Origin of the sequence: Streptococcus oralis ATCC 35037 (assembly GCF_900637025.1) — a bacterium.
Taxonomy (GTDB): domain Bacteria; phylum Bacillota; class Bacilli; order Lactobacillales; family Streptococcaceae; genus Streptococcus; species Streptococcus oralis.
In genome coordinates, this window is the sequence record NZ_LR134336.1 from 140,001 (window position 1) to 255,343 (window position 115,343).

Genomic DNA, 115,343 nt, shown 5'->3' on the forward strand with positions numbered 1-115,343 from the left:
CTGCGGAGCGTGATGGGCAGACCTATTATTTTTATCCGATTCAGGCTAGGGACTATTTGGCTACACCTGAAATCCAAGCATTTACCCTTAATGGGGATGAGGTGTTAATTCATCCTCAGGAGGAAGATTTCCAAACTCATCGTAGTTACCAGTACCAAGACTTAACGACTCGAGGGACAGTTGAGTTTCGTAGTGTGTGTACTCAGCCGCTTGATAGGACTTTTGCTTCTGCAGCCTTTCATTTGGGCTTGTTGGTTCATTTAGACAAGCTTGAAGCTTACTTGCGAACTGCTCCATTTTTTACCACAGCTGGTCGTGATTATAAGCTTTTAAGACGACAATTTTCTAAGAAAAAACTTACAGATGAAGAAGAAGCTGCGGTTCTCGAGTTTTCTAAAGATTTACTCACCCTAGCTGAGGAAGGTCTGGAGAAGAGAGGCAAGCAAGAAATGGTTTATTTAGAGCCTTTGAAGAAAGAATTGGGATTATAATTTCTCTTATAAAGGGAGAATTTTCTGAAAAATCATGATATAATGGAAGAGACTATAGATAAAGGATAGAGATTCATGACATTAGTTTATCAATCAACGCGTGATGCCAATAATACAGTAACTGCCAGCCAAGCTATTTTGCAAGGTTTGGCGACGGATGGTGGTCTGTTTACACCACTTACTTATCCAAAGGTGGATTTGGACTTTGAAACATTAAAAGATGCTTCTTACCAAGAAGTGGCCAAATTAGTTTTATCAGCCTTTTTAGATGACTTTACGGCTGAGGAGTTGGACTACTGTATCAACAATGCCTACGATAGCAAGTTTGATACTCCAGCTATTGCGCCATTGGTGAAACTGGATGGGCAATACAACTTGGAATTGTTCCATGGTTCAACAATTGCCTTTAAGGATATGGCCTTGTCTATCTTGCCATACTTTATGACGACAGCCGCTAAAAAGCATGGTTTAGAGAACAAGATTGTCATTTTGACAGCGACATCTGGTGATACTGGAAAAGCTGCTATGGCAGGATTTGCCGATGTGCCTGGTACTGAGATTATCGTTTTTTATCCAAAAGACGGTGTCAGCAAGGTACAAGAGTTGCAAATGACTACTCAGACTGGCGACAATACTCATGTTATCGCTATTGATGGAAACTTTGATGATGCGCAAACAAATGTGAAACATATGTTTAACGATGTAGCTCTTCGTGAAAAGTTGGCTGCCAATAAACTGCAATTTTCATCAGCTAACTCTATGAATATTGGTCGCTTGGTTCCACAGGTTATTTATTATGTCTATGCCTACGCTCAGTTGGTTAAGACTGGTGAGATTGTAGCTGGTGAAAAAGTCAACTTCACAGTACCAACTGGAAACTTTGGAAATATCTTGGCTGCCTTTTATGCTAAACAAATTGGTCTGCCAGTTGGTAAATTGATCTGTGCTTCAAATGACAATAATGTTTTAACTGACTTCTTTAAAACACGTGTTTACGATAAGAAACGTGAGTTTAAAGTAACGACTAGCCCATCTATGGATATCTTAGTATCTTCAAACTTGGAGCGTTTGATTTTCCATCTTTTGGGGAATGATGCGGTTAAGACAGCTGAACTCATGAATGCTTTGAGTACACAAGGACAATATGAATTGACAGACTTTGATGCAGCGATTCTGGAACTCTTTGCAGCTGAATATGCGACTGAGGAAGAAACTGCGGCAGAAATTAAACGTGTTTATCAAACAGATGCTTACATCGAGGACCCACACACCGCGGTTGCCTCAGCTGTTTATAGAAAATACCAAGCAGCTACTGGCGATGCGACTAAGACAGTGATTGCATCAACAGCTAGTCCATACAAGTTCCCAGTGGTTGCCGTAGAAGCGGTAACAGGAAAAGCAGGCTTGACTGACTTTGAAGCCTTGGCTCAATTACATGACATTTCAGGAGTGGCAGTGCCACCAGCGGTTGATGGCCTTGAAACAGCTCCAGTTCGTCATAAAACAACAGTGGCAGCTGCTGACATGCAAGCAGCGGTTGAGACTTATCTAGGACTTTAAGACAGAGGGAGTAAACTCGGTTGGGAAACCAACTGAGTTTCTTTTCATCAGGAGGAAGGATTGTTTAAGAAAAATAAAGACATTCTTAATATTGCATTGCCAGCTATGGGTGAAAACTTTTTGCAGATGCTTATGGGCATGGTGGATAGTTACTTGGTCGCTCACTTGGGCTTAATCGCTATTTCAGGTGTTTCAGTCGCTGGCAATATTATCACCATTTACCAGGCGATTTTTATCGCTCTGGGAGCTGCTATCTCCAGTGTTATTTCAAAAAGTTTGGGGCAGAAAGATCAGTCCAAGTTGGCTTATCACGTGACAGAGGCTCTCAAGATAACTCTATTGCTGAGTGCACTTTTAGGCGCTTTATCCATCTTTGCTGGGCAAGAGATGATAGGATTTTTGGGAACTGAGCAGGAGGTGGCTGAGAGTGGTGGACTTTACCTATCTTTGGTGGGTGGATCGATTGTTCTCTTGGGCTTGATGACGAGTCTAGGTGCCTTGATTCGTGCAACACATAATCCGCGTCTACCCCTCTATGTTAGTCTTTTATCCAATGCCTTGAATATTCTTTTTTCAAGTCTAGCTATTTTTGTCCTTGATATGGGGATAGCAGGTGTTGCTTGGGGGACTATCTTGTCTCGCTTAGTCGGTCTTGTGATTTTGTGGTCGCAATTAAAGCTGCCTTTTGAGAAACCGACTTTTGGTTTAGATAAGGAACTATTGACTTTGGCTTTGCCAGCGGCAGGAGAACGTCTCATGATGCGAGCTGGAGATGTAGTAATCATTGCCTTGGTTGTTTCTTTTGGGACGGAGGCAGTAGCGGGGAATGCAGTTGGAGAAGTCTTGACCCAGTTTAACTACATGCCTGCCTTTGGTGTCGCTACGGCAACGGTCATGCAGGTGGCTCGAGCAGTTGGAGAGGATAACTGGGAAAGAGTAGACGAGGTAAGCAAGCAAACCTTTTGGCTTTCTCTGCTTCTCATGTTGCCCTTAACTCTCAGTATCTATGCCTTGGGGACACCATTGACTCATCTCTATACGACGGACCCTATAGCAGTTGAAGCGAGCGTTTTGGTGGCACTGTTCTCTCTACTAGGAACTCCCATGGCGACAGGGACAGTTATATATACGGCAGTGTGGCAGGGATTGGGAAATGCTCGCCTCCCCTTTTATGCGACAAGTATTGGGATGTGGTGTATCCGTATAGGGACAGCCTATCTGATGGGTATTGTTCTTGGTTGGGGCTTGCCTGGTATTTGGGCAGGGACTCTCTTGGATAATGGTTTCCGTTGGTTATTTCTACGTTACCGTTACCAGCGTTATATGAGCTTGAAAGGATAGGAGATGCAAAAAATAGCCTTTATTTGGGATTTGGACGGGACTTTATTGGACTCATACGAAGCGATTTTGTCAGGGATTGAGGAGGCCTTTGCTCAGTTTTCTATTCCTTATGATAAGGAAAAAGTGAGAGAGTTTATCCTCAGGTACTCTGTGCAGGATTTGCTGGAGCAGGTGGCAGAAGAGAGAAACCTGGATGCGGAAGTGCTCAACCAGGTACGTGCCCAGAGTCTGGCTGAGAAGAATACTCAGGTAGTTTTGATGTCAGGTGCGAGTGAAGTGCTAGCTTGGGCAGACCAAGCAGGGATTCAGCAGTTTGTCTATACTCATAAGGGGGACAATGCTTTTACCATTCTCAGAGACTTGGGGTTGGAATCCTATTTCAAAGAGATTTTAACCAGTCAGAGTGGCTTTGAGCGCAAGCCTAGTCCAGAAGCGGCTACCTATTTGTTAGACAAGTATCAGCTGGATCCTGAGAAGACCTATTATATAGGGGACCGGACTTTGGATGTGGAATTTGCCCAGAATAGTGGCCTTCAAAGCATCAACTTTTTAGAGTCTTCTTATGAAGTGAATCACAGGATTCAAGCACTAGCAGCTATTCCTTATATTTTTGAGGATAAGTGACGAGAAGATTGTGTCAGTTTTGTGACAGAAACCTAACAAACTATTTCAAGTAATCGAGTTTGTTACAAGGAATGGACAGTTCTGTTAAATAGGCCCGAGAGGGCTTTTTTTCTGCTTTTTTTGTGTTATGATAGACAGGTACTCATTTGAAAGGAATATGAACGAATGAAGAAAAGAATTATTTTAGCCTCAACAGTAGCCTTGTCATTTGCCCCAGTATTGGCAACTCAAGCAGAAGAAGTCCTTTGGACTGCACGTAGTGTTGAGCAAATCCAAAACGATTTGACTAAAACGGACAACAAAACAAGCTATACAGTACAGTATGGTGATACCTTGAGCACCATTGCAGAAGCCTTGGGTGTAGATGTCACAGTTCTTGCAAATTTGAACAAAATCACCAATATGGACTTGATTTTCCCAGATACTGTCCTCACTACAACTGTCAATGAGGCAGAAGAGGTAACGGAAGTTGAAATCCAAACTCCTCAAGCAGATGCTAGTGAAGAAGTGACGACTGCGACAGCTGATTTGACAACCAATCAAGTGACAGTCGATGAACAAACAGTTCAAGTAGAAGACCTTTCTCAACCAATTGAGGAAGCTCCAACTGCAACAGAGACTGAAAAACCAGCAGAAGTAGCGCCAAGTTCAGAAGTTTCTGAGACAGCGACAGTTGCTGAGGAGACACCATCCACAGAAACACCTGTAGCAGAAGAAACAGCTGAAACGACTCCAGCGGAAGCACCGGTAGCAGAAACAACTAGTCCAGTTGAAGAAGAAGCTCCTCAAGCAGCGACTCCAGCTACTGAAGAAACGGCAGCAACAACTCCAGCAGAAGCACCAGTAGCAGCTGCTCCAGCAACTGAAACACCTGCTGATACAACAGGAACAAGTGCAACAGAAGAAGCAGCATCAACAGCAACTTCTGACACTGCAACTTCGACTTATCAAGCAGAGCAAAGCCAAACTCCTTCAAGAACGTATGCTGCTCCAGCGGCTCCTGACTATGCAGGACTTGCTGTAGCTAAGTCTGAGAATGCTGGTCTTCAACCACAAACAGCGGCCTTTAAAGAAGAAGTAGCCAACTTGTTTGGAATTACATCTTTTAGTGGCTACCGTCCTGGTGACAGTGGGGACCATGGTAAAGGTTTGGCCATCGACTTTATGGTTCCAGTGAGTTCAGCACTCGGAGATCAAATTGCAGAATATGCAGTCAAAAATATGGCTAGCCGTGGTATCAACTATATCATCTGGAAACAACGTTTCTACGCTCCATATGATAGTAAATATGGACCAGCCTACACGTGGAATCCAATGCCAGACCGTGGTAGCGTAACCGAAAACCACTATGATCACGTTCACGTATCAATGAACTAATAGAAAAAGAAGCTGAAAACTCATAAGGTTGAGGCTTCTTTTTGTTGTTCTAAGTCAAAATGTTTTCAAAGTTATGCTATAATCAAACTGAAGTTGACTGAAAATCAAGTATTTTTATTTTAGTAGAAGGTGAGAACACTATGATGAATAGTTTGAAAAAAACATTTGAGAAAACCATTGATGACTTTGAAAAAGAATTTTGTGGTGAAGTCGTTGAACTCTTGATTATCACTTTGCAAAATGTGGGAGGTGCGACTGTTTTAAAGAATGGATGGAAGTTGCCTTCGGTTCATTTTGTAGCAAGTGTGAATGTGGGGACAAAGGAGTTCTCGGAAATAGAGGGACGTTTGGAGTGGTTGGTGAGTCCAGAGGAATATGAAGAAAAGGGCTTGCTCTATAGCTATAGTTTCGAGCCCTATCAGATTCATCACATCAAATGTCAGAAAAGACCACAAAGGCAATTAGAACCTTATATGGCAGCAGTAGCGAATAACTGTTATCGTCTGCTGGAATACATTGAAGATGGGCAGTCGGATAGTAGATTAGAAGCTCTGATTGCAGAATATGTTAAACCAGTCGTCATCAAAGATTCTATAGGCGAATTCACTTTAAATAGAGCTTATTCATGGTTTGAGGGAAGTATGGATCTTGCGGGAAGCAGGGTTAGCGTGATGTTGGATGCAAATGAAGATGCCAGCTTACCACCAAAATCATTTGGCTACTTGAAAACATTTGTCAGGGATATTGACCGAAGAGACTCTGAAATCCGAGACGTTATAGTAAAAGAGATGTGGGAAACAGCAGAGGACTGGCTAGCTTCAGACGGAGATGCCGAAGTATTAACAGAGGACTATTTTTATAATTCCTTGTATCTGGGGGAACTGTCTATCAGCGAAGCGGGGGATTTGACTCTTTATTATGGAGATAAAGAGGATATTTTTGCTGGGCATGCGGTAGAAGTCAGGGCAGATATTGAAGGAAATATAGAAAATGTGACCTTGGTAGGGTAAATGGACAGCATGTGATTATTTCTTTATTGTGAATAAGCAACTTAGTCCTGTTACAGGAGTTTTTCCATTATATTTTAAAAATAACTGAAATCAGCACCTTCTTTAGAAAGTGCTGATTTTTTTGAGATAATAGTAGAAAGTTTATACTTTTCGGCGTTTGAGAGCGAGCAAAGTTCGATAGAAAATGATTTGGCTGCTCTGGATATAGGGAAGGATTGAAAAACTAGCAATTCCAAAAGTAATCCAATTGAGGAAGTACCAAGGGAGTAGTTGTAGGTCGAGGACAAAGCGCTGGAATTTGTAACCCTTCATCAAGAAACGGCTGGTTTTAAGTATTTGCATTGGTTTAGCCTGTCCTAAATCCAGAGTGTCGCAGAGGAGGAATTCTACTTGCGAGTAGGCATAATGTTGCGGAACGTAGAGGATGTTCCCTACAATCATCAAGATGAGGCTCGCGAAAAAGTAGAGCCCAAAGGTCATAAGGAATTGCTCTGTTTCAACGGATGAGAGGTCTAATTTTGGAAATTCAGGATGTAGGGCGACAAATCTCCGAGCTAAGAGATTGCTATAAAAGAGAAAATAAACGCCTACTAAGTTTGGAATGCTCCATAAAAAGAGGTAGAAACGTTTGAGGAGCAGAGTTAGGAAGGTTTGCGAGAAGCGCTCTGCAGCAAAGAGGGCTAGACTTGATTTTACTGAGAGTTCTGTATCAGGATCCTTGAGGAGTCGGAGTGTCGCAAAGGCAGCACCTGCTAGAAAAATCGTGCTCACAAAAGAAACCACTAGCGGGAAGAGATAGGCTTGGAGCACTTGTGCCAGCATGCTGAAAAAGGATTGCTCTAAAACATTTTCTTGGAGACGAGCCAAGGGGTTGAGAAAGCCTGATAAGATGACCAGTATGCTAGGTAAGAGATAGACGAGAAAGAGGCGGGGATTTTCAGCCTGAAACTGCCTCGTCTGCAGACGAATGGTTTTTAAATCAATTTTTGGGTATTTCATTCTCTCATTATACCATAGTTCGTGACAGTTCCTGGTTTTTTTGATAAAATCATACAGTATGCCTTTGGGCACAAAGTATGAACTGGGACTGTCTTTCCCAGCTTCGGAGGTAGAAAATGTCAGATTCACCAATCAAATACCGTTTGATTAAGAAAGAAAAACATACAGGAGCTCGTCTGGGAGAAATCATCACCCCGCACGGTACCTTTCCAACGCCTATGTTTATGCCAGTTGGGACCCAAGCTACTGTAAAAACCCAGTCACCAGAGGAGTTGAAGGAGATGGGATCAGGGATTATCCTCTCTAATACCTATCATCTCTGGCTTCGCCCTGGAGATGAACTCATCGCACGCGCAGGTGGTCTCCACAAGTTCATGAATTGGGACCAACCAATCTTGACGGATAGTGGTGGTTTCCAGGTTTATTCCCTAGCTGATAGCCGAAATATCACCGAAGAAGGAGTAACCTTTAAAAACCATCTCAATGGTTCCAAGATGTTCCTATCGCCAGAGAAAGCCATCTCTATTCAGAATAATCTAGGCTCCGACATCATGATGTCCTTTGACGAATGTCCTCAGTTTTACCAACCCTATGATTACGTTAAGAAATCAATCGAACGTACCAGTCGTTGGGCTGAGCGTGGTTTGAAGGCTCATCGTCGTCCGCATGACCAAGGTTTGTTTGGAATTGTACAGGGAGCAGGCTTTGAAGATCTTCGCCGTCAGTCAGCTCATGACCTTGTCAGCATGGATTTCCCAGGCTACTCTATCGGTGGTTTGGCAGTGGGAGAAACGCACGAAGAAATGAATGCAGTCTTGGACTTCACAACTCAACTGCTACCTGAAAACAAACCTCGCTATTTGATGGGTGTTGGAGCGCCAGATAGCTTGATTGATGGGGTTATTCGTGGTGTGGATATGTTTGACTGTGTCTTACCGACTCGTATCGCTCGTAACGGAACTTGTATGACCAGTCAAGGTCGTTTGGTTGTCAAAAATGCCCAATTCGCTGAGGACTTTACGCCACTGGATCCTGAGTGTGATTGCTATACATGTAAAAACTACACACGCGCTTATCTTCGTCACCTGCTCAAGGCTGATGAAACCTTTGGTATCCGCTTGACTAGTTACCACAATCTCTACTTCTTACTCAACCTGATGAAGCAGGTCCGCCAAGCCATCATGGATGACAATCTCTTGGAATTCCGTGAGTATTTTGTAGAAAAATATGGCTACAACAAGTCAGGGCGCAATTTCTAAAGTGTAAAATTAGAATGCCAAAATCCTAAGTTTTCTCTTAGGATTTTTCCTATTTTTTTGATAGAATAGGGAGTATAATGGAATGGAAATTAGGCGGTGTTTTGCTTCCTAATTTAATGGAGAATAGACTCGTATGCGTATTAAATGGTTTTCCTTGATTAGGATTACAGGTTTACTTTTGGTGCTTTTGTACCACTTCTTTCAAACGATCTTTCCTGGAGGCTTCTTTGGGGTAGATGTCTTTTTCACTTTTTCAGGATTTTTGATCACCTCCCTCCTTTTAGAAGAATTTGGGAAGGCACGCCAGATTGACTTACTGGGCTTTTTTAAGAGACGGTTTTACCGCATCGTGCCACCTGTGGTGCTGATGGTTTTGGTGACCATGCCTTTTACTTTCTTGGTTCGTCAAGACTATGTTGCTGGAATTGGTGGCCAGATAGCTGGAGTTCTCGGTTTTATGACCAACTTCTACGAAATGTTAACAGGGGGTAGTTATGAATCCCAGTTCATTCCGCATCTCTTTGTTCACAACTGGAGCCTAGCTGTTGAGGTTCACTACTATATCCTTTGGGGCTTAGCGGTTTGGTTCTTATCGAAACGTTCAAAATCTAGTAGTCAATTGAGAGGGATAGTCTTTCTCCTTTCTGCAGGAGCTTTTATCATTAGCTTTTTCTCCATGTTTATTGGTAGTCTAATGGCTAGTTCCTATTCATCTGTCTACTTTTCAAGTTTAACCCATGTCTATCCCTTCTTTTTAGGAAGCATTTTGGCGACAGTTGTGGGGGTTCGTCAGACGAGCGATTTAGTCAAGCAGTTTGACCGGATGTGGGACCTTCGTCAAAATCTACTGGTATTTGCTGCGGGGCTTTTGGTATTGTTGCTTCTGACTTTCTTTGTCAAATTTACCTACCTGTTTGCGTACTTATTTGGCTTCTTGCTAGCAAGTTTAGCGGCAGTGACCATGATTTTTGCTGCGCGTGTCTTGCATGAGAAAACGCCTGAGATACAAGAACCTCGGATCATTACATTTTTAGCGGATACCAGCTACGCGGTTTATCTCTTCCACTGGCCTTTTTATATTATCTTTTCTCAGTTGATGAGTAATTTGCCTGCTGTTATTCTGACAATCATCTTTTCTTATTTCTTTGCTATCCTATCCTTCTATATCATTGAGCCGTTGATTGCTGGTAAATCCAATCCTTTAATACGGAAGATTAGTCGATTGCCTCATATTAAACCAATTAGTGGTGCTGGTGCTGGCATTCTTACCCTGATTGCCTTGATTATCATAGCTGTGGCTCCTCAAGTTGGAGCTTTTGAGACAGACTTGATGGTCAATGGTTTCAAACAAGCCCAGACTAATATAGGACAAACAAAGACTCTTGCTGAACAAGCTGAACTGAGTCGTCTAGGAATTTCTGAGGGAACAAGCCTAATAGGAGATTCGGTAGCCTTGCGTGCCAATACAGCCTTACAAGAGGCACTTCCTGAAGCAAATATCAATGCCCAGGTTAGTCGAACGACCAAGCAAGCCAACGATATTATGCTCAATAACAGTCAGAACAAGGCGCTGCTAAAAACAGTTGTTATTGCAACGGGAGTCAACAATCCTGAAGGCTATAAGAATGACTTGGACAGCATCGTGAACAATCTACCGAAAGGACACCATCTGATACTGGTGACACCTTATGAGGGAGATAAGAGTAAGGACACTTACACATCAGTGGAGCAGTATGCGACTTATGCGCGGGAATTAGCTGAAAAGAATCCTTACGTGAGCATCGCTGACTGGAATAAGGTTGCTAAGGAACACCCTGAAATCTGGGCTGGAACCGACCAAGTTCACTTTGGGAATGATAGCAACATGATTGAAGAAGGTGCTAAACTTTACGCAGAAACGATTGCAGCTGCTGTTAAGGCTGCTCAAGAACTGCCTGTGAAATCAAAATAAAATCAAAGAGTTGGAGAAATCCAGCTCTTTTAAAATATCTCTAGAAAATAGGTCTATACCATTTACAAATGAAAAAGAAAGGTTTATAATGTAATTGACATAATAAATTCTAGAAACAATCTATCAAGGAGGTTATCATTATGCCTAATTATATTAAAGCGGATCAGTTTTTCTACCCACACGGAGTTCGTCGTGGCGGTTACTTGGAACTTGTGGATGGCAAGTTTGGCAAACATGTAGAACAGATTCCTGAAGGAGCTGAGGTGATTGACTATACAGGTTATAGCATTGCCCCAGGACTTGTGGATACCCACATTCATGGATTTGGCGGTGTGGATGTCATGGACAATAACATCGAAGGAACCCTTCATACCATGAGTGAAGGTCTACTTAGCACGGGTGTTACCAGCTTCTTGCCAACGACCTTGACTTCCTCTTACGAGCAGTTGCTTGCGGTAACTGAAAATATCGGCGCTCGTTACCAGGAAGCAAGTGGAGCCAAGATTCGTGGGATCTATTTTGAAGGACCTTATTTCACAGAGAAATACAAAGGAGCCCAAAACCCTGCCTATATGAAAGACCCTCGTATGGATGAGTTTCGTGCTTGGCAAAAAGCAGCCAATGGCCTGCTCAATAAAATCGCCCTTGCGCCAGAACGCGAAGGTGTAGAAGACTTTGTTCGTACGATTACGGGTGAAGGAGTGACCGTTGCTCTTGGACACTCCAATGCAACTTTTGATGAAGCTAAAAAAGCAGTCGATGCTGGAGCAAGTGTTTGGGTACATGCCTACAATGGAATGCGTGGGTTGACTCACCGTGAGCTCGGTATGGTGGGAGCCATGTATGAATTGCCACATACCTATGCAGAGTTGATCTGTGACGGTCACCATGTGGATCCAAAGGCCTGTGATATCTTGCTCAAACAAAAGGGAACTGAAAATATCGCCCTTATCACAGACTGTATGACAGCTGGTGGCTTGGAAGATGGAGATTACATGTTGGGAGAATTCCCGGTAGTAGTTGCCAATGGAACTGCTCGCCTCAAATCTACAGGCAATTTGGCAGGTTCTATCCTCAAACTCAAAGATGGTTTGAAGAATGTGGTCGAATGGGGAATTGCGAATCCGCATGAAGCAGTCATGATGGCCAGCCTCAACCCAGCAAAATCTGTTCACATCGATGATGTCTGTGGTCAAATCCGTGAAGGTTATGACGCTGACTTTATCGTACTAGATAAAGATTTGGAATTGGTAGCAACCTACCTAGATGGTGTGAAACGTTATCAAGCCTAAGAAGATAAAAAATAGGGGTCAATAAAGGACTCCTATTTTTATTATCAGATGAAAATAACAGGCTTCTTAAAGAAGTTTCTAATGGGGGAAACAAGCAAAATCCTTTTCTTGTAATAAAAAATTAGATATAATATACGATACAAAGGAAGTAGTAAGAATGTATCGTGTTATAGAAATGTATGGGGATTTTGAACCGTGGTGGTTCATAGAAGGTTGGGAAGAAGATGTCATCATGAGTCAATCTTTTGACAAGTATTATGATGCTCTAAAATATTATAAATCATGCTGGTTTGAGCTGGAAAAGAAGAATCCTCTTTATAAGAGTCGGAGTGATTTGATGACTATTTTTTGGGATCCTGCCGACCAACGCTGGTGTGATGAGTGTGATGAGTATTTGCAGCAGTATCATTCTTTGGCACTTTTACAGGATGAGCAAGTCATCCCCGATGAAAAGCTACGTCCAGGCTACGAAAAACAAACAGGTCAAGAAAAACACCGTTCTTGCCGTATGAAATGGAGATAAAAAGTAACTTTTTAAGTTGCTTTTTTTATTTTTTTGCGAATAGTTAGATAAGGAGGGCGGTATGGTACAAGAAATTGCACAGAAAATTATTGCTACTGCGAAAGAAAAGAAGGCTCAGGATATCTATTTCATTCCCAAGGAAAAGTCCTACGAGCTTCACATGCGGGTTGGAGACGAGCGGTGTCTCGTTGACTCCTATGAGTTTGATGTTTTAGCTGCTGTGATTAGTCATTTTAAGTTTGTGGCGGGTATGAACGTAGGAGAGAAGAGGCGCAGTCAGCTGGGTTCTTGCGACTATCAGCATGGGGAGAAGAAGTCTTCTCTGCGTTTGTCTACCGTAGGAGATTATCGGGGGCATGAGAGTTTGGTCATTCGTTTGTTGCACGATGAGGAGCAGGATCTGAATTTCTGGTTTCAGGATATGAACGAACTGGGTGAGCAGTACAGGCAACGGGGACTCTATCTATTTGCAGGTCCAGTCGGAAGTGGCAAGACGACCTTGATGCACGAATTGGCCAAGTCTCTGTTTAAAGGGCAACAGGTTATGTCCATTGAAGATCCTGTCGAGATCAAGCAGGAAGACATGCTCCAGTTGCAGTTGAATGAAGCGATTGGCTTGACCTATGAAAATCTGATCAAACTGTCTCTCCGGCATCGTCCGGACCTCTTGATTATTGGTGAAATTCGGGATAGCGAGACAGCGCGTGCAGTGGTCAGAGCCAGTTTGACAGGGGCGACAGTTTTTTCAACCATTCATGCCAAGAGTATCCGAGGTGTTTATGAACGCCTTCTGGAGTTGGGTGTGACGGAGGAGGAATTAGCAGTTGTTCTGCAAGGAGTCTGCTACCAGAGATTAATTGGGGGAGGAGGAATCGTTGACTTTGCAAACAAAGACTATCAGGAACACCAGCCAACTAGCTGGAATGAACAGATTGAGCAGCTTCTTAAAGATGGACATATCACAAGTCTTCAGGCTGAAACGGAAAAAATTAGCTACAGCTAAGCAGAAGAAAATCATCACTTTGTTTAACAACCTCTTCTCCAGTGGCTTTCATTTGGTGGAAATTATTTCTTTTTTGGGCAGAAGTGCCTTGCTGGAAAAGGACTATGTGGCCCAGATGCACCAAGGATTGTCTCAGGGGAAATCCTTTTCAGAAATGATGGAAAGTTTGGGCTTTTCAAGTGCCATTGTGACCCAATTATCTCTAGCTGAAGTACATGGAAATCTTCACCTGAGTCTGAGGAAGATAGAAGAATATCTGGATAATTTGGCCAAGGTCAAGAAAAAGTTAATCGAAGTGGCGACTTATCCCCTGATTTTGCTGGGATTTCTCCTGCTAATCATGCTGGGGTTGAGAAACTATCTACTTCCCCAACTGGACAGTAGCAATATTGCCACTCAAATCATCGGCAATCTGCCACAAATATTTCTGGGACTAGTGCTGGTTTGCTCTCTATCTTTACTTTTAGCCCTCACTTTCTACAAAAGAAGTTCCAAGATGCGGGTTTTCTCGATGTTGGCACGGGTTCCCTTTCTAGGAATCTTTGTCCAGACCTATCTGACGGCCTATTACGCGCGTGAATGGGGCAATATGATTTCACAGGGGATGGAGCTGACGCAAATTTTTCAGATCATGCAGGAACAAGGTTCTCAGCTCTTTAAAGAAATCGGTCAAGATTTGGCTCAAGCCCTGCAAAATGGCCGCGAATTTTCTCAAACCATAACGACCTATCCTTTCTTTAAGAAGGAGTTGAGTCTCATCATCGAGTATGGGGAAGTCAAGTCCAAGCTGGGGAGTGAGTTGGAAATCTACGCGGAAAAGACTTGGGAATCCTTTTTTATCCGAGTCAACCGCACCATGAACTTAGTACAGCCACTGGTTTTTATCTTTGTGGCCCTGATTATCGTTTTACTTTATGCGGCAATGCTCATGCCCATGTATCAAAATATGGAGGTAAATTTTTAAAATGAAAAAACTCATGACAAAATTAAAAAAAGCCAAGGTTCAAGCTTTCACTCTGGTAGAGATGTTAGTCGTCCTTTTAATCATCAGTGTTCTTCTCTTGCTCTTTGTGCCCAATTTGACCAAGCAAAAGGATACCGTAGATGACAAAGGAAAAGCTGCTGTTGTCAAGGTCGTAGAAAGCCAGGCAGAGCTCTATAGTCTGGACAAGAATGAAGATGCTAGCCTTAGCAAATTACAAGCAGACGGTCGTATCACAGCTGAGCAAGCCAAAGCTTATAAAGACTACCATGCAAAACAAAAAACAAGTCAAACTGTTGCAGATTAAGGCCTTTACCATGCTGGAAAGTCTCTTAGTTTTGGGACTTGTGAGTATCCTTGGTTTAGGCTTGTCCGGTTCTGTTCAGTCCAGTTTTGCGGCGGTAGAGGAGCAGATTTTCTTTATGGAGTTTGAAGAACTCTATAGGGAAACGCAAAAACGCAGTCTAGCCAGTCAGCAAAAGACCAGTCTGAACTTAGATGGGCAGACGATCAGCAATGGCAGTCAAAAGTTGACCGTTCCTAAAGAAATTCAGGCGCCATCAGGACAAAGCATTATATTTGACCGAGCTGGGGGCAATTCGTCCCTGGCTAAGGTTGAATTTCAGACTAGCAAAGGAGTGATTCGCTATCAATTATATCTAGGAAATGGAAAAATTAAACGCATTAAGGAAACTAAAAATTAAGGCAGTAATCTTACTAGAAGCAGTAGTAGCTTTGGCTGTGTTTGCCAGCATTGCAACCCTCCTTTTAGGACAAATTCAGAAAAATAGACAAGAAGAGGCAGAAATCTTGCAAAAGGAAGAAGTCTTGCGTGTGGCGAAGATGGCTCTGCAGACAGGTCAAAATCAGGTAAACATAAACGGAGTGGAGGTTCAGGTGTTTGCTAGTGAAAAGGGATTGGAGGTCTACCATGGTTCAGAGAAGTTGCTCGACCTTAAAGAGCAGTAAGGTAAGAGCGTTCACTCTATTAGAATCTCTGATTGCCCTTATCGTCATTAGCGGAGGCTTGCTCCTTTTTCAAGCTATGAGTCAGCTCCTCATTTCAGAAGTTCGTTACCAGCAGCAAAGCGAGCAAAAGGAGTGGCTCTTGTTTGTGGATCAACTGGAGGCAGAGTTAGAGCGTTCGCAGTTTGAAAAGGTAGAAGGCAATCGCCTCTATTTAAAACAAGATGGTAAGGATATCTCTATAGGGAAGTCTAAATCGGATGATTTTCGAAAAACGGATACCAGCGGACGGGGCTATCAGCCGATGGTTTATGGACTCAAATCAGCTCAAATTACAGAGGAAAATCAATTGGTTCGCTTTCGTTTCCAATTTCAAAAGGGCTTAGAAAGGGAGTTCATCTATCGTGTGGAAAAAACAAAAAGTTAAGGCAGGCGTTCTTTTATATGCAGTCACCATGGCAGCCATCTTTAGTCTGTTGTTGCAGTTTTATTTAAATCGGCAAGTCGCCCATCACAAAGACTTTGCCCTAAACAAAGAAAAGTTGATCGCTTTTGCCATGGCCAAGCGAAGTAAGGATAAGGCTGAGCAAGAAAGTGGAGAACGAGTCTTTAACTTAGGAAAAGTCAGATATCAAAATACGAAAACAGGTTTTGCAACAAGTGTTCGTATGAATAAGGGCAACTATGAATTTCTCTTTCCTACGATGAAAACCCAAGAAAAGAAAACAGCTAAAAAGGAAGAGGTAGCGACTGATTCAAGCAATCAAGCAGAGAAGAAAAAATCAGAAGAGAAGTCTGAAAAGAAAGACAATTCCTAGTCAATTCAACTACTTTGTGCTAAACTAAAAGCATGAAACATGATTTTAATCACAAAGCAGAAACCTTTGATTCGCCCAAAAATATCTTTCTTGCAAATTTGGTGTGTCAAGTAGTTGAAAAACAGATTGCTCTTCTATCAGACAAGGAAATACTGGATTTTGGTGGTGGAACGGGTCTATTAGCCTTGCCCCTAGCCAAGCAGGCCAAGTCGGTTACCCTTGTAGATATCTCGGAGAAAATGCTGGAGCAAGCCCGTTTGAAAGCAGAGCAACAAGACATCAAGAATATCCAGTTTTTGGAGCAGAATTTACTGGCAAATCCCTTGGAACAACAATTTGACCTAATTGTAGTCAGTCGGGTTCTTCATCATATGCCTGATCTAGATGCGACTCTTGCCATGTTTCACCATCACCTTAGGGAGAATGGACAAGTTCTCATCGCTGATTTTGTCAAGACAGATACCAACCATCATGGTTTTGATTTAGCTGAACTGGAAAACAAGCTAGCCCAGTTTGGTTTTTCGAGCATTGACAGTCAGATCCTTTACAGTGCCGAAGGTCTTTTCCTAGGAAATTACGCAGAGCTCTTTTTAACAGTAGCCCAAAAATCACTCGCCTAGTAAGGGAGTGATTTTTCTATAGGAATGGAAAAAAGGAGGGAAATTTGATAAGATAGAAATATGGATTTTGAAAAAATTGAACAAGCTTATACGTATTTACTAGAGAATGTCCAAGTCATCCAAAGTGATTTGGCGACCAACTTTTATGACGCCTTGGTAGAGCAAAATAGTATCTATCTAGATGGCGAGACCAATCTAGAGCAGGTCAAGGAGAACAATCAAGCCCTTAAACGCCTAGCGCTTCGCAAGGAAGAGTGGCTCAAGACCTACCAGTTTCTCTTGATGAAGGCAGGACAAACGGAACCTTTACAGGCCAATCACCAGTTTACACCGGATGTCATTTCCCTCCTCTTGGTACTTGTTGTAGAAGAGTTGCTTCATAAAGAGGAAATTAGCATCCTCGAAATAGGCTCTGGTATGGGCATTTTGGGGGCTACTTTCTTGACTTCTCTTGCTAAAAAAGTAGATTACTTGGGAGTCGAAGTGGATGATTTGCTAATTGATCTGGCGGCTAGTATGGCAGATGTGATCGGTTTGCAGGCAGGATTTGTCCAAGGAGATGCCGTTCGTCCGCAAATGCTTAAAGAAAGCGACGTGGTCATCAGCGACTTGCCTGTAGGCTATTACCCAGACGATGCCATCGCTTCTCGCTATCAAGTGGCTTCTAGTCAAGAGCATACCTATGCCCACCATTTGCTGATGGAGCAAGGTCTCAAGTACCTTAAGTCAGATGGCTATGCTATTTTTCTAGCTCCGAGTGATTTATTGACCAGTCCTCAAAGTGACTTATTAAAAGGGTGGCTCAAAGACGAAGTGAGTCTGGCTGCTATCATCGCTCTGCCAGAGGATATTTTCTCAACTGCAAGCCAAGCTAAAAGTATTTTTGTCTTACAGAAGAAAGGAGATAAAGAACTAGAACCCTTTGTCTATCCTCTTACTAGCTTGCAAGATCAGTCAGTTTTGTTGAACTTTAAAGAAAATTTTCAAAATTGGAGCAAAGGTACTGAAATATAAAAGAGATTTTGTTATAATAGATGAAAACGCTTAAAAAAGAGGTATCATCTTATGACAAAAACAATTGCAATCAATGCAGGAAGCTCAAGCTTGAAATGGCAACTTTATCAAATGCCTGAGGAAAAAGTTTTGGCTAAAGGCTTGATTGAACGTATTGGATTGAAAGATTCAATTTCAACAGTAAAATTTGACGGTCGTTCGGAGCAACAAATTCTTGATATTGAAGACCACACACAAGCCGTTAAAATTTTATTGGATGACTTGATTCGTTTTGACATTATCAAAGGGTACGATGAGATTACAGGTGTCGGCCACCGCGTCGTTGCAGGTGGTGAATATTTCAAGGAATCAACAGTTGTTGAGGGAGATGTGTTAGAAAAAGTTGAGGAATTGGGACTGTTGGCTCCTCTTCACAATCCAGCTAACGCAGCTGGAATTCGCGCATTTAAGGAATTGCTTCCAGATATTACCAGTGTTGTCGTATTTGATACCTCATTCCACACAAGCATGCCAGAGAAGGCTTATCGCTACCCTCTACCAACTAAATACTACACAGACAACAAGGTTCGTAAATATGGTGCCCACGGGACAAGCCACCAGTTTGTCGCAGGAGAAGCAGCGAAACTTTTGGGCCGCCCTCTAGAAGACTTGAAATTGATTACCTGCCATATTGGTAACGGGGCTTCTATCACAGCTGTTAAGGGAGGGAAGTCTGTGGATACTTCTATGGGATTCACACCACTTGGAGGTGTGATGATGGGAACTCGTACAGGAGATATTGACCCTGCTATCATCCCTTATCTCATGCAATATACAGAGGATTTTAATACCCCAGAAGATATTAGTCGCGTTCTCAATCGTGAATCAGGGCTCATGGGAGTTTCTGGTCAGTCAAGCGATATGCGTGATGTGATTGCTGCTATGGAAGCAGGAGACCATGATGCGACTTTGGCTTATGAAATGTATGTTGATCGTATCCAAAAACATATCGGTCAATACCTTGCAGTCCTAAATGGAGCAGATGCGATTATCTTCACAGCAGGTATCGGTGAAAATGCAGCTTTGGTTCGTGAGGATGTCATTTCAGGTATCTCTTGGTTTGGTTGTGATGTGGATCCAGAAAAGAACGTCTTTGGCGTAACGGGAGACATCTCAACTGACGCAGCGAAAATCCGTGTCTTGGTTATTCCAACAGATGAAGAATTGGTGATTGCACGCGATGTTGAGCGCTTGAAAAAATAAGTAAATACACGTAAAATTTGATTGTAAAAAGAAGTTGGGAAAGAGATTTTCCAGCTTTTTTTATGTAGAAAATGTCTAAAACCTTGCTGTTATTGGCTTTTTCAAAAAATATGGTATAATAGTAGTAATTTAATAGATGGAGTTGAGTTTTGAAGAAAAGCTTTCGTGTAAAAAGAGAGAAAGATTTTAAGGCGATTTTCAAGGACGGAACAAGTTTTGCCAATCGAAAATTTGTTGTCTACCAATTGGAAAACCAGCAAAACCATTTTCGAGTAGGACTGTCCGTCAGCAAAAAGCTGGGGAATGCAGTTACCAGAAATCAAATCAAGAGACGAATCCGGCACATTCTACAAAGTGTAAAAGGGAGTTTAGTAGAGCATGTTGATTTTGTCGTGATTGCCCGAAAAGGGGTGGAAACCTTGGAATATGCAGAGATGGAGAAAAACCTACTCCACGTATTAAAGTTATCAAAGATTTACCAGGAAGGAAATGGGAGTGAAAAAGAAACTACAGTTGACTAGTTTGTTGGGCTTGTCCTTGTTTATCATGACAGCCTGTGCAACAAATGGTACAGCTAGCGATATAACAGCAGATTCGACAGACTTTTGGAGCAAATTCGTTTATTTTTTTGCTGAAATTATCCGCTTTTTGTCCTTTGACATTAGTATCGGAGTGGGGATTATCCTCTTCACGATTTTGATCCGGACGATTCTATTACCGGTCTTTCAGACACAGATGGTTGCCTCTAGAAAAATGCAAGAGGCTCAACCACGCATCAAGGCTTTGCGAGAGCAATACCCAGGTCGTGATATGGAAAGTAGAACCAAGCTAGACCAGGAGATGCGTAAGGTTTATAAAGAGTTAGGGATCAAACATTCATCCTCTCTCTGGCCGATTTTAATACAAATGCCTGTTCTCTTGGCACTTTTTCAAGCCTTGAGTCGAGTAGACTTTTTGAAAACAGGTCACTTTTTATGGATTAATTTGGGAGGAGTAGATACAAGTTTTGTCCTTCCGATTTTGGCGGCAGTCTTTACCTTCTTGAGTAGCTGGTTATCGAATAAAGCTTTGTCCGAAAAAAGTGGAGCTACGACAGGGATGATGTATGGTATGCCTGTATTGATCTTTGTTTTTGCCATCTCCGCCCCAAGTGGTGTAGCCTTGTACTGGGCCGTATCCAATGCTTACCAAGTTCTGCAAACCTATTTCTTGAACAATCCTTTCAAGATTATTGCCGAAAGAGAAGCAGTGGCGCAAGCAGAAAAAGATTTAGAAGGCAAGAAGAGAAGAGCTTTGAAAAAAGCACAGAAAAAGAAAAAATAAGGAGGAATCTGATAATGGTATTATTTACAGGTTCAACGGTTGAAGAAGCAATCCAAAAAGGATTGAAAGAATTAGACATTCCAAGAATGAAGGCCCACATCAAGGTCGTTTCGAAAGAGAAAAAAGGATTTTTAGGCTTGTTTGGTAAGAAGCCAGCTCAAGTTGATATCGAAGCCATTAGTGAAACGACAGTAATCAAAGCCAACCAGCAGGCCATTAAAGGGGTTCCAAAAGAAGTTAATGAAAAAAATGAACCAGTGAAAACCGTCAGCGAAGCGACAGTTGATTTGGGATATGTGGTTGAAGCCATCAAGAAGATTGAAGAAGAAGGTCAAGGTGTCTCTGAAGAGGTCAAGGCTGAAATCCTGAAAAATGAAAAGCACGCCAGCACGATTTTGGAAGAAACAGGCCATATTTCAATTTTAAATGAATTGGAACCAGAGGATACTACCGAGGAAGTGAAATCTGCTCCAGAAAAAGAAACTGAAACGCAGGAAGCAACAAGTCAATCTTTGGAAGATTTAGGCTTGAAAGTAGAACCAAGTTATGACATCGAACAAGTGGCAACTGAAGTAGCTAGCTACGTTCAAACCATTGTAGATGATATGGATGTTGAAGGGACGATTTCAAGCGACTACAATCGCCGCACCATCAATCTTCAAATTGACACCAATGAACCAGGCCGTATTATCGGTTATCATGGTAAAGTTTTGAAGGCCTTGCAACTATTGGCTCAAAATTATCTTTATAACCGCTATTCAAGAACCTTCTACATCACGATCAATGTCAATGATTATGTTGAACACCGTGCAGAAGTCTTGCAAACCTACGCTCAAAAATTGGCGACTCGCGTTTTAGAGGAAGGGCGTAGTCAACAAACTGATCCAATGTCAAATAGCGAACGCAAGATAATCCATCGCATTATTTCACGCATGGATGGCGTGACGAGTTACTCTGAAGGTGACGAGCCAAATCGCTATGTTGTCGTAGATGCAGAATAAGCAAAGCAAAATCAGGTTCATCCTGATTTTTTGCTAGGAAAGGAAAGATTCAGATATGCTGAAAACAGTTAGAGAATACCTATCATTTGCAGGAGTCCAGTACCGTAATCCTGATAAAGCTGGCGATGAAAGAGAAAAGATGTTGACCTTGCGGCAAAAAGGTCAAGAGGCTCGGAAGTCTTTTACAGAATTGGCCAAAACCTTTCAAGCTAGTCATCCAGAATGGCAACTGCAACAGACTAGTCAGTGGATGAACCAAGCGCAACGCTTGCGACCGCATTTCTGGGCCTATCTACAGAGAGACGGACAAGTGACAGAACCTATGATGGCTCTTCGTTTGTATGGAACACCTACTAATTATGGGATTTCTTTTGAGGTCAGCTTCATTGAGCGCAAGAAAGATGAACAGACTTTAGACAAGCAAGCCAAGGTTTTAGAACTTCCAGCGGTAGAAGGAATTTATTATCTAGTCTACTCAAATGGGGAAAGTCATAAGGTGGAGGCTACTGAGGAGAATCGTCGTACTTTACGCGAGAAGGTGAGAAGTCAGGAAGTCCGTAAAGTTTTGGTTAAGGCAGATGTTTCCTTCATTGAAAATCAGTCAGTAGAAGCGATATTGGAGAAGCTAGAAGAGGCTTATGCGCGCTTGCTTCCGTACTATGAAGTGACGAGGGAATAGAAAATCAAATGTGTTAGATGAACGCAAATTGTTTTATTGCTATTCTATGCATTTTTTCATATAATAGTAAAATAGGATGTGTGATTTATTAATCACCTCAAAGAGAAAGGAAATTCTATGTCAAATCTATCTGTTAATGCAATTCGTTTTCTAGGTATTGACGCCATCAACAAAGCAAACTCAGGTCACCCAGGGGTGGTTATGGGGGCTGCTCCTATGGCCTATAGCCTCTTTACAAAGCAACTTCGTATCAATCCAGCTCAACCAAACTGGATCAACCGCGATCGCTTTATTCTTTCAGCAGGACACGGCTCTATGCTCCTCTACGCCCTTCTTCATCTCTCTGGATTTGAAGATGTGAGCATGGAAGAAGTCAAGAACTTCCGCCAATGGGGTTCAAAAACACCAGGTCACCCAGAATTTGGTCATACAGCAGGGGTTGACGCTACAACTGGTCCTCTAGGTCAAGGGATTTCTACTGCTACTGGTTTTGCCCAAGCAGAACGTTTCCTTGCAGCGAAGTATAACCGCGAAGGCTTCAATATCTTTGACCACTATACTTATGTGATCTGTGGAGATGGAGACTTGATGGAAGGTGTCTCAAGTGAGGCGGCTTCATATGCAGGCTTGCAAAAACTTGACAAGTTGGTGGTTCTTTATGATTCAAATGACATTAACTTGGATGGTGAGACAAAGGATTCCTTTACTGAAAGTGTTCGTGATCGCTACAATGCCTACGGCTGGCATACAGCCTTGGTTGAAGATGGAACAGACTTGGAAGCTATCCATGCTGCTATCGAAACAGCTAAAGCTTCAGGCAAGCCATCTTTGATTGAAGTGAAGACTGTTATTGGATACGGTTCTCCAAACAAACAAGGAACTAATGCGGTACACGGTGCTCCTCTTGGAGCAGATGAAACTGCGGCTACTCGCCAAGCTCTTGGTTGGGACTATGAACCATTTGAAATCCCAGCTGAAGTTTACGCTGATTTCAAAGAAAATGTTGCAGATCGTGGCGCATCAGCTTATCAAGCTTGGACTAAATTAGTTGCTGATTATAAAGAAGCTCATCCAGAACTGGCTGCAGAAGTAGAAGCCATCATCGACGGCCGTGATCCAGTTAAAGTGACTCCAGCAGACTTCCCAGCCTTAGAAAATGGATTTTCTCAAGCAACTCGCAACTCAAGTCAAGATGCTTTGAACGTTGTAGCTACTAAATTGCCAACCTTCCTAGGTGGTTCAGCTGACCTTGCTCACTCAAACATGACTTATATTAAGACTGATGGACTTCAAGACGATGCTAATCGCTTGAACCGCAACATTCAGTTTGGTGTTCGTGAATTTGCAATGGGAACGATCTTGAACGGGATGGCCCTTCACGGTGGACTTCGTGTATACGGTGGTACTTTCTTCGTCTTTTCTGACTATGTGAAAGCAGCTGTCCGCTTGTCAGCCTTGCAAGGACTTCCTGTGACTTATGTCTTTACCCACGATTCGATTGCAGTTGGTGAAGATGGTCCAACTCACGAACCAGTTGAACACTTAGCAGGTCTCCGTGCTATGCCAAATCTGAATGTTTTCCGCCCAGCAGATGCGCGTGAAACTCAAGCGGCTTGGTACCTTGCCGTGACAAGCGAAAAAACACCAACTGCCCTTGTCTTGACACGTCAAAACTTGACTGTCGAAGAAGGAACAGACTTTGACAAAGTTGCGAAAGGTGCCTATGTTGTCTATGAAAATGCAGCAGACTTTGATACAATCTTGATTGCAACAGGTTCAGAGGTGAATTTGGCGGTCGCAGCTGCCAAAGAATTGGCTAGCCAAGGTGCAAAAGTCCGTGTAGTCAGCATGCCATCAACAGATGTCTTTGACGCACAAGATGCAGCTTACAAGGAAGAAATCCTTCCAAATGCAGTTCGCCGTCGTGTTGCAGTTGAAATGGGTGCAACTCAAAACTGGTACAAGTATGTTGGTCTTGATGGTGCAGTTCTCGGTATTGATACCTTTGGAGCATCTGCCCCAGCACCAAAAGTATTGGCAGAGTACGGATTTACAGTTGAAAATCTAGTCAAAGTCGTTCAAAACTTGAAATAATCACAAAAATCAGAGTGAAAACTCTGATTTTTTATAACCATAAAAACAAGGCACAATCTTGTAAAAGTAGCTGAAATTTGATATAGTAGTCCTATGTAAAATACAAAGGAGAAAATACTATGGAAAATATTAGTCCAAATTTAACATTTTTGATCATGCTTGTAGGTATGTTTGCCTTGATGTTCTTTATGCAACGTTCTCAAAAGAAACAAGCACAAAAGCGTATGGAAAGCTTGAACAAGCTTCAAAAAGGCTATGAAGTCATTACAATTGGTGGGCTTTACGGAACAGTGGATGAAGTAGATACTAAGAAAGGTACAATCGTACTGGATGTAGATGGGGTTTATTTGACCTTTGAATTGGCTGCGATCAAGACCGTTTTGCCACTCAAAGAAGCTGTGACACCAGAAGGAACAGTTGTTGACGAAGGCGGAGCAATCGAAGAATAAAACGGGACCTGTCACTCCCGTTTTTCTATGAGACAAGAGGAAAAGGGATGAAAAAAATAGTATTTGTTTGCTTAGGAAATATTTGCCGAAGTCCCATGGCAGAGTTTGTGATGAAGTCCATGACGAGCGCTTACCAAGTCGAGAGTCGGGCAACGTCATCTTGGGAACATGGCAATCCGATTCATAAGGGGACGCAGGGGATTTTTCAGCAGTATCAGATCCCGTATGACAAAGACAAAACATCGCTTCAGATTGGCAGAGAGGACTTTGAATCATTTGATTACATTATCGGTATGGATGCTTCAAACGTTTCAGATCTGCGTCACATGTGCCCTCAGGAACTACAGTACAAGATCTACTCTTTTGCGGCAGAAAGTGTTCCAGATCCATGGTACACAGGAGATTTTGAGGAAACCTATGCGCGCATCACAAGTGGATGCCAAAGCTGGTTAGACCGTTTAGAAAATGAGAGTGACAATGGAAAAGTTTAAAAAAATCTTTGAAAAATATCGAGTATATCTAACTCGCCCGCGTATAGAGATTGCAACCGTTCTTCTAATCGCTATCTGCGCCGTATCAGTTTTTCTACTAAACACTCCAAAAAAGGGTGTACTGACACTTGACAATGGTGCGCTTGTTTATGATGGAACCTTGGTAAGAGGGAAGATGAATGGTCAGGGGACTATGACCTTTGAAAACGGGGACCAATACACAGGAGAGTTCAATAATGGGGCTTTTAATGGTAAAGGGACTTTTCAATCAAAAGATGGCTGGAAATACGAAGGTGATTTTGTAAATGGTCAGGCTGAAGGTCAAGGGAAGTTGACTACAGAGCAAGAAGTTGTTTATGAGGGGACCTTTAAACAAGGCGTTTTTCAGCAAAAACAGTAGTCTCCAAGTTAGGAGACTATTTTCAAAGCCTGAAAAGAAAACGCTTTCTTGTCTTGAATTCGATAACTAACTATCAACTAGAAAAACTTTGTGAAATAAAAAAATTTTTTCCATAATTTCACAATCGTCCAGACAAAACTCTATTGTATAGCTATATTGAGAAAAAAATCACAATCTTAGAAAATTTCTTTGTGAAATGCTTATGAAACTGTTTACAAAGCATAAAAAAAGAGTTATAATAAATTTGTGAAATAATTAACAAAGGATAACATCCTTAAAGGCTATGGAGGATAATATGGCTGATAAAAAAACAGTAACCCCAGAGGAAAAACAACTTGCTGCTGAAAAGCATGTCGATGGTCTCGTGAAAAAAGCCTTGGTTGCGCTTGATGAAATGCGCAAGTTGAACCAAGAGCAAGTTGACTATATCGTGGCAAAAGCTTCGGTTGCCGCACTTGACGCGCACGGTATCCTTGCACAACACGCAGTTGAAGAAACTGGTCGTGGAGTATTTGAAGACAAGGCGACAAAAAACCTATTTGCCTGCGAACACGTAGTGAACAATATGCGTGGAGTTAAAACAGTTGGAGTTATTGAAGATGATCCAATTACAGGTTTGACAAAGATTGCGGAGCCTGTCGGGGTAATCTGTGGTGTCACTCCGACAACAAACCCAACTTCAACAGCGATTTTCAAATCACTCATTGCTTTGAAAACACGTAACCCAATCGTTTTTGCCTTCCACCCATCAGCTCAAGAATCATCAGCTCACGCAGCACAAATCGTTCGTGATGCAGCCATCGCAGCTGGCGCACCTGAAAACTGTGTTCAATGGATTACAAAGCCATCTATGGAAGCAACTGGAGCGCTAATGAACCACGAAGGTGTTGCAACTATTCTTGCAACTGGTGGGAACGCTATGGTTAAAGCTGCATACTCATGTGGAAAACCAGCTCTTGGGGTAGGTGCCGGAAACGTTCCTGCCTATGTAGAAAAATCTGCTGACCTTCGTCAAGCTGCTCATGACATCGTTATGTCTAAATCATTTGATAATGGGATGGTCTGTGCATCAGAACAAGCGGTTATCATTGATAAAGAAGTATATGACGAATTTGTAGAAGAATTCAAATCATATCACACTTACTTTGTAAACAAGAAAGAAAAAGCGCTTCTTGAAGAATTCTGTTTCGGCGTGAAAGCAAACAGCAAAAACTGTGCAGGTGCTAAACTAAACGCAAACATCGTTGGTAAACCAGCAGCATGGATTGCTGAACAAGCAGGATTCAGCGTTCCAGAAGGAACAAACATCTTGGCTGCAGAATGTGCAGAAGTAGGACCGAAAGAACCATTGACTCGTGAAAAATTGTCACCAGTTATCGCTGTCCTAAAAGCTGAAGATACAGAAGACGGTCTTAAAAAAGCTCGCCAAATGGTTGAGTTTAACGGACTTGGTCACTCAGCAGCTATTCATACAAAAGACGAAGCTCTTGCTAAACGCTTTGGTACAGAAATCAAAGCAATGCGTATTATCTGGAACTCTCCATCTACTTTCGGTGGTATCGGTGACGTATACAATGCCTTCATTCCATCATTGACACTTGGATGTGGTTCATATGGACACAACTCAGTTGGTGATAATGTGAGTGCGATCAACCTTCTAAACATCAAGAAAGTAGGGAAACGTAGAAATAATATGCAGTGGTTTAAAGTTCCTTCAAAAATTTACTTCGAACGCAATTCTATCCAATACCTTCAAACATGTGAAGATATTGAACGCGTTATGATTGTTACAGACAAATCGATCGAAAAACTTGGTTTTGTTCAACGCATTATTGACCAATTGAACAAACGCAGCAACCGTGTAACTGTCCAAGTCTTCTCAGATGTTGAACCAGACCCAGATATCACAACTGTAGAACGTGGTACTGAAGTGATGAGGGCGTTTGAACCAGACACAATCATCGCTCTTGGTGGTGGTTCTCCAATGGACGCAGCCAAAGTTATGTGGCTCTTCTATGAACAACCACAAATCGACTTCCGTGACTTGGTTCAAAAATTCATGGATATCCGTAAACGTGCCTTCCGCTTCCCATCACTTGGTAAGAAAGCGAAGTACATCGGTATCCCAACAACTTCAGGTACTGGTTCAGAAGTAACACCATTTGCCGTTATCTCTGACAAGAAAAACAACCGTAAGTATCCATTGGCTGACTACTCATTGACACCAACTATTGCGATTGTTGACCCTGCTTTGGTTGAGTCAGTTCCAGACTTCATCGCTGCGGACACAGGTATGGACGTCTTGACTCACGCGACTGAAGCCTACACTTCAAACTTTGCTAACGACTACACAGACGGTATCGCCCTTCAAACAATCAAACTTGTCTTTGAATGGTTGGAAAAATCTGTTAAGACAGCTGATCCAGAAGCTCGCGAAAAAATGCACAATGCATCTACAATGGCTGGTATGGCCTTTGCCAATGCCTTCCTTGGTATGAGCCACTCAATGGCCCACAAGATCGGTGCGGTTCACCATACTGTTCACGGACGTACAAACGCAATCTTGCTTCCATACGTTATCCGTTACAATGGTACTCGCCCATCTAAGACGACTACATGGCCTAAGTACAACTACTGGAAAGCTGATGAAAAATTCCAAGATATTGCTAGAATGCTTGGATTGCCTCACTCAACTCCAGAAGAAGCGGTTGAAGCGTATGCCAAAGCAGTTTACGATCTTGGTGAAGCAGTTGGAATCACAATGAACTTCAAAGGCTTTGGAATCGATGAAAAAGCTTGGAAAGACAGCTTGCATGAAATTGCCTTGCTTGCTTATGAAGACCAATGTTCTCCTGCGAACCCACGCTTGCCAATGGTAGCTGACATGGAAGAAATCATGGCAGATGCTTACTATGGTTATGCAGAACGTCCAGGACGTCGTAAATAATCGTTTATCAGCCTAGAGGCAGGAGTGATCCTGTCTCTTTTTTTGTAAACTCTGAAAGAGTTGAAATCGGAGTTTTACCTTGAAATGAAGAAAATATGCAGATATTATAAAAGATTCTAGAGATATGCTTTGAAAATAAAAGAATAGATGAATGAAAAGGGGGAGAAAAAGTAGAAAAGCAGGAGAGAAAATCAACGCCCATACTTGCAATTAAACTCAAATAGTTATATAATAGGTTTGTTGAAAGGTGATTTGTAGTGATTCAAGTTACTCTTTTCACAATAAAATTTTCATGATTTTCATAAGGAGGAAATCACTAATGGTAGTTAAAGTTGGTATTAACGGTTTCGGCCGTATCGGTCGTCTTGCTTTCCGCCGTATCCAAAACGTAGAAGGTGTTGAAGTTACTCGCATCAACGACCTTACAGATCCAGTTATGCTTGCTCACTTGTTGAAATACGACACAACTCAAGGTCGTTTCGACGGTACTGTAGAAGTTAAAGAAGGTGGATTCGAAGTTAACGGTAAATTCGTTAAAGTTTCTGCTGAACGTGATCCAGAACAAATCGACTGGGCTACTGACGGTGTAGAAATCGTTCTTGAAGCAACTGGTTTCTTTGCTAAGAAAGATGCAGCTGAAAAACACCTTAAAGGTGGAGCTAAGAAAGTTGTTATCACTGCTCCTGGTGGAAACGACGTTAAAACAGTTGTATTCAACACTAACCACGACGTTCTTGACGGTACTGAAACAGTTATCTCAGGTGCTTCATGTACTACAAACTGCTTGGCTCCAATGGCTAAAGCTCTTCAAGACAACTTCGGTGTTGTAGAAGGATTGATGACTACTATCCACGCTTACACTGGTGACCAAATGATCCTTGATGGACCACACCGTGGTGGTGACCTTCGCCGTGCTCGTGCTGGTGCTGCAAACATCGTTCCTAACTCAACTGGTGCTGCTAAAGCTATCGGTCTTGTAATCCCAGAATTGAACGGTAAACTTGACGGATCTGCACAACGTGTTCCAACTCCAACTGGATCAGTTACTGAATTGGTAGCAGTTCTTGAAAAGAACGTTACTGTTGATGAAGTGAACGCAGCTATGAAAGCAGCTTCAAACGAATCATACGGTTACACAGAAGATCCAATCGTATCTTCAGATATCGTAGGTATGTCTTACGGTTCATTGTTTGACGCAACTCAAACTAAAGTTCTTGACGTTGACGGTAAACAATTGGTTAAAGTTGTATCATGGTACGACAACGAAATGTCATACACTGCACAACTTGTACGTACTCTTGAATACTTCGCAAAAATCGCTAAATAATTCTTGAGTCGATAAAAGCAAGGCCTTCTGGTCTTGCTTTTATTATATAGAAAAATGGATGATGCTATCATCCATTTTGTTTTAATTCTGTTTCGAAAGTATCTGAGAGGGCAGTAAAACTCAATTGTTCTAAGGTGAGTGGATGAGTAAAGGAAAGTCGGAAGGCATGGAGCATGAGCCTGCTTACTTTTGAACTAGAGTTATAGAGAGGATCGCCCAGAATAGGGTGCTTATGATGAGAGAGGTGAATACGGATTTGATGTGTTCGACCGGTCTTTAGTTTGCAACGGACAAGGGTAGTCTTGTTTGGAAATTGCTTTAATCGACTGATATGTGTTTCAGCATATTGTCCATTTTTGGCATCGACTATTCTTTTTCTACGATCGTGTCGATCACGACCAATTTTATCTCGAAAGACAAGTTCTTTACTCTCTACTCGCCCTTCTATAAGTGCCCAGTAATCACGAGCGATTTCCTTTTTTTCCAACAAACGATTGAGGATAGGTAAGATAAAAGGATTTTTAGCAAAAAGTACTAAACCGCTTGTTTCCATGTCCAGACGATGAACGACATAGCAGGTTTGGCCAACATAGGCAGAGACATGATTGAGAAGGGCAATTTCACCAGGTTGATTTCCGTGAGTTTTCATTCCCTCTGGCTTGTTGACGATAATGAGATGTTGGTCTTGATAAACCTCTTGAACGAGGTCTGAATTGCCCCAAAGGATTTCTTTTGGGGGATAATCTTCCTCGTCAAAAGTCAACTGGCAAATGTCCCCTGGCTTGACCATCTCGTTCCAGTGAACTTCTTTGTGGTTGATTAAGATGTTCTTCTTTATTCTCAAAAAATGGCGGATTTTTCTAGGGATGAGGAGTTGTTCCTCTAGGAATTGTTTGACCGTCATTTGAGGCAAGGATTCGGGTAATGTAAATGTGAATTGCATACAGATATTGTAACAAAAAAAGCCCTATTTGGATAGGGAGTAGCTAAATTCTTGAGTTCCTATGGTGAAGATGATAAAATAAACGCATGAAATTAGATAAATTATTTGAGAAGTTTCTTTCTCTCTTTAAAAAAGAAACGAATGAATCAGCGGAGTCTGATTCGACTAGCATGCGTCGTTCACGGAGCGACAGAAAAAAATTGTCCCAAGTAGGTCCAATTCGGAAATTTTGGCGTCGTTATCATCTGACAAAAATCGTCATCATTTTAGGGTTAAGTGCTGGTTTACTGGTAGGAACCTACTTGTTTGCGATAGCCAAGTCTACCAATGTCAATGACTTGCAAAATGCCCTGAAAACGCGAACTCTGATTTTTGACCGCGAAGAAAAAGAGGCAGGAGCCCTATCAGGTCAAAAGGGAACCTATGTTGAACTGACAGATATTAGTAAAGACTTGCAGAATGCTGTCGTCGCGACAGAGGACCGTTCCTTTTATAAAAATGATGGGATTAACTACGGTCGTTTCTTTCTAGCCATCCTTACAGCGGGTCGTTCTGGAGGGGGTTCCACCATCACTCAACAGTTGGCGAAAAATGCCTATCTTTCCCAGGACCAGACCGTTGAACGGAAGGCCAAGGAGTTTTTCCTTGCCTTAGAGTTGACAAAGAAATACAGCAAGGAGCAAATCCTTACTATGTACCTCAATAACGCCTACTTTGGAAATGGAGTATGGGGCGTTGAAGATGCAAGTAAGAAATATTTTGGTGTATCGGCTTCACAACTAACGCTTAATCAGGCGGCTACTCTAGCAGGGATGCTCAAGGGACCAGAATTGTACAATCCATTAAATTCTGTTGAAACTTCGACCAACCGTAGGGATACTGTTTTGCAAAATATGGTTGCAGCGGGCTATATTGATAAAAATCAAGAAACCGAAGCGGCTGGAGTAGATATGGCTTCTCAACTGCAAGATAAGTATGAAGGCAAAGTTTCGGATTATCGTTACCCGTCCTATTTTGATGCAGTTGTCAACGAAGCAGTTTCCAAGTACAATCTCACAGAAGAAGAGATTGTCAACAACGGCTATCGAATCTACACAGAGCTTGACCAAAACTACCAAGCAAACATGCAGGTTATTTACGAAAACACTTCGCTATTTCCAACGGCAGAAGATGGAACGCATGCCGAATCAGGTAGTGTTGCTCTAGAGCCTAAAACGGGTGGAGTGCGTGGAGTTGTTGGCCGTGTAGCTGGTGATGACAAACCAGGCTTCCGCAATTTCAACTATGCCACTCAGTCTAAGCGTAGCCCAGGCTCAACTATTAAACCTTTAGTCGTTTATACACCCGCAGTAGAAGCAGGATGGGCCTTGAACAAGCAACTGGATAATCATACGATGCAGTACAACAGTTATCAAGTAGATAACTATGCGGGTATTAAGACATCTCCAGAAGTACCTATGTATCAGGCCTTGGCGGAATCACTCAACCTGCCAGCTGTTGCGACTGTAAATGAATTAGGTATTGACAAAGCTTTTGACGCTGGGGAGAGATTTGGTCTGAATATGGAAAAAGTTGACCGAGTTCTTGGAGTTGCTCTTGGTGGAGGTGTGGAAACGAATCCTCTCCAGATGGCGCAAGCCTATGCAGCCTTTGCTAATGGAGGTTTGATGCCTGAAGCACATTTCATCACTCGTATTGAAAATGCCAGTGGCCAGATCATCAAGAGTCATAAAAACTCCCAAAAACGAGTGATTGATAAGTCGGTAGCCGATAAAATGACCAGCATGATGCTAGGAACATTTACCAATGGTACAGGAATTAGTTCGTCACCGGCAGATTATGTTATGGCTGGTAAAACAGGTACGACTGAAGCTGTTTTCAACCCAGAATATACCAGTGACCAGTGGGTGATCGGCTATACTCCGGATGTGGTAATCAGCCACTGGCTCGGTTTCCCAACAACAGATGAGAACCATTATCTAGCAGGTTCGACCTCCAATGGAGCAGCCCATGTCTTTAGAAGTATGGCTAATACCATTTTACCTTACACTACAGGTAGCACTTTTACAGTTGAGAATGCTTATAAACAAAATGGTATTGAACCAGAAAATACGAAAAAGCAGGTTGTTGAAAATGAGACAAACCAGTCTGAGGACCCAATAGGAGATATTCGTAGTCGTGCACAAAATCTTGTAGATGAAGCAGGTCGTGCGATTTCAGAAGCTAAAATAAAAGAAAAAGCCCAGACAATATGGGACTCAATCCTTAATCTATTTCGTTAAGAGGCTTGTCAAAGCCTAGGTTTCTTGTTATAATAGATAAGATGGAGGCGTTATGGCACTAAAAAAAGCAAGCCTAGCTTGTGCAGTTTGTGGTTCAAGGAATTATTCAATCAAAATTAGTGGGAACCCCAAGCCAACACGACTAGAAGTAAATAAATTTTGTAAACATTGTGGAAAATATACGACACATAGAGAAACGAGATAGGAGAGAACGATGGGCTTTATTAAGGATATTTTTAAACTTCTTAAAGAAACAACTTGGCCAACTCGCAAAGAAAGCTGGAGAGATTTTCGCTCTATTATGGAATACACAGCCTTCTTTGTGGTCATCATTTACATTTTTGACCAGTTGATTGTATCAGGTTTGATTCGATTTATTAACATTTTTTAGAAGAAAAGTGGAGAAGTTCTGCTAACTTTCTTCTATCATATGTATGAAAGGAAATATCATGGATAGTTTTGACAAGGGATGGTTTGTTCTACAAACTTATTCTGGCTATGAAAATAAGGTAAAAGAAAATCTATTGCAACGTGCGCAAACATATAACATGTTGGATAATATTCTACGTGTTGAGATTCCAACACAAACCGTGCAAGTTGAGAAAAATGGAAAGAAAAAGGAAGTTGAAGAGAATCGCTTTCCAGGTTATGTCCTTGTAGAAATGGTCATGACCGATGAAGCATGGTTCGTCGTTCGAAACACACCTAACGTAACAGGATTCGTCGGCTCACACGGTAACAGATCAAAACCAACTCCACTTTTGGAACAAGAAATCCGTGATATTCTGGTTTCAATGGGACAAACTGTTCAAGAGTTCGATATTGATGTTGAAGTTGGCCAGACAGTCCGCATCATTGATGGCGCTTTTGCAGACTACACAGGTAAAATTACTGAAATTGATAACAACAAAGTGAAGATGATTATCTCTATGTTTGGTAATGATACGATTGCAGAAGTGAATCTCAACCAAATTGCAGAATTATAACCCCAGAGAGGCTTTGCCTCTCTTTTTATGTGCCGTTGGGGGAGGAAGAAGTATAGAATAGAGGAAGTAGACCCAGTGGCTCGCGCATTTTGCTAAACTAAATGCAGAAAGGAGAGGTCTATGAATCTAAAAGATTTATATGAAGAAAGTAAGGGAATCATCCATAAGTGTCGCAAAGATTATCATTTGCATCTGTGGGAGAAAGAGGACTGGGATCAGGAAGGCATGTTATGTCTGTATGAGCTGGTGAGTTGCAACCCAGAGTTACTAGAGGGGGAGCGCCATCGACTTTATGTCTGCTTTAAAACAAAGTTTAGAAATCGTATCCTAGATTACATCCGTAAACAGGAAAGCCACAAGCGCCGTTTTGACAAAGAACCCTATGAAGAGGTGAGTGAGATTAGTCATCGTCTAGGAGAAAAAGGACTCAGGCTGGACGATTATTATCTCTTTCACGAACTTCTAAAGAATTACAAATCAAAGCAGAGTATGGAAAAACAAGAGTTAATAGACCGTCTAATGGGAGGAGAAGTCTTTAGAGGACGTAAAGCTCTCCTGAGAGAACTTTCCCTAATCTTTTCAGAATTTCGGTAAAGAGGTAAAAAAGTTCTTGACAAAGGTAAAAAAGTAGGTATAATAGAAAGAGTTGAAAAACTCAGGTCCGTTGGTCAAGGGGTTAAGACACCGCCTTTTCACGGCGGTAACACGGGTTCGAATCCCGTACGGACTATGGTGTATTGCGGTTAAAAAAACTTGAAAAAAGTTTAAAAAATCTGTTGACAGAGACAGGTAGCTGTGATATACTAATATAGTTGTCGCTTGAGAGAGATTGAGTGACAAAGACCTTTGAAAACTGAACAAGACGAACCAATGTGCAGGGCACTATAACTGAAGTTATAGTACTGAACAATGAAAAAACAATAAATCTGTCAGTGACAGAAATGAGTGAGAACTCAAACTTTTAATGAGAGTTTGATCCTGGCTCAGGACGAACGCTGGCGGCGTGCCTAATACATGCAAGTAGAACGCTGAAGCTTGGTGCTTGCACCGAGCGGATGAGTTGCGAACGGGTGAGTAACGCGTAGGTAACCTGCCTGGTAGCGGGGGATAACTATTGGAAACGATAGCTAATACCGCATAAGAGTAGATGTTGCATGACATTTACTTAAAAGGTGCAATTGCATCACTACCAGATGGACCTGCGTTGTATTAGCTAGTTGGTGAGGTAACGGCTCACCAAGGCAACGATACATAGCCGACCTGAGAGGGTGATCGGCCACACTGGGACTGAGACACGGCCCAGACTCCTACGGGAGGCAGCAGTAGGGAATCTTCGGCAATGGACGGAAGTCTGACCGAGCAACGCCGCGTGAGTGAAGAAGGTTTTCGGATCGTAAAGCTCTGTTGTAAGAGAAGAACGAGTGTGAGAGTGGAAAGTTCACACTGTGACGGTATCTTACCAGAAAGGGACGGCTAACTACGTGCCAGCAGCCGCGGTAATACGTAGGTCCCGAGCGTTGTCCGGATTTATTGGGCGTAAAGCGAGCGCAGGCGGTTAGATAAGTCTGAAGTTAAAGGCTGTGGCTTAACCATAGTACGCTTTGGAAACTGTTTAACTTGAGTGCAAGAGGGGAGAGTGGAATTCCATGTGTAGCGGTGAAATGCGTAGATATATGGAGGAACACCGGTGGCGAAAGCGGCTCTCTGGCTTGTAACTGACGCTGAGGCTCGAAAGCGTGGGGAGCAAACAGGATTAGATACCCTGGTAGTCCACGCCGTAAACGATGAGTGCTAGGTGTTAGACCCTTTCCGGGGTTTAGTGCCGCAGCTAACGCATTAAGCACTCCGCCTGGGGAGTACGACCGCAAGGTTGAAACTCAAAGGAATTGACGGGGGCCCGCACAAGCGGTGGAGCATGTGGTTTAATTCGAAGCAACGCGAAGAACCTTACCAGGTCTTGACATCCCTCTGACCGCTCTAGAGATAGAGTTTTCCTTCGGGACAGAGGTGACAGGTGGTGCATGGTTGTCGTCAGCTCGTGTCGTGAGATGTTGGGTTAAGTCCCGCAACGAGCGCAACCCCTATTGTTAGTTGCCATCATTCAGTTGGGCACTCTAGCGAGACTGCCGGTAATAAACCGGAGGAAGGTGGGGATGACGTCAAATCATCATGCCCCTTATGACCTGGGCTACACACGTGCTACAATGGCTGGTACAACGAGTCGCAAGCCGGTGACGGCAAGCTAATCTCTTAAAGCCAGTCTCAGTTCGGATTGTAGGCTGCAACTCGCCTACATGAAGTCGGAATCGCTAGTAATCGCGGATCAGCACGCCGCGGTGAATACGTTCCCGGGCCTTGTACACACCGCCCGTCACACCACGAGAGTTTGTAACACCCGAAGTCGGTGAGGTAACCTTTTAGGAGCCAGCCGCCTAAGGTGGGATAGATGATTGGGGTGAAGTCGTAACAAGGTAGCCGTATCGGAAGGTGCGGCTGGATCACCTCCTTTCTAAGGATAAGGAACTGCACATTGGTCTTGTTTAGTCTTGAGAGGTCTTGTGGGGCCTTAGCTCAGCTGGGAGAGCGCCTGCTTTGCACGCAGGAGGTCAGCGGTTCGATCCCGCTAGGCTCCATTGGTGAGAGATCACCAAGTAATGCACATTGAAAATTGAATATCTATATCAAATAGTAACAAGAAAATAAACCGAAACGCTGTAGTATTAAAAGAGTTTATGACTGAAAGGTCAAAAAATAAGGTTAAGTTAATAAGGGCGCACGGTGGATGCCTTGGCACTAGGAGCCGAAGAAGGACGTGACAAACGACGATATGCCTTGGGTAGCTGTAAGTAAGCGATGATCCAGGGATTTCCGAATGGGGGAACCCAACAGGTACTACCTGTTACCCGCATCTGTTAAGGATGTGAGGAGGAAGACGCAGTGAACTGAAACATCTAAGTAGCTGCAGGAAGAGAAAGCAAAAGCGATTGCCTTAGTAGCGGCGAGCGAAACGGCAGGAGGGCAAACCGAAGAGTTTACTCTTCGGGGTTGTAGGACTGCAATGTGGACTCAAAGATTATAGAAGAATGATTTGGGAAGATCAGCCAAAGAGAGTAATAGCCTCGTATTTAAAATAGTCTTTGTACCTAGCAGTATCCTGAGTACGGCGGGACACGTGAAATCCCGTCGGAATCTGGGAGGACCATCTCCCAACCCTAAATACTCCCTAGTGACCGATAGTGAACCAGTACCGTGAGGGAAAGGTGAAAAGCACCCCGGGAGGGGAGTGAAATAGAACCTGAAACCGTGTGCCTACAACAAGTTCGAGCCCGTTAATGGGTGAGAGCGTGCCTTTTGTAGAATGAACCGGCGAGTTACGATATGATGCGAGGTTAAGTTGAAGAGACGGAGCCGCAGGGAAACCGAGTCTGAATAGGGCGAATTAGTATCATGTCGTAGACCCGAAACCATGTGACCTACCCATGAGCAGGTTGAAGGTGCGGTAAGACGCACTGGAGGACCGAACCAGGGCACGTTGAAAAGTGCTTGGATGACTTGTGGGTAGCGGAGAAATTCCAAACGAACTTGGAGATAGCTGGTTCTCTCCGAAATAGCTTTAGGGCTAGCGTCGACATCAAGATTCTTGGAGGTAGAGCACTGTTTGGGTGAGGGGTCCATCCCGGATTACCAATCTCAGATAAACTCCGAATGCCAATGAATTATGGTCGGCAGTCAGACTGCGAGTGCTAAGATCCGTAGTCGAAAGGGAAACAGCCCAGACCACCAGCTAAGGTCCCAAAATAATTGTTAAGTGGAAAAGGATGTGGGGTTGCACAGACAACTAGGATGTTAGCTTAGAAGCAGCTATTCATTCAAAGAGTGCGTAATAGCTCACTAGTCGAGTGACCCTGCGCCGAAAATGTACCGGGGCTAAAACAATTTACCGAAGCTGTGGATACCTTTATAGGTATGGTAGGAGAGCGTTCTATGTGTGAAGAAGGTATACCGTGAGGAGTGCTGGAACGCATAGAAGTGAGAATGCCGGTATGAGTAGCGAAAGACAGGTGAGAATCCTGTCCACCGTAAGACTAAGGTTTCCAGGGGAAGGCTCGTCCGCCCTGGGTTAGTCGGGACCTAAGGAGAGACCGAAAGGTGTATCCGATGGACAACAGGTTGATATTCCTGTACTAGAGTATGTAGTGATGGAGGGACGCAGTAGGCTAACTAAAGCAGACGAATGGAAGAGTCTGTCTAAGCAGTGAGGTGTGATATGAGTCAAATGCTTATATCTATAACATTGAGCTGTGATGGGGAGCGAAGTTTAGTAGCGAAGTTAGTGACGTCACACTGCCAAGAAAAGCTTCTAGCGTTTAAACATACTCTACCCGTACCGCAAACCGACACAGGTAGTCGAGGCGAGTAGCCTCAGGTGAGCGAGAGAACTCTCGTTAAGGAACTCGGCAAAATGACCCCGTAACTTCGGGAGAAGGGGTGCTGATTTTATGTCAGCCGCAGTGAATAGGCCCAAGCAACTGTTTATCAAAAACACAGCTCTCTGCTAAATCGTAAGATGATGTATAGGGGGTGACGCCTGCCCGGTGCTGGAAGGTTAAGAGGAGTGCTTAGGAGTAATCCGAAGGTATGAATTGAAGCCCCAGTAAACGGCGGCCGTAACTATAACGGTCCTAAGGTAGCGAAATTCCTTGTCGGGTAAGTTCCGACCCGCACGAAAGGCGTAATGATTTGGGCACTGTCTCAACGAGAGACTCGGTGAAATTTTAGTACCTGTGAAGATGCAGGTTACCCGCGACAGGACGGAAAGACCCCATGGAGCTTTACTGCAGTTTGATATTGAGTGTCTGTACCACATGTACAGGATAGGTAGGAGTCTATGAGATCGGGACGCCAGTTTCGAAGGAGACGTTGTTGGGATACTACCCTTGTGTTATGGCCACTCTAACCCGGATAGGTTATCCCTATCGGAGACAGTGTCTGACGGGCAGTTTGACTGGGGCGGTCGCCTCCTAAAAGGTAACGGAGGCGCCCAAAGGTTCCCTCAGAATGGTTGGAAATCATTCGCAGAGTGTAAAGGTATAAGGGAGCTTGACTGCGAGAGCTACAACTCGAGCAGGGACGAAAGTCGGGCTTAGTGATCCGGTGGTTCCGTATGGAAGGGCCATCGCTCAACGGATAAAAGCTACCCTGGGGATAACAGGCTTATCTCCCCCAAGAGTTCACATCGACGGGGAGGTTTGGCACCTCGATGTCGGCTCGTCGCATCCTGGGGCTGTAGTCGGTCCCAAGGGTTGGGCTGTTCGCCCATTAAAGCGGCACGCGAGCTGGGTTCAGAACGTCGTGAGACAGTTCGGTCCCTATCCGTCGCGGGCGTAGGAAATTTGAGAGGATCTGCTCCTAGTACGAGAGGACCAGAGTGGACTTACCGCTGGTGTACCAGTTGTCTTGCCAAAGGCATCGCTGGGTAGCTATGTAGGGAAGGGATAAACGCTGAAAGCATCTAAGTGTGAAACCCACCTCAAGATGAGATTTCCCATGATTTTATATCAGTAAGAGCCCTGAGAGATGATCAGGTAGATAGGTTAGAAGTGGAAGTGTGGCGACACATGTAGCGGACTAATACTAATAGCTCGAGGACTTATCCAAAGTAACTGAGAATATGAAAGTGGACGGTTTTCTTGGTATTTGATAGATATTCAATTTTGAGTAGGTATTACTCAGAGTTAAGTGACGATAGCCTAGGAGATACACCTGTACCCATGCCGAACACAGCAGTTAAGCCCTAGAACGCCGGAAGTAGTTGGGGGTTGCCCCCTGTGAGATATGGAAGTCGCTTAGCTCGAGGGAGTTTAGCTCAGCTGGGAGAGCATCTGCCTTACAAGCAGAGGGTCAGCGGTTCGATCCCGTTAACTCCCATAGGTCCCGTAGTGTAGCGGTTATCACGTCGCCCTGTCACGGCGAAGATCGCGGGTTCGATTCCCGTCGGGACCGTTTAAGATAACGGAAGTTATTTTAGACTCGTTAGCTCAGTTGGTAGAGCAATTGACTTTTAATCAATGGGTCACTGGTTCGAGCCCAGTACGGGTCATATTTGCGGGTTTGGCGGAATTGGCAGACGCACCAGATTTAGGATCTGGCGCTTAACGGCGTGGGGGTTCAAGTCCCTTAACCCGCATAATAGAAATCAGCCGGCTTAGCTCAGTTGGTAGAGCATCTGATTTGTAATCAGAGGGTCGCGTGTTCAAGTCATGTAGCCGGCATTTTTTTATATAGAATAAGAGGTCGATGCGAACGTAGTTCAGTGGTAGAACACCACCTTGCCAAGGTGGGGGTCGCGGGTTCGAATCCCGTCGTTCGCTTAGAGAGGCCGGGGTGGCGGAACTGGCAGACGCACAGGACTTAAAATCCTGCGATTGGTAACGATCGTACCGGTTCGATTCCGGTCCTCGGCATATAATGATGAGCACCCTTAGCTCAACTGGATAGAGTACCTGACTACGAATCAGGCGGTTAGAGGTTCGACTCCTCTAGGGTGCATTTTTTTTATTTAACGCGGGAAGTAGCTCAGCTTGGTAGAGTACTTGGTTTGGGACCAAGGTGTCGCAGGTTCGAATCCTGTCTTCCCGATCGATTACGAGGATACTTTAGGGTATCTTTTTTTATTTACTAAGGAGATTCTGAGAGTCTTCTTTTTTGTTTACTGAACAAATTTGGGTAAACTAGCAGTGCTTAAGGAATGGTACTAGTCATATATTTTCTTTAATTATGGTAAAATAGTAAGAGAATAATGTGAGGAAAATGAATGTCAAGTAAGTTTGAAATTTTAATGAATCAACTGGGAATATCTGATCAATTGAGACGGGACCCTGCTCTTGTTGATGCCAGAATTGAGCGTGTTGTGGTTCATAAAATTAGTAAGATTTGGGAATTTCATTTTGTATTTTCTAATATTTTACCGATTGAAATTTTTTTAGAGTTAAAGAAAGGGCTTAGTGAAGAATTTTCGAAAACAGGCAATCGAGCTGTTTTCGAAATCAAGGCTCTTTCTCAAGAATTCTCTAATGAACTCTTGCAGGCCTACTATAAGGAGGCTTTTTCTGAAGGTCCATGTGCAAGTCAGGGGTTTAAATCTCTTTACCAGAATTTAAACGTCCGTGCGGAAGGAAATCAACTCATTATTGAAGGTTCAGAGGCGATTGATAAGGAGCACTTTAAGAAGAATCATCTTCCTAATTTGGCAAAGCAACTCGAAAAGTTTGGTTTTCCAGCTTTTGTATGCCAAATAGAAAAGAATGATGCTCTTACACAAGAGCAGGAGGAAGCCTTCCATACCGAGAATGAACAGATTGTCCAAGCTGCCAATGAGGAAGCGCTCCGGGCTATGGAGCAATTGGAACAAATGGCTCCTCCTCCAGTAGAAGAGAAGCCAGCCTTTGATTTTCAGGCTAAAAAGGCTATGGCCAAGCCTAAACTAGATAAGGCTGAGGTTACCCAGATGATTGACGTGACGACTGAGGAAAATCGTCTGGTCTTTGAAGGGGTCGTTTTTGATGTGGAGCATAAGGTGACCAGAACTGGTCGCGTTTTGATCAACTTTAAAATGACAGACTACACTTCAAGTTTTTCAATGCAAAAATGGGTTAAGAATGAAGAAGAAGCTCAGAAGTTTGACATCATTAAGAAGAATTCTTGGCTCCGAGTTCGTGGAAATGTGGAGATGAATAATTTCACACGCGATTTGACCATGAACGTGCAGGATGTGCAGGAAGTTGTTCACTATGAGCGGAAGGATTTGATGCCAGAAGGTGAGCGTCGGGTTGAGTTTCATGCTCATACCAACATGTCGACCATGGATGCTCTACCAGAGGTAGAGGAGATCGTTGCGACAGCTGCTAAGTGGGGGCACAAGGCGGTTGCCATCACCGACCATGGAAATGTTCAATCCTTCCCACATGGCTACAAGGCAGCTAAGAAAGCTGGAATCCAGCTGATCTATGGAATGGAAGCCAATATCGTGGAGGACCGTGTCCCTATCGTTTATAACGAAGTGGAGATGGACTTGTCAGAAGCGACCTACGTGGTCTTTGACGTTGAAACGACGGGACTTTCAGCTATCTATAATGACTTGATTCAGGTTGCGGCCTCTAAGATGTATAAGGGGAATGTTATTGCCGAATTTGATGAATTTATCAATCCCGGACATCCATTATCAGCCTTTACTACTGAGTTGACTGGTATTACAGATGATCATGTCAAAAATGCCAAACCACTGGAACAAGTTTTACAAGAATTCCAAGAGTTTTGCAAGGATACAGTCTTAGTAGCCCACAATGCTACCTTTGACGTTGGTTTTATGAATGCCAACTATGAGCGTCATGGTCTGCCTAAGATTAGCCAGCCAGTCATCGATACGCTGGAGTTTGCTAGAAACCTCTATCCTGAGTATAAACGTCATGGTTTGGGGCCTTTGACCAAGCGTTTTGGTGTGGCACTTGAACACCACCACATGGCCAACTACGATGCGGAAGCTACTGGTCGTCTGCTTTTCATCTTTATCAAAGAGGTAGCAGAAAAACATGGTGTGACCGATCTGGCTAGACTCAATATTGATCTAATCAGTCCAGATTCTTATAAAAAAGCTCGGATTAAACATGCGACCATTTATGTCAAGAATCAAGTTGGTTTAAAAAATATTTTTAAGCTGGTTTCTTTGTCTAACACCAAGTATTTTGAAGGGGTGCCACGGATTCCGAGAACGGTTCTAGACGCCCATCGGGAGGGCTTGATTTTGGGGTCGGCTTGCTCGGAGGGTGAAGTTTTTGACGCTGTCGTTTCCCAAGGTGTGGATGCGGCGGTTGAGGTGGCCAAGTATTATGACTTTATCGAGGTCATGCCACCGGCTATCTATGCTCCCTTGATTGCTAAAGAGCAGGTCAAGGATATGGAGGAACTCCAAACTATTATCAAGAGTTTGATAGAGGTTGGGGACCGTCTTGGGAAGCCTGTTTTGGCTACGGGAAATGTCCATTATATCGAACCGGAAGAAGAGATTTACCGTGAAATTATCGTCCGTAGTTTGGGCCAGGGGGCTATGATTAACCGAACCATCGGTCATGGTGAACATGCCCAACCAGCTCCTCTTCCGAAAGCTCATTTTCGAACGACTAATGAGATGTTGGATGAATTTGCCTTCTTGGGCGAGGAATTGGCTCGTAAATTGGTTATTGAAAACACCAATGCCTTGGCAGAAATCTTTGAACCTGTTGAGGTTGTTAAGGGTGACTTGTACACACCTTTCATTGACAAGGCGGAAGAAACGGTCGCCGAGCTGACCTACAAGAAAGCTTTTGAGATTTATGGCAATCCGCTGCCAGATATCGTTGATTTGCGGATTGAAAAAGAATTAACTTCCATTCTGGGGAATGGATTTGCCGTGATTTATCTGGCATCGCAGATGCTGGTGCAACGTTCCAATGAACGGGGCTACTTGGTTGGTTCTCGTGGGTCTGTTGGGTCCAGTTTTGTTGCGACCATGATTGGGATTACGGAGGTTAATCCTCTCTCTCCTCACTATGTCTGTGGTCAGTGTCAGTACAGCGAGTTTATCACGGATGGTTCTTACGGTTCAGGGTTTGATATGCCCAATAAGGATTGTCCAAACTGTGGTCACAAACTCAGCAAAAATGGACAGGATATTCCTTTCGAGACCTTCCTTGGTTTTGATGGGGACAAGGTTCCCGATATTGACTTGAACTTCTCGGGAGAAGACCAGCCTAGTGCTCACTTGGATGTACGTGATATCTTTGGTGAAGAATATGCCTTCCGTGCAGGAACGGTTGGTACGGTAGCTGCTAAGACTGCCTATGGATTTGTCAAGGGCTATGAGAGAGACTATGGGAAATTTTATCGTGATGCAGAGGTGGAACGTCTTGCCCAAGGTGCTGCCGGTGTCAAGCGGACTACAGGACAACACCCAGGAGGAATCGTTGTTATTCCGAACTACATGGATGTCTACGACTTTACGCCTGTTCAGTATCCAGCAGATGACGTGACGGCTGAATGGCAGACGACTCACTTTAACTTCCATGATATCGATGAGAATGTCCTCAAACTCGATGTACTGGGGCATGATGATCCGACTATGATTCGAAAATTGCAGGACTTGTCTGGGATTGACCCTAATGAAATTCCTATGGATGACGAAGGTGTCATGGCCCTCTTTTCTGGGACGGATGTGCTTGGGGTGACGCCGGAGCAAATTGGAACTCCGACAGGGATGCTGGGAATTCCAGAGTTCGGAACCAACTTTGTACGTGGAATGGTAGATGAGACGCATCCGACGACTTTTGCGGAGTTACTTCAGCTGTCTGGTCTATCCCACGGTACCGATGTGTGGCTGGGGAACGCCCAGGATCTGATCAAGCAAGGGATTGCGGACCTATCAACCGTTATCGGTTGTCGGGACGACATCATGGTTTACCTCATGCATGCGGGTCTCGAACCTAAGATGGCCTTTACCATCATGGAACGGGTACGTAAAGGCATGTGGCTAAAGATTTCCGAAGAGGAGCGAGATGGCTACATCGAGGCTATGAAGGCCAATAAGGTGCCAGAGTGGTATATCGAGTCCTGTGGGAAAATCAAATACATGTTCCCTAAAGCTCACGCGGCAGCCTACGTTATGATGGCCTTGCGTGTGGCCTACTTCAAGGTTCACCATCCCATTTATTACTACTGTGCTTATTTCTCAATCCGTGCCAAGGCCTTTGATATCAAGACAATGGGTGCGGGCTTGGATGCCATTAAGCGCAGAATGGAGGAAATCTCTGAAAAACGGAAGAACAATGAAGCCTCTAATGTGGAAATTGATCTCTATACAACTCTTGAGATTGTCAATGAAATGTGGGAACGTGGTTTCAAATTTGGCAAACTCGATCTCTACCGTAGTCAGGCAACAGAGTTCCTCATCGATGGGGATACCCTCATTCCGCCATTTGTAGCAATGGATGGTCTGGGAGAGAACGTTGCCAAGCAGTTGGTGCGAGCGCGCCAAGAGGGTGAGTTCCTTTCTAAGACAGAACTCCGCAAGCGTGGTGGACTTTCATCAACCTTGGTTGAAAAGATGGATGAAATGGGGATTCTTGGTAATATGCCAGAGGATAACCAGTTGAGTTTGTTTGATGATTTGTTTTAAGAATTAGAACGGAGAACATCTTTATGAAACTTAGAATCTTTGCGGAAGACAAACCAGCTGAAAAGGTTTTTGACTATCAGCTAGAGCTGGCAGATGAAACAATTATCCTATCGACAGTGCTTCTGTCGGGTACCATTGCTTTAGCAGGATTGTTTTCTGCTTTAAAAGAAAAATAGAAAAGGAAAAATAAAATGGTTTTACCAAATTTTAAAGAAAATCTAGAAAAATATGCGAAATTATTGGTTGCGAACGGAATCAACGTGCAACCTGGTCACACTTTGGCTCTCTCTATTGATGTGGAGCAACGCGAGTTAGCTCATCTAATCGTGAAGGAAGCTTATGCCTTGGGTGCTCATGAGGTCATCGTTCAGTGGACAGATGATGTGATTAGCCGTGAGAAATTCCTCTATGCTCCGATGGAGCGCCTGGACAATGTGCCAGAATACAAGATTGCTGAAATGAACTATCTCTTGGAGAACAAGGCTAGCCGTCTTGGTGTCCGTTCTTCTGACCCAGGTGCCTTGAACGGTGTGGACGCTGACAAGCTTTCAGCTTCTGCTAAAGCGATGGGACTTGCTATGAAGCCAATGCGCATCGCAACGCAATCCAACAAGGTTAGCTGGACTGTAGCAGCCGCTGCTGGGCTTGAGTGGGCTAAGAAAGTCTTTCCAAATGCTGCGAGCGATGAAGAAGCAGTCGATCTCCTTTGGGACCAAATCTTCAAAACTTGCCGTGTCTATGAAGAAGATCCAGTTAAGGCTTGGGAAGAACATGCAGCCATCCTCAAGAGCAAGGCAGATATGCTTAATAAAGAACAATTTTCAGCCCTTCACTACACAGCGCCAGGAACAGATTTGACACTTGGTTTGCCGAAAAACCACGTTTGGGAATCAGCTGGTGCTATCAATGCACAGGGAGAAGGGTTCTTGCCAAATATGCCGACAGAGGAAGTCTTCACAGCGCCTGACTTCCGTCGTGCAGATGGCTATGTCACTTCTACAAAACCGCTTAGTTATAATGGAAACATCATTGAAGGCATTAAAGTGACCTTTAAGGATGGACAAATCGTAGATATCACTGCTGAGAAGGGTGATCAGGTCATGAAAGACCTTGTCTTTGAAAATGCGGGTGCGCGTGCCTTGGGTGAATGTGCCTTGGTGCCAGATCCAAGCCCAATTTCTCAGTCAGGTATTACCTTCTTCAACACCCTTTTCGATGAAAATGCCTCAAACCACTTGGCTATCGGTGCAGCATATGCAACTAGTGTTGTTGGTGGTGCAGAGATGAGCGAAGAAGAGCTTGAAGCTGCAGGACTTAACCGTTCAGATGTTCACGTGGACTTTATGATTGGTTCGAATCTAATGGATATCGATGGTATCCGTGAGGATGGCACACGCGTACCACTCTTCCGTAATGGAGATTGGGCAAATTAAGGAGAAGCTATGATTGGAAGCATGTTTGTCGGCTTTTTAATCGGACTATTAGCTGGAGCTATCACCAATCGTGGAGAACGTATGGGATGCTTTGGGAAGATGTTCCTCGGTTGGATTGGTGCCTTTCTAGGACAATTACTCTTTGGTTCTTGGGGGCCAAGCCTAAACGGTACAGCCATTATCCCAGCAGTTCTCGGTGCCATGATTGTCTTAGCTATCTTCTGGGACAGAGGAAGTTAGCTTTCCGACTCTGAAAAGGAAAGGAGGTTGGTCACTTGGGCTAGCCTCCTTTTGAGTATGATATAATAGTTTTATGAGATTAGATAAATTTTTAGTTGCCTGCGCTGTGGGGAGTCGAACAGAGGTCAAAAACTTGCTCAAGGCTGGGCGCGTGACGGTAAATGGTAAAAAAGAAAAGTCAGCTAAATTGCAGATTAATGAAGAAAGAGACGAAATTCGCTTTGATGGTCAAGTGCTAGAGTACGAGGAGTTTGTCTACTACATGATGAACAAGCCCCAGGGAGTAATTTCAGCGACAGAGGATTCCAAGCACAGAACGGTTCTAGATTTGTTGGATGATGTGGCTCGAAGCAAGGGAGTTTTCCCAGTAGGGCGCTTGGATATCGATACACATGGTCTCCTACTCTTGACCAATGATGGTCAGCTGGCCCATGCTCTTCTTTCACCTAAGCGTCATGTGGATAAGACCTATCTGGCGCAAGTCAAGGGCATCATGAGCCAAGAAGACGTGGAGACATTTGCTAAGGGGATTCCGCTCAAGGACTTTACCTGCCAGCCTGCTAGACTGGAGATTATTTCCATAGATACAGAAAAGAATCAAAGCAAAATCCGTGTGACCATTGCTGAAGGGAAGTTCCATCAAGTCAAGCGTATGGTGGCCTACTGTGGCAAGGAAGTGGTGGACCTACAACGTTTGACTATGGGAACTTTAGCCTTGGGCGAGAATTTAGAACGAGGAGAATGGCGTCGCCTGACCAAGGAGGAGTTAGAGGTTCTCCTTGCGAGTATTGTTTAATTTGATTTATTTTAGAAAAGGCGAGGAGAATGTCCTTGCCTTTTTATGTTTTCAGTTGCTTCCTTTGTGAAAAGAGTTATAATAGACTGTAGAATAAAAGGAGGAATCTATGAACGCGATTCAAGAATCATTTACGGATCAATTATTTGCTAACTATGAAGCAAATGTCAAATACCAAGCGATTGAAAATGCTGCTAGCCACAACGGAATTTTTGCAGCTCTAGAACGTCGCCAAAGTCATGTAGATAATGCACCTGTTTTCTCATTGGATTTGACCAAGGACAAGGTTACTAACCAGAAAGCGTCTGGTCGTTGTTGGATGTTTGCAGCTCTCAACACCTTCCGTCACAAACTCATCTCTCAATACAAATTGGAAAACTTTGAATTGTCACAAGCCCACACTTTCTTCTGGGACAAGTATGAAAAATCCAACTGGTTCTTGGAGCAAGTCATTGCGACTGCAGACCAAGAATTGACGAGCCGCAAGGTTAGCTTCCTACTCCAAACACCTCAACAAGACGGTGGACAGTGGGATATGGTCGTTGCCCTCTTTGAGAAATATGGTGTCGTGCCTAAGTCTGTTTATCCTGAGTCTGTTTCATCTAGCAGCAGCCGTGAGCTCAATGCTATTCTCAACAAATTGCTTCGCCAAGATGCTCAAATCTTGCGTGACTTGCTCGCTTCTGGTGCGGACCAAGCGACTGTTCAAGCTAAGAAAGAAGACCTCTTGCAAGAAATCTTTAACTTCCTTGCTATGTCACTAGGACTTCCACCGCGTAAATTTGACTTTGCTTATCGCGATAAGGATAACAATTACCAAAGCGAAAAGGGTATCACACCACAAGAATTTTACAAGAAATATGTTGACCTTCCTCTAGAAGATTATGTTTCTGTTATCAACGCCCCAACTGCTGACAAGCCTTACGGTAAATCTTACACAGTTGAGATGTTGGGAAATGTCGTCGGTAGCCGTGCAGTTCGCTACATCAACGTTCCAATGGAACGCTTGAAAGAATTGGCGATTGCCCAAATGCAAACAGGTGAAACTGTTTGGTTTGGTTCAGATGTCGGCCAGCTCAGCAACCGCAAAGCAGGAATCCTTGCGACAGATGTTTATGACTTTGAATCAAGCATGGACATTCAACTCACTCAAGACAAGGCTGGACGTTTGGATTATAGCGAAAGCTTGATGACCCACGCTATGGTCTTGACGGGTGTTGATTTGGATGAAAATGGCAAGTCAACCAAATGGAAGGTTGAAAACTCATGGGGAGACAAGGTCGGTACAGATGGGTACTTTGTTGCCTCAGACGCTTGGATGGATGAATACACTTACCAAATCGTTGTTCGTAAGGAATTGCTGACAGCAGAAGAACAAGTTGCCTATGAAGCAGAACCAATCGTACTTGCACCATGGGATCCAATGGGAGCCTTGGCAGAATAAAGCATAAAGAAAAAAGGTTAGGGGAATCCTAGCCTCTTTTGTTTTTAAGTGCTTCTTAAAGTAGTGATAGATAATGCTTGCCAAGGGACTTCTTCTTATTTTAAGTCTTTAAGTGACAGAGAAAAAGATATGTGTTACTATAGTAGTACAAAAGGATATTGGAGTAGAAATGAAGTATTTAAGTAGCCAAGACATCAAGGATCGTCAACGAAATATCAGCGACATTAAACCTTATAAAACAAGCAAGGAAATCGTCGTTTCAAATATCTTTACATTTTTTAATGCCATGAACTTGGCTCTGGCAGTTCTGGTAGCCACAACCTTGCGATTCGAAAATATGCTCTTTTTAGGTGTGATTGCTATCAATACAGCCATTGGGATTTTCCAAGAAGTGCGTTCAAAAAATGCCTTGGAAAAGCTAAGTTTGCTTGGTAAAAGTAAGTACAGGGTCAACCGAGATGGTCAAACGATCGAGATTGATCCAGAGGACATCGTTCTAGGGGAGTATCTGCATCTCAATCTGGGAGACCAGGTGCCTGTCGATGCAGAAGTGCTTGAAGGAAATATTGAAGTGGATGAGTCCTTGCTGACTGGTGAGAGTGATTCGGTCTTTAAAACGATTGGTGACCAGCTGATGAGCGGAAGCAATGTCATTAGCGGATCCTGCCTTGTTACGGCGACGGCTGTGGGGCAGGATAGCTATATTAACAAACTCGCAAAATCCAGCAAGGAATTCAAAAAATACCCTTCTCAACTGCGCGATTACATGGATAAGATTTTAAAAATTGTTTCCATCTTGCTGGTGCCAGTTGCGATTCTGCTCTATGTCAGAGGTTTTAGTTTAGGACGGTCTTATGTTGAGATTGTTTTAGGAAGTTCAGGTGCCTTGGTCGGCATGATTCCAGAGGGCTTGATTCTCTTGGTTAGCGTCTCTCTAGCGGTAGCTGCCATGAAGCTGGCTAAAAAGAAGGTTCTAGTGCAGGAGCTATACTGTGTAGAGACCTTGGCGCGAGTAGATGTTCTTTGTTTTGATAAGACAGGTACCATCACAACGGGGAATATGAAGGTCCAAGAAATAGATGCGAAGCTGGCAGAGAAACTGTCTTCTTATCTGGCTTATTTCGAGGATGAAAATGCAACTTCCAGAGCTCTGAAGACTTACTTAACCTGTGAGAAAAAGTGGGAAGTTCAAGAAGTTGGTGCCTTTTCAAGCAAAAACAAGTATTCCTTTGTTCAAGTAAAAGATGGTGGGACCTATTTCTTCGGAGCCTATGAATTTCTAGGCTTTACCCAGCCGATGGATACCTACTATGAACATCTGAAGCAGCAAGGTTTTCGAATCTTGACACTTGCCCATAGTAAGGACCACATCATGAGTCCAGCCAATATGGAACTACTAGGGCACGTCGTTTTGTCAGATGAGATTAAGGACAATACCAAGGAAACCTTTGACTATTTCGAATCTCAAGGTGTTGAAGTGAAGATTATCAGTGGTGATAATCATGTGGCTGTATATGGGGTGGCTCGTAAGGCAGGTTTTAAGGAAGAAGCCCGTGCGATTGATATGACCAAGGTGAGTGAACAAGATTTTGAAAGAGTGGTCTTGGAACACGAAATCTTTGGACGTGTGACACCTGAACAGAAGCAAAAGATGGTATCTATCTTGCAAAATGCTGGTAAAACAGTTGCCATGAGCGGTGACGGGGTCAATGATGTTCTGGCTCTTAAGAAAGCAGATATCAGCTTTGCCATGAAGGGGGCTACCAGCGCAGCTAAAAGTGTATCCAATATTGTTTTCCTGACAGATGATTTTGCAGTATTTTATGATATCTTGATGGAAGGTCGCCGGGTCATCAATAACATCCAAAAGGTAGCCTCTCTCTTTCTGACAAAGACCTTCTTCTCCATCGTGTTTGCCATTTTGAGTGTGGTATTTGGTTTGGAATTTGCCTTTATCCCCATTCAGTTTACGATTATTTCAGCTATTACGATTGGGATTCCATCCTTCTTCCTAACTTTTGAGTCCAATAAAGAAAAGGTTAGCACACATTTTATGCGAGATATTTTGACCAATGCTGCGATTGGTGGTGGCATTCTAGTCGCTAGTGTACTCTTGACGAACTTCCTTATCACTGTCCCAGGTCAGGTCAAATTTATTTGCTTCCTACTTGCTTTGTTCAATGGTCTGTGTCTAGTTGCCAAGGTCAGTCTGCCATTTAATCGATACAAACTAGTCTTGCTCGTACTTTTGAGCCTTGCAGCCCTTGTTGGAGTGCTTGCCAATACCTTTATCCTGCAAGGAGCGTATGTGCCTTTAGAAACCATCCAAGTCGTCTATGTAGCCATCCTAGCAGTGGTGATTGGAGGCTTGCATTATCTGACTAGAAGAAAAAATTGATACACAAAAAGAATCAGGTAATAAACCTGATTCTTTTTTTATCTATATTCTCGATAGCTTGGATTACATGATACCGAAGAAACGAGCTGCGATACCTACTGCAAAGAGAGCAAGGATGATTGCGATTGGTGATACTTTTTTCTTAAGCAACCACATGCAAAGGAAAGTAAGGAGAAGTCCCATCAATCCTGGAATCAATGAGTTCAACTGTCCTTGAAGTGTTTGTGGTTGAATCTTATCTAGGCTCAATCCTCCAAGTGCATCAGCAAGAATTCCTTTCAATTCAGCACCAGTAACAGCACCTTCTGGGAAGTTGATGTAAGCACCTTCAGCCAATTGTTTACCTGGAAGGTTGACAGTAAAGTTGATAGATACCCAACGTTGTACAAGAACGGCAAGGATGAACATACCAAGGATAGATGCTCCTTTGGTGATGTCTTTCAAGATACCACCAGACATGTCTTTAGTGATTTCAGATCCAGCTTTGTAACCGAACTCTTGTGTATACCATAGGAAGGCCATACGGATAGCATTCCATCCAAAGAAGAAGAGAAGGGGACCAACAATGTTACCAGATGCAGCAAGTGATGCACCAAGGGCTCCAAGGATAGGACGAACTGTAAACCAGAATACTGGGTCACCGATACCAGCAAGAGGTCCCATCATACCGATCTTAACCCCTTGGATAGCTGCGTCGTCGATTTCAACACCGTTAGCGCGTTCTTCTTCAAGTGCAAGAGTAACCCCCATGATTGGAGCAGCTACGTATGGGTGAGTGTTGAAGAACTCAAGGTGACGCTCAAGAGCAGCCGCTTGGTCTTCTTTTTTAGTGTACAATTTTTTGATAGCTGGGATTAAAGAGTAAGCCCAACCCAAGTTTTGCATACGTTCATAGTTCCAAGAACCTTGAAGGAATTGTGAACGCCACCAAACTTTTTGACGATCTGATTTTGATAATTGAATTTTTTCAGCCATGATTGATCCCCTTTCTAGTAGTCTTCTAGGATATCACCGATTGGGTCGTTAGAAGTCGCAGCTCCGCCGCCACCGTTTCCACCTTGTTTTGTAAGGTTAAGGTAGATGAAGGCAAGGGCAACACCGATGACACCAAGGGCAATCAAAGTCAATTGAGAGATTGCTGCAAGAGCAAAACCGATAGCGAAGAATGGCCATACTTCACGAGTTGCCATCATGTTGATAACCATAGCGTAACCAACGGCAACGACCATAGCACCACCGACAGCCATACCACCGTTCAACCAGTCTGGCATCAATTTGAGAGCATCTTGAACGGCAGAAGCAGGGATAGCGATAAGGAAGGCAGCAGGGATTGCAATACGAAGACCTTGAAGAAGAAGTGCAACAAAGTGAGCACGTTCAACAGCCGCAATATTTCCTTCTTTAGCAGCAGCGTCAGCAGTGTGAACCAAGGCAACTGAGATTGTACGAACAATCATAGTCAAGAAAAGTCCAGCTACGGCAAGAGGAATAGCTGTTGCCGTAGCAACGGCGATACCTTCAGTAGTAAAGTTACCACCTTTGATCAAGATGATTGCTGCAGCAACAGATGCAAGAGCAGCGTCAGGAGCTACGGCAGCTCCGATGTTTGCCCAACCAAGGGCGATCATTTGAAGAGATCCACCAAGCATAACACCTGCTTCGAGGTTACCAGTTGCAAGTCCGATAAGGGTACATGCGACGATTGGTTGATGGAATTGGAATTGGTCGAGGATACCTTCAAGACCTGCAAGGAAGGCAACAACTACAACCAAGATAGCAGAAATGATTGAAATATCTGACATGGTTTTATTCCTTTTCTATTTAGTTTTAATAAAGTATTTAATCCTGTTTTCAAAAATGATAGAAACAGATTAACATTATTGAACATTTGCTTTCTTAATCAAGTCAAACAAATCTTTTTTCGTGTCGTTTGGTACTTTACGTACGTCAAATTCAACACCGAGGTCACGCAATTTTTCAAAGGTTGCAACGTCTTCTTTGTCCATAGACAAAACGTTGTTAATCATTGTTTTACCTGTTGAGTGAGCCATAGAACCAACGTTAAGGGTCTTGATTGGCACGCCACCTTCGATAGCACGAAGTGCATCTTGTGGAGTTTCAAACAAGATAAGGGCATGAGTTTCTCCGAAACGTGGGTCTTTTGCAACGTCGATCAATTTCTGGATTGGGACAACGTTGGCTTTTACTCCATTAGGAGCTGCTTGTTTGATCAATTCTTTACGCAACTCGTCGTTTGCAACGTTGTCTGAAGCAACGATGATACGATCTGCTTTTGAATCTGGAGTCCAAGCAGTGGCAACCTGACCGTGAAGGAGACGAGTGTCTAGACGAGCAAGGTTGATTTTCAGTTTACCGTCACCGATAACTGTTCCTTCTGGAATAGCAGCTTGTGAAACTGGAGCAGCTGCAGCAGTTGCAACTTCCTCAACTGGGTTAAGCTCTTCTGGAAGAGCCTTGATGCCATCTTTGGCTTCTTTAATGATATTCGCAGCGACTTTATCCACACCTGCATTCGCGTCCATAAGGCGCTCTGTGTAGGCTTGGATCAACATCGGCAAGTTCAGTCCTGTGATGATGGCAAACTTACGTTCTGGATTTTCTCCCATTACGCGGCTAGCTTGGTTGAATGGAGATCCACTCCAAAGGTCAGCCAATACTAGAACCTCATCTTCTGCGTCAAATGCAGCCACAGCGTTGTTGAATTTAGCGTAAAGGTCATCTGGACCTTCATTTGGCATAAAGGTTACAACTTGAACCTTTTCTTGTTCACCAAAGATCATAGATCCTGACTGATGAATACCCGCAGCAAATTCGCCGTGGCTCGCAATAATGATTCCGATACTCATTATTGTCATTCCTCCTTATAAAATGTTTGACTGTATGTTTAAGAAAACTTTAAGCCTAACTTTAAGTATAAACCGTTTTCATATAAAAATCAACTACTTTTTCTAAAAAGATGTAAAAGTTTTCATAGAATGACTTTTTAAAAATATTAATATATCAATGTTTTTTGAGAGATAAATGAAAATGGTAATAGAAAATTTAATATAAAAATACAGAAAATAAGCCGCTTTAGTGAAAATAAAATGAAAACAAAAAGGAAAGATTGCGACCATGCAATCTTCCCTTTTATAAGAATAAATTTTGTAAAGCGCGGGCAACTCCATCTTCTTCGTTGGTCAGAGGAAGTTGTTCGTCTGCATATGGAAGAAGAGCAGGATTGGCGTTTTTCATAGCATATCCCTTGCCTGCAAATGCCAACATTTCAGTGTCATTATGCTCATCACCAAAGGCGATTAAGTCTTTTTTATCACGATTCATCACATTGAGCAAGTACTCTAGAGCAAAAGCCTTGTTTACACCCTTGGGAGTACACTCGAGGATGTTGAGGGGCCCGCCCCAGGTATTGATAGCTAGTTGGTGCTGATAAAAACGATTCATCTCGTCCGCTAAAGCGTATTTGTCTTCAGCCCTTGTTTGCAAGAGGATGCAGTTGGGATCTTTGGTTACTCGTTCAGGTTTGAATTGATTTTCTGGCCGGAAGTTCTCTACGCCAAATAGTTTAGGATCTGCAATTTCTTCATTCGGTGTCGTGATATAGAATTTTTTTCGATATTCTCCCGCAATAAAATCAGCCTGGATGTCCTCCGTGCGCTTGACCATGTCTAGGAGGTATTTTTTGTCCAAGGTCAGGCACTTTTCATGCTCCCAAGTCTGTCCTGGTAGATGGGTAAGGGAGCCGTTAAAGTTAATCATGGGAGTATGCAATTCTAGCTCACGATAGAAGTCTTTTGCCATACGATACGGACGGCCTGTCGTGATGATGACATGGTGTCCTTTTTCTGAAATTTTTTTGATCGTCTCTTTGGTGAAATCGGAGAGCTTGCTTTCATTATTTAGCAGGGTTCCGTCCAAATCGACTGCGATAATTTTTTTAGTCATATAAACCTTCCTAGTCGTTTCCAGATAAGATGTCTACTATTATATCAAAAAGAAGGAAGAAAAGCAGATAAGAACAAAAACTACAGTTGCTTTGATTTATTAAATAAATCAAACAAACATATTGAAAAGGTGAATGATAAATGATATAATACTAATATTGTTCGTAAAAAACAAAAGGAGATTAAAGATGGACAAACTATTTAAACTAAAAGAGCACGGGACAGATGTCCGTACAGAGGTGCTTGCTGGTTTAACAACATTCTTTGCAATGAGTTATATTCTCTTTGTAAACCCTCAAATGCTTTCCCAAACGGGTATGCCTGTTCAAGGTGTGTTCTTGGCAACGATTATCGGTTCTGTAGTAGGTACTTTGATGATGGCTTTCTATGCTAATTTGCCGTACGCACAAGCACCAGGTATGGGACTAAATGCCTTCTTTACATTTACAGTTGTATTTGGGATGGGCTATACTTGGAAAGAGGCTCTTGGTATGGTCTTCATTTGTGGAATTATTTCACTGATTATTACCTTAACAAATGTTCGTAAAATGATCATCGAATCTATTCCAACAACACTTCGTTCAGCTATTTCGGCTGGTATTGGTGTTTTCCTTGCCTATGTTGGAATTAAGAATGCTGGTCTCTTGAAATTCTCAATCGATCCAGGTACTTATACGGTAGCAGGTGAAGGAGCAGACAAGGCTCAAGCTGCACTTACTGCAAACTCCGCAGCTGTTCCAGGATTGGTAGACTTCAATACTCCAGCCGTATTGGTGGCTCTTGCAGGTTTGGCTATTACCATTTTCTTTGTTGTTAAAGGCATCAAGGGTGGAATCATTCTTTCTATTTTAACAACGACTGTGCTTGCCATTGCTGTTGGTGTTGTCAAATTATCAGGGATTGACTTTGCTAGCAACAATCTTTCAGCAGCGGTTAATGATTTAGGAACTTTGTTTGGTGCTGCTCTTGGTTCAGAAGGTTTAGGATCTTTGATTTCAAACACTTCGCGTTTACCAGAAACCTTGATGGCTATTCTTGCCTTCTCACTAACGGATATTTTTGATACAATCGGTACTCTTATCGGTACTGGTGAAAAAGTTGGTATTGTTGCGACAAGTGGGGAAAACCATGAGTCCGCTAAATTGGACAAGGCTCTATACTCTGACTTGGTGGCAACTTCGGTAGGTGCCATTGCAGGTACTTCAAACGTTACGACCTATGTTGAATCTGCGGCTGGTATCGGTGCTGGTGGACGTACTGGTTTGACAGCCCTAGTGGTTGCGATCTGTTTTGCTCTATCTAGCTTCTTTAGCCCACTTCTAGCGATTGTTCCGACAGCTGCAACAGCACCAATTTTGATCATCGTCGGAATCATGATGCTTTCTAACTTGAAAAATATCCCTTGGGATGATATGGCTGAAGCGGTTCCTGCCTTCTTCACATCTATCTTTATGGGATTCAGCTACTCTATCACACAAGGGATTGCTGTTGGTTTCTTGACATATACCTTGACAAAAGTTGTCAAAGGTCAAGCCAAGGATGTGCACGTGATGATTTGGATTTTGGATGCCTTGTTTATCCTTAACTATATCAGTATGGCGCTATAAATGGTATAATAGAAAAAGGGGAGTCTCCCCTTTTTCTTATAAGGAGGTACATCATGAAAGATAAGACGATTTGGCAAGAGGTTTTAAACAGAGGGAAATGGGTGATCATCCTTTTGGTAGCTTTTGTTCTATCTCAATTTCCCATAGGACTTGCTTTGTTTTTAGCAAACAAACAGTTTCCGATTTTACAGTCAGGGCTCTTAGTAGGTGCTCTATCCATAGTCGTTTTGATTGTATTCATTATTGGTGCACGAAAAACACAACTTGCTACTTTTAATCTATCCTTTTTTAAGGCAAAAGACTTGGCTCGCTTGGTACTGAGTTATCTGGTGATTTTTGCGACAAATCTCTTGGGTTCACTACTGCTTCGACTAACAAATGAGGCAACAACCAGTAACCAATCAATACTGAATGGTTTGGTTCAGAATAGTTCCTTGATTTCAACTTTCTTCCTACTAGTCTTGATTGCGCCGATTTGTGAAGAAATTTTGTGTCGTGGGATTATTCCAAAAAAGATCTTCCGCGGAAAAGAAAAACTAGGTTTTATTGTTGGTGCAATCGTCTTTGCCTTGCTTCATATGCCAACCAATCTACCTTCTGTGATTATTTATGGAGGAATGTCAACGGTTTTGACTTGGACAGCCTATAAGACTGAGCGTTTGGAGATGTCCATTTTGCTTCATATGATTCTCAATGGTATTGCATTTTGTTTGTTGGCCTTATTGGTGTTGATTAGTAGAAATCTAGGTCTATCATTCTAAACCATTGGCCTACTTGGAAAAGATGAATGCTTGCGTATCCATCTTTTTCTTTTTATGGTAAAATAGAGAAATAATGTGGTGAAAAACCTTGAGGAGTGACCTTATGTTCAGTAAAGCTAGTCAGGCAAAAACAGCCATTTGCGGAATTATCAATGTAACCCCAGATTCCTTTTCGGATGGTGGTCAGTTTTTTGCTGTTGACCAGGCGCTTCAGCAAGCCCGTAAATTGATAGCTGAAGGAGCTAGCATGCTTGATATCGGTGGAGAATCGACTCGGCCGGGCAGTAGCTATGTTGAGATAGAAGAGGAAATCCAGCGTGTTGTTCCAGTGATTAAAGCTATCCGTGAGGAAAGTGATGTTCTCATTTCCATCGATACTTGGAAAAGTCAGGTGGCAGAGGCTGCCTTGAAAGCTGGTGCCAATCTGGTCAATGATATCACTGGTCTCATGGGAGATGAGAAAATGGCGAATGTGGTTGCGAAGGCTGGAGCAAAAGTGGTTATCATGTTTAATCCAGTTATGGTTCGTCCTCAGCACCCTAGTTCACTCATATTTCCTCATTTTGGTTTTGGACAAGCTTTTACAGAAGAAGAGTTAGCTGGCTTTGAAAAAATGCCAATCGAAGACTTGATGGAGGCTTTCTTTGAACGAGCTCTAGCGAGAGCAAACCAAGCTGGGATAGCAAGAGAAAACATTTTGCTGGATCCAGGAATTGGCTTTGGTCTGACTAAGAAAGAAAATCTACTTTTTCTACGGGACCTTGATAAATTGCATCAGCAGGGCTATCCAATCTTTCTGGGTGTTTCGCGCAAGCGGTTTGTTATCAATATCCTTGAGGAGAATGGCTTTGAAGTCAATCCTGAGACGGAAGTCGGTTTCCGAAATCGGGACACCGCTTCGGCTCATGTAACGACTATCGCTGCGAGACAGGGTGTAGAAGTAGTGCGTGTGCATGATGTAGCCAGTCACAGGATGGCAGTTGAAATTGCGTCAGCCATTCGTTTGGCAGATGATGCAGAAAATCTAGATTTAAAACAATATAAATAAGATGAACGAAATTCAAAACAATCAGTGGATTGCCCACTATCGGACGGACCAACCACATTTTGGTTTGGAGCGAATGGTAGAACTCCTAGCTTTACGTGGCAATCCCCAGCTCAAACTCAAGGTCATCCATATCGGAGGGACCAATGGCAAGGGGTCTACAATTGCTTTTTTGAAAAAGATGCTGGAAGGGCTAAGCCTGAGAGTTGGGGTGTTCAGCTCGCCCTATCTCATTCATTATACGGATCAGATTAGCATTAATGGGGAATCCATTCCCGAGGCTAGGCTAGAAAACCTCATGGCAGACTATCAGTCTTTGCTTGAGGGGGAATCTGCTGACAATTTGCAGGGAACAACCGAGTTTGAGATTATCACAGCTCTTGCCTATGATTACTTTGCCTCAGAACAAGTAGATGTGGCTATCATGGAAGTCGGCATGGGTGGTCTTTTGGATAGTACTAATGTCTGCCAGCCAATTTTGACAGGAATTACGACCATTGGACTGGATCATGTGGCCCTACTTGGTGACACCTTGGAAGCCATAGCAGAGCAGAAGGCTGGTATTATCAAACAAGGTATTCCCTTGGTGACAGGTCATATTGTTCCTGAATCCTTGACGGTTATTGACCGCATTGCGGAAGGGAAAGATGCACCGAGAATACGATATGGGAAAGATTATCAGGTCAGTCACCAAAAGAGTGTGGTGACAGGCGAAATCTTTGATTATACCAGTTCTGTCAGACAAGGTCGCTTTCAAACAGGCCTGCTTGGCTTGCACCAGATAGAAAATGCGGGGATGGCGCTTGCCCTCCTAGACACTTATTGCCAGGAGACTGGGCGAGAGTTAGCAAGTAATGACTTGGTTGCTCAAGCTTTGAAAGAGACCAGATGGCCAGGGCGTTTGGAGGTCGTGTTTAGCGACCCCTTGTTGCTTTTGGATGGGGCCCACAATCCTCATGCTATCAAGGCTTTATTAGCAACCTTGCAAGAACGCTTTGCGGATTATCATAAGGAAATCCTCTTTACGTGTATTAAAACCAAGGCTTTGGAGGATATGCTGGATTTGCTAGAAACGGTGCCGGATAGCCAGCTGACTCTGACTTATTTTGATGATAGTCGGGCGACGGATGAAAGCGTGTTGAAAGGGACAGCCAAGTCTAGAAATCTCAATTACCAAAGTTGGCAGGATTTTCTAGAGCAGAAATTGACAAATAAAAATGAAGAGAAACAAACAGTTAGGATTGTCACAGGTTCCTTGTATTTCTTGAGCCAAGTGAGAGCCTATCTGATGGAGAGGAAGAACGAGAATGGATACACAAAAGATTGAAGCAGCTGTAAAAATGATTATCGAGGCTGTTGGTGAGGACGCTAACCGCGAGGGCTTGCAGGAAACACCTGCTCGTGTAGCCCGTATGTACCAAGAGATTTTTTCAGGTCTTGGCCAAACTGCTGAGGAACACTTGTCAAAATCCTTTGAGATTATTGATGATAACATGGTGGTAGAAAAGGATATTTTTTTCCATACCATGTGTGAGCACCACTTCTTGCCATTTTATGGTAAAGCGCACATTGCCTATATTCCAGATGGCCGTGTGGCAGGCTTGTCCAAGCTAGCCCGTACGGTTGAAGTCTACTCTAAAAAACCACAAATTCAAGAACGGTTGAATATTGAAGTGGCTGATGCCTTGATGAACTACCTGGGTGCTAAAGGGGCCTTTGTTGTCATTGAGGCCGAGCATATGTGTATGAGCATGCGTGGTGTCAGAAAACCAGGTACTGCGACTTTGACAACAGTCGCTCGTGGTCTATTTGAAACAGATAAGGACCTAAGAGATCAGGCTTATCGTTTAATGGGACTATAATACCCTTCGAAAATCAAATTCAAACCACGTCAGCTTCCATCTGCAACCTCAAAACAGTGTTTTGAGCAGCCTGCGGCTAGCTTCCTAGTTTGCACTTTGATTTTCATTGAGTATAAAAAGAATCCGCTTTGGGCGGATTTTTCTAGAAAGGACTAGTTATGGATCAACTGCAGATTAAAGATTTGGAAATTTTTGCCTATCATGGTCTTTTCCCTAGTGAGAAGGAATTGGGGCAGAAGTTTGTTATTTCCGCAAGCTTATCCTATGATATGACCAAGGCGGCTACAGAATTGGATTTAACAGCATCTGTCCATTACGGAGAACTGTGTCAGCAGTGGAAGACTTGGTTTCAGGAAAGCACTGAGGATTTGATTGAAACGGTAGCCTACAAACTAGTTGAACGTACCTTTGAGACCTATCCTCTTGTCCAAGAGATTGAGTTGGAACTAAAAAAACCTTGGGCTCCAGTGCATTTACCGTTGGATACCTGCTCGGTGACCATTCACCGTCGTAAGCAACGGGCCTTTATCGCCCTAGGAAGTAATATGGGAGATAAGCAAGCAAACTTGGGAAAAGCCATTGACAACCTGCGAGCTCGTGGCATCCATATTCTCAAAGAGTCCAGTGTTTTGACGACGGAACCTTGGGGTGGTGTGGAACAGGATAGCTTTGCCAATCAGGTGATTGAAGTAGAAACCTGGCTACCGGCTCCAGTCTTGTTAGAAACATTATTAGCCATTGAGTCAGAAATGGGACGGGTTCGAGAGGTGCATTGGGGGCCTCGTTTGATTGATTTGGACTTGCTCTTTGTGGAGGACCAGATCGTTTATACAGACAACCTCATCTTGCCTCATCCTTATATAGCAGAACGCCTCTTTGTTCTTGAGCCGTTAGTGGAAATAGCTCCCCATTTTATCCATCCGATCCTAAAGCAACCAATTCGGTATTTGGTTGACCAGTTGGAGCAAGGAAATGCCTAAGCTTTCCGAGACCTATAGCAAGTGGAAGAGTATCGGGGAGGGACTACTTGCTATTGTTTTAGGGCTCCTCTTGATTCGTTTTGGACAAGTTATTCCACGAATGGGGTACCAGTTGTTGATGGCCTACTTTTCCTTGTCAGCAGTTTGGCACTTGTTGACTCGCTGGTTTCAAGATAAAAAACGTCGGGAAAATATCTTTGTAACCTTGGGCAAGCTGGTGGTAGCGGCTCTCGTGTTTGACTCTATCATTTTGCAAGATCTTGCCCTCTATCTCTTGGTCTTTATCATTGCGAGCTACCAGCTGTTTACAGGCATCATTAGTCTTGTGACCTGGTCTCTCTATCGAAAAAATGCCATTCATCCTCGGATCCATCATCTCTTTGATGCTGTATGGATGATAGGATTCGGGCTTTATAGCATCTCTCCTTTTCACGATGCAGCGAATTTTGAATTGCTCTTGCTTGGATTTTACTTGCTCATGCTAGGAGCCAGTAGCCTCCGGGACGGATTCTTTTTTGAAAGGATAGAAAACAATCCCAAGCTGAAACGACGTATGCGAATGACTCTGCCGATCTTTGTGACGGCTCTGATTCCTATCAGCACCTTGCGAAAACTAAATGAGTGGCTGGCAAATCATGAAAGTCAAGAAGGGGAAGTTCATTCAGAAAGAAAAAACGACCAGACGGTTGACCTGGAAATTTTTATCCATACCTCAGAAACCTCCTTCTTCCTCGCCATGGGACATGTGGATATTTGTTATCAAGGGAAGGTTATTTCCTATGGTTCCTATGATCCCCACTCGGAGCGTTTATTTGGTATGGTTGGAGACGGTGTTTTGTTTAAGGCCAATCGGGAGAAATACATCGAACTCTGTAAGAGGGAAAGTCAGAAGACCTTGTTTGCTTATGGTCTGAGTTTGACGGACCAACAGAAAGCAGCTATCCAAGCGCGTTTAGCGGAGATAGAAGACCTGTTAATTCCTTGGGAACCAAGTTCGCAGTTGATGAAAAGAAGAGAGGGAGAGGTCAAGCATACCTACTCCTACCAACTGAAAGAGGAAGCAGATGCGACCCTCTATAAATTCAGCTCATCCGAGTTTAAGACCTACTTTGTTCTCAGTACCAATTGTGTCTTGCTGGCAGACTCTATCGTAGGAAAAGCTGGGACTGATATATTGAGTCCCCAAGGTTTCATTGTGCCAGGGACTTATCAGGATTACCTTGATTTAGAGTATACAAAACCCAATGGTCTAGTTGTTAGTCGATCCATTTATTAGAAAAAGAAAACTCTAGTTCCTCAGCAGTTTGCGCCGAGAAGCTAGAGTTTTTAAAATAGGTCATTTTCTTCTGGAAGGAGGATGGTTTCTCTGCCGTCCAAGTCTAAAACAAGGACCCTAGGAGGGTAAAGCGGATCAAAAGGATGATTGAAATCAAAATCGATGCTAGTCGGAAGATGCTGGCTAGAAAAATGGAAGGTGATGGTCCCCTTATTGTTGAGCAGTTGAAACTCAAGTTCTTCTTCTAATTCAAAGACATTTTTCAGGAAATGATCGATAATATACCATAAAGAGTCAATGACATCATCAGGCAAGCTGGTCACGACACCAAAGCTAGCGGAACGTCTCTGTGTATTTGTAAAAGCCATGTTTTCCTCCTCCTTTTATTTTCCTTATCATACAGCAAAATGTCTTAAAAATCAAGAAATCCTACTTGCTTTTTCAAAATGGGAATAAACTGTGAAATTTTTTCAAAGTTTCTCTAAAAAATACTTGAAAGTGTTTACAATAAGTGATAAAATGGAGTAAGTAGATGCGTGAAAGCGAAATTTTCATTATAGAAAGGAAACGGAATGAACACAGATGATACAGTAACGATTTATGACGTCGCCCGTGAAGCAGGAGTTTCGATGGCAACAGTTAGCCGTGTCGTTAATGGCAACAAGAATGTTAAAGAGAACACCCGAAAAAAAGTCCTAGAAGTGATTGATCGCTTGGACTATCGTCCAAATGCGGTAGCCCGTGGTTTAGCTAGCAAGAAAACAACGACAGTCGGAGTTGTGATTCCGAACATTACCAATGGTTATTTCTCAACACTTGCTAAGGGGATTGACGACATTGCTGAAATGTACAAGTATAACATTGTCCTTGCAAATAGTGATGAGGATGATGAAAAGGAAGTTTCAGTGGTCAACACTCTCTTTTCAAAACAAGTCGATGGGATTATCTTTATGGGCTATCACTTGACTGAAAAGATTCGTTCAGAGTTTTCTCGTTCACGGACACCGGTTGTTCTTGCTGGTACTGTGGATGTAGAACACCAACTTCCAAGTGTCAATATCGACTACAAACAAGCAACGATTGATGCCGTGAGCTATCTTCTCGAAGAAAACGAAAAGATTGCTTTTGTGAGTGGACCACTCGTCGATGATATCAATGGTAAGGTTCGTTTGATCGGTTACAAGGAAGCCCTGAAAAAAGCTGGACATTCTTATAGCGAGGGCTTGGTCTTCGAATCAAAATACAGCTATGACGATGGTTATGCCTTGGCAGAACGCTTGATTTCATCACAAGCTACAGCCGCAGTTGTAACAGGTGATGAATTGGCGGCAGGTGTGTTGAATGGTTTGGCTGACCATGGCGTATCTGTGCCGGAAGAGTTTGAAATCATTACGACAGATGACTCTCAGATTGCACGATTCACTCGTCCAAACTTGACGACTATTGCCCAACCTCTTTATGACTTAGGTGCTATCAGCATGCGTATGTTGACTAAGATTATGCATAAGGAAGAGTTGGAAGAACGTGAAGTTCTCTTACCTCATGGTTTGACAGAGCGCCGCTCTACACGAAAACGTAATTAGAAAAAATCAGGGAATCGTGAGATTTCCTGATTTTGTGTTCTAGAGAAGAGGTTTATCCTTCCATATAGTCTTTCAAAGCTTGTCCTTTTAGTCCAGCATTAAGGGCAATTAATAATTTGAGGCGCGCTTTTTGAGCGTTGAGTTCTTTGACAAAGAAAACACCAGCTTGTTGCAACTGTACCCCTCCACCTTGGTAGGCGTAGACAGGTTCAGCAATACCATTAAAACAACGTGAGACCAAGGCGACTGGAATCCCTTTTTGCAGGAGATTTTCCAACTTTTGAGCTGTTTCTTTGGGAACATTGCCTGCTCCAAAGGCCTGAATAACTAAGCCATCCAGCTGTTCCAAGTCTAACATATCAATCAGCTCGTCTGTCATACCGGCATAGGCTGAGATGATGGGAACTAGACCTTGAATATGTTCGAGATCAAACCGGACACGAGGTTCAGCTGTTTTGAAGTAGAGGATTTCTTGCTTCATGATAAGGCCAAGTGGTCCATGTGTTGGGGTTTGAAAGGTGCTGACATTGGTCGTATGAGTTTTGGTAACATACTTGGCTGCGTGGATCTCATCGTTCATGACGACCAGCACACCCTTGTCGGCTGCTTTATCATCACTGGCAACTCGTAAAGCGCTCAGATAGTTATAAACACCATCGCTACCAAGTTCGTTTGAACTACGCATGGCACCTGTTAGAACGATGGGGATGGGCGGAATTTTCATGGTATCAAGGAAGTAAGCTGTTTCTTCTAAGGTATCTGTACCATGTGTGATGACAACTCCATCGTAGTTATCAGCTTCCTCTTTAATCTTATGATAGAGTGCAAGCATATGCTTGGGTTTGATATGAGGGCTTGGCAGATTAAAAAAGTCTAGGGCATGAACCTCAATCCCTTCAAGCGGATTGGAAACATGGTTCATGGGATTTTCCTGGCTAGTTACAACGGCACCAGTGGCGTCTGCTTGCATGGAAATAGTCCCACCTGTATGTAAAACAAGGATTTTCTTAGGCATGATTTAGTCACTCTTTCTGAAATGTGGTATAATCATTGTAACACAAAAGGGGAGAATGGGACAGGATGGAAGTCAAGGCTGTTTTTTTTGATATCGATGGAACGCTAGTCAACGATCGCAAGAGTGTTTTGAAATCCACTAAGGACGCGATTAAGATTGTCAAAGAGCAAGGAGTGCTTGTTGGAGTAGCGACAGGACGAGGGCCGTTTTTTGTCAAGGAATTGATGGAAGACTTGGACCTAGACTTTGCGGTGACCTACAATGGCCAATACATTTTTAATAAAGAAAAGGTGCTCTTTGCAAGTCCGATTGCTAAGTCAAGCCTGCGTCAACTGATTGCTTACGCTAAAAAGGAGCGTAAAGAAATCGCTCTTGGAACCGAGCATGCCGTTGTTGGTTCGAAGATTATGTCATTTGGTCTCGGCTCCTTTTCACAACTGGTTAGTCGTTTTATTCCGACTGTGCTGACAAGAACCGTTAGCCGTTCCTTTAATCGAATGGTTAGCAAGGCAGTTCCTCAAAAGGAAGACGACCTGCTTAACTTGATTAATCAACCCATTTATCAAGTTTTGATGCTGATGACGCCAGAGGAATCTGAGAAGGCAGCAGCTGATTTTGAAGATTTGAAATTAACTCGAAGCAATCCTTTTGCAGCAGATATCATCAACCAAGGAAATTCCAAACTAGAAGGCATTCGCCGAGTCGGGAAAGAATATGGATTTGATCTCAATCAAGTCATGGCCTTTGGTGATTCAGACAACGATCTGGAAATGTTAGCGGGTGTTGGTATGTCGGTTGCTATGGGAAATGGCAGTAGCAGTGTCAAAGAAGTTGCCAAGCATATTACGGCAAGTAATCAACAAGATGGTATCCACAAGGCGCTCGAGCACTTTGGTGTTTTGGCTTCAGAAAAAGTGTTTGTCAGTCGAGACTACCACTTTAATAAGGTCAAAACCTTCCACCACATGATGGATGAACGAACTCAAGAAGAGCCACAGGCATGGGATGCTGAAGGTGCAACCCACCGCGCAGACTTTAAAATTGAAGAATTAGTAGAGTTTGTTCGCGCAGCAAGTTCTTCGGAGGAAGAATTCCAAAACTCCCTTGCAAGCATGCATGAGGCACTTGATAAGGCGGCAGAGAAAGTGGCGAAAAAGACGCCTGCTAAGCAAAATCTGGTCGGTCAAGTGGATGCTTTGATTGACACATTGTATTTCACATACGGCAGTTTTGTATTGATGGGAGTAGATCCAGAACGCATTTTTGATATTGTCCATGAAGCAAATATGGGGAAGGTTTTCCCTGATGGGAAAGCTCATTTTGACCCAGTTACACACAAGATTTTAAAACCAGATGACTGGGAAGAAAAATATGCTCCAGAACCTGCCATCCGACAGGAACTACAACGTCAGTTTAAAGCTTATGAGCGACATAAAGAAAGAAAAAATAAAAAATAAGAGAAAATTCTTTTCCCTGGATGAAAAATTCGGGGATTTTTTGAGCTGAAAAACCGAACAATTTTATATATATCACTAATTATTATTAGCATATTTATACTAGAAAAAGAAAAGAAAAAAATGAAAAGATAGTGAAAATAAAACAACAGGAAATTACATTTCTTACAAAGAATAGTTAAAAAGCTAGATATATTACTAATATATCTAGCTTTTCTTTTAAAAAAACATCAAAAAAAAGACAAGTCAAATTATTTGATATTTGAAAGTTGCTGTGTTAGAATAAATTCAGAAAGCGAATAAATATAAAATCCTCATGCTACTACAATATGCTCTTTTTTAAGACAGAGAGTCAACTTGTTTATTTCAGGCCTGTTAACAAGTTGATGTGAGGAGTTCACTCTAGCTTTGAGGTTTAGTTATAAAATTGTGCACAATTGCTTTCCAAATTTTTATTATTTTAATTTTCAAGTTTAAAAATTAAAGAATTAAGAGGTTGAAATGAAGAAAAAATATACCTATCTGACAGCTTCTGTTTTAACAGCTGTAACAATGCTTCCAACTTTTGCACCAAGTGAAGCTCACGCTGCTTACAATTGGAATGGGAATAATAGCTACTATACAAGAACTAGCCGCCGTTCAAGCAATCGTACTTCTAACCGTACTACTGCAAATCGTAGCCGCACATCAAACTATACTGTAAGAAGTTACGGCTACAGCAGTTATTACCCAAGCTATAACTATGGCTACAATAGCTACTACCCAAGCTATAACTATGGATATGGTAGCTATTACCCAAGTTACAACTACGGTTACAATAATTGGAATAACTACTATGGCTATGACAACAGTAGCAACTACTATGGTTATAACTATTGGAATAATTACAACAACCTTGCTAGCGATGAAAACTATATTTACTGGAATGGCAATCACTACTACCGTATGAACGACGGTAGCTACCGTATTTATCGTAATGGTCAGTGGAAACCTTTGACAAACAATAGTAATAACAACTCATCTACTAACAACTTGGAAAACGATCCGCACTATCGTTACGAAAATGGGTACCATTACTATGTATTGGACAATGGTGATTATTACTACTACCAAAATGGTAAGTGGGTATTGGTGAAAGATTCTGCTGATACAACAACACCAGCACAACCGGCAACACCAGCAGAACCAAAACCAGAACAACCAACAACTCCGGTTGAACCAGCACAACCAAGTCAACCTGAAGTTCCTGCTCCAACACCAGCAGAACCAGAGACTCCAACACCAGCTCCTAGTGATAAACCTGAAGAGCCAACAACACCAGCTGAGCCACAACCAGCACAACCAGCAACTCCAAGTGTTGACCTACCAGAAAATCCACCAATTAATGGTGCTGATAGTGAATTTGATCCATTCAAGCCATCTACAGAAACGCCAGCGGAACCAAAACCAGAAACACCAGCAACTCCAGCTATCCCAACAACACCAGGTTTGGTAACGACTGATGAACCAAGTGAAAACCAAATCCCTGATTATGTTGAAAAACCAGCTGAAGGATTGGAACACTTGGCTTGGGCACCAAATGGACAAACTCCAAAATTGGTTTACCCACCAGGTAAACCAGGTGATGCAGTCCTCAAGAATGATAAAAACTACTACTTCGACGGTAGTGCACATTACTACTATGTACCATCTAACTCAGAGCGTACAGGTTACTCAGCATACTGGAAGTGGCTTGGAGGAAAATGGAAACTTCAAGGGATGACTGATCCAAACGATCCAGCTCGTGATCCAAAACTTCACGAAAACACTGCTGATGACGAGTACATGTACAGTGACAAGAACTCAAGCGTGAAACTTTACTCAACTAACTTGGTAACGACTGCTAAAGCAGGTCAAGCATTGCCATTCAAGAATGTTGAAGAGTTCAAAAACTATGTCATCGAAAAAATGAATCCTAAGTTCCTTGATAACTCTGGTTGGGATGCTAAAGTTGAGTGGGAAATCGAAGATCCAGAAATCTTTGAGAAGACGAAAGAAAACCCATACGCTAAGGACTATGTCTTGATTGCAAATCTCAAGAGTGGTGTCGAAGACAAGAAATACAGTGATGTAGAATTTGGCTATGTGAAGTTTGTTTACCGTGTTGAAGCAACAAACGATACAAACTATGACTATGTTTCAAAAGCGAAAGAAGCTTTCGCTAAAATCAATGAGACTCGTAAAGCTCAAGGATTGAAAGAATTGACTTGGTCTGAAGACATTTATCAAAATCAAGCACTTCCGAAAGTAAATGAAATTTCACGTCAATACGATAGTACAGGCTTTGTGGGACGTCGTGATGAAGATGCTGCTGTTGTCGTTAAGAAATGGGCAAACAGTGGTTTGAGAGACTTGCTTCTCGATCCGAATGTCACTGAAGGAGCTGTAGCAGCAGTAGTTGATGGAAACGGTGTATACTACTGGGCATACAGTTACAAATAATTCAATCTTTTGAGATTGACTACTTTCTAAATAAGATTGAGGCTTTAAACTATTGTTTAAAGCCTTTTTCTGACCCAATCAGGACAAACAAAAAGGAGCTCAAGGCTCCCTTTTTTAATGATTACAATGTTTTTTCTCTTTCTCTCACGACCAGTAAATCGACTTTTGCATGGCGGAGAATGTACTCAGATGAAGAGCCAACCAAGAGGCGTTCAAAGGCATTGAGCCCTGTTGCACCAACGAGAATCAGGTCGACATTTTCTGCGTCTGGAATAGTACGGGCAAGGAGGGTTTTTGGATTTCCCATTTCGATGACGATGTGAATATCGGTCACACCAGCATCTCTTGCACGCTTTTCGTACTCCTTCATCAGACTTTCAGCATCGACTTGGAGTTCTTCGTAAACTTCAGCATCAAAGGTAGACACGCTTTGAAGAGCGCGTGTGTCGATAACATGAGCAATGGTGAGCTTGGATTCGTTGCGTAGAGCAGTGTAAACACCTTTGACGAAAGCCAAGTCCGCTTCTTTAGAACCATCAATTGCGACCATAACATTTTGGTAACGTTGTGCCATAATGAAACCTCCTGAAATTTTCTTACTGTTATTGTAACCCTTTTCACTAAAGAAGTAAAGTAAAAATCATATTTAAATAAATATTATCGGAGATTCGATTTGGTGGAGATATGTTAAAATAAAAGAAAACGAGCTAGTAGGAAACACAGTAAAGGGGATGAGAAAGTATGAAAGATTTTGTTCAGACTTTTAAAAAAATAAGTTTTCTTTATCATGGAATTATCCTTGCGTCACTTGTAGGTGAAGTAGTGATGCTTTGGCAACTGGAAAGAGTTGTGCCCGTTCTCTATCCAGGTTTTGTTGGATTTCTTCTCTTTCACCTAGTCTACCACATCATTTTATTTGTGATTGCAAAGAGAAGTGGTCGCTTGGACTATTTAGTCACGTGGGGGCTCTTTCTCATGTTTAATCTTTTGTATGATTCCTTTTTAGCGCTGATCTTTCTAGGTTTGTCTTTTGGTATGTGAGAAAATGCTTCTGTATTCTAGTTGTTTAGACGGTGAAAACCTAGTCGTTGTGAGTTTTTTCTTTGCTTGCTCATTTCAGGAAACTTGTCGCAATCCCTTTCTAGTGGTATAATGTTACTATCTCGATGAATTGAGGAAACAAAATGAAAGAATATAACAAGTCTAGTAAGTTAGAGCACGTTGCCTATGATATCCGTGGCCCTGTTTTGGAAGAAGCTATGCGGATGCGAGCAAACGGAGAAAAGATTTTACGTCTGAATACAGGAAATCCAGCAGAATTTGGCTTTACAGCGCCAGATGAGGTCATTCATGACTTGATTATGAATGCGCGTGATAGTGAGGGATATTCTGATTCCAAAGGGATTTTTTCAGCCCGTAAGGCCATCATGCAGTATTGCCAACTGAAGAAATTTCCCAATGTAGACATTGATGATATCTACCTTGGAAATGGTGTCAGTGAGCTGATTGTTATGTCCATGCAAGGGCTTTTGGATAATGGCGATGAGGTCTTGGTGCCTATGCCAGACTATCCTCTCTGGACAGCCGCGGTCAGCCTAGCTGGGGGAAATGCCGTTCACTATATCTGTGATGAGGCTGCAGAATGGTACCCAGATATTGACGATATTAAGTCAAAAATCACTTCCAATACCAAGGCAATCGTCCTTATCAATCCAAATAACCCAACTGGAGCCCTTTATCCTAAGGAACTCTTGTTGGAGATTATTGAGATTGCTCGTCAAAACGATTTGATCATCTTTGCGGATGAAATTTATGATCGCATGGTGATGGATGGACATGTGCATACGCCTGTGGCAAGCTTGGCACCTGATGTTTTCTGTGTCAGCATGAATGGTTTGTCAAAATCTCACCGTATCGCTGGTTTCCGTGTAGGATGGATGGTCTTGTCTGGTCCTAAGCACCATGTCAAGGGCTATATCGAAGGTCTCAATATGCTGTCCAATATGCGTCTTTGCTCTAACGTTTTGGCCCAGCAAGTCGTACAAACTTCACTAGGTGGGCACCAGTCAGTGGATGAATTGCTCCTTCCTGGTGGACGGATTTACGAGCAAAGAAACTTCATTTACAATGCCATTCAAGATATCCCAGGTTTGTCTGCGGTCAAGCCGAAGGCGGGTCTTTATATCTTCCCTAAAATCGACCGCAATATGTACCGCATTGATGATGATGAACAGTTCGTTCTTGATTTCTTGAAGCAGGAAAAGGTTCTCTTGGTTCATGGTCGTGGTTTTAACTGGAAGGAACCAGACCATTTCCGTATCGTTTACCTTCCTCGTGTGGACGAATTAGCGCAAATCCAAGAAAAGATGACACGTTTCTTGAGTCAGTATCGTAGATAAGGCTTTCATAGGGAAAAGCAGGAAACATTTCCTTAGAGCTATTGACAAATAGGTCAGAATCAGATAGAATAGTAAAGTATGTTTAGTAACTGATCACTTTATAGCCGGCTAAACGAATACAAAATCTATGAGGAGGTATTCATCGTGAAACGTACTTATCAACCAAGTAAACTTCGTCGTGCGCGCAAACACGGATTCCGTAACCGTATGTCAACTAAAAACGGTCGTCGCGTATTGGCAGCTCGTCGTCGTAAAGGACGCAAAGTTTTGGCTGCTTAATCCAAACGAATTCAACAAAGAAGTCAGTAGGAACTCGAGTCTACTGGCTTTTCTTTTTATCCTACATAGTGAACTGTCCACGAAATCTTCAATTTCAAATGGAACTCATGGAGGGCTCTTTTAAAAGGTCACATACAAAAAAACTCAAAACCAGATATAAGTTACTGATTTTGAGTTTTTGTTTATTCTTTTAAGTGATAAGAGTAGCTGGCGACAACGACGTCTTCATGCCATCTGAGAGCGTATTTTAGTTTGAGGCTCATTTGATTGTGCAGGATATTTTGCCAAGGCTTGTTAGGGATAAACTGTGGGACAAGGACTGTAACGGTGTAGTTTTTTTGCTTAGCTTCTTGGGCGATTCGTTTGACATACTTAACGCTAGGGGTGATGATGTCGCGGTAGCTAGTATTGATATTCTTCAGAGTGATATTTGGGAAGTAATCGGCAAATTCCTGAAGAATTTCTTGGTCTTTTTCGGCCGTTTCTTTAGTAGAAATGTGCATGGCTAACACTTCATCACCGATACTTTGAGCGTAGTTAATGGCTCCGACACTTACTCGAGTGACATTTCCTACTAGGACAAGGACAAGGTTACCGTCATAAATGCGCTTTTCAATTCCTTCGTAGAGTCGTAGTTGTTTTGCCACTTTTTGGTAATGGCTGTGAATGGACAAAAAGAGGAAAGTTAGAACTAGGATAATTGGGAAGAATGGCCAGATATCACCCAGTCTGAAGAGGAGTAAAATGAGGACAATAGCATAACAAATGATGGCCCCAAGGATATTAGCAAAGGCAGGTTTTAAGAAGTTTGCTCCTTTTTCCTTTTTCCAATGACGAATCATCCCAGTCTGAGAAAGGGCAAAGGGAACGAAGACCCCGATAGTATAAAGAGGAATCAAGCGTTCAGTATTCCCATTAAAAATGAGAAGAAGGATCATAGCCCCAAAAGCCAGAGTTAAGATACCGTTGGAGTAGCCAAGACGATCCCCCTTTTCCATAAAGAGATGGGGCATGTACTTGTTTTTAGCCATATTGTAGGCCAACATAGGGAAGGCTGAAAAGCCAGTATTTGCAGCTACAGCTAGAATTAAGGCTGTCGAGAACTGGAAGAGATAGTAGCTCGCATGACCAAAGAATGAATCACCAAGAATGCCCTTGGCCATTTGCGAGAGGATGGTTTCTCCATTTTGAGGTGTGATGCCCATCCAGTAGTTTAGGAAGGTAATGCCTGCAAAAAGAAATCCTAAAATGAGCGACATGATGGTCAAGGTCTGAGCAGCATTTTTTTCTTTCGGAGTTTTGAAAAATGGTACCGCATTTGAAATAGCCTCAACCCCTGTCAGAGAGGCAGAGCCACTGGTAAAGGCTCTCAATAGGAGAACGATGGAAAGGCTCGGAACGGTTTGTCCAATGGTTGAAGTTGCCTGGTAGTTTAGGGAACCTGTAAATAGTTGAAAGAACCCATAAAGCAAGAGAAAGACGGTACTGAAGATAAAGAGGTAGACGGGAATCATCAGAGAGCTGGCAGATTCTTTCAAGCCTCTTAAATTCAAGAGCATGAGCAGGCAGACTAGGAAAATAGAGATATGAAGATTGTAGGGATGGAGGGCAGGGATGGCTGCAGTAATAGCATCAGCTCCAGAAGCAACGGATACGGCTACTGTCAGCATATAGTCAACAAGGAGGCTGCCCCCTGCAATCAAGCCTAGTTCAGGGGAGAGATTTTCTCGAGTGACCATATAAGCCCCACCGCCTTGAGGATAGGCGTGGATGATTTGACGATAGGAAATGGTTAAACTAGCGAGCAGTAAGAGGACAAAAATACCGATAGGGAGGCTCCACCAAATAGCGAGAGGAGAGAGACTGACTAAAACGAGAATGACTTGTTCAGGTCCATAGGCAATAGAAGACAGGGCATCACTGGATAACATTGCAAGTGCCTGCATTTTTCCAAGCAATCCCCCTTCGCCGTCTGTGAGAGACTTGAGTGGTCGACCGATAAAGGTATATTTTAATTTTCTAAACATTTTCTTTTCCTTTGATGAAAATTTCAATAAGTGTTATTATACTGCTTTGAAAAAGGGCAGTCAAGGGAGAATGATTGGTATTAGAATATTTTTACAAGCCGGGGGATGCTATTTTTGGTATAATAGATGGAAGAAAATGAGGTTAGAAAAGATGATTTTTGATACGCACACACATTTAAATGTAGAAGAATTTGCAGGACGTGAGGCAGAAGAAATCGCCTTGGCTGCTGAGATGGGTGTGACACAGATGAATATTGTTGGTTTTGATACACCAACCATTGAACGAGCCCTGGAGTTGGCAGATGAGTATGAGCAACTCTACGCAACTATTGGCTGGCATCCGACGGAAGCAGGGACTTACACAGATGAGGTCGAAGCTTACTTGCTTGAAAAACTAAAACATCCTAAGGTCGTTGCCTTAGGGGAGATTGGTCTGGACTACCATTGGATGACAGCACCTAAGGAAGTACAGGAGCAGGTTTTTCGTCGTCAGATTCAGTTGTCTAAGGACTTGAATTTGCCTTTTGTGGTCCATACCCGTGATGCGCTAGAAGATACTTATGAGATTATCAAGAGTGAGGGCGTTGGTCCTCGTGGTGGGATTATGCATTCATTTTCAGGTTCTTTGGAGTGGGCTGAGAAGTTTGTCGGGCTTGGCACGACCATTTCTTTCTCAGGTGTGGTGACCTTTAAGAAAGCGACGGATATCCAAGAGGCTGCTAGGGAACTTCCGTTAGACAAGATTTTGGTAGAAACGGATGCGCCCTACCTGGCTCCTGTTCCTAAACGTGGCCGTGAAAACAAAACAGCCTACACACGCTATGTGGTGGACTTTATCGCCGACTTGCGTGGGATGACGACTGAGGAGTTAGCCGCAGTAGCGACTGCAAATGCTGAAAGGATATTTGGAATTGGATAAATTATTTAATTGGTTAAAAATTAATACAACTTTTAAAGTTAATCTATACTTGGGACTTATATTATGTGTTGTATCGTTTTTTATTGGAAATTTGATAAAGCTAATATTCACTTTTATTATACTGATATGGATTAGCATTTTTTGGTATATATATCAATGTAGTGATGCTTTGACTATAGGAAAATTTTTATTAGGTTATAAAGAACATAATGATTTGTGTGGAAGCGATGCTTTTTTCTTTAAATTACGGTCAAGTGAGTTTTTCAAAATATTGAAGAGATACCCAATAACCATACTCTATATTTTTCTTTGGTATCTTCCTCTAAGCGCCTTACTAAAATTTTGGGATGCAATCAAATCAATTATTACCATGCTAAACTTACTTGACATATTGGGTTTTATCAATTATTTTGAAAGTTGTATTAAAAATTTAGCAAGTGGTTTAGCACCATATATGTTGGCATACAAAGATGAAACACAAATCGTTGTAAACATTGTGTATTTGCTTATTTTATGGATAGTGACCTATACTGTTTGTTTGCGAATTAAGCTTTCTAAATTTGAGGATGACAACTAGTAATATGGAAAAAATAAAAATTTCCCAAGTCATCGTGGTTGAAGGTCGCGATGATACGGCCAATCTCAAACGTTACTTTGATGTAGAGACCTATGAAACACGAGGTTCCGCAATAAATGATCAGGATATAGAACGCATTCAGCGCCTGCATGAATTACATGGAGTCATTGTCTTTACAGATCCAGATTTTAATGGGGAGCGGATTCGTCGCATGATTATGACGGCCATTCCAACAGTGCAGCATGCCTTTCTCAAGCGAGAAGAGGCTGTTCCCAAATCCAAGTCCAAGGGACGTTCTCTGGGAATCGAACACGCCAGCTATGAAGATCTAAAAGCAGCGCTGGCTCAGGTGACAGAGCAATTTGAAAACAAGAACGAGTTTGACATCAGTCGTGGTGACTTGATTCGCCTAGGTTTCTTGGCGGGAGCGGACAGTCGTAGGCGCAGAGAGTATCTAGGCGAACAGCTCCGCATCGGTTATTCCAATGGAAAACAACTCCTCAAGCGCTTAGAGTTATTTGGGATAACCTTGGCAGAAGTGGAAGAAGTGATGGCTAAGTATTCAGACTAACGGAGTCAGAAATGAAAAAAGTAATTATTACGGGTGGCAATAGTGGTATTGGCTGCCAGTCTGCTAAACAGTTGGCTGAAAAGGGCTGGTCGGTAACTCTCTTTTGTAGACGGAAAGAAGCTGCTGAGCAAGCCTGTGAGAAAATCCGTCAACAAACAGGAAACCCACATGTAGATTATATATTGGTTGATCTATCTGATGTGAAGAGTGTCAGGAAAGCGGTAGAACAGTATATCCAAAAAGAAGACGCTCTAGACGTTCTGATTAACAATGCAGCTGATTTTGATTTGTCAGTCAAAAAGCCAATTCTTAGCAAAGACGGATTGGAAAAACAATTTGCGACCAATGTTGTCGCCCCTTTCTTGCTTTCTATCTTGTTGAAAGGTTTGTTGGAAAAATCTGAGAGTGGTCGGATTATTAATATCTCTTCCCAAGGGCTGATTCTTTATCCTTTCATGAAGCTTGATTTTGAAAATTTAGCTGGTCAAAAACATTACAATCCTGCTAAGACTTATTATCAGAATAAACTAGCCTTGTTGATGCTGTCGCTTTATATGCGGAAACATTGGAAAGGTATCAAAATTCAGGCAATCCGTGTGACCAATGTCAAAGTTGATATGCGCCGCTATGATCACCTCAGCGATTTTATGAAAAATTTGTATAAAATCAAGTCAAGATTTTCAATTAGTCCTGAAGAAATGGCCAAAGTCTACACAGCCTTATCTACAGAAGATGGATATGACGGTTTTTTGTATGACGAGAAATGCAGGGAAGTAAAAGCAAATAGATCTGCTTACGAAGAAGAAGAGCAAGCAAAACTCTATTCCTTACTTGAACAACTGACATTTTCAAGAGACAATCTATAAAGAATTAGAAAAATAAATTTTATGCTTATTTCAATAGTGGAAAGAAATTTAGATATCGAAATCTGTTTGGAGAGTCCTGAAAAGTGATAACAATAGCCAGATAACCCAAAAATACAAAAGGAATGTGTTACAATAGAGGTACTTAGATTTATTTTGATAGCGTTAAAATAGAAGCTTATAAGGACAGTGCGAAATGAAAATTCGAGTTGATAGAGATTCTGTGTGTATGGGAGACGATGCATTGTCTCATGAGACAGAATTTGAGATTCCTGAAGAAATGACGGTGAAAGAATTTTTTGACTTTCTAGAAAAGGAACGTTATTTGCCGTCTGTTCAAGGAAACAATGTCGCTTGGGAACTCCGTAATCGAAATGGGGAACAAGGTGTTTATTTCACCAAAACACGAGAGATTATCCATCCAAATGCGGTCTTAAAAGAGATGTTGGAAGGAATTACTGAGACTCCCTTATTTGTTTTGCTCTATCATTATACTCCGGAAGCATATTATATTAGAAAAGAGAATAAATGAGAATTGCAGATTATAGCGTGACCAAGGCGGTGCTGGAGCGTCACGGTTTTACCTTTAAAAAGTCCTTTGGGCAAAATTTCCTGACGGATACCAATATTCTTCAAAAAATCGTGGATACAGCTGAGATTGATGATCAGGTCAATGTCATTGAAATCGGTCCAGGAATTGGTGCCTTGACAGAATTTTTGACTGAGCGTGCGGCAGAGGTCATGGCTTTTGAGATTGACCACCGTTTGGTACCGATTTTAGCGGATACCCTGCGTGATTTTGATAATGTGACCGTAGTCAACGAGGACATTCTCAAAGTTGACTTGGCGCAGCATATCCAGAATTTCAAAAATCCAGACCTGCCAATCAAGGTGGTAGCCAACTTGCCCTACTATATCACAACGCCTATTCTCATGCATTTAATCGAGAGTGGCATTCCTTTTAGTGAGTTTGTCGTTATGATGCAAAAAGAAGTGGCGGACCGTATCTCAGCACAGCCAAATACCAAGGCTTACGGTAGTTTGTCGATTGCTGTGCAGTATTACATGACAGCCAAGGTTGCCTTTATCGTGCCTCGTACGGTCTTTGTGCCAGCGCCAAACGTAGACTCAGCTATCCTGAAAATGGTGCGTCGTCCAGAGCCAGCTGTAGCAGTGAAAGATGAGAACTTCTTCTTTAAGGTTTCCAAGGCTAGTTTCACCCATCGTCGCAAGACCTTGTGGAATAACCTGACAGGTTATTTTGGGAAGACCGAAGAAATCAAGGACAAACTGACCAAGGCTTTGGATCAGGCAGGCTTGTCTCCATCTGTGCGTGGTGAAGCTCTCAGCTTGGCAGAATTTGCTAGTCTGGCAGATGCGCTTAAAGGACAAGGACTCTAAGATGCAGGGACAAATCATTAAAGCCTTGGCGGGCTTCTATTATGTGGAGAGTGATGGCCAAGTCTATCAGACACGCGCGCGTGGGAATTTCCGTAAGAAAGGCCATACCCCTTACGTTGGGGACTGGGTAGATTTCTCTGCTGAGGAAAATTCCGAAGGTTATATCCTCAATATACACGAACGGAAAAACAGTCTGGTCCGTCCGCCTATTGTTAATATTGACCAAGCTGTGGTAATCATGTCCGTCAAGGAACCGGACTTCAACAGCAACTTGTTGGATCGTTTCTTGGTTCTTCTGGAACACAAGGGCATCCATCCTATCGTTTATATTTCTAAAATGGACTTGCTGGAAGATAGGGGAGAACTGGATTTTTATGAACAGACTTATGGTGACATCGGCTATGACTTTGTGACTAGTAAAGAGGAACTCCTACCTTTGTTGACAGGAAAAGTGACGGTCTTTATGGGGCAGACAGGTGTTGGAAAATCAACACTCCTCAATAAAATCGCACCAGATCTCAATCTTGAAACAGGAGAGATCTCAGACAGTCTAGGTCGTGGTCGCCATACCACTCGAGCTGTTAGTTTTTACAATCTCAATGGGGGTAAAATCGCGGACACGCCAGGATTTTCATCACTGGATTATGAAGTGTCAACGGCTGAAGACCTCAATCAGGCCTTTCCAGAGATTGCCAGTGTCAGTCGAGACTGTAAATTCCGTACTTGTACCCATACCCATGAACCGTCCTGTGCGGTTAAGCCAGCTGTAGAAGAAGGAACCATTGCAACCTTCCGTTTTGACAACTACCTGCAATTTCTCAGTGAGATTGAAAATCGCAGAGAAACCTACAAAAAAGTCAGCAAAAAAATTCCAAAATAAGGAGAAACAGATGTCTCAATACAAGATTGCTCCGTCAATTCTGGCAGCAGATTATGCCAACTTTGAACGAGAAATTAAACGTCTAGAAGCAACTGGGGCTGAATATGCCCATATCGATATCATGGATGGTCACTTTGTACCGCAAATCAGTTTTGGTGCAGGTGTGGTCGAAGCTCTTCGTCCTCATAGCAAGATGGTCTTTGACTGCCACTTGATGGTAGCTAATCCAGAACACCATTTGGAAGACTTTGCGCGCGCAGGTGCAGACATTATCAGTATCCATGTAGAAGCAACGCCTCATATCCATGGAGCTCTTCAAAAGATTCGTTCGCTCGGTGTCAAACCTTCGGTTGTCATCAATCCTGGTACACCTGTTGAGGCGATTAAGCATGTCCTTCACCTAGTTGACCAAGTCTTGGTCATGACAGTTAACCCTGGATTTGGTGGGCAAGCCTTTCTGCCTGAAACCATGGACAAGGTTCGTGAGTTGGTTGCCCTTCGTGAGGAAAAAGGTTTGAGCTTTGAGATTGAAGTCGATGGCGGTATTGATGACCAGACCATTGCTCAAGCCAAAGAAGCTGGAGCGACCGTTTTTGTAGCAGGATCCTATGTCTTTAAGGGAGATGTCAATGAACGAGTGCAAACTCTCAGAAAACAATTGGACTAGGGTTGCCGTTTTTGCAGGCGGAGATCTCGGTCATTATCGGACGGATTTTGATTGCTTTGTCGGTGTGGATCGCGGTTCGCTCTGGGTCTTGGAAGAAGATATGCCTCTCACTCTAGCAGTTGGGGATTTTGATTCGGTGACTGCAGACGAACGTCAGTTGATTCAAAAACGTGCCAAACATTTTGTTCAAGCCCAGCCAGAAAAGGATGATACGGATCTGGAACTAGCACTTTTAACGATTTTTGAAAAAAATCCTCAAGCCCAAGTGACCATTTTTGGGGCTTTGGGTGGTCGTATTGATCATATGCTGGCTAATGTCTTTCTGCCTAGCAATCCCAAGTTGGCACCCTATATGCGCCAGATAGCGATTGAGGATGGGCAAAACTTGATTGCCTATTGTCCAGAAGGAACCAGTCAGCTAGAGCCCCGTTCAGACTACGATTATCTAGCCTTTATGCCTGTTCGGGATAGCCAGCTGACCATTCTTGGTGCCAAGTACGAATTGACAGAGGAAAATTTTTTCTTTAAAAAAGTGTATGCTTCTAACGAATATATAGATAGGGAAGTTTCGGTAACTTGCTCAGATGGTTATGTCGTCGTGCTACATAGCAAGGACAGGAGGTAGGATGGAGACTGTATTATTACTATTATTAATTGTCAACCTAGCTGGACTCTTTCTGATTTGGCAAAGGCAGGATAAGCAAGACAAGTACCTAGCCAAGAGTTTGGAGGATCAGGCAGACAATCTTTCAGATCAACTGGATTACCGCTTTGAACAAGCCAGACAAGCCAGCCAGCTGGATCAAAAAGACTTGGAAGTGGCTGTCAGCGACCGTTTGCAAGAAGTGAGAATGGAGTTGCACCAAGGCCTGACGCAAGTCCGTCAAGAAATGACAGATAATCTGTTGCAAACTAGGGACAAGACCGACCAACGCCTCCAAGCTCTGCAGGAATCAAATGAGCAACGTTTAGAACAAATGCGTCAGACAGTCGAGGAAAAGTTGGAAAAGACCTTGCAGACGCGCTTGCAGGCTTCCTTCGAGACAGTTTCCAAGCAACTGGAGTCTGTCAATCGAGGTTTGGGAGAAATGCAGACAGTTGCCCGTGATGTCGGAGCTCTTAACAAGGTTCTCTCTGGAACCAAGACGCGAGGAATTCTGGGCGAATTGCAACTGGGGCAAATCATCGAAGACATCATGACGCCTACCCAGTACGAACGAGAATACGCAACTGTTGAAAACTCTAGCGAGCGAGTAGAGTACGCCATCAAGTTACCTGGCCAAGGCGACCAGGAATATGTCTATTTGCCGATTGACTCCAAGTTTCCACTGGCGGATTATTACCGCTTGGAAGAAGCCTATGAAGCAGGCGATAAGGACGAAATCGAACGCTGTCGTAAGTCACTCCTAGCAAGCGTCAAGCGCTTTGCCAAGGATATCAAGAGCAAGTACATAGCGCCGCCTCGGACGACCAATTTTGGAGTCTTGTTTGTTCCGACAGAAGGACTTTACTCAGAGATCGTCCGCAATCCGGTCTTCTTTGATGATTTGAGACGGGAGGAGCAGATTATTGTTGCTGGTCCAAGTACCCTATCAGCCCTGCTTAACTCTCTATCAGTTGGCTTCAAGACTCTCAATATCCAAAAGAGTGCCGACCATATCAGCAAGACTCTTGCCAGCGTCAAGACCGAGTTTGGCAAGTTTGGTGGCATTCTGGTCAAAGCACAAAAGCATCTCCAACATGCCTCTGGCAATATTGATGAATTATTAAACCGTCGTACCACAGCTATCGAGCGGACGCTCCGTCACATTGAATTATCAGAAGGTGAGCCTGCGCTTGATCTACTCCATTTCCAAGAAGATGAGGAAGAATATGAAGATTAGTCACATGAAAAAAGATGAGCTGTTTGAAGGTTTTTACCTGATTAAGTCAGCTGACCTAAGACAGACGCGTGCTGGGAAAAATTACCTAGCCTTTACCTTCCAAGACGATAGTGGCGAGATTGAAGGGAAACTCTGGGATGCCCAACCTCATAACGTTGAGGCCTTTACCGCAGGGAAAGTCGTCCACATGCAGGGACGTCGAGAAGTTTATAATAATACACCTCAAGTCAATCAAATTACTCTTCGCTTGCCTCAGCCTGGGGAACCCAATGATCCAGCTGATTTCAAGGTCAAGTCGCCGGTTGATGTCAAGGAAATTCGTGACTACATGTCGCAAATGATTTTCAAGATTGAAAATCCTGTCTGGCAGCGTATCGTTCGTAGTCTCTACACCAAGTATGATAAGGAATTCTACTCCTATCCGGCTGCCAAGACCAACCACCATGCCTTTGAAACGGGTTTGGCTTTTCACACGGCAACCATGGTGCGTTTGGCAGATGCCATTAGCGATATCTATCCTCAGCTCAACAAGAGCCTGCTCTATGCTGGGATTATGCTACACGACTTGGCTAAGGTTTTAGAACTCAGTGGTCCCGATCAGACGGAGTACACAGTTCGAGGCAATCTCATCGGCCATATCGCCCTCATCGATAGTGAAATAACCAAGACAGTCATGGAACTAGGCATCGATGATACTAGGGAAGAAGTGGTGCTACTGCGCCATGTTATCCTCAGTCATCATGGCTTACTGGAGTATGGAAGTCCAGTCCGTCCACGTATCATGGAGGCGGAGATTATCCATATGATTGACAATCTAGATGCCAGCATGATGATGATGTCAACAGCTCTAGCTTTGGTGGATAAAGGAGAGATGACCAATAAAATCTTCGCTATGGACAATCGTTCCTTCTATAAACCAGATTTAGATTAATAATTTAAGAAAAACGAGCATTTTTTACGCAATAATGTTCGTTTTTTTATGTGAATGTGGTATAATGGATAAAATATCAAAATTAAATGGAATGGTAAATAAAAATGAAATTAAGAAGAAGTGATCGGATGGTTGTCATTTCCAACTATTTGATTAATAATCCATACAAACTAACAAGTCTCAATACCTTTGCAGAAAAGTACGAATCTGCTAAATCATCGATTTCAGAGGACATCGTGATTATCAAGCGTGCCTTTGAGGAAATCGAAATCGGCCATATTCAGACTGTGACTGGAGCAGGTGGTGGCGTTATCTTTACACCATCAATTTCGAGTCATGAAGCCAAAGAAATGATCGCAGACTTGCGTGACAAACTTTCAGAAAGCGACCGTATCTTGCCAGGTGGCTACATTTACCTGTCTGATTTGCTTAGTACGCCTGCCATTTTGAAAAATATTGGGCGTATCATTGCCAAGAGCTTTATGGACCAAAAAATCGATGCCGTTATGACAGTAGCAACTAAAGGGGTTCCACTCGCAAATGCAGTTGCCAATGTCCTCAACGTTCCATTTGTCATTGTGCGTCGTGACTTGAAAATTACCGAAGGTTCAACGGTCAGCGTCAACTATGTTTCAGGTTCCAGTGGTGACCGCATTGAGAAAATGTTCCTTTCAAAACGCAGTCTCAAGGCAGGCAGTCGTGTCTTGATCGTGGATGACTTCCTGAAAGGTGGCGGAACGGTCAACGGTATGATTAGTCTCTTGCGTGAGTTCGACTCTGAACTAGCTGGTGTCGCAGTCTTTGCAGACAATGCCCAAGAAGAACGTGAAAAGCAGTTTGATTACAAGTCACTCTTGAAAGTAACCAATATTGATGTCAAGAACCAATCCATCGATGTTGAGATTGGAAATATCTTTGACGAAGACAAATAAGAGATAGAACTAAAGGTTGGAACGATTGTCCCAGCCTTTCTTTGCAAACAGAATAGAAGGATGCTTATGAAAACACCATTTATCAGCCGAGAAGATTTAGAAACAATTGTTGCAGAGTTCCCGACTCCCTTCCACTTGTATGACGAGAAGGGGATTCGTGAAAAAGCAAGAGCCGTCAACCAGGCCTTTTCTTGGAATAAGGGTTTTAAGGAATATTTTGCAGTTAAGGCTACTCCAACCCCAGCCATCTTGAAAATTCTCAAAGAGGAAGGTTGCGGTGTGGACTGTTCTAGTTACGTGGAGCTCTTGATGAGCCATAAGCTGGATTTCCCCGGTTCTGAGATCATGTTCTCTTCTAACAACACGCCTGACAAGGAATATGCCTATGCGCGTGAATTGGGCGCAACCATTAACTTGGATGCCTTTGAAGATATTGAACATCTGGAGCGAGCGGCAGGCATTCCAGAAATCATCTCTTGTCGTTACAATCCTGGAGGAGTTTTTGAGCTAGGAACAGATATCATGGACAATCCTGGGGAGGCTAAGTTTGGGATGACCAAGGACCAGCTTTTTGAAGCCTTTGCCATCTTGAAGGAAAAAGGAGCCAAGACTTTTGGGATTCACTCTTTCCTAGCATCCAATACCGTCACCCATCTCTACTACCCAGAGTTGGCGCGTCAGCTCTTTGAATTGGCTGTTGAAATCAAGGAAAAGTTGGGCATTTCACTAGACTTTATCAATCTTTCCGGCGGAATCGGAGTCAATTACCGCCCAGACCAGGAGCCAAATGACATCGCTGTGATTGGTGAGGGAGTTCGTAAGGTTTATGAGGAAGTCCTCACACCTGCAGGACTTGGTCAGGTCAAGATTTTTACTGAATTAGGCCGCTTTATGTTGGCGCCTCACGGAGCTTTGGTCACAAGAGTCACTCATAAGAAAAAAACCTACCGTACCTATCTGGGCGTGGATGCATCAGCAGTCAACCTCATGCGCCCCGCCATGTATGGAGCCTACCACCATATCACCAATCTGACCCATCCAGATGGACCAGTTGAGGTGGTAGATGTGGTTGGTTCACTCTGTGAAAACAATGATAAATTTGCAGTGAACCGCGAACTACCTCATACAGAAATCGGTGATTTGCTAGTGATTCATGATACAGGTGCACATGGATTCTCCATGGGTTACCAGTACAATGCAAAATTACGCTCGGCAGAAATCCTCTATACCGAAGAAGGAAAAACCCGCCAAATCCGCCGTGCAGAGCGTCCTGAGGACTATTTTGCAACCTTGTATGGTTTTGATTTTGAATCGGATCAGTAAAAGAAATTGAAAATGAAAGTGAAAAACAGATTGCTTTCTAAAAAATAGACAAAAAAACCTTGTTTTTCACCTTACTCGTGATATAATAAAACTATAAAACGGTTTCAAGGAAGGTGACGATATGTCTGAAGAAACAATTGACTATGGACAAGTGACAGGAATGGTGCATTCGACAGAGAGTTTTGGGGCGGTAGATGGCCCTGGGATTCGGTTTATTGTCTTTTTGCAGGGCTGTCACATGCGTTGCCAGTACTGTCATAACCCTGATACATGGGCTATGGAGACCAATAAATCACGTGAACGGACAGTAGACGATGTCTTGACAGAAGCCCTTCGCTACCGTGGTTTCTGGGGAGACAAGGGAGGAATCACTGTTAGTGGTGGAGAAGCCCTCTTACAGATTGATTTCCTAATTGCCCTCTTTACCAAGGCCAAGGAAAAAGGAATCCACTGTACCTTGGATACCTGTGCCCTTCCATTCCGTAACAAACCACGTTATCTCGAAAAGTTTAATAAACTCATGGCGGTGACAGACTTGGTTCTCCTGGATATCAAGGAAATCAATGAAGAACAGCACAAGATTGTCACAAGCCAAACCAATAAAAACATCTTGGCCTGTGCCCAGTACCTATCAGATATCGGGAAGCCTGTTTGGATTCGCCATGTGCTGGTTCCAGGATTGACAGATAGAGATGAGGATTTGATCGAACTTGGTAAGTTTGTCAAGACCCTCAAAAATGTTGACAAGTTTGAAATCTTGCCTTATCACACGATGGGTGAGTTCAAGTGGCGTGAACTTGGAATTCCTTATTCGCTCGAAGGGGTCAAACCTCCAACAGCAGACCGTGTCAAGAATGCCAAGGAATTGATGGATACAGAAAGTTACCAAGATTACATGAAACGTGTTCATGGATAAAAAAGAAGCCTGATGGAGACATCGGGCTTTTGTGATGCAAAAAGACTTAGCCTCTCAGCTAAGCCTTTTTCTTATTTTCTAGAATGTTGTTTACCAGCATTGCGTTTTTTATGTTTCTTATTGGTCATGATCGCAGTTGCTTGGTTTGGAGTGACATCTTTGCGTCCGCCTCCAGTTGAAAACGAACTTGCTTTTGGTGGGTTTTTAGCAAATTCTTCACGAACTTTTTTGCGAAGTTTTGGACGAACAACATAGTTAACGATGAACTGTTGGAGAATCATCATGAAACCACCGACAACCCAGTAAAGCGTCACACTGGCTGGTGCGAAGAAGGAGAAGACGACAATCATGAGTGGACTCACGTAAATCATTCTTTTTAGTTGATCTCTTTGCATCTCGTCTTCTACTCCATGAAGTGAGAGGAGTGATTGGAGATAGTAGAGGATACCAGCGAAAGCGACAAGGAGCAGACTTGGTGAACCAAGATCGATACCCAAGAAGGTAGAGCTAGCTACTCCATCAGTGTATTGGGCTGCAAAGTAGATAGCAGAGAAGAAAGGCATTTGAATGAGGATAGGGAAACATCCTACACCACCGAACATGCTGATGCCATGTTCTTTCTGAGCTGCAAAGAGAGCTTGTTGGGCTTCTAGTTTTTCTTCCTGAGTTGTTGCTTCTTTGAGGCGTGTTTGATGTGGCTCAAGGACATGTTTGAGGGCATTCATCTTTTCAGAGTGAAGCGTTGCCTTCCATGATTGGTAGATACCAAGTGGCAAGATAATCAAACGTACGATAATGGTTACGATAATGATAGCCACACCAAAGCCTAGACCTTTATCAGTAGCGAAGTACTTGATAGCTTCAGCCATAGGTGCTCCGATGGTATTCCAAATCAATCCTGTGGGTTGTCCTGTTGCTTTGTCTACTTGGACACAGCCTGTCAAGACGAGTAGCAAAGCCACTCCCATAGCAGAGAGGGCAAAACGTTTAATAGATTTCAATGTTTTCATTCCTTCTTTAAAAATTATACCTTTCTATTCTACTGTTTTTTTGTAAAATATACAATAGTTCTAGAGACCTAATTTGCGACTTTGAAGTCCGAATAGGATGAAAAGTTGCTCATTTGTACATCTAGATAGGTAACTTTTGAAAAAGGTGTCGGACCTTTTCGGATTTCTTGGATAAATTTTGCCATAGTGGCAGAGGAGTCTGCCTGAGCGAGAATTTCCACTGTGCCATCGTCGTTATTCCAGACACGACCAGTGATGCCACCGATTTCAAGAGCTAAAGTATAAACACCCCAGCGAAAACCAACACCCTGCACCCTGCCTTGGGCAATCATTCTAACCTTTTGCATACCAAACCCCTTTGATTGTGTTATAATATTTCTATGACTATTATAACCTCAAAAGCCAATTCTGTGGTAAAAAATGCCAAGAAATTACATCAAAAAAAATATCGAAAGTCTGCTTATTTGATTGAGGGCTGGCACTTGTTTGAAGAAGCTGTTCAAGCAGGAGTAACGATTGAGAAGATTTTTGCCTTAGAAAGTTACCGAGATCAGCTAGTCGCTTTTCCTCAAACTGTTTGGGTTTCAGAGGAGATTTTGCGAGATTTAGCAGATACGCAAACTCCTCAAGGGATTGTTGCAGTGATTCAAAAAGAAGAAGTGGGACTGCCTGATTTTCGTCAGGGCAAGTATCTATTTTTAGAGGATGTTCAAGACCCTGGCAATGTGGGCACCATGATTCGGACGGCGGATGCCGCAGGTTTTACAGGGGTTATTGTTTCAGACAAGTCAGCAGATATCTACAGTCTCAAGACCCTGCGTTCCATGCAAGGAAGTCATTTTCATTTGCCTATCTATCGTATGCCTCTTGTCAGCTTTGTAGAAGAGGCAAAGAAGAGCAATTTGCCAATTCTAGCAACGACCTTATCGAGAGATTCAAAGGATTATCGTGAGCTTTCTTCACTAGAGAACTTTGTTTTAGTCATGGGAAATGAAGGGCAGGGGATTAGTTCTGTCATGGCTGAGAGTGCTGATCAGCTGGTTCATATAGGCATGAAAGGCCGAGCAGAAAGTCTCAACGTAGCAGTTGCAGCAGGTATATTGATGTTTTATTTCAGCTAATTTTAAAAATCTTTGTTATAATCAAGACATATTTATAGAAAAAGGAGAATCAGAATGAATCAAACGATTGTTCAAGAACGTTCAGGCCTCAATCAATTTTACGCTAAGGTTTACGCCTTTGTGGGCCTTGGGATTGGTCTATCGGCTCTCGTGTCAGCTTTGATGTTGACAGTCTTTCAGTCCCAATTGGTCTACTTTTTAACGCATGGCTCTCTCTGGCTGATGATTGCAGCTTTTGTAGAATTTGTTCTGGTCGTTGTTGCAAGTAGCATGGCTGCCAAAAATAGCCCAGCAGCTCTCCCAGTATTTTTAGTTTATTCTGTTTTAAATGGCTTTACGCTGAGTTTCGTCGTAGCCTTTTATACACCAGGGACCGTCTTGTCAGCCTTTGTATCCAGCGCCCTTCTCTTCTTTGTCATGGCGACAATCGGAATTTTCACCAAGAAAGATTTGAGTGGAATGGGACGAGCTTTGATGGCAGCGCTTGTTGGTCTCATCATTGCCATGGTTGTGAATCTATTTTTAGCCAATAGTTTCTTTGACTACATGATTAGTATTGCCATGGTCTTGGTTTTCTCAGGTTTGATTGCTTGGGACAACCAAAAGATTCGCTATGTTTATGAGCAGTCACGAGGACAAGTCGCGACAGGATGGGTCATCTCAATGGCGCTCAGCATCTACCTAGACTTTATCAACCTCTTCCTTAGCATCTTACGAATCTTTGGTCGAAACGATTAATGAATGTCAGAGTCAGTGTTCAAAAGAGCACTGACTTTTTCTTATTTACTCTTTTCTTTTCTTGGAAATAGGTGTATAATGCTTTTAACTAATTTTTGAGGAGCTGTTTATGAAGAAAAGTTTTATTCATCAACAAGAAGAAATTTCCTTTGTCAAAAACACTTTTACCCAGTATTTGAAAGATAAGTTAGAAGTTGTTGAAGTTCAAGGTCCTATCTTGAGCAAGGTCGGAGATGGGATGCAGGACAACCTGTCAGGTGTCGAAAATCCAGTATCTGTCAAGGTTTTGCAGATTCCAGATGAAACCTATGAAGTCGTTCACTCACTTGCCAAATGGAAACGCCACACCTTAGCCCGTTTTGGTTTCGGTGAAGGTGAAGGTCTTTTTGTTCATATGAAGGCCCTTCGTCCAGACGAAGATTCGCTTGATGCGACCCACTCTGTTTATGTGGACCAGTGGGATTGGGAGAAGGTTATCCCAAATGGTCAACGCAATATCGCCTATCTCAAAGAAACCGTTGAGAAGATTTACAAGGCTATTCGTCTGACAGAGCTAGCCGTAGAAGCCCGCTATGATATCGAATCCATCTTGCCAAAACAAATCACCTTTATCCATACAGAAGAGTTGGTGGAACGCTATCCAGATTTAACACCGAAAGAGCGTGAAAATGCGATCTGTAAAGAGTTCGGTGCAGTCTTCTTGATTGGTATCGGTGGCGAGTTGCCTGACGGAAAACCTCATGATGGCCGTGCACCTGACTACGATGACTGGACAACAGAGTCTGAAAATGGCTACAAGGGGTTGAATGGCGATATTCTCGTTTGGAACGAATCTCTTGGTTGTGCCTTTGAACTTTCATCAATGGGGATTCGGGTAGATGAGGATACCCTTCGTCGCCAAGTGGCTCTTACCGGAGACGAAGATCGTCTTGAGCTGGAATGGCATAAAGCCTTGCTTAACGGTCTTTTCCCACTGACAATCGGTGGAGGTATCGGACAGTCTCGGATGGCCATGTTCCTTCTTCGTAAGAAACACATCGGAGAGGTTCAGACCAGTGTTTGGCCTCAAGAAGTTCGCGATACGTACGAAAATATTTTGTAGAGAATCGAACCGCAAGGTTCGGTTTTCTTTCTCTTTTTTTCTATAATTTGGTATAATAAACGGTATGAAAATCGTATCAGGAATCTATGGGGGGCGTCCTCTCAAGACGCTAGAAGGCAAGACGACGAGGCCGACATCTGATAAGGTGAGAGGAGCTATCTTTAACATGATAGGTCCCTATTTTGAGGGTGGTCGTGTCTTGGATCTCTATGCTGGCAGTGGTGGTTTATCCATTGAGGCAGTCTCGCGTGGGATGTCCCATGCTGTCTTAGTGGAACGGGATCGAAAGGCGCAAGCTATCATCGCTGAAAATATCCAAATGACCAAGGAAGTTTCCAAATTTCAGCTCTTAAAGATGGAGGCTGAACGGGCCTTGGAGCAAGTGAAAGGTCCCTTTGACCTGGTCTTTTTAGACCCTCCCTATGCCAAGGAACAAATCGTTGCAGATATCGAAAAAATGGCAGAAAGAAACCTTTTCTCCGAAGAGATCATGGTTGTCTGTGAAACCGATAAGTCTGTAGAACTCCCAGAAGAAATCGCCTGCTTAGGTATCTGGAAGGAAAAAATATATGGGATTAGTAAGGTGACGGTCTATGTCAGATAAAATTGGATTATTTACAGGTTCATTTGATCCGATGACAAATGGACATCTGGATATCATTGAACGTGCCAGCAAACTCTTTGATAAGCTCTATGTCGGGGTGTTCTACAATCCCCACAAACAAGGTTTTCTCCCTGTTGAAAATCGCAAACGGGCAGTCAAAAAAGCGGTGGCGCATTTAGCTAATGTAGAGGTGCTGGCTTCTCATGACCAACTAGTCGTCGATGTTGCAAGAAGACTGGGGGCTAAGACCCTTGTCCGTGGCTTGCGAAATGCCACCGACTTGCAATACGAGTCTAGCTTTGACTACTACAATCATCAACTGGCTCCAGAAATCGAAACCATTTATCTATATAGTCGCCAGGAGCATCTTTATATTAGCTCTTCAGCCGTGAGAGAACTTCTGAAGTTTGGTCAGGAGATTCAGCAATATGTCCCAAACAGTGTTGTGGAGGAATTAGAACATGAAGAAAAAAACTAGATGGCCCTTATATGTCATCCTAGCACTAGTATTGACTTTTTTAGCCTTTGTAGTACCTTTACCTTACTACATAGAAGTTCCGGGTGGAGCGGAAGATATTCGTCGCGTTTTGAAAGTCAATGAAACAGAAGACACAGAAGCAGGAGCTTACCAGTTTGTAACAGTCGGCATTCGACATGCAACCCTATCGCATCTTGTCTATGCTTGGTTAACACCTTTCACAGATATTAGAAGTGCCAAGGAGACTACGGGTGGCTCTACTGATGCAGAATTTATGCGGATTAATCAGTTCTACATGCAAACTTCTCAAAACATGGCCAAGTATCAAGGATTGAAGACCGCTGGTAAGGATATTGAACTCAAGTATCTGGGAGTTTATGTCTTGACCGTGACGGACAATTCAACTTTTAAGGGCATTCTGAACATAGCAGACACCGTGACGGCTGTTAATGACAAAACATTTGACAGTTCAAAAGACTTGGTCGATTATGTTAATTCTCAACAATTAGGGGATACGGTCAAGGTAACCTATGAGGAAGACGGAAAAGTCAAGTCTGCAGAAGGTAAAATTATCACTCTCGAAAACGGGAAAAACGGTATTGGGATTGGTTTGATTGACCGTACAGAAGTGACCAGTGACGTTCCAATTCGCTTTTCAACAGCTGGTATCGGCGGGCCAAGTGCCGGTCTCATGTTTAGCCTCGCTATTTACACCCAGATAGCAGATCCAGGACTTCGTAATGGTCGCATCGTTGCGGGAACGGGAACTATTGATCGTGATGGGAATGTTGGTGACATCGGTGGAATTGACAAAAAAGTGGTTGCAGCCTCTCGTCAGGGAGCCAACATCTTTTTTGCTCCTGACAATCCAGTCACCGAGGAAGCAAAAAAAGCAGATCCCAATGCGAAAAGTAACTATGAAACAGCCCTAGAAGCTGCTAAAACGATCAAAACGGAGATGAAAATCGTTCCGGTTAAGACCTTGCAGGATGCAATTGATTACCTTAAAAACAATCCCTAATTCGTAGAAAAATTGAAAACTAGCGCGCAAGCGGATAAGATGGTATAATAGTCAAATGGTTCAATTATTATTCACTCTAAGTAGTCATATACTCTTTATTTATTTGAGTTTTTACCTTTTGAAGGATCTTGTGAGATGGGAAAAGGTTTTAAAAGTGACCGCTACTAACACAAAAAAAGTTCGTTTGTTGGTAGGCTTCTTTAGTATTGTGATGGGCTATATCTTGAGTTCATTCTTTATCAGTTTGTACCAACTGTGGCAAGAAACACTTAGAGGACTATTATAAAATCAAAAGTAAAGGAAACAACTATGGAAAAAATTGTGGTTCAAGGCGGAGATAATCGTCTGGTCGGGAGTGTGACGATCGAGGGAGCAAAGAATGCAGTCTTGCCCTTGTTGGCAGCGACTATTCTAGCAAGCAAGGGTGAGACAGTCTTGCAGAACGTCCCAATCTTGTCAGATGTTTTCACCATGAATCAAGTGGTTCGAGGTCTGAATGCCAAGGTGGACTTTGATGAGGAAGCACATGTTGTCGAGGTTGATGCGACTGGTGATATCACTGAAGAAGCTCCATACAAGTATGTCAGCAAGATGCGTGCATCGATCGTCGTCTTGGGACCAATCCTTGCTCGTGTAGGCCATGCCAAAGTTTCTATGCCAGGGGGATGTACCATCGGGAGTCGTCCCATCGACCTTCACCTCAAAGGTTTGGAAGCTATGGGGGCAAAGATAACCCAGACAGCTGGTTACATCGAAGCTAAGGCAGAACGCTTGCGTGGCGCTCATATCTACATGGACTTTCCTAGTGTCGGTGCGACACAAAACCTCATGATGGCAGCGACGTTAGCTGATGGTGTGACGGTCATTGAAAATGCTGCGCGTGAGCCGGAAATTGTTGACCTCGCTATTCTCCTTAATGAAATGGGAGCCAAGGTCAAGGGAGCTGGTACCGAAACCATCACAGTGACTGGTGTCGAGGAACTCCATGGTGCGACCCACAATGTCGTGCAGGATCGTATCGAAGCTGGAACCTTTATGGTGGCGGCAGCTATGACTGGTGGAGATGTCCTCGTTCGTGATGCAGTCTGGGAACACAATCGCCCCTTGATTTCAAAACTACTTGAAATGGGCGTTGAAGTGACAGAGGAGTCAGAAGGCATCCGTGTTCGTTCTCAACTTGAAAATCTCAAGGCTGTTCATGTAAAAACCTTACCACATCCAGGATTTCCAACAGATATGCAGGCACAATTTACAGCTCTGATGACAGTCGCAAAAGGGGAATCCACCATGGTGGAAACGGTGTTTGAGAATCGCTTCCAACACTTAGAGGAAATGCGCCGTATGGGCTTGCATTCAGAGATTATCCGTGACACAGCTCGTATTGTTGGGGGACAGGCTTTACAGGGGGCAGAAGTTCTATCAACGGACCTTCGCGCTAGTGCTGCTTTGATTTTGACAGGTCTGGTGGCGCAGGGAGAAACAGTTGTCGGTAAGTTAGTCCACCTTGATAGAGGTTACTACCGTTTCCATGAGAAATTAGCTCAGCTAGGAGCGAAGATTCAGCGAATCGAGGCAAATGATGAAGAAGAATAAAAACTTACGCTATGTACTCCGTCGTTTACTGTTGATTTTTATCGTACTATTGCTAGGCTTCCTGGCATTAGGAATCGGCTTGATGGTTGGTTATGGCATCCTAGGAAAGGGGCAGGATCCATGGGCAATCTTGTCTCCAGCAAAGTGGCAGGAATTGATTAGCAAATTTACAGGAAATTAGACTGGGAGACCAGCCTTTTTCTAAAGAAATAAGGAGAAAAATGGACAAAAAAACAAGACAAGCTCTGATAGGATTACTTCTATTCTTACTCTTGGCTGCTGGAAGCTACTACATCAAGCAGATGCAGTCAGCACCAAATAACCCTAGAACCAAGGTTAATCAGAAAAAACAAGCTTCAGAAGCACCCAGTCAGGAGTTGGCAGAAAGTGTCTTAACCGAGTCAATCAAAAACCAAATCAAGGGTAATCTCGAGTGGAATGGAGCAGGGGCCTTTGTTGTCAATGGCAATAAAACCAATCTAGATGCCAAGGTTTCAAGCAAACCCTATGCGGATAATAAAACAAAGACAGTGGGAAAAGAAACAGTTCCAACTGTTGCCAATGCCATCTTATCCAAAGCGACTCGGCAGTATAAGAATCGTGAAGAGACTGGAAATGGCTCAACCTCTTGGACGCCACCAGGATGGCATCAGGTTAAGAATCTAAAGGGAACCTACACACATGCAGTTGATAGAGGACACCTGCTGGGCTATGCCTTGATAGGTGGTTTGGATGGTTTTGATGCCTCTACTAGCAATCCCAAGAACATTGCAGTCCAGACAGCTTGGGCCAACCAGGCTCAGGCTGAAGATTCGACAGGTCAGAACTACTATGAGAGTTTGGTCAGAAAAGTCTTGGACCAAAATAAGAGAGTCCGTTATCGGGTGACGCTCCACTATGCGACAAATGAGGACTTAGTTCCATCCGCTTCACAAATCGAAGCCAAGTCTTCAGATGGCGAATTGGAATTCAATGTCCTAATCCCCAATGTTCAAAAGGGAATCCAGCTTGATTACCGAACAGGGCAAGTAACAGTGACAGATTAGAAGTAATAGATACTATAAAAACAGCTCCTTTGTCTTCTAGAGGCAGGGGAGTTGTTGTTTAAATGAAAAATAATGTGAATCCTGAGGGATTTTATGATATAATGGAACACAAGATACTATTTTAGGAGAAGGACTATGGAAGACCCGAGCAGTCAGAATTTGTTGCTACAGTTTGTATTGTTATTTATCTTGACCTTGTTAAATGCTTTTTTCTCAGCCACTGAAATGGCGATGGTGTCACTAAACCGTTCCCGAGTGGAACAAAAGGCAGAAGAGGGAGACAAACGTTACATTCGTTTGTTAAAGGTACTTGAAAATCCTAACCACTTTTTATCAACAATTCAAGTTGGTATCACGTTAATTACCATCTTGTCAGGGGCTAGTTTAGCAGACACTCTAGGACGCGAAATCGCATCTTGGATAGGAAATAGTGAAACAGCTTACGCTATTGCAAGTTTTCTATCTTTAGCGTTTTTGACCTATATTTCTATTGTTTTTGGGGAACTCTATCCCAAGAGAATCGCTCTAAATCTGAAAGATACCTTGGCCATCCGAACCGCACCAGTCATTATTGGCTTGGGGAAAATTGTCAGTCCCTTTGTCTGGTTGTTATCTGCTTCAACCAATCTCTTGAGTCGTTTAACGCCAATGACCTTTGATGATGCGGATGAAAAAATGACTCGAGATGAAATTGAGTACATGTTGACCAAAAGTGAGGAAACTTTGGATGCAGACGAAATCGAGATGTTACAAGGGATCTTCTCTCTAGATGAGCTGATGGCGAGAGAAGTCATGGTTCCTCGGACAGATGCCTTTATGGTGGATATTCAGGATGATAGTCAAACCATTATCCAAAGTGTTCTAAAGCAAAATTTCTCACGTATCCCTGTTTATGATGGGGATAAGGACAATGTGATTGGTTTGATTCATACCAAGCGTTTGCTAAACGCTGCCTATGCAGATGGCTTTGAAAATATTGTCTGGAAGAAGATCTTACAAGATCCACTCTTTGTTCCTGAAACTATTTTTGTGGATGACTTGCTAAAAGAATTGCGAAATACCCAAAGACAAATGGCCATTTTGCTCGATGAATATGGTGGTATGGCTGGTTTGGTAACTCTGGAAGATCTTTTAGAAGAGATTGTCGGTGAGATTGATGACGAGACCGATAGGGCAGAAATCGAAGTCCATCAAATCGGTGAGGACACCTATATTGCACAGGGAACCATGAATCTTAACGACTTCAATAACTACTTTGGTGTCGAACTAGAAAGCGATGATGTGGATACCATCGCCGGTTATTATTTGACGGGTGTTGGTACGATTCCAACCACTGAGAAAATCAGTTACCAACTGGTCAGTCAAAACAAGCAAGTCGTCCTGACCAACGATAAGGTGAAAAATGGACGTGTTACCAAGGTAAAAGTTCAAATCACAGAACTAGAACCTGAAGAAGAAACAGAATAAAGCAGTGACTTGAGTCACTGCTTTTTGTAAATCTAGATGGTAGGTTCAGTTATCCCCACTTATTAGGAATAATAAAAAAGCCCGGTTTTACGAGCTTTTCATTTGGTTAATTCCTGTTAATTCAGGTACTGAAAGGCGGTAGACGGATTTGAACCGACGATCAAGCTTTTGCAGAGCCGTGCCTTACCACTTGGCTATACCGCCTCAACGTTTATTATTATACCTTGAAAATCATTTCCCGTCAATAGTTTCTTATTCTAAAATCCAATTTAGGAAAACAGATGATGATCGAAGAAGTGAGAAAAAGCTTGTAAAAATCCCATTCTAAAGAGGGTCAGACTAGAAAGTATTTCTTGCAGAAACAAACAAAGAATGTAGAAATTTTGACAAATAGAAGTTTTTTGAGGAAATGCGCCTAAATATTCTGAAAATTCGTTTACTTTTTAAAAGATATATGTTATAATTTCCAATAAGCCTAAATTTTTCAAGAGGAGTTAAAAACATGAAAAAAAGTAGAGTATTTGTCGCAGCAGGAATTGCCCTATTAGCAACTGGCGTTTTAGCTGCTTGCGGTTCTTCAAAATCATCTGATTCAACAGCGCCAAAAAATTATGGTTATGTTTATACAGCTGATCCAGAAACGTTGGATTACCTCATTTCAGGGAAACAAAGTACTAAGGTTGCCACTTCAAATGGTATCGATGGTCTTTTCACAAACGATAAGTATGGGAACCTAGTTCCTGCAGTTGCAGAAGACTGGTCCGTTTCAAAAGATGGTTTGACTTATACTTACAAGATTCGTAAAGGAGTCAAATGGATGACATCTGACGGAGAAGAGTACGCAGAAGTTACTGCCAAAGACTTTGTAAATGGTTTGAAACACGCAGCTGATAACAAGTCAGAAGCTCTTTACCTAGCAGAAAATTCTGTTAAAGGTTTGTCTGATTATTTATCAGGCAATTCAAAAGATTTTTCTTCAGTAGGTGTAAAGGCAGTTGATGATTATACTCTTGAGTATACTTTGAACCAACCAGAACCATACTGGAACTCTAAGATGGCTTATTCAATCTTCTGGCCATTGAACGAAGATTTTGAAAAATCAAAAGGAGCTGACTTTGCTAAAGCAACAGACCCTACATCCTTGCTTTACAATGGTCCATTCTTGCTGAAAGGGTTGACTGCTAAGTCTTCTATCGAGTTCGCTAAAAATGAAAACTACTGGGACAAAGACAATGTTCATCTCGATAAAGTTACTCTTGCTTTCTATGATGGATCAGACCAAGAGTCGCTTGAGCGTAACTTTACAAGCGGAGCTTATAGCTATGCCCGTCTCTTCCCTACAAGTTCAAACTACTCTAAGGTAGCAGAAAGCTACAAGGAAAATATCTACTACAATCCATCAGGACCTGGTATTGGTGGTTTGGGTGTGAATATTGACCGTCAAGGATACAAATACACTTCTAAGACAACTGACGAGGAGAAGACTTCTACTAAGAAAGCCCTTCTTAACAAAGATTTCCGTCAGGCTTTGAACTTTGCCTTTGACCGTACGTCTTACTCAGCACAAATTAATGGTAAAGAAGGCGCTCCTCTTGCAGTTCGTAACCTCTTTGTGAAACCTACCTTTGTCTCAGCAGGCGAAAAAACTTTCGGTGACTTGGTAACTGAAAAGATGGCTGCTTATGGTGATGAATGGAAGAACGTAAACTTTGCGGATGGTCAAGATGGACTCTTCAACGCCGATAAAGCTAAAGCAGAATTTGCCAAAGCTAAAACTGCATTGGAAGCAGAAGGTGTGAAATTCCCTATCCACTTGGATATCCCAGTAGACCAAACTTCTAAAGCCTATATTGCACGTATCCAATCCTTCAAACAATCTGTTGAAACAGTACTTGGTGAAGGCAACGTAGTCATTGATATCCAACAAATTTCTAAAGATGAGTTGAACAACATCACTTACTACGCAGCTAGCGCAGCAGCAGAAGATTGGGATCTTTCAGGTGCTGTTGGATGGAACCCTGACTATGAAGATCCATCAACTTACCTTGATATCTTGAAGACAACGAATGCTGAACAAACAAAAACATACATGGGTTACGAAGGTGCAGATAATGCTGCAGCGGCTCAAGTTGGTTTGAAAGAATACGATAAGCTAGTTGATGAAGCTGCTAAGGAAACCAACGACTTGAATGTTCGTTATGAAAAATATGCGGCTGCCCAAGCTTGGTTGACAGATAGCTCACTCTTCTTGCCAGCTATGTCATCAAGTGGTGCTGCACCAATCATTTCTCGTGTTGTACCATTCACAGCATCTTACAGTCAATCTGGAGATAAGGGATCAGACGTATACTTCAAGTATATTCAGTTACAAGATAAGGTTGTAACAAAAGCTGACTATGAACAAGCTCGTGAAAAATGGCTCAAAGAGAAAAAAGAATCAAACGAAAAAGTTCAAAAAGAATTGGCTAACCACGTTAAATAAATAACTCTCAAGAGAACTTTCTCTCCATGAGGAGAAGGTTCTTTTGGGATTTTAAAAGGAAACGATATGAAGAAATATATTTTTATGCGTGTATTGCGTTCATTGTTGTCTATTTTCTTGGTGACAACATTGACCTACACAATTATCTATACGATGGTTCCTCGAAAATTGATTTTCAAGCAGGATACCAACTATAACAAGATTGCAACGACGCCGGACAAGCGGGATAATTATGAAAATACCGTTTATGAGCGGATGGGCTATATCGAGTACTACGATACCAAGGAGTTGCAAGAAAAAGCTAGCACGATAGACTCATCTGTAACAGTAGATGCCAATGATACCAACAAGGCAATCTACGAAAAATACATCAACCAACTAGGAAATGGTTGGACGCTAGGTGTATTCTCAGAAAGTGGTCAATTCTATGCTACGCGTGAAATTCCGATTTTTGAACGTGTTTTCAAATTCTATGCCAACTTGATTGATATTGATCATACAAACAAGATTCAAGACCCTGAAAATCCAAACTTGCAACGCTATCTTCGTTTTGAAAATGACCCTGCTATCGGTTGGTCATTGGTTGGTTCAGGTACAAAACATAAGTATCTTTTGTATTTCAACAACCAATTCCCATTTGTACACCAAAACTTTGTAAACGTTAACTTAGGTGATTCTTACCCAACTTATGCAAACACACCAGTGCTTCAAGTTATCACCCAAGGTCAGGGACAAACTAAGACATCAGAAGTTCAATTCCCTACAGGTAAAAAGACTTCATCTGTAGATATCTACTCTCGTACCTACAAATCACCAAGTCAAGCAGACGCACGTGAGGTGGCAAACTATGGTAAGGACGATCCTTACACGGCTACAGAAAGCAATTACCAATATCCATCTATGATTGCAAGTTCAGCTGTTGCTGGTTTGATTGGTTTGATTATCTCGTATGCTATCGCTATTCCACTTGGATCTGCTATGGCTCGCCACAAGAATACTTGGATTGACAGCTTCTCGACAGGTGCTCTGACCTTCTTGCTTGCCCTTCCAACGATTGCCTTGGTATATATTGTGCGCTTGATTGGATCATCTATCGGTCTGCCAGACTCATTCCCTATCTTGGGGGCTGGAGATTGGCGTTCTTATGTCCTGCCAGCAGTTATTTTAGGTCTATTGGGTGCTCCAAGTACGGCTATCTGGATTCGTCGTTACATGATCGACTTGCAATCTCAAGACTTCGTACGTTTTGCTCGCGCCAAAGGTTTGTCTGAAAAAGAAATTTCAAATAAACACATCTTTAAAAATGCCATGGTTCCTTTGGTTTCAGGTATTCCTGGTGCCGTAATCGGAGTTATTGGTGGTGCAACATTGACAGAAACAGTCTTCGCCTTCCCAGGTATGGGTAAAATGTTGATTGACTCTGTTAAGGCATCCAACAACTCAATGGTAGTTGGTCTCGTCTTCATCTTCACATGTATTTCTATCTTCTCACTCTTTGTAGGAGATATCTGGATGACTATGCTTGATCCACGTATTAAATTGACAGAGAAAGGAGGCAAATAATGTCAACAATCGGAAAAGAAAAATTTCAGTTCGTAAAACGTGACGATTTTGCCTCTGAAACAATTGATGCTCCTGCCTATTCATACTGGGGTTCTGTATTTAGACAATTTCTAAAGAAAAAATCAACAGTCATTATGTTGGGGATTTTGGTTGCCATTATCTTGATGAGCTTTATTTACCCAATGTTCTCAGATTTTGACTTCAACGATGTAAGTAAGGTCAATGACTTTAGTGCTCGTTTTATCAAGCCCAATGCTGAACATTGGTTTGGTACAGATAGCAATGGTAAATCCTTGTTTGACGGGGTTTGGTTTGGTGCGCGTAACTCTATCCTCATCTCTGTAATTGCAACTTTTATCAACCTTGTGATCGGGGTTATTGTTGGTGGAATCTGGGGAATTTCAAAATCTGTAGACCGTGTCATGATGGAAGTTTATAACATTATTTCAAACATTCCATCTCTCTTGATTGTCATTGTCTTGACTTACTCAATTGGTGCTGGTTTCTGGAATTTGATTTTTGCCATGAGTGTGACAACTTGGATTGGGATTGCTTATATGATTCGTATCCAAATCATGCGTTACCGTGACTTGGAATACAACCTTGCTTCCCAAACACTTGGAACACCAACCTTTAAAATCATTGTTAAAAACATCATGCCGCAATTGGTATCTGTTATTGTTTCTACAATGACCTTGATGTTGCCAAGCTTCATCTCTTATGAAGCCTTCCTTTCCTTCTTTGGATTGGGATTGCCTGTAACAGTGCCAAGTTTGGGACGTTTGATCTCAGATTACTCACAAAACGTTACGACCAACGCTTACTTGTTCTGGATTCCATTGACAACCTTGATTTTGGTATCTCTATCTCTTTTCGTTGTTGGTCAAAACCTAGCGGATGCTAGTGATCCACGTACACATAGATAGGAGTAGACATGACAAAAGAAAGTAATGTAATTTTGACTGCTCGTGATATTGTCGTGGAATTTGACGTTCGTGACAAAGTTCTGACGGCTATCCGAGGAGTTTCTCTAGACTTGATTGAAGGAGAAGTTCTTGCCTTGGTAGGTGAGTCCGGTTCTGGTAAATCTGTTTTAACAAAAACCTTTACAGGGATGTTAGAAGACAATGGACGTATTGCCCAAGGAAGCATCGACTATCGTGGACAAGACTTGACTGCTCTTACTTCTAACAAGGAATGGGAGAAGATTCGTGGTGCTAAAATTGCGACCATCTTCCAAGACCCTATGACAAGTTTGGATCCAATCAATACAATCGGTAGCCAAATCACTGAAGTGATCATTAAACACCAAGGGAAAACAGCTAAGGAAGCCAAAGAGATGGCAATCGACTATATGAACAAGGTCGGAATCCCAGATGCTGAAAAACGTTTTGAAGAGTATCCTTTCCAATATTCTGGAGGGATGCGCCAACGTATCGTTATTGCGATTGCCCTTGCCTGTCGTCCAGATATCTTGATCTGTGACGAGCCAACAACGGCCCTTGATGTAACCATTCAAGCGCAAATCATTGATTTGCTTAAAACCTTGCAAAATGAGTACCACTTTACCATTATCTTTATCACCCATGACCTTGGTGTGGTAGCAAGTATTGCCGATAAGGTAGCGGTTATGTATGCTGGGGAAATTGTAGAATACGGTACTGTTGAGGAAGTCTTCTACGATCCACGTCATCCATACACTTGGAGTCTCTTGTCTAGCTTGCCACAGCTTGCTGATGATAAAGGGGAATTGTACTCTATCCCAGGAACACCACCGTCTCTTTATACTGAGTTGAAAGGTGATGCCTTTGCCCTTCGTTCAGATTATGCGATGCAAATTGATTTTGAAGAGAAAGCACCTAAGTTTTCAGTCACTGATACTCACTGGGCTAAGACTTGGTTGCTTCATGAGAATGCTCCTAAAGTTGAAAAACCTGGAGTCATTGCAGATTTGCATGACAAGATTCGTGATAAAATGGGCTTTGCTCATCTAGAAGACTAGGAGGAAGGAAATGTCTGAAAAATTAGTAGAAATTAAAGATTTAGAAATTTCCTTCGGTGAAGGAAGTAAGAAGTTTGTCGCGGTTAAAAACGCCAACTTCTTTATCAACAAGGGAGAAACATTCTCTCTTGTAGGTGAGTCTGGTAGTGGGAAAACAACGATTGGTCGTGCCATTATTGGTTTAAATAATACTAGTAAAGGTGAGATCATCTTTGATGGTCATAAGATTAATGGGAAAAAATCTCATAAAGAATCATCAGACTTGATTCGTCGTATCCAGATGATTTTCCAGGACCCTGCAGCGAGCTTGAATGAGCGTGCAACAGTTGACTATATCATCTCTGAAGGTCTTTACAACTATCACTTGTTTAAAGACGAAGAAGATCGAAAAGAAAAAGTTCAAAAGATGATTCATGAAGTTGGACTTTTGAAAGAACACTTGACCCGTTATCCACACGAGTTTTCTGGTGGTCAACGCCAGCGTATCGGGATTGCCCGTGCCCTTGTGATGGAACCTGATTTCGTTATTGCGGATGAGCCAATTTCAGCCTTGGACGTATCAGTGCGTGCGCAAGTCTTGAACTTGCTCAAGAAGTTCCAAAAAGAGTTGGGCTTGACCTATCTCTTTATCGCGCATGACTTGTCAGTTGTTCGCTTTATCTCAGATCGTATCGCGGTTATCTATAAGGGAGTTATCGTCGAAGTGGCGGAGACAGAGGAGTTGTTTAACAATCCCGTCCACCCATACACTCAAGCACTTCTATCTGCTGTACCGATTCCAGATCCAATCTTGGAACGCAAGAAGGTCTTGAAAGTTTACGATCCTGACCAACATGACTATGAGACAGATAAGCCATCTATGGTAGAAATTCGTCCAGGTCACTATGTTTGGGCTAACCAAGCAGAACTTGCTCGTTACAAGAAAGTTCTTAAAGATTAAACAAATTAGGAGAGGACCGAAAGGTCTTCTCATTTTTAATAGAAAAATTCCCCTTCTACTAGCTTGTAAAAGGGGGATTGTATTGTAATTAACGTTTAGACCAGGTACGGTTCATAAAGAGCAGCAAAATTGGGTATATCTCTAAGCGACCTGCAATCATTGCAAAGGAGAGGAGGATTTTAGAGATGGGACTAAAGATGGCAAAACTCGAGGTTGTGCCTAGAATAGGTCCGATATTGTTAAAACAGCTGAAGACCGCACTGGTCACGACTAGAAAATCATTACTATCAAGACTGACGATAAAGATGAGAGAGAGAATGATCATCATATAGATAGCAAAATATTTAAGAATTTTGTGCTGGGTATCCTTATCAATCACAGTTTTATTGACGTGTAGAGTCAAAACACGGTGAGGAGATAAAGTGGACAAAATCTGATTTTTTGCGATTTTAGAGAGGATAAGTCCTCTGATCACCTTAAGACCACCTGCAGTTGAGCCAGCTGATCCACCGATTCCCATGAGGAAGAGGAGGATAAATTGGGAGAAGAGGGGCCAGTTGGTAATATCTCCGTAACCAAAACCTGTTGTTGTGATGATATTGGAAACTTGGAAGAAGGCCATTTCAACACTTTTAGAGACACCTTGGTAGAGGTGGAGCGTATTAAGCGTAATCAAGCCGGTAGAAACTAGGACAATGATGATATATGCTCGTAGTTCTTCATCTCCAAAGAAAGCCTTAACCCGACGGAGCATGAGGTAGTAGTAGAGATTGAAGTTAACTCCAAAAACCAGAACTCCGATACTAACTAGATAGGTGATGAGTGAGCTACCATAGTGGGCAATTCCGTCGTTATAGACGGTAAAGCCCCCAGTTCCTGCCGTTCCCATAGCGATGACAAAACTATCATAGAGAGGCATGCCTGCTAGGTAGTAGATAACCACAAAAAGGGAGAAGAGAGCCAGATAAAGCAGATAGAGGATCTGGGCAGTGTTCTTTAGTTTGGATACGACCTTACCAAAGACAGGACCAGGGACCTCAGCCTTCATCACCTCCAAGTGACTATTCTTGGCATTGTCCATAATGGCAAGCGCAAAGACGAGTACCCCCATCCCTCCGATCAAGTGGGTGAAACTTCGCCAGAAGAGGAGGGAACGAGTGAGAACGGAAACATCGTTCAGGATAGTTGCTCCTGTAGTCGTAAATCCAGAGCTGATTTCAAAGAAGGCATCAATGACGCTTGGGATTTGTCCTGAAAAGACAAAGGGGAGGCCACCAAAGAAAGACCATAGAATCCAACAGAGAGCAACAATTAAGACCCCTTCCTTGGCATAAATCCGCTGATTTTTCGGTTTCCGTAAAACGCCTAGACCACCGAGAAGGACTAAAATTCCAATCGTAGAAAAGAGAGCGATAAATACTTGACTGGATTCTTGGTAATAGATCGCTACACTAACAGGAACTAAGAGAAGAACAGCCTCAATCAAGAGAAGTTTTGAGAGGAGGTAACGAATCATACTTTTATTCATTTTTTACCTCTCAATCAAATCATAAATTTTGGTGATATTTGGCAATAAGGTCGTCACGAGTAACTTGTCTCCCACCTCAAGCATATCCTCTCCAGTAGGGAAGATTGTTTTTCCTTTTCGGATAATGGCTGCAATGAGAACCCCTTTTTTCAATTTCAACTGTGATAGAGGTTTGGCAGTCATTTTATTAGCTTCCTTGATTTGGAATTGGAGAGTTTCAATTTGACCATTTGCGAGATGGTGCATGGCTTGAAGATCTGAATACTGAGCGTTTACTCGACCACGGATAAAGTGCATAATGGTATCCACTGCGATGCTTTTTGGTGTGATGATACTCGAAAAATCAGGCGCGTGGATAATCTCTAGAAGGCTTGTTCGGTTGACCTTGGTGATATTTTTATGGACGCCAACACGGTCAAGAAACATAGAGGTGATGATATTTTCCTCATCAACCCCAGTCAAGGTTGCGACTGCATCATAGTGGGGAGCACTTTCTTCCAGCAAAATGTCTTTTGCAGTTCCATCTCCTTGGACAATATAGAGATTGGGAAACTTTTCACTGAAGAAACGAGCTCTTTCAGGATTGATCTCGATGACCTTGGTATCAATGCGACTGTCTTTTAAAATGCCGAGAAGATAATAAGCGATCTTTCCAGCTCCAACGATAAGCAAGCTTTTCACTGCACGAGATTTAAAATAGTTATGGAAAAGCATCATATCTACACGATTTCCCGTAACAAAAATCCTATCCTTGTCTTGGATAGTAACATCACCACTTGGGATCATAAGTTGATGATCTCTCTCCATAGCACAGACAATAATATTCCCAAATTTTTTACGGAAGTCTGAGATTGGCATTTGACAAAGACCGCTAGAATCCTTGACAACAAACTCCATGAGACTGACCCGACCTCCAGCAAATCGTTCGACAGAGAGGGCATTAGGGAAATCAATGATATTTGAAATCGCACGCGCTGCTAGGAGTTCTGGGTTAACGATAAGTGAGAATCCAAGAATATTTTTCTCTTTAAAATAGGCATTGGAGTATTCAGGATTTCGTACCCGAACGATGGTTTCTTTAGCGCCCATTTTTTTAGCAAGTACCGCTGAAATCATATTCACTTCATCGTATTCGGTTAGAGCAATAAAGATATCACACTCTTGAACACCGGCTTGCTCCAAGATGGCAAAGTCAGCACCATTTCCAAGGAGACCTATGATATCAAAGCGACTGACAATGTGATTGAGGACAGCCTCATCTTGTTCGATGAGGACAACGTCATGGTTTTCTGCAACCAGTGAACGACAGAGGGCGAAACCAACTTTCCCTCCACCAACAAGGACAATTTTCATATAAAAACCTACTTTTTCATGATGTAACTATCATACCCTTTTTTAGCAAAAAATGCACTTGCTAAGGCGATTTTTAGGGGAAGAAAGGCCTTTTTCAAGTTTTTGAAGCTACATTTGTTTAACTTCTATAACGATGTCTCCGATTTGAAGTGATTTGGTTCTTTTACCATACCTTTTCAGAAAGGGAATGACCAAACATGAAAGTATCATCAAAAAAAGTAAAAAAATCAAGTCGTTTCTATTGACAATGATTCTGAAAGTGTTATACTAAGGAAGTAGTTTCGCTGATTTACTTCAAACCTGTTGTGAGGTAAGTTAACGATGCCTTAACCACGCTGTTTGCTGAGCTTGACTCCGGGCAGTGTGGCTATTTTTTTGCAATGATAAAAGGAAGCCAGTCATGACAAATCACATTGTATTATTTGAACCTCAGATTCCACAAAATACAGGTAACATTGCGCGTACTTGCGCTGCGACCAATTCTCCCCTCCACATCATCAAACCGATGGGATTTCCGATTGATGATCGGAAGATGAAGCGGGCTGGTTTGGACTACTGGGATAAGCTTGAGATTTATTTTTATGACAGTTTGGAAGATTTCATGTCTCAGATGAAGGGTAAACTCTATCTGATTTCGAAATTTGCGGAAAAGGTTTATTCTGAGGCGAATTTGGCAAGTAGCGAAGACCATTATTTTCTCTTTGGACGTGAAGACAAGGGCTTGCCTGAGGACTTTATGCGAGAACATCCTGAGAAAGCCCTCCGTATTCCTATGAATGATGAACATGTCCGCAGTCTCAATGTTTCCAATACCGTCTGCATGATCGTCTACGAAGCACTCCGTCAGCAAAATTTTGCAGGTCTTGAGCTTGTTCACACCTATGAAGCAGATAAATTGAAATAATCAAAATGCTTGCACTTGCAAGCGTTTTTTGTTATGATAAAGGGGTCTTCAGGGCTGGGTGTAATTCCCGACCGGCGGTGACTTTAACTAGCTATTTTGGCTTACTCTTCGTTGTCTTGTCTCGATATACTTTAAGTATTATCTTCGACTGCGACGCCTAGATTAATCCAAAATATCTTAGTTAAAGAAGTCCGCGAGCGCAAGCTGATGTGGTGCGATTCCACAACCGACAGTATAGTCTGGATGGGAGAAGACGAAAGAATGGCTTTGTCTGTTCTGATGAGTTTATAGATGAATTGCAACCGCTTGCTCAAAAGAGTGAGAGGGAACTTTTGGGATATAAAAAGTGAGAATAGATAGAGGGATCCTTTCCAACTTCTTCTGATTTTATAGAAAATTGGAGGAACCTGTTATGACAAACACACGTCGAATTTCGACCATTGCGATTTTATCAGCCATTTCATTTGTGCTGATGTACTTTGACTTTCCGCTCTTGCCAGCGGCGACCTTCCTCAAGATCGAGTTTAGTATCTTGCCAGTCCTTGTGGGCTTGGTGGTCATGGACTTGCCTGCTGCTCTCGGGATTCTCTTGTTGCGATCACTCTTGAAGTTGCTTCTCAATAGCCAGGGAGTGAATACTTACATTGGCTTGCCAATGAATATCGTAGCCTTGGGAGTTTTTGTTATCGCTTTTGGTTTGATTTGGAAAAAGGAACGTAGCACCCTTCGTTTCCTACTAGCATCTCTAGCGGGAACTGTCGGATTGACTGCGGCTATGTTGGTGCTCAACTATGTCTATGCTGTTCCTTTGTACGCGAAGTTTGCCAACTTTGATATTGGAAAAATTTTGGGACTTTCCAACTACCTAATGACTATGGTATTACCTTTTAACTTGATTGAGGGTGTAATCTTTGCCGTTTCATTCTGGTTGTTATACGTCCTCTTGAAACCAACCTTAAAACATTATGAAAGATAAGCAAACATTTTTAATGAAGGGCAGTTTTGCCCTTTTACTTTTCGTCCTTCTTGGCTATATGGTTAAGTTCTATCCTGAAACGCTGGTCGGTTTTGATCAACCGATTCAGACTGCTATTCGTGGGGACTTGCCAGATTATTTGACAGTTCTATTCCGTGCGCTTACGCATTTGATTGATATCCCAGTGATTATCACCTGGGTTGCCATCGCAGCCTTTATCTTTTATCGTAAGCAGTGGAAGATAGAAAGCTACTTCATGGCGGGTAATCTAGCCTTAGCCGGTCTTTTAATCGTGACCTTTAAAAATATCTACCAGCGCCCACGGCCAGCTATTTTACACTTGGTAGAGGAGAAGGGATTTTCTTTTCCAAGTGGCCATTCTCTGGCAGTGACGCTGATGGTAGGGACCTTGATTGTCATTCTCAGTCAACGAATTAAAGATCCGGTTTGGAGAAAAATTGCGCAAATCGTCCTTGGCTTCTACCTAGTCAGTGTGCTGCTATCTCGGGTCTATCTGGGAGTTCACTACCCATCAGATGTTCTTGCCAGTTTCTGTGTGGGCTTGGGAGTCTTATTTATCGAATTTCCTTTCTATGACAAGCTTCGCTTCCAATGGCGATTTAAAGGCAAGCAGAAGTGAGATAGGTCTTGCAAGAATGGTAAAAATCTGATAAACTAAGTAGTAATTGAATAGGAATCCGCAAGACTAGTAACTCAAGGAAAGTATATCAGGGAGGAGAGCCGTGACTGCAAGCTCTCTATATGAAAGCTGGGTGAATTCACTTGCGCATGGATTTAGAAATGAAGGTCTGACTTGTCAGATGAAAACGGATGGTACCGCGTGTCAACGCTCCGAGTGGAGTTTTTGGCATGTGGTTTTCTTTTTATCTACGAGGGACTGATGGAGGAATTATGTCAACTATTGAAGAACAATTAAAAGCGCTTCGCGAAGAAACGCTGGCTAGCTTGAAGCAGATTACTGCTGAAAATGAAAAAGAGATGCAGGACTTGCGTGTCTCTGTCCTTGGTAAAAAAGGGTCGCTTACTGAAATCCTCAAAGGGATGAAAGATGTCTCTGCTGATATGCGTCCAATCATCGGGAAACACGTCAATGAAGCGCGTGATGTCTTGACAGCTGCTTTTGAAGAAACAGCTAAGCTCTTGGAAGAAAAGAAAGTAGAAGCTCAACTAGCAAGTGAGAGCATCGATGTGACACTTCCAGGTCGCCCAGTTGCGACTGGTCACCGTCACGTTTTGACACAAACCAGTGAAGAAATCGAAGATATTTTCATTGGGATGGGTTACCAAGTCGTGGATGGTTTTGAAGTGGAGCAAGACTACTACAACTTCGAGCGTATGAACCTTCCAAAAGATCACCCAGCTCGCGATATGCAGGATACTTTCTACATCACAGAAGAAATCTTGCTTCGTACTCACACGTCTCCAGTTCAGGCGCGTGCGATGGATGCTCATGATTTTTCAAAAGGTCCTTTGAAAATGATCTCACCAGGGCGTGTGTTCCGTCGTGACACGGACGATGCGACCCACAGTCACCAATTCCACCAAATCGAAGGCTTGGTTGTTGGGAAAAACATCTCTATGGCAGATCTTCAAGGAACCCTTCAGTTGATTGTGCAAAAAATGTTTGGTGAAGAGCGCCAAATTCGTTTGCGTCCATCGTATTTCCCATTCACAGAGCCATCTGTTGAAGTGGATGTTTCTTGCTTCAAGTGTGGTGGAGAAGGCTGTAACGTATGTAAGAAAACAGGTTGGATTGAGATTATGGGTGCCGGTATGGTTCACCCACGTGTCCTTGAAATGAGTGGAATCGATGCGACTGTTTACTCTGGCTTTGCCTTTGGTCTTGGACAAGAGCGTGTCGCTATGCTCCGTTACGGAATCAACGATATCCGCGGATTCTATCAAGGAGATGTCCGCTTCTCAGAACAGTTTAAATAAGATTGAAACCTAAAACACAGTCCTATACAGTCCTAGTTATTTTCTCTTGATGAGAATGGTGAGGACTGACTCGAAGAAAAAGAAAGGAATTGAAAAGGTCTTATTCGGTGAGATCTTACAATCAGAATTATGCTTGTATCTTATAAATGGTTAAAAGAATTGGTGGACATTGATGTGCCATCACAAGAGTTGGCTGAAAAAATGTCAACTACAGGGATTGAGGTCGAAGGTGTGGAATCACCGGCTGCTGGTCTCTCAAAAATTGTCGTCGGTGAGGTTTTGTCTTGCGAAGATGTGCCAGAAACACACTTGCATGTCTGTCAGGTTAACGTTGGCGAAGAAGAAGCCCGTCAGATCGTTTGTGGTGCCCCAAATGTGCGTACTGGTATCAAGGTCATGGTAGCTCTTCCAGGAGCTCGTATCGCGGACAATTACAAGATTAAAAAAGGGAAAATCCGTGGTTTAGAGTCACTTGGAATGATCTGTTCGCTTGGTGAATTAGGTATTTCTGACTCGGTTGTACCGAAGGAATTCGCAGATGGTATTCAAATCTTGCCTCAAGATGCAGTACCAGGTGAGGAAGTCTTCTCATATCTAGACTTGAATGATGAAATCATCGAACTTTCTATCACACCAAACCGTGCAGACGCTCTATCTATGCGTGGGGTGGCTCATGAAGTGGCAGCCATCTATGACAAGGCAGTCAACTTTAAAGAATTCAGTTTAACAGAAACAAATGAAGCTGCAGCAGACGCCCTTTCTGTAGGCATTGAGACAGACAAGGCGCCTTACTATGCCGCTCGTATCTTGGACAATGTGACCATCGCACCAAGTCCACAATGGTTGCAAAACCTCCTCATGAATGAAGGCATCCGTCCGATCAATAACGTAGTTGACGTAACCAACTACATCCTGCTTTACTTTGGTCAACCGATGCATGCCTTTGACTTGGATACCTTTGAAGGGACTGACATCCGTGTGCGTGAAGCGCGTGCTGGTGAAAAATTTGTGACCTTGGATGGTGAAGAGCGTGACTTGGAAACAAATGACTTAGTCATCACTGTCGCAGACAAGCCAGTAGCCCTTGCAGGTGTTATGGGTGGTCAAGCAACAGAAATCTCTGAAAATTCTAGTCGTGTTGTCCTTGAAGCGGCTGTTTTCAATGGTAAATCCATCCGCAAGACTAGCGGACGCCTCAACCTTCGTTCGGAATCATCTTCTCGCTTTGAAAAAGGGATTAACGTGGCAACTGTTAACGAAGCCCTTGATGCGGCGGCTAGCATGATTGCAGAACTTGCAGGTGCTACGGTGCGTAAGGGCATCGTTTCAGCAGGCCAGCTTGATACTTCTGATGTGGAAGTTTCTTCAACCCTTGCAGACGTTAACCGCGTCCTTGGTACGGAGCTTTCATATGCTGATGTGGAAGATGTCTTCCGTCGTCTTGGCTTTGGACTTTCTGGAAATGAGGAAGCCTTCATTGTCAGCGTCCCACGTCGTCGTTGGGATATCACTATCGAAGCTGACCTCTTTGAAGAAATTGCCCGTATCTATGGTTATGATCGCTTGCCAACCAGTCTTCCAAAAGATGACGGTACAGCTGGTGAATTGACTGCGACACAAAAATTGCGTCGCCAAGTTCGTACTATCGCTGAAGGAGCAGGTTTGACAGAGATCATCACCTACGCTCTGACAACTCCTGAAAAAGCAGTTGAGTTCACAGCTCAACCAAGTAACCTTACAGAACTCATGTGGCCAATGACAGTGGACCGTTCTGTCCTCCGTCAAAATATGGTCTCAGGTATCCTTGATACCGTTGCCTACAACGTGGCTCGTAAGAACAAAAACTTGGCTCTTTACGAGATTGGAAAAGTCTTTGAACAAACAGGCAATCCAAAAGAAGATCTACCAAATGAGATCAATAGTTTTGCCTTTGCCTTGACAGGCTTGGTTGCAGAAAAAGATTTCCAAACGGCAGCAGTTCCAGTTGATTTCTTCTATGCTAAGGGAATCTTAGAAGCGCTCTTTACTCGCTTGGGACTTGCAGTGACCTATACAGCAACAGCTGAGATTGCAAGTCTCCACCCAGGACGTACAGCCGTGATTTCACTCGGCGACCAAGTTCTTGGTTTCCTTGGCCAAGTGCATCCAGTCACTGCCAAGGCTTACGATATCCCAGAAACGTATGTAGCGGAGCTCAACCTTTCCGCCATCGAAGCAGCGCTTCAGCCAGCTGCTCCATTTGTGGAAATCACAAAATTCCCAGCAGTCAGTCGTGACGTGGCTCTACTCCTCAAGGCAGAAGTCACTCATCAAGAAGTTGTAGATGCTATCCAAGCTGCAGGCGTGAAACGTTTGACTGATATCAAACTCTTTGACGTCTTCTCAGGCGAAAAACTGGGAGTTGGCATGAAGTCAATGGCCTATAGCTTGACTTTCCAAAATCCAGAAGATAGCTTAACGGACGAAGAAGTAGCACGTTACATGGAAAAAATCCAAACTTCTCTCGAAGAAAAAGTTCATGCAGAAGTGCGTTAAATTTTCAATCCATCCTTCGGGGTGGGTTTTTAAATTCTTAAAATGCTAGTTCAGGAATAAAAAGCGACAGTTGAGGAAAAAGTCCTCCCAGAAAGTCTTTAATGAGTTATACTAAAGCTATCACTGGAGCGCTTAAAAAACCTTAAATTTGGCAGGTTTTTACTATAAAAATCTCGATAAAAATGGATACAAATGATTGTAAAGGCTATCAAAAAGGAGTATAATAAGTGCAACATATCTCGGAGGTGGAAAATGTTAGAAGTAAGAAATCTAGAGAAAAGTTTCGGTCCCAAGCAAGTCTTGTTTGGTGTCGATTTTCAGGCAAGTCCAGGAAGGATTCTGGGCTTGGTCGGGAAGAATGGTGCTGGGAAAACAACGATTTTCCACAGTATGTTGAAATTTTTAGAGTATCAAGGAGTGATCAGTCTGGATGGGCAGGAGATTCGTCAGGAAACCTACGCTCGGATTGGTTATCTGCCTGAGGAACGCAGCCTCATGCCCAAGTTGACAGTCCTTGAACAAGTTCGTTACTTGGCGACTCTAAAGGGCATGGATGCTAAGGAAGTCAAGGAAAAACTCCCTCAATGGATGGAGAAATTGGAAGTGAAGGGCAAATTGACCGACAAAATCAAGAGCCTCTCCAAAGGGAATCAACAGAAAATTCAGCTGATTATCACCCTAATCCATGAGCCAGACTTGATTATCTTGGATGAGCCTTTTAGTGGTTTGGATCCAGTCAATACCGAGTTGCTCAAACAAGTCATCTTGAAAGAGAAAGAGCGTGGTGCAATCATTATCTTTTCTGACCATGTTATGACCAACGTTGAGGAACTTTGCGATGATATCCTGATGATTCGAGATGGGCGTGTGGTCTTGCATGGACCAGTTCAGGATGTCCGTAATCAATATGGGAAAACACGTCTCTTTGTTTCAAGTGAACGAAGTAAGGAAGAATTGGAAAATCTTCCTCATGTCAAACAGGTGAGCTTGACCAAGCAAGGCAGTTGGAAATTGATCCTAGATGATGAGAGCGCTGGAAGAGAACTCTTCCCAATCCTCACTCAAGGTCAATACATCGCGACCTTTGACCAACAAGCTCCAACAATCGATGAAATCTTTAAACTAGAATCAGGGGTGGAAGTATGAGAAATATGTGGGTTGTAATGAAGGAAACCTATCTTCGACATGTCAAGTCGTGGAGTTTCTTCTTTATGGTGATTTCGCCGTTCCTCTTTTTAGCCTTATCTGTAGGAATCGGCTTTCTCCAAGGGTCTTCTATGGCCAAGAATAGCAAGATAGCAGTAGTAACAACTGTGCCATCTGTGGAAGAAGGGCTCAAGGGTACCAATGGTATCAACTTTGATTATAAGGATGAAGCCAGTGCCCAGGCTGCTATCAAGGATGAGAAAATCAAGGGTTACCTAACCATTGACCAAGAGGACAGCGTCCTCAAGGCCGTCTATCATGGTGAAACTTCTCTTGAAACAGGCATCAAACTAGCAGTAACCAATAAGCTAAACGAACTGCAATACCAACTCAATCGTTCGTCAGCTAATTTGTCTCAAGAACAGGAAAAACGTCTGAGTCAAACCGTTGATTTTACTGAGAAAATTGATGAATCTAAGGAAAACAAAAAAATTGTTCAAACCATTGCGGCCGCAGGGCTTGGTTTCTTCCTTTATATGATTTTGATTACCTATGCTAGTGTCACTGCTCAGGAAGTGGCTAGCGAGAAAGGAACCAAAATCATGGAGGTGGTCTTCTCTAGTATCCGAGCAAGTCATTATTTCTACGCTCGCATGCTGGCTCTACTTCTTGTGATTTTGACTCATATTGGCATTTACGTCGTGGGTGGACTTGCTGCCATTCTGCTCTTTAAAGACATCCCTATCTTGGCACAATCTGGGATTTTAAATCATCTAGGAGAGGCCTTCTCGCTCAATACCTTATTGTTTGTCTTGGTTAGCCTCTTTATGTACGTTGTTTTAGCAGCCTTTCTAGGCTCTATGGTTTCTCGCCCTGAGGATTCAGGAAAGGCCTTGTCGCCATTGATGATCTTGATTATAGCAGGATTTGTCGGTGTGACCTCTCTAGGTGCTGCTGGGGACAATTTAGTTCTGAAAATTGGCTCCTATATTCCTTTCATCTCGACCTTCTTTATGCCATTTAGAGCTATAAATGGGTATGCAAGTGGTCTAGAAGCTTGGATTTCGCTTGCCATAACGGTTGTTTTTGCAGTCACTGCAACAGCCTTTATCGGACGCATGTATGCTAGTCTAGTCCTTCAAACAGATGATTTGGGAATCTGGAAAACCTTTAAACGTGCCTTAGCTTATAAATAGGAGAGCCTCGCAAAAGCGAGGTTTTTCTAGATGTTAAACACTGAAATCGGCAAAAATATTTTTCATATCTATTGACTTTTAGTAGTGAAATTTGGTATGATAGTAGACGGTATTGTTTACCCCATTTGTAAGGCCCCGGAACCTTTCAAATACCCCGCGGACCGGAACATCCGCCCTGTAAACAAAAACGATATTCATATAGGAGAAATCATGAACAAAACTACATTCATGGCTAAACCAGGCCAAGTAGAACGCAAATGGTACGTTGTTGACGCAACTGATGTACCTCTTGGACGCCTTTCAGCAGTTGTTGCTAGCGTACTTCGCGGAAAAAACAAACCAACATTCACACCACACACTGATACAGGTGACTTCGTAATCGTTATCAATGCTGAAAAAGTTAAATTGACTGGTAAAAAAGCAACTGATAAGATCTACTACACTCACTCAAACCACCCAGGTGGATTGAAACAA

At 42.8% G+C, this 115,343-nt stretch carries 107 protein-coding genes, 12 tRNA genes, 3 rRNA genes and 1 riboswitch (2 of these 123 cut by a window edge); of the genes, 107 read left to right on the plus strand and 15 right to left on the minus strand.

Translation table 11 applies throughout. The features are described from left to right. The 6 genes from EL140_RS00770 to EL140_RS00795 all read left to right on the plus strand — a co-directional run. On the plus strand, window positions 1-491 hold the 3' end of the coding sequence (locus tag EL140_RS00770) for a glutamate-cysteine ligase family protein (protein WP_000091648.1). Its footprint begins 787 nt before the window's first position; only the last 491 of its 1,278 coding nucleotides appear in the window; the start codon falls outside the window, past its left edge; the stop codon is at window positions 489-491. 75 nt (window positions 492-566) lie between these two features. Then, window positions 567-2,051 carry a threonine synthase gene (thrC, locus tag EL140_RS00775; protein WP_000177136.1) on the plus strand — a complete coding sequence of 495 codons (1,485 nt, stop codon included), beginning with the start codon at window positions 567-569 and terminating at the stop codon, window positions 2,049-2,051. A gap of 60 nt (window positions 2,052-2,111) precedes the next feature. Further along, window positions 2,112-3,392, plus strand: a complete 1,281-nt coding sequence (locus EL140_RS00780; protein WP_000473978.1) for an MATE family efflux transporter — start codon at window positions 2,112-2,114, stop codon at window positions 3,390-3,392. Window positions 3,393-3,395: 3 nt separating this feature from the next. After that, on the plus strand, window positions 3,396-4,016 hold the full coding sequence (locus EL140_RS00785; protein WP_001169117.1) for an HAD family hydrolase: 621 nt from the start codon (window positions 3,396-3,398) through the stop codon (window positions 4,014-4,016). A 165-nt stretch (window positions 4,017-4,181) separates the two neighbouring features. Continuing rightward, a complete protein-coding gene (locus tag EL140_RS00790; RefSeq protein WP_000745996.1) occupies window positions 4,182-5,393 on the plus strand; it encodes a LysM peptidoglycan-binding domain-containing protein in 1,212 nt (403 codons plus the stop codon). A gap of 140 nt (window positions 5,394-5,533) precedes the next feature. Then, complete coding sequence (locus EL140_RS00795) at window positions 5,534-6,403, plus strand: DUF2262 domain-containing protein (RefSeq protein ID WP_000982055.1); 870 nt, start codon at window positions 5,534-5,536, stop codon at window positions 6,401-6,403. 141 nt (window positions 6,404-6,544) lie between these two features. Here EL140_RS00795 and EL140_RS00800 read toward each other — a convergent pair whose 3' ends face one another. Further along, window positions 6,545-7,402, minus strand: a complete 858-nt coding sequence (locus tag EL140_RS00800) for a DUF975 family protein (RefSeq protein ID WP_000876913.1) — start codon at window positions 7,400-7,402, stop codon at window positions 6,545-6,547. A gap of 116 nt (window positions 7,403-7,518) precedes the next feature. Here EL140_RS00800 and tgt point away from each other — a divergent pair, with 116 nt between their 5' ends. The 24 genes from tgt to gap all read left to right on the plus strand — a co-directional run bounded on the left by tgt (window position 7,519) and on the right by gap (window position 29,783). Further along, window positions 7,519-8,661 carry a tRNA guanosine(34) transglycosylase Tgt gene (gene tgt / locus EL140_RS00805; RefSeq protein ID WP_001285237.1) on the plus strand — a complete coding sequence of 381 codons (1,143 nt, stop codon included), beginning with the start codon at window positions 7,519-7,521 and terminating at the stop codon, window positions 8,659-8,661. A gap of 133 nt (window positions 8,662-8,794) precedes the next feature. After that, window positions 8,795-10,612 carry an acyltransferase family protein gene (locus EL140_RS00810; RefSeq protein WP_001220886.1) on the plus strand — a complete coding sequence of 606 codons (1,818 nt, stop codon included), beginning with the start codon at window positions 8,795-8,797 and terminating at the stop codon, window positions 10,610-10,612. A gap of 140 nt (window positions 10,613-10,752) precedes the next feature. Continuing rightward, window positions 10,753-11,904 (plus strand): N-acetylglucosamine-6-phosphate deacetylase, encoded by a 1,152-nt coding sequence (nagA, locus tag EL140_RS00815; RefSeq protein WP_001134442.1) that lies wholly within the window; start codon window positions 10,753-10,755, stop codon window positions 11,902-11,904. Window positions 11,905-12,061: 157 nt separating this feature from the next. Beyond that, the gene (locus EL140_RS00820) at window positions 12,062-12,427 is read left to right on the plus strand and encodes a DUF1033 family protein (RefSeq protein WP_000286399.1); all 366 of its coding nucleotides are present in this window, start codon (window positions 12,062-12,064) and stop codon (window positions 12,425-12,427) included. A 61-nt stretch (window positions 12,428-12,488) separates the two neighbouring features. After that, window positions 12,489-13,430, plus strand: a complete 942-nt coding sequence (comGA, locus tag EL140_RS00825) for a competence type IV pilus ATPase ComGA (RefSeq protein WP_000249583.1) — start codon at window positions 12,489-12,491, stop codon at window positions 13,428-13,430. Continuing rightward, a complete protein-coding gene (gene comGB / locus EL140_RS00830) occupies window positions 13,378-14,394 on the plus strand; it encodes a competence type IV pilus assembly protein ComGB (RefSeq protein WP_002875106.1) in 1,017 nt (338 codons plus the stop codon). Before comGA ends, comGB begins: the two co-directional genes overlap by 53 nt. 1 nt (window position 14,395) lies before the next feature. Beyond that, complete coding sequence (gene comGC, locus EL140_RS00835) at window positions 14,396-14,719, plus strand: competence type IV pilus major pilin ComGC (RefSeq protein ID WP_000735794.1); 324 nt, start codon at window positions 14,396-14,398, stop codon at window positions 14,717-14,719. Beyond that, window positions 14,682-15,116, plus strand: a complete 435-nt coding sequence (comGD, locus tag EL140_RS00840) for a competence type IV pilus minor pilin ComGD (RefSeq protein ID WP_001180060.1) — start codon at window positions 14,682-14,684, stop codon at window positions 15,114-15,116. The genes comGC and comGD overlap by 38 nt, the downstream gene beginning before the upstream one ends. Further along, the gene (gene comGE, locus EL140_RS00845) at window positions 15,079-15,381 is read left to right on the plus strand and encodes a competence type IV pilus minor pilin ComGE (RefSeq protein ID WP_000413369.1); all 303 of its coding nucleotides are present in this window, start codon (window positions 15,079-15,081) and stop codon (window positions 15,379-15,381) included. Before comGD ends, comGE begins: the two co-directional genes overlap by 38 nt. Beyond that, entirely contained in the window at window positions 15,344-15,805 is a 462-nt protein-coding gene (comGF, locus tag EL140_RS00850; protein ID WP_002875275.1) for a competence type IV pilus minor pilin ComGF, read from the plus strand. Before comGE ends, comGF begins: the two co-directional genes overlap by 38 nt. Then, window positions 15,783-16,196, plus strand: coding sequence for a competence type IV pilus minor pilin ComGG (gene comGG, locus EL140_RS00855; RefSeq protein ID WP_000265647.1), 414 nt, complete (start codon window positions 15,783-15,785; stop codon window positions 16,194-16,196). Before comGF ends, comGG begins: the two co-directional genes overlap by 23 nt. Before the next feature lie 32 nt (window positions 16,197-16,228). Further along, window positions 16,229-16,816: a class I SAM-dependent methyltransferase gene (locus EL140_RS00860; RefSeq protein WP_000679790.1), complete on the plus strand. Its 588-nt coding sequence runs from the start codon at window positions 16,229-16,231 to the stop codon at window positions 16,814-16,816. 60 nt (window positions 16,817-16,876) lie between these two features. Then, complete coding sequence (locus EL140_RS00865) at window positions 16,877-17,830, plus strand: class I SAM-dependent methyltransferase (protein ID WP_000345144.1); 954 nt, start codon at window positions 16,877-16,879, stop codon at window positions 17,828-17,830. Window positions 17,831-17,881: 51 nt separating this feature from the next. Beyond that, a complete protein-coding gene (locus EL140_RS00870; RefSeq protein WP_000167789.1) occupies window positions 17,882-19,072 on the plus strand; it encodes an acetate kinase in 1,191 nt (396 codons plus the stop codon). A 149-nt stretch (window positions 19,073-19,221) separates the two neighbouring features. Beyond that, a complete protein-coding gene (rnpA, locus tag EL140_RS00875; RefSeq protein WP_000748120.1) occupies window positions 19,222-19,593 on the plus strand; it encodes a ribonuclease P protein component in 372 nt (123 codons plus the stop codon). Then, window positions 19,568-20,395 carry a membrane protein insertase YidC gene (locus EL140_RS00880; RefSeq protein WP_000728097.1) on the plus strand — a complete coding sequence of 276 codons (828 nt, stop codon included), beginning with the start codon at window positions 19,568-19,570 and terminating at the stop codon, window positions 20,393-20,395. Before rnpA ends, EL140_RS00880 begins: the two co-directional genes overlap by 26 nt. A gap of 14 nt (window positions 20,396-20,409) precedes the next feature. Beyond that, complete coding sequence (gene jag, locus EL140_RS00885) at window positions 20,410-21,396, plus strand: RNA-binding cell elongation regulator Jag/EloR (RefSeq protein WP_000242591.1); 987 nt, start codon at window positions 20,410-20,412, stop codon at window positions 21,394-21,396. A gap of 55 nt (window positions 21,397-21,451) precedes the next feature. Beyond that, on the plus strand, window positions 21,452-22,075 hold the full coding sequence (locus EL140_RS00890; protein ID WP_000921432.1) for a hypothetical protein: 624 nt from the start codon (window positions 21,452-21,454) through the stop codon (window positions 22,073-22,075). A gap of 117 nt (window positions 22,076-22,192) precedes the next feature. Further along, window positions 22,193-24,169 (plus strand): transketolase, encoded by a 1,977-nt coding sequence (gene tkt, locus EL140_RS00895; RefSeq protein ID WP_000067909.1) that lies wholly within the window; start codon window positions 22,193-22,195, stop codon window positions 24,167-24,169. Window positions 24,170-24,297: 128 nt separating this feature from the next. Continuing rightward, a complete protein-coding gene (gene yajC, locus EL140_RS00900; protein WP_025169051.1) occupies window positions 24,298-24,618 on the plus strand; it encodes a preprotein translocase subunit YajC in 321 nt (106 codons plus the stop codon). Between the two features lie 47 nt (window positions 24,619-24,665). Continuing rightward, on the plus strand, window positions 24,666-25,109 hold the full coding sequence (locus EL140_RS00905; RefSeq protein WP_000724851.1) for a low molecular weight protein-tyrosine-phosphatase: 444 nt from the start codon (window positions 24,666-24,668) through the stop codon (window positions 25,107-25,109). Further along, on the plus strand, window positions 25,096-25,509 hold the full coding sequence (locus EL140_RS00910) for an MORN repeat-containing protein (protein WP_000410457.1): 414 nt from the start codon (window positions 25,096-25,098) through the stop codon (window positions 25,507-25,509). Before EL140_RS00905 ends, EL140_RS00910 begins: the two co-directional genes overlap by 14 nt. A 295-nt stretch (window positions 25,510-25,804) precedes the next feature. Further along, window positions 25,805-28,456, plus strand: coding sequence for a bifunctional acetaldehyde-CoA/alcohol dehydrogenase (gene adhE, locus EL140_RS00915; protein ID WP_000763996.1), 2,652 nt, complete (start codon window positions 25,805-25,807; stop codon window positions 28,454-28,456). Window positions 28,457-28,775: 319 nt separating this feature from the next. Next, a complete protein-coding gene (gene gap, locus EL140_RS00920; protein ID WP_000260682.1) occupies window positions 28,776-29,783 on the plus strand; it encodes a type I glyceraldehyde-3-phosphate dehydrogenase in 1,008 nt (335 codons plus the stop codon). Window positions 29,784-29,850: 67 nt separating this feature from the next. Here gap and EL140_RS00925 read toward each other — a convergent pair whose 3' ends face one another. Beyond that, the gene (locus EL140_RS00925; protein WP_002875099.1) at window positions 29,851-30,726 is read right to left on the minus strand and encodes an RluA family pseudouridine synthase; all 876 of its coding nucleotides are present in this window, start codon (window positions 30,724-30,726) and stop codon (window positions 29,851-29,853) included. An 86-nt stretch (window positions 30,727-30,812) separates the two neighbouring features. Here EL140_RS00925 and pbp2a point away from each other — a divergent pair, with 86 nt between their 5' ends. The 26 genes from pbp2a to EL140_RS01060 all read left to right on the plus strand — a co-directional run bounded on the left by pbp2a (window position 30,813) and on the right by EL140_RS01060 (window position 51,511). Beyond that, entirely contained in the window at window positions 30,813-33,008 is a 2,196-nt protein-coding gene (gene pbp2a / locus EL140_RS00930) for a penicillin-binding protein PBP2A (protein ID WP_000762598.1), read from the plus strand. A 52-nt stretch (window positions 33,009-33,060) separates the two neighbouring features. Further along, entirely contained in the window at window positions 33,061-33,213 is a 153-nt protein-coding gene (gene rpmG / locus EL140_RS00935) for a 50S ribosomal protein L33 (RefSeq protein ID WP_001809375.1), read from the plus strand. 9 nt (window positions 33,214-33,222) lie between these two features. After that, window positions 33,223-33,399, plus strand: a complete 177-nt coding sequence (gene secE, locus EL140_RS00940) for a preprotein translocase subunit SecE (RefSeq protein WP_000505776.1) — start codon at window positions 33,223-33,225, stop codon at window positions 33,397-33,399. 58 nt (window positions 33,400-33,457) lie between these two features. Further along, window positions 33,458-33,994, plus strand: a complete 537-nt coding sequence (gene nusG, locus EL140_RS00945) for a transcription termination/antitermination protein NusG (protein WP_000376732.1) — start codon at window positions 33,458-33,460, stop codon at window positions 33,992-33,994. A 120-nt stretch (window positions 33,995-34,114) separates the two neighbouring features. After that, on the plus strand, window positions 34,115-34,588 hold the full coding sequence (locus EL140_RS00950) for a hypothetical protein (protein ID WP_063636946.1): 474 nt from the start codon (window positions 34,115-34,117) through the stop codon (window positions 34,586-34,588). Window positions 34,589-34,652: 64 nt separating this feature from the next. Then, window positions 34,653-34,724 (plus strand) — tRNA-Glu (locus tag EL140_RS00955). A gap of 230 nt (window positions 34,725-34,954) precedes the next feature. Then, a 16S ribosomal RNA gene (locus EL140_RS00965) occupies window positions 34,955-36,503 on the plus strand. A gap of 51 nt (window positions 36,504-36,554) precedes the next feature. Continuing rightward, window positions 36,555-36,627: transfer RNA gene (locus tag EL140_RS00970), tRNA-Ala, on the plus strand. A 122-nt stretch (window positions 36,628-36,749) separates the two neighbouring features. Beyond that, a 23S ribosomal RNA gene (locus EL140_RS00975) occupies window positions 36,750-39,652 on the plus strand. A gap of 77 nt (window positions 39,653-39,729) precedes the next feature. Further along, window positions 39,730-39,845, plus strand: a 5S ribosomal RNA gene (gene rrf / locus EL140_RS00980). The 16S, 23S and 5S rRNA genes sit together here with 11 tRNA genes alongside, the layout of an rRNA operon. Window positions 39,846-39,849: 4 nt before the next feature. Further along, window positions 39,850-39,922, plus strand: a tRNA-Val gene (locus EL140_RS00985). Between the two features lie 2 nt (window positions 39,923-39,924). Beyond that, window positions 39,925-39,997: transfer RNA gene (locus EL140_RS00990), tRNA-Asp, on the plus strand. A 24-nt stretch (window positions 39,998-40,021) separates the two neighbouring features. Beyond that, window positions 40,022-40,094 (plus strand) — tRNA-Lys (locus EL140_RS00995). Window positions 40,095-40,099: 5 nt separating this feature from the next. Further along, window positions 40,100-40,181 (plus strand) — tRNA-Leu (locus EL140_RS01000). Between the two features lie 12 nt (window positions 40,182-40,193). Beyond that, window positions 40,194-40,266 (plus strand) — tRNA-Thr (locus EL140_RS01005). A 27-nt stretch (window positions 40,267-40,293) separates the two neighbouring features. Next, a tRNA-Gly gene (locus EL140_RS01010) sits at window positions 40,294-40,365 on the plus strand. A gap of 7 nt (window positions 40,366-40,372) precedes the next feature. After that, window positions 40,373-40,458 (plus strand) — tRNA-Leu (locus tag EL140_RS01015). An 11-nt stretch (window positions 40,459-40,469) separates the two neighbouring features. Continuing rightward, window positions 40,470-40,543 (plus strand) — tRNA-Arg (locus EL140_RS01020). A 16-nt stretch (window positions 40,544-40,559) separates the two neighbouring features. After that, window positions 40,560-40,633 (plus strand) — tRNA-Pro (locus tag EL140_RS01025). 175 nt (window positions 40,634-40,808) lie between these two features. Beyond that, on the plus strand, window positions 40,809-45,200 hold the full coding sequence (locus tag EL140_RS01030) for a PolC-type DNA polymerase III (RefSeq protein WP_000095440.1): 4,392 nt from the start codon (window positions 40,809-40,811) through the stop codon (window positions 45,198-45,200). A 23-nt stretch (window positions 45,201-45,223) separates the two neighbouring features. Further along, window positions 45,224-45,376, plus strand: coding sequence for a hypothetical protein (locus EL140_RS09605; RefSeq protein WP_000776622.1), 153 nt, complete (start codon window positions 45,224-45,226; stop codon window positions 45,374-45,376). Between the two features lie 15 nt (window positions 45,377-45,391). After that, the gene (locus EL140_RS01040; protein WP_000243958.1) at window positions 45,392-46,633 is read left to right on the plus strand and encodes an aminopeptidase; all 1,242 of its coding nucleotides are present in this window, start codon (window positions 45,392-45,394) and stop codon (window positions 46,631-46,633) included. 9 nt (window positions 46,634-46,642) lie between these two features. Then, window positions 46,643-46,873 (plus strand): GlsB/YeaQ/YmgE family stress response membrane protein, encoded by a 231-nt coding sequence (locus EL140_RS01045; protein ID WP_000580438.1) that lies wholly within the window; start codon window positions 46,643-46,645, stop codon window positions 46,871-46,873. Window positions 46,874-46,946: 73 nt separating this feature from the next. After that, window positions 46,947-47,669, plus strand: coding sequence for a pseudouridine synthase (locus EL140_RS01050; RefSeq protein WP_001234912.1), 723 nt, complete (start codon window positions 46,947-46,949; stop codon window positions 47,667-47,669). Between the two features lie 109 nt (window positions 47,670-47,778). Next, on the plus strand, window positions 47,779-49,113 hold the full coding sequence (gene pepC / locus EL140_RS01055) for an aminopeptidase C (RefSeq protein WP_000991688.1): 1,335 nt from the start codon (window positions 47,779-47,781) through the stop codon (window positions 49,111-49,113). A gap of 169 nt (window positions 49,114-49,282) precedes the next feature. Next, window positions 49,283-51,511, plus strand: a complete 2,229-nt coding sequence (locus EL140_RS01060) for an HAD-IC family P-type ATPase (RefSeq protein WP_000876379.1) — start codon at window positions 49,283-49,285, stop codon at window positions 51,509-51,511. Between the two features lie 63 nt (window positions 51,512-51,574). Here the strand turns inward: EL140_RS01060 and EL140_RS01065 are convergent, their stop codons facing one another. The 4 genes from EL140_RS01065 to EL140_RS01080 form a co-directional block, all read right to left on the minus strand. Continuing rightward, on the minus strand, window positions 51,575-52,486 hold the full coding sequence (locus EL140_RS01065) for a PTS system mannose/fructose/sorbose family transporter subunit IID (RefSeq protein WP_000818314.1): 912 nt from the start codon (window positions 52,484-52,486) through the stop codon (window positions 51,575-51,577). 14 nt (window positions 52,487-52,500) lie between these two features. Beyond that, on the minus strand, window positions 52,501-53,313 hold the full coding sequence (locus EL140_RS01070; RefSeq protein ID WP_001280321.1) for a PTS mannose/fructose/sorbose transporter subunit IIC: 813 nt from the start codon (window positions 53,311-53,313) through the stop codon (window positions 52,501-52,503). 75 nt (window positions 53,314-53,388) lie between these two features. Beyond that, the gene (locus EL140_RS01075) at window positions 53,389-54,378 is read right to left on the minus strand and encodes a PTS sugar transporter subunit IIB (RefSeq protein ID WP_000021984.1); all 990 of its coding nucleotides are present in this window, start codon (window positions 54,376-54,378) and stop codon (window positions 53,389-53,391) included. Between the two features lie 283 nt (window positions 54,379-54,661). Continuing rightward, window positions 54,662-55,474: a Cof-type HAD-IIB family hydrolase gene (locus EL140_RS01080; RefSeq protein ID WP_000162337.1), complete on the minus strand. Its 813-nt coding sequence runs from the start codon at window positions 55,472-55,474 to the stop codon at window positions 54,662-54,664. 187 nt (window positions 55,475-55,661) lie between these two features. On the opposite strand from EL140_RS01080, the gene EL140_RS01085 reads away from it, so the two are divergent. The 7 genes from EL140_RS01085 (at window position 55,662) to EL140_RS01115 (ending at window position 63,004) form a co-directional block, all read left to right on the plus strand. After that, the gene (locus tag EL140_RS01085) at window positions 55,662-57,080 is read left to right on the plus strand and encodes an NCS2 family permease (protein WP_000359241.1); all 1,419 of its coding nucleotides are present in this window, start codon (window positions 55,662-55,664) and stop codon (window positions 57,078-57,080) included. Window positions 57,081-57,133: 53 nt separating this feature from the next. After that, window positions 57,134-57,841 carry a CPBP family intramembrane glutamic endopeptidase gene (locus EL140_RS01090; protein ID WP_000653640.1) on the plus strand — a complete coding sequence of 236 codons (708 nt, stop codon included), beginning with the start codon at window positions 57,134-57,136 and terminating at the stop codon, window positions 57,839-57,841. 103 nt (window positions 57,842-57,944) lie between these two features. Continuing rightward, window positions 57,945-58,889, plus strand: a complete 945-nt coding sequence (gene folP / locus EL140_RS01095; RefSeq protein ID WP_000491579.1) for a dihydropteroate synthase — start codon at window positions 57,945-57,947, stop codon at window positions 58,887-58,889. Window position 58,890: 1 nt separating this feature from the next. Further along, on the plus strand, window positions 58,891-60,213 hold the full coding sequence (locus EL140_RS01100; RefSeq protein ID WP_001002856.1) for a bifunctional folylpolyglutamate synthase/dihydrofolate synthase: 1,323 nt from the start codon (window positions 58,891-58,893) through the stop codon (window positions 60,211-60,213). Continuing rightward, the gene (gene folE, locus EL140_RS01105) at window positions 60,194-60,748 is read left to right on the plus strand and encodes a GTP cyclohydrolase I FolE (RefSeq protein ID WP_000380914.1); all 555 of its coding nucleotides are present in this window, start codon (window positions 60,194-60,196) and stop codon (window positions 60,746-60,748) included. Before EL140_RS01100 ends, folE begins: the two co-directional genes overlap by 20 nt. Before the next feature lie 158 nt (window positions 60,749-60,906). Then, entirely contained in the window at window positions 60,907-61,728 is an 822-nt protein-coding gene (gene folK, locus EL140_RS01110; protein ID WP_000372502.1) for a 2-amino-4-hydroxy-6-hydroxymethyldihydropteridine diphosphokinase, read from the plus strand. After that, a complete protein-coding gene (locus EL140_RS01115; RefSeq protein ID WP_001125354.1) occupies window positions 61,721-63,004 on the plus strand; it encodes a membrane protein in 1,284 nt (427 codons plus the stop codon). Before folK ends, EL140_RS01115 begins: the two co-directional genes overlap by 8 nt. Window positions 63,005-63,054: 50 nt before the next feature. Here EL140_RS01115 and EL140_RS01120 read toward each other — a convergent pair whose 3' ends face one another. Further along, the gene (locus EL140_RS01120; protein ID WP_000886045.1) at window positions 63,055-63,372 is read right to left on the minus strand and encodes a DUF960 domain-containing protein; all 318 of its coding nucleotides are present in this window, start codon (window positions 63,370-63,372) and stop codon (window positions 63,055-63,057) included. A 204-nt stretch (window positions 63,373-63,576) separates the two neighbouring features. Here EL140_RS01120 and ccpA point away from each other — a divergent pair, with 204 nt between their 5' ends. After that, complete coding sequence (gene ccpA / locus EL140_RS01125) at window positions 63,577-64,587, plus strand: catabolite control protein A (protein WP_001090634.1); 1,011 nt, start codon at window positions 63,577-63,579, stop codon at window positions 64,585-64,587. Window positions 64,588-64,639: 52 nt separating this feature from the next. On the opposite strand, the gene EL140_RS01130 is transcribed toward ccpA, so the two are convergent. Further along, complete coding sequence (locus tag EL140_RS01130; RefSeq protein WP_001124809.1) at window positions 64,640-65,602, minus strand: asparaginase; 963 nt, start codon at window positions 65,600-65,602, stop codon at window positions 64,640-64,642. Window positions 65,603-65,667: 65 nt separating this feature from the next. Here EL140_RS01130 and EL140_RS01135 point away from each other — a divergent pair, with 65 nt between their 5' ends. Beyond that, the gene (locus EL140_RS01135; protein ID WP_000453116.1) at window positions 65,668-67,059 is read left to right on the plus strand and encodes a Cof-type HAD-IIB family hydrolase; all 1,392 of its coding nucleotides are present in this window, start codon (window positions 65,668-65,670) and stop codon (window positions 67,057-67,059) included. A 498-nt stretch (window positions 67,060-67,557) separates the two neighbouring features. Next, on the plus strand, window positions 67,558-69,537 hold the full coding sequence (locus EL140_RS01140; protein ID WP_000731515.1) for a CAP domain-containing protein: 1,980 nt from the start codon (window positions 67,558-67,560) through the stop codon (window positions 69,535-69,537). A 121-nt stretch (window positions 69,538-69,658) separates the two neighbouring features. On the opposite strand, the gene EL140_RS01145 is transcribed toward EL140_RS01140, so the two are convergent. Further along, a complete protein-coding gene (locus EL140_RS01145) occupies window positions 69,659-70,111 on the minus strand; it encodes a universal stress protein (RefSeq protein ID WP_000079161.1) in 453 nt (150 codons plus the stop codon). 167 nt (window positions 70,112-70,278) lie between these two features. On the opposite strand from EL140_RS01145, the gene EL140_RS01150 reads away from it, so the two are divergent. The 3 genes from EL140_RS01150 to rpmH all read left to right on the plus strand — a co-directional run bounded on the left by EL140_RS01150 (window position 70,279) and on the right by rpmH (window position 72,215). Then, window positions 70,279-70,578, plus strand: a complete 300-nt coding sequence (locus EL140_RS01150) for a hypothetical protein (RefSeq protein WP_000651415.1) — start codon at window positions 70,279-70,281, stop codon at window positions 70,576-70,578. A 143-nt stretch (window positions 70,579-70,721) separates the two neighbouring features. Beyond that, window positions 70,722-71,936: a pyridoxal phosphate-dependent aminotransferase gene (locus EL140_RS01155; RefSeq protein WP_000666454.1), complete on the plus strand. Its 1,215-nt coding sequence runs from the start codon at window positions 70,722-70,724 to the stop codon at window positions 71,934-71,936. A gap of 144 nt (window positions 71,937-72,080) precedes the next feature. Beyond that, the gene (gene rpmH / locus EL140_RS01160; protein WP_000831905.1) at window positions 72,081-72,215 is read left to right on the plus strand and encodes a 50S ribosomal protein L34; all 135 of its coding nucleotides are present in this window, start codon (window positions 72,081-72,083) and stop codon (window positions 72,213-72,215) included. A 182-nt stretch (window positions 72,216-72,397) separates the two neighbouring features. Here the strand turns inward: rpmH and EL140_RS01165 are convergent, their stop codons facing one another. After that, window positions 72,398-74,242 carry an APC family permease gene (locus EL140_RS01165; RefSeq protein ID WP_000488830.1) on the minus strand — a complete coding sequence of 615 codons (1,845 nt, stop codon included), beginning with the start codon at window positions 74,240-74,242 and terminating at the stop codon, window positions 72,398-72,400. Between the two features lie 151 nt (window positions 74,243-74,393). Between EL140_RS01165 and EL140_RS01170 the strand changes: the two genes are divergently transcribed. The 14 genes from EL140_RS01170 (at window position 74,394) to pflA (ending at window position 86,105) form a co-directional block, all read left to right on the plus strand. Next, the gene (locus EL140_RS01170; RefSeq protein WP_000575628.1) at window positions 74,394-75,161 is read left to right on the plus strand and encodes a TatD family hydrolase; all 768 of its coding nucleotides are present in this window, start codon (window positions 74,394-74,396) and stop codon (window positions 75,159-75,161) included. Then, window positions 75,154-75,738: a hypothetical protein gene (locus EL140_RS01175; protein WP_002875434.1), complete on the plus strand. Its 585-nt coding sequence runs from the start codon at window positions 75,154-75,156 to the stop codon at window positions 75,736-75,738. The genes EL140_RS01170 and EL140_RS01175 overlap by 8 nt, the downstream gene beginning before the upstream one ends. Before the next feature lie 4 nt (window positions 75,739-75,742). Then, window positions 75,743-76,309, plus strand: a complete 567-nt coding sequence (rnmV, locus tag EL140_RS01180) for a ribonuclease M5 (protein ID WP_000411303.1) — start codon at window positions 75,743-75,745, stop codon at window positions 76,307-76,309. 11 nt (window positions 76,310-76,320) lie between these two features. Further along, window positions 76,321-77,175, plus strand: coding sequence for an SDR family NAD(P)-dependent oxidoreductase (locus EL140_RS01185; RefSeq protein WP_000755755.1), 855 nt, complete (start codon window positions 76,321-76,323; stop codon window positions 77,173-77,175). A 193-nt stretch (window positions 77,176-77,368) separates the two neighbouring features. After that, the gene (locus tag EL140_RS01190) at window positions 77,369-77,704 is read left to right on the plus strand and encodes a hypothetical protein (protein WP_002874188.1); all 336 of its coding nucleotides are present in this window, start codon (window positions 77,369-77,371) and stop codon (window positions 77,702-77,704) included. Continuing rightward, window positions 77,701-78,573, plus strand: a complete 873-nt coding sequence (gene rsmA, locus EL140_RS01195) for a 16S rRNA (adenine(1518)-N(6)/adenine(1519)-N(6))-dimethyltransferase RsmA (protein ID WP_001216881.1) — start codon at window positions 77,701-77,703, stop codon at window positions 78,571-78,573. The genes EL140_RS01190 and rsmA overlap by 4 nt, the downstream gene beginning before the upstream one ends. A 1-nt stretch (window position 78,574) precedes the next feature. Next, window positions 78,575-79,453: a ribosome small subunit-dependent GTPase A gene (gene rsgA, locus EL140_RS01200; RefSeq protein WP_001161999.1), complete on the plus strand. Its 879-nt coding sequence runs from the start codon at window positions 78,575-78,577 to the stop codon at window positions 79,451-79,453. A gap of 10 nt (window positions 79,454-79,463) precedes the next feature. Then, the gene (gene rpe, locus EL140_RS01205; protein WP_000084991.1) at window positions 79,464-80,120 is read left to right on the plus strand and encodes a ribulose-phosphate 3-epimerase; all 657 of its coding nucleotides are present in this window, start codon (window positions 79,464-79,466) and stop codon (window positions 80,118-80,120) included. Beyond that, window positions 80,083-80,745, plus strand: coding sequence for a thiamine diphosphokinase (locus EL140_RS01210; RefSeq protein WP_001001243.1), 663 nt, complete (start codon window positions 80,083-80,085; stop codon window positions 80,743-80,745). Before rpe ends, EL140_RS01210 begins: the two co-directional genes overlap by 38 nt. A gap of 1 nt (window position 80,746) precedes the next feature. Then, window positions 80,747-82,003 carry a DNA recombination protein RmuC gene (locus EL140_RS01215; protein WP_000450917.1) on the plus strand — a complete coding sequence of 419 codons (1,257 nt, stop codon included), beginning with the start codon at window positions 80,747-80,749 and terminating at the stop codon, window positions 82,001-82,003. Next, window positions 81,993-82,934, plus strand: coding sequence for a 3'-5' exoribonuclease YhaM family protein (locus tag EL140_RS01220; RefSeq protein WP_000703205.1), 942 nt, complete (start codon window positions 81,993-81,995; stop codon window positions 82,932-82,934). Before EL140_RS01215 ends, EL140_RS01220 begins: the two co-directional genes overlap by 11 nt. A 104-nt stretch (window positions 82,935-83,038) precedes the next feature. Then, window positions 83,039-83,866 carry a pur operon repressor gene (gene purR, locus EL140_RS01225; RefSeq protein ID WP_002874197.1) on the plus strand — a complete coding sequence of 276 codons (828 nt, stop codon included), beginning with the start codon at window positions 83,039-83,041 and terminating at the stop codon, window positions 83,864-83,866. Window positions 83,867-83,932: 66 nt separating this feature from the next. Beyond that, a complete protein-coding gene (locus tag EL140_RS01230; protein WP_000856543.1) occupies window positions 83,933-85,189 on the plus strand; it encodes a diaminopimelate decarboxylase in 1,257 nt (418 codons plus the stop codon). Window positions 85,190-85,310: 121 nt separating this feature from the next. Then, complete coding sequence (pflA, locus tag EL140_RS01235; protein ID WP_001288281.1) at window positions 85,311-86,105, plus strand: pyruvate formate-lyase-activating protein; 795 nt, start codon at window positions 85,311-85,313, stop codon at window positions 86,103-86,105. Between the two features lie 71 nt (window positions 86,106-86,176). On the opposite strand, the gene yidC is transcribed toward pflA, so the two are convergent. After that, the gene (gene yidC, locus EL140_RS01240; RefSeq protein WP_002875438.1) at window positions 86,177-87,106 is read right to left on the minus strand and encodes a membrane protein insertase YidC; all 930 of its coding nucleotides are present in this window, start codon (window positions 87,104-87,106) and stop codon (window positions 86,177-86,179) included. Window positions 87,107-87,183: 77 nt separating this feature from the next. Further along, on the minus strand, window positions 87,184-87,462 hold the full coding sequence (locus EL140_RS01245; protein ID WP_001174620.1) for an acylphosphatase: 279 nt from the start codon (window positions 87,460-87,462) through the stop codon (window positions 87,184-87,186). Window positions 87,463-87,495: 33 nt separating this feature from the next. On the opposite strand from EL140_RS01245, the gene EL140_RS01250 reads away from it, so the two are divergent. The 11 genes from EL140_RS01250 to EL140_RS01300 all read left to right on the plus strand — a co-directional run bounded on the left by EL140_RS01250 (window position 87,496) and on the right by EL140_RS01300 (window position 96,285). Further along, window positions 87,496-88,236 (plus strand): TrmH family RNA methyltransferase, encoded by a 741-nt coding sequence (locus EL140_RS01250; RefSeq protein ID WP_000152688.1) that lies wholly within the window; start codon window positions 87,496-87,498, stop codon window positions 88,234-88,236. A gap of 54 nt (window positions 88,237-88,290) precedes the next feature. Then, window positions 88,291-88,974, plus strand: coding sequence for a Bax inhibitor-1/YccA family protein (locus tag EL140_RS01255; RefSeq protein ID WP_001076937.1), 684 nt, complete (start codon window positions 88,291-88,293; stop codon window positions 88,972-88,974). A gap of 109 nt (window positions 88,975-89,083) precedes the next feature. Continuing rightward, window positions 89,084-90,076: an aspartate--ammonia ligase gene (gene asnA / locus EL140_RS01260; RefSeq protein ID WP_000747998.1), complete on the plus strand. Its 993-nt coding sequence runs from the start codon at window positions 89,084-89,086 to the stop codon at window positions 90,074-90,076. A gap of 64 nt (window positions 90,077-90,140) precedes the next feature. Further along, on the plus strand, window positions 90,141-90,680 hold the full coding sequence (gene rsmD, locus EL140_RS01265) for a 16S rRNA (guanine(966)-N(2))-methyltransferase RsmD (RefSeq protein ID WP_002874201.1): 540 nt from the start codon (window positions 90,141-90,143) through the stop codon (window positions 90,678-90,680). After that, the gene (coaD, locus tag EL140_RS01270; protein WP_001280719.1) at window positions 90,670-91,158 is read left to right on the plus strand and encodes a pantetheine-phosphate adenylyltransferase; all 489 of its coding nucleotides are present in this window, start codon (window positions 90,670-90,672) and stop codon (window positions 91,156-91,158) included. The genes rsmD and coaD overlap by 11 nt, the downstream gene beginning before the upstream one ends. Then, the gene (locus EL140_RS01275; protein ID WP_000730772.1) at window positions 91,142-92,179 is read left to right on the plus strand and encodes a SepM family pheromone-processing serine protease; all 1,038 of its coding nucleotides are present in this window, start codon (window positions 91,142-91,144) and stop codon (window positions 92,177-92,179) included. Before coaD ends, EL140_RS01275 begins: the two co-directional genes overlap by 17 nt. 55 nt (window positions 92,180-92,234) lie before the next feature. Continuing rightward, window positions 92,235-92,465, plus strand: coding sequence for a DUF1146 family protein (locus EL140_RS01280; RefSeq protein ID WP_002874202.1), 231 nt, complete (start codon window positions 92,235-92,237; stop codon window positions 92,463-92,465). A gap of 23 nt (window positions 92,466-92,488) precedes the next feature. Beyond that, a complete protein-coding gene (gene murA / locus EL140_RS01285; protein WP_000411908.1) occupies window positions 92,489-93,772 on the plus strand; it encodes a UDP-N-acetylglucosamine 1-carboxyvinyltransferase in 1,284 nt (427 codons plus the stop codon). Next, the gene (locus EL140_RS01290; protein ID WP_000739701.1) at window positions 93,759-93,953 is read left to right on the plus strand and encodes a DNA-directed RNA polymerase subunit beta; all 195 of its coding nucleotides are present in this window, start codon (window positions 93,759-93,761) and stop codon (window positions 93,951-93,953) included. The genes murA and EL140_RS01290 overlap by 14 nt, the downstream gene beginning before the upstream one ends. A 40-nt stretch (window positions 93,954-93,993) precedes the next feature. Continuing rightward, window positions 93,994-94,818, plus strand: coding sequence for a DNA/RNA non-specific endonuclease (locus EL140_RS01295; RefSeq protein WP_000359002.1), 825 nt, complete (start codon window positions 93,994-93,996; stop codon window positions 94,816-94,818). A 135-nt stretch (window positions 94,819-94,953) separates the two neighbouring features. Next, window positions 94,954-96,285: a hemolysin family protein gene (locus tag EL140_RS01300; RefSeq protein WP_000390016.1), complete on the plus strand. Its 1,332-nt coding sequence runs from the start codon at window positions 94,954-94,956 to the stop codon at window positions 96,283-96,285. Window positions 96,286-96,418: 133 nt separating this feature from the next. Here the strand turns inward: EL140_RS01300 and EL140_RS01305 are convergent. Continuing rightward, window positions 96,419-96,489, minus strand: a tRNA-Cys gene (locus EL140_RS01305). 298 nt (window positions 96,490-96,787) lie between these two features. Here EL140_RS01305 and EL140_RS01310 point away from each other — a divergent pair. The 5 genes from EL140_RS01310 to EL140_RS01330 all read left to right on the plus strand — a co-directional run bounded on the left by EL140_RS01310 (window position 96,788) and on the right by EL140_RS01330 (window position 103,272). Then, complete coding sequence (locus tag EL140_RS01310; protein ID WP_000749706.1) at window positions 96,788-98,767, plus strand: peptide ABC transporter substrate-binding protein; 1,980 nt, start codon at window positions 96,788-96,790, stop codon at window positions 98,765-98,767. Window positions 98,768-98,833: 66 nt separating this feature from the next. Next, window positions 98,834-100,330 (plus strand): ABC transporter permease, encoded by a 1,497-nt coding sequence (locus tag EL140_RS01315; protein WP_000759884.1) that lies wholly within the window; start codon window positions 98,834-98,836, stop codon window positions 100,328-100,330. Further along, the gene (gene oppC / locus EL140_RS01320) at window positions 100,330-101,256 is read left to right on the plus strand and encodes an oligopeptide ABC transporter permease OppC (RefSeq protein ID WP_000103935.1); all 927 of its coding nucleotides are present in this window, start codon (window positions 100,330-100,332) and stop codon (window positions 101,254-101,256) included. Before EL140_RS01315 ends, oppC begins: the two co-directional genes overlap by 1 nt. 8 nt (window positions 101,257-101,264) lie before the next feature. Beyond that, window positions 101,265-102,332 carry an ABC transporter ATP-binding protein gene (locus tag EL140_RS01325; RefSeq protein ID WP_000159799.1) on the plus strand — a complete coding sequence of 356 codons (1,068 nt, stop codon included), beginning with the start codon at window positions 101,265-101,267 and terminating at the stop codon, window positions 102,330-102,332. Window positions 102,333-102,342: 10 nt separating this feature from the next. Then, window positions 102,343-103,272: an ATP-binding cassette domain-containing protein gene (locus EL140_RS01330; protein ID WP_001291310.1), complete on the plus strand. Its 930-nt coding sequence runs from the start codon at window positions 102,343-102,345 to the stop codon at window positions 103,270-103,272. A gap of 88 nt (window positions 103,273-103,360) precedes the next feature. Here EL140_RS01330 and EL140_RS01335 read toward each other — a convergent pair whose 3' ends face one another. Both EL140_RS01335 and trkA read right to left on the minus strand, forming a co-directional pair. Next, the gene (locus EL140_RS01335; protein ID WP_001043430.1) at window positions 103,361-104,800 is read right to left on the minus strand and encodes a TrkH family potassium uptake protein; all 1,440 of its coding nucleotides are present in this window, start codon (window positions 104,798-104,800) and stop codon (window positions 103,361-103,363) included. Window positions 104,801-104,803: 3 nt separating this feature from the next. Next, window positions 104,804-106,153: a Trk system potassium transporter TrkA gene (trkA, locus tag EL140_RS01340; RefSeq protein ID WP_000706809.1), complete on the minus strand. Its 1,350-nt coding sequence runs from the start codon at window positions 106,151-106,153 to the stop codon at window positions 104,804-104,806. 400 nt (window positions 106,154-106,553) lie between these two features. Between trkA and EL140_RS01350 the strand changes: the two genes are divergently transcribed. The 8 genes from EL140_RS01350 to rplM all read left to right on the plus strand — a co-directional run. Further along, window positions 106,554-107,057, plus strand: coding sequence for a tRNA (cytidine(34)-2'-O)-methyltransferase (locus tag EL140_RS01350; RefSeq protein ID WP_000181368.1), 504 nt, complete (start codon window positions 106,554-106,556; stop codon window positions 107,055-107,057). A gap of 40 nt (window positions 107,058-107,097) precedes the next feature. Further along, a riboswitch (FMN riboswitch) is annotated at window positions 107,098-107,316 on the plus strand. 153 nt (window positions 107,317-107,469) lie between these two features. After that, window positions 107,470-108,033: an ECF transporter S component gene (locus tag EL140_RS01355; RefSeq protein WP_000185813.1), complete on the plus strand. Its 564-nt coding sequence runs from the start codon at window positions 107,470-107,472 to the stop codon at window positions 108,031-108,033. Further along, entirely contained in the window at window positions 108,023-108,673 is a 651-nt protein-coding gene (locus EL140_RS01360; RefSeq protein ID WP_000653444.1) for a phosphatase PAP2 family protein, read from the plus strand. The genes EL140_RS01355 and EL140_RS01360 overlap by 11 nt, the downstream gene beginning before the upstream one ends. 272 nt (window positions 108,674-108,945) lie before the next feature. Then, window positions 108,946-109,992 carry a phenylalanine--tRNA ligase subunit alpha gene (pheS, locus tag EL140_RS01365; RefSeq protein ID WP_000103738.1) on the plus strand — a complete coding sequence of 349 codons (1,047 nt, stop codon included), beginning with the start codon at window positions 108,946-108,948 and terminating at the stop codon, window positions 109,990-109,992. Window positions 109,993-110,121: 129 nt separating this feature from the next. Then, entirely contained in the window at window positions 110,122-112,527 is a 2,406-nt protein-coding gene (pheT, locus tag EL140_RS01370) for a phenylalanine--tRNA ligase subunit beta (protein ID WP_002874210.1), read from the plus strand. A gap of 252 nt (window positions 112,528-112,779) precedes the next feature. Next, window positions 112,780-113,673 carry an ABC transporter ATP-binding protein gene (locus EL140_RS01375; protein ID WP_000895264.1) on the plus strand — a complete coding sequence of 298 codons (894 nt, stop codon included), beginning with the start codon at window positions 112,780-112,782 and terminating at the stop codon, window positions 113,671-113,673. Then, window positions 113,670-114,869 carry an ABC transporter permease gene (locus EL140_RS01380; protein WP_001245394.1) on the plus strand — a complete coding sequence of 400 codons (1,200 nt, stop codon included), beginning with the start codon at window positions 113,670-113,672 and terminating at the stop codon, window positions 114,867-114,869. Before EL140_RS01375 ends, EL140_RS01380 begins: the two co-directional genes overlap by 4 nt. A 210-nt stretch (window positions 114,870-115,079) precedes the next feature. Then, a protein-coding gene (gene rplM, locus EL140_RS01385; RefSeq protein ID WP_002875442.1) for a 50S ribosomal protein L13 crosses the window boundary here: on the plus strand, window positions 115,080-115,343 show its 5' portion. The gene runs 183 nt beyond the window's last position; 264 of the gene's 447 nt are visible here — the first part of the coding sequence; its start codon is at window positions 115,080-115,082; its stop codon lies beyond the right edge, outside the window.

What these genes read in the sequence shown, in the direction of transcription:
- EL140_RS01140 (WP_000731515.1), top strand. Translation starts at nt 67,558, where the DNA reads ATGAAGAAAAAATATACCTATCTGACAGCTTCTGTTTTAACAGCTGTA.
- oppC (WP_000103935.1), top strand. Translation starts at nt 100,330, where the DNA reads ATGTCAACAATCGGAAAAGAAAAATTTCAGTTCGTAAAACGTGACGAT.
- EL140_RS01170 (WP_000575628.1), top strand. Translation starts at nt 74,394, where the DNA reads ATGATTTTTGATACGCACACACATTTAAATGTAGAAGAATTTGCAGGA.
- folP (WP_000491579.1), top strand. Translation starts at nt 57,945, where the DNA reads ATGTTCAGTAAAGCTAGTCAGGCAAAAACAGCCATTTGCGGAATTATC.
- nusG (WP_000376732.1), top strand. Translation starts at nt 33,458, where the DNA reads ATGGATAGTTTTGACAAGGGATGGTTTGTTCTACAAACTTATTCTGGC.
- EL140_RS00820 (WP_000286399.1), top strand. Translation starts at nt 12,062, where the DNA reads ATGTATCGTGTTATAGAAATGTATGGGGATTTTGAACCGTGGTGGTTC.
- folK (WP_000372502.1), top strand. Translation starts at nt 60,907, where the DNA reads ATGGATCAACTGCAGATTAAAGATTTGGAAATTTTTGCCTATCATGGT.
- EL140_RS01185 (WP_000755755.1), top strand. Translation starts at nt 76,321, where the DNA reads ATGAAAAAAGTAATTATTACGGGTGGCAATAGTGGTATTGGCTGCCAG.
- ccpA (WP_001090634.1), top strand. Translation starts at nt 63,577, where the DNA reads ATGAACACAGATGATACAGTAACGATTTATGACGTCGCCCGTGAAGCA.
- EL140_RS01300 (WP_000390016.1), top strand. Translation starts at nt 94,954, where the DNA reads ATGGAAGACCCGAGCAGTCAGAATTTGTTGCTACAGTTTGTATTGTTA.
- EL140_RS00785 (WP_001169117.1), top strand. Translation starts at nt 3,396, where the DNA reads ATGCAAAAAATAGCCTTTATTTGGGATTTGGACGGGACTTTATTGGAC.
- EL140_RS00925 (WP_002875099.1), bottom strand. Translation starts at nt 30,726, where the DNA reads ATGCAATTCACATTTACATTACCCGAATCCTTGCCTCAAATGACGGTC.
- EL140_RS01325 (WP_000159799.1), top strand. Translation starts at nt 101,265, where the DNA reads ATGACAAAAGAAAGTAATGTAATTTTGACTGCTCGTGATATTGTCGTG.
- EL140_RS01335 (WP_001043430.1), bottom strand. Translation starts at nt 104,800, where the DNA reads ATGAATAAAAGTATGATTCGTTACCTCCTCTCAAAACTTCTCTTGATT.
- asnA (WP_000747998.1), top strand. Translation starts at nt 89,084, where the DNA reads ATGAAGAAAAGTTTTATTCATCAACAAGAAGAAATTTCCTTTGTCAAA.
- EL140_RS01295 (WP_000359002.1), top strand. Translation starts at nt 93,994, where the DNA reads ATGGACAAAAAAACAAGACAAGCTCTGATAGGATTACTTCTATTCTTA.
- EL140_RS01120 (WP_000886045.1), bottom strand. Translation starts at nt 63,372, where the DNA reads ATGGCTTTTACAAATACACAGAGACGTTCCGCTAGCTTTGGTGTCGTG.
- pflA (WP_001288281.1), top strand. Translation starts at nt 85,311, where the DNA reads ATGTCTGAAGAAACAATTGACTATGGACAAGTGACAGGAATGGTGCAT.
- EL140_RS01030 (WP_000095440.1), top strand. Translation starts at nt 40,809, where the DNA reads ATGTCAAGTAAGTTTGAAATTTTAATGAATCAACTGGGAATATCTGAT.
- tgt (WP_001285237.1), top strand. Translation starts at nt 7,519, where the DNA reads ATGTCAGATTCACCAATCAAATACCGTTTGATTAAGAAAGAAAAACAT.
- EL140_RS01050 (WP_001234912.1), top strand. Translation starts at nt 46,947, where the DNA reads ATGAGATTAGATAAATTTTTAGTTGCCTGCGCTGTGGGGAGTCGAACA.
- EL140_RS00790 (WP_000745996.1), top strand. Translation starts at nt 4,182, where the DNA reads ATGAAGAAAAGAATTATTTTAGCCTCAACAGTAGCCTTGTCATTTGCC.
- EL140_RS00910 (WP_000410457.1), top strand. Translation starts at nt 25,096, where the DNA reads ATGGAAAAGTTTAAAAAAATCTTTGAAAAATATCGAGTATATCTAACT.
- secE (WP_000505776.1), top strand. Translation starts at nt 33,223, where the DNA reads ATGGGCTTTATTAAGGATATTTTTAAACTTCTTAAAGAAACAACTTGG.
- EL140_RS01355 (WP_000185813.1), top strand. Translation starts at nt 107,470, where the DNA reads ATGACAAACACACGTCGAATTTCGACCATTGCGATTTTATCAGCCATT.
- EL140_RS01275 (WP_000730772.1), top strand. Translation starts at nt 91,142, where the DNA reads ATGAAGAAAAAAACTAGATGGCCCTTATATGTCATCCTAGCACTAGTA.
- EL140_RS01150 (WP_000651415.1), top strand. Translation starts at nt 70,279, where the DNA reads ATGAAAGATTTTGTTCAGACTTTTAAAAAAATAAGTTTTCTTTATCAT.
- pheS (WP_000103738.1), top strand. Translation starts at nt 108,946, where the DNA reads ATGTCAACTATTGAAGAACAATTAAAAGCGCTTCGCGAAGAAACGCTG.
- EL140_RS01085 (WP_000359241.1), top strand. Translation starts at nt 55,662, where the DNA reads ATGGACAAACTATTTAAACTAAAAGAGCACGGGACAGATGTCCGTACA.
- EL140_RS01040 (WP_000243958.1), top strand. Translation starts at nt 45,392, where the DNA reads ATGGTTTTACCAAATTTTAAAGAAAATCTAGAAAAATATGCGAAATTA.
- pheT (WP_002874210.1), top strand. Translation starts at nt 110,122, where the DNA reads ATGCTTGTATCTTATAAATGGTTAAAAGAATTGGTGGACATTGATGTG.
- EL140_RS01190 (WP_002874188.1), top strand. Translation starts at nt 77,369, where the DNA reads ATGAAAATTCGAGTTGATAGAGATTCTGTGTGTATGGGAGACGATGCA.
- EL140_RS00905 (WP_000724851.1), top strand. Translation starts at nt 24,666, where the DNA reads ATGAAAAAAATAGTATTTGTTTGCTTAGGAAATATTTGCCGAAGTCCC.
- comGB (WP_002875106.1), top strand. Translation starts at nt 13,378, where the DNA reads ATGGACATATCACAAGTCTTCAGGCTGAAACGGAAAAAATTAGCTACA.
- EL140_RS01100 (WP_001002856.1), top strand. Translation starts at nt 58,891, where the DNA reads ATGAACGAAATTCAAAACAATCAGTGGATTGCCCACTATCGGACGGAC.
- EL140_RS01165 (WP_000488830.1), bottom strand. Translation starts at nt 74,242, where the DNA reads ATGTTTAGAAAATTAAAATATACCTTTATCGGTCGACCACTCAAGTCT.
- EL140_RS01230 (WP_000856543.1), top strand. Translation starts at nt 83,933, where the DNA reads ATGAAAACACCATTTATCAGCCGAGAAGATTTAGAAACAATTGTTGCA.
- EL140_RS01155 (WP_000666454.1), top strand. Translation starts at nt 70,722, where the DNA reads ATGAAAGAATATAACAAGTCTAGTAAGTTAGAGCACGTTGCCTATGAT.
- EL140_RS01115 (WP_001125354.1), top strand. Translation starts at nt 61,721, where the DNA reads ATGCCTAAGCTTTCCGAGACCTATAGCAAGTGGAAGAGTATCGGGGAG.
- EL140_RS01315 (WP_000759884.1), top strand. Translation starts at nt 98,834, where the DNA reads ATGAAGAAATATATTTTTATGCGTGTATTGCGTTCATTGTTGTCTATT.
- trkA (WP_000706809.1), bottom strand. Translation starts at nt 106,153, where the DNA reads ATGAAAATTGTCCTTGTTGGTGGAGGGAAAGTTGGTTTCGCCCTCTGT.
- EL140_RS01145 (WP_000079161.1), bottom strand. Translation starts at nt 70,111, where the DNA reads ATGGCACAACGTTACCAAAATGTTATGGTCGCAATTGATGGTTCTAAA.
- comGF (WP_002875275.1), top strand. Translation starts at nt 15,344, where the DNA reads ATGGTTCAGAGAAGTTGCTCGACCTTAAAGAGCAGTAAGGTAAGAGCG.
- EL140_RS01245 (WP_001174620.1), bottom strand. Translation starts at nt 87,462, where the DNA reads ATGCAAAAGGTTAGAATGATTGCCCAAGGCAGGGTGCAGGGTGTTGGT.
- comGA (WP_000249583.1), top strand. Translation starts at nt 12,489, where the DNA reads ATGGTACAAGAAATTGCACAGAAAATTATTGCTACTGCGAAAGAAAAG.
- EL140_RS01280 (WP_002874202.1), top strand. Translation starts at nt 92,235, where the DNA reads ATGGTTCAATTATTATTCACTCTAAGTAGTCATATACTCTTTATTTAT.
- pbp2a (WP_000762598.1), top strand. Translation starts at nt 30,813, where the DNA reads ATGAAATTAGATAAATTATTTGAGAAGTTTCTTTCTCTCTTTAAAAAA.
- EL140_RS01375 (WP_000895264.1), top strand. Translation starts at nt 112,780, where the DNA reads ATGTTAGAAGTAAGAAATCTAGAGAAAAGTTTCGGTCCCAAGCAAGTC.
- EL140_RS01255 (WP_001076937.1), top strand. Translation starts at nt 88,291, where the DNA reads ATGAATCAAACGATTGTTCAAGAACGTTCAGGCCTCAATCAATTTTAC.
- pepC (WP_000991688.1), top strand. Translation starts at nt 47,779, where the DNA reads ATGAACGCGATTCAAGAATCATTTACGGATCAATTATTTGCTAACTAT.
- EL140_RS01380 (WP_001245394.1), top strand. Translation starts at nt 113,670, where the DNA reads ATGAGAAATATGTGGGTTGTAATGAAGGAAACCTATCTTCGACATGTC.
- thrC (WP_000177136.1), top strand. Translation starts at nt 567, where the DNA reads ATGACATTAGTTTATCAATCAACGCGTGATGCCAATAATACAGTAACT.
- EL140_RS01290 (WP_000739701.1), top strand. Translation starts at nt 93,759, where the DNA reads ATGAAGAAGAATAAAAACTTACGCTATGTACTCCGTCGTTTACTGTTG.
- EL140_RS00860 (WP_000679790.1), top strand. Translation starts at nt 16,229, where the DNA reads ATGAAACATGATTTTAATCACAAAGCAGAAACCTTTGATTCGCCCAAA.
- EL140_RS01135 (WP_000453116.1), top strand. Translation starts at nt 65,668, where the DNA reads ATGGAAGTCAAGGCTGTTTTTTTTGATATCGATGGAACGCTAGTCAAC.
- EL140_RS00890 (WP_000921432.1), top strand. Translation starts at nt 21,452, where the DNA reads ATGCTGAAAACAGTTAGAGAATACCTATCATTTGCAGGAGTCCAGTAC.
- EL140_RS01075 (WP_000021984.1), bottom strand. Translation starts at nt 54,378, where the DNA reads ATGAGTATCGGAATCATTATTGCGAGCCACGGCGAATTTGCTGCGGGT.
- gap (WP_000260682.1), top strand. Translation starts at nt 28,776, where the DNA reads ATGGTAGTTAAAGTTGGTATTAACGGTTTCGGCCGTATCGGTCGTCTT.
- rnmV (WP_000411303.1), top strand. Translation starts at nt 75,743, where the DNA reads ATGGAAAAAATAAAAATTTCCCAAGTCATCGTGGTTGAAGGTCGCGAT.
- EL140_RS01090 (WP_000653640.1), top strand. Translation starts at nt 57,134, where the DNA reads ATGAAAGATAAGACGATTTGGCAAGAGGTTTTAAACAGAGGGAAATGG.
- comGD (WP_001180060.1), top strand. Translation starts at nt 14,682, where the DNA reads ATGCAAAACAAAAAACAAGTCAAACTGTTGCAGATTAAGGCCTTTACC.
- EL140_RS00870 (WP_000167789.1), top strand. Translation starts at nt 17,882, where the DNA reads ATGACAAAAACAATTGCAATCAATGCAGGAAGCTCAAGCTTGAAATGG.
- comGE (WP_000413369.1), top strand. Translation starts at nt 15,079, where the DNA reads ATGGAAAAATTAAACGCATTAAGGAAACTAAAAATTAAGGCAGTAATC.
- rpmG (WP_001809375.1), top strand. Translation starts at nt 33,061, where the DNA reads ATGGCACTAAAAAAAGCAAGCCTAGCTTGTGCAGTTTGTGGTTCAAGG.
- rsmA (WP_001216881.1), top strand. Translation starts at nt 77,701, where the DNA reads ATGAGAATTGCAGATTATAGCGTGACCAAGGCGGTGCTGGAGCGTCAC.
- EL140_RS01065 (WP_000818314.1), bottom strand. Translation starts at nt 52,486, where the DNA reads ATGGCTGAAAAAATTCAATTATCAAAATCAGATCGTCAAAAAGTTTGG.
- EL140_RS00810 (WP_001220886.1), top strand. Translation starts at nt 8,795, where the DNA reads ATGCGTATTAAATGGTTTTCCTTGATTAGGATTACAGGTTTACTTTTG.
- EL140_RS01310 (WP_000749706.1), top strand. Translation starts at nt 96,788, where the DNA reads ATGAAAAAAAGTAGAGTATTTGTCGCAGCAGGAATTGCCCTATTAGCA.
- EL140_RS01350 (WP_000181368.1), top strand. Translation starts at nt 106,554, where the DNA reads ATGACAAATCACATTGTATTATTTGAACCTCAGATTCCACAAAATACA.
- comGC (WP_000735794.1), top strand. Translation starts at nt 14,396, where the DNA reads ATGAAAAAACTCATGACAAAATTAAAAAAAGCCAAGGTTCAAGCTTTC.
- rsmD (WP_002874201.1), top strand. Translation starts at nt 90,141, where the DNA reads ATGAAAATCGTATCAGGAATCTATGGGGGGCGTCCTCTCAAGACGCTA.
- EL140_RS01215 (WP_000450917.1), top strand. Translation starts at nt 80,747, where the DNA reads ATGGAGACTGTATTATTACTATTATTAATTGTCAACCTAGCTGGACTC.
- EL140_RS00865 (WP_000345144.1), top strand. Translation starts at nt 16,877, where the DNA reads ATGGATTTTGAAAAAATTGAACAAGCTTATACGTATTTACTAGAGAAT.
- EL140_RS01210 (WP_001001243.1), top strand. Translation starts at nt 80,083, where the DNA reads ATGAACGAGTGCAAACTCTCAGAAAACAATTGGACTAGGGTTGCCGTT.
- EL140_RS01060 (WP_000876379.1), top strand. Translation starts at nt 49,283, where the DNA reads ATGAAGTATTTAAGTAGCCAAGACATCAAGGATCGTCAACGAAATATC.
- tkt (WP_000067909.1), top strand. Translation starts at nt 22,193, where the DNA reads ATGTCAAATCTATCTGTTAATGCAATTCGTTTTCTAGGTATTGACGCC.
- rpe (WP_000084991.1), top strand. Translation starts at nt 79,464, where the DNA reads ATGTCTCAATACAAGATTGCTCCGTCAATTCTGGCAGCAGATTATGCC.
- EL140_RS09605 (WP_000776622.1), top strand. Translation starts at nt 45,224, where the DNA reads ATGAAACTTAGAATCTTTGCGGAAGACAAACCAGCTGAAAAGGTTTTT.
- purR (WP_002874197.1), top strand. Translation starts at nt 83,039, where the DNA reads ATGAAATTAAGAAGAAGTGATCGGATGGTTGTCATTTCCAACTATTTG.
- EL140_RS01330 (WP_001291310.1), top strand. Translation starts at nt 102,343, where the DNA reads ATGTCTGAAAAATTAGTAGAAATTAAAGATTTAGAAATTTCCTTCGGT.
- EL140_RS01045 (WP_000580438.1), top strand. Translation starts at nt 46,643, where the DNA reads ATGATTGGAAGCATGTTTGTCGGCTTTTTAATCGGACTATTAGCTGGA.
- EL140_RS01250 (WP_000152688.1), top strand. Translation starts at nt 87,496, where the DNA reads ATGACTATTATAACCTCAAAAGCCAATTCTGTGGTAAAAAATGCCAAG.
- EL140_RS01360 (WP_000653444.1), top strand. Translation starts at nt 108,023, where the DNA reads ATGAAAGATAAGCAAACATTTTTAATGAAGGGCAGTTTTGCCCTTTTA.
- folE (WP_000380914.1), top strand. Translation starts at nt 60,194, where the DNA reads ATGGATACACAAAAGATTGAAGCAGCTGTAAAAATGATTATCGAGGCT.
- EL140_RS00950 (WP_063636946.1), top strand. Translation starts at nt 34,115, where the DNA reads ATGAATCTAAAAGATTTATATGAAGAAAGTAAGGGAATCATCCATAAG.
- nagA (WP_001134442.1), top strand. Translation starts at nt 10,753, where the DNA reads ATGCCTAATTATATTAAAGCGGATCAGTTTTTCTACCCACACGGAGTT.
- EL140_RS01070 (WP_001280321.1), bottom strand. Translation starts at nt 53,313, where the DNA reads ATGTCAGATATTTCAATCATTTCTGCTATCTTGGTTGTAGTTGTTGCC.
- EL140_RS00795 (WP_000982055.1), top strand. Translation starts at nt 5,534, where the DNA reads ATGATGAATAGTTTGAAAAAAACATTTGAGAAAACCATTGATGACTTT.
- jag (WP_000242591.1), top strand. Translation starts at nt 20,410, where the DNA reads ATGGTATTATTTACAGGTTCAACGGTTGAAGAAGCAATCCAAAAAGGA.
- EL140_RS01220 (WP_000703205.1), top strand. Translation starts at nt 81,993, where the DNA reads ATGAAGATTAGTCACATGAAAAAAGATGAGCTGTTTGAAGGTTTTTAC.
- EL140_RS01130 (WP_001124809.1), bottom strand. Translation starts at nt 65,602, where the DNA reads ATGCCTAAGAAAATCCTTGTTTTACATACAGGTGGGACTATTTCCATG.
- murA (WP_000411908.1), top strand. Translation starts at nt 92,489, where the DNA reads ATGGAAAAAATTGTGGTTCAAGGCGGAGATAATCGTCTGGTCGGGAGT.
- adhE (WP_000763996.1), top strand. Translation starts at nt 25,805, where the DNA reads ATGGCTGATAAAAAAACAGTAACCCCAGAGGAAAAACAACTTGCTGCT.
- rsgA (WP_001161999.1), top strand. Translation starts at nt 78,575, where the DNA reads ATGCAGGGACAAATCATTAAAGCCTTGGCGGGCTTCTATTATGTGGAG.
- coaD (WP_001280719.1), top strand. Translation starts at nt 90,670, where the DNA reads ATGTCAGATAAAATTGGATTATTTACAGGTTCATTTGATCCGATGACA.
- EL140_RS00800 (WP_000876913.1), bottom strand. Translation starts at nt 7,402, where the DNA reads ATGAAATACCCAAAAATTGATTTAAAAACCATTCGTCTGCAGACGAGG.
- EL140_RS01080 (WP_000162337.1), bottom strand. Translation starts at nt 55,474, where the DNA reads ATGACTAAAAAAATTATCGCAGTCGATTTGGACGGAACCCTGCTAAAT.